The organism is Alkalicoccus daliensis, from assembly GCF_900103955.1.
GTDB classification, from domain to species: domain Bacteria; phylum Bacillota; class Bacilli; order Bacillales; family Salisediminibacteriaceae; genus Alkalicoccus; species Alkalicoccus daliensis.
Genome location: NZ_FNIL01000005.1, coordinates 1 through 115,343, shown reverse-complemented (window position 1 = coordinate 115,343; position 115,343 = coordinate 1). Strand labels below are relative to the sequence as shown.

Below are 115,343 nucleotides of genomic sequence, written 5' to 3'. Positions count from 1 at the left end.
TTTTTCCATCATTTCATAGGCAGACACACCTTTTCCCGGAAGATCTTCTTCCTTCACTCCCCACATTCCAGCCACATAGTCCCTGTCTTCCTTTTTCGTGATCGAACGATATCCCGGGAGCTGATCGGCTTTTTGTCCGTGTTCCCGTCCACCCTGGCCGTTGCTCTGCCCGGTGACAGCCCCGTAGCCGCTCCCTTCCTGGCCGATTTTGCCTGTCAGGAGAAGAAGGTTCAAAAAGTTTCGCACTGCCATGTGCCCATCTGTCTGCTGCTCTACTCCCCGCGCAGTAAATATCATCCCTGTGGGAGCTTTGGCAAAAGCTTTTGCAGCAAGCTCGATATCCTTTAACGGCACACTTGCCAGTGCAGCTGCTTCTTCAAGATTTAAAGAAGTAAGATGCGCCTTCATCTCTTCCCATCCGTTTGTTCTCTCTTTCACAAAAGATTCGTTGATGAGTCCTTCTTTTTCAATTACCTTCAGCAGTGCATTCGCAAGCGCCGCGTCTTTCCCCGGCTTTACCTTTAAGTGCAGATCTGCCATTTTTGCCGTTTCTGTCTCCCTGGGATCAATGACAATAATGTAACTGCCATTTTTTCTTGCCTCTTCAAAATAAGGCATAATGGTCGGCTGGCATTCCGCCAGGTTTGTACCTGCTAATATAATACATTTGGCTTTCGGAATTTCTGAGAGTGAGTTTGTTAAGCCGCGGTCCAGGCCGAACACAGCGTTGCCCGCTGTTGCTGCAGAAGCCATGCAGAACCGTCCATTATAATCAATATATTTCGTCTGCAGTCCGACTCTGGCGAATTTCCCGAGTAAATATGCTTCTTCATTTGTAATAGAGCCGCTTCCGTATACGCCGACAGCATCTTTCCCATGCGCTGCCTGAATCGCAGTAAACTGCTCACGAATCATTTCCAGTGCTTTCTCCCAGCTGATCGGCACAAATTCTCCATTCTGCTTATGAAGAGGCTCCAGCACCCGGTCTTTATGAACAGCGTGCTGGTAAGCATTCATTCCTTTAATACACAGTCTTCCGTGCGTAGTAGGGTTATCTACTCCTTTGGTAAGGTAGCTTTTCCTTTTCACATATTTCTGTTCAATCACCTGCTTTTTACACTGCATACTGCAAAAAGGGCACTGGGTATTATATATCGTTTCTGACTCTACCTGCCGTTGTTTTTCTCTGTAATAATTCAGCATCGAGTGCTTCATGCATGCATTCATCTCCTCTTCCTTTTCTCTCTTTTTCCTGCTGTTTTTTCAGGCGGCCATGAAAATAAAAGCTTCGCTAAAGAGAAGCAATACCGCTGGCTCACACAGAGGAAAGCGGCTGAAATGCTCCCTTTCTTTCCTGGGCTTCTTCCAGACTTTCCAGCAGTACGAATCTCGCATCCATATCAAAAAGAACTTCTCTTAAATGAATGAAGCTGACCCTTTCTGCCCACTCGCTGAAGGTTTCTCCGTACTTTGCACCTTCCCGGTAGTATTGAAAAAGCGCGCCGATCATCTCTTTCACTTCCTCGGTTGAAGAAGTTACGTAAAACAGCTCGCTTGCCGCTCCGGAAACACCCTGGCCAATGTAAATTTCCCAGCCATGTTCCATTGCAAGCAGTCCAACATCGCTTTGCAGCACTTTTTCTTTCATTTGAAGGGTGCCGCCGATTCTCAGATGCATATAAGCAGGCAGGAGAAGATTTGCTAACTGTTTTTCCAGGGAGACCGCCAGCTCCTGCATCTCTGCCTTCTTCATTACCGGCCAGGCCGGTGGTGCAAAGGTCTGGATTGGTTCAAGAGAGCTGAAAGTGATAGGGACCAGTTCTGTATTTAATTCTTTGTATAATGCAGATAGATCTTCTGTTTTTACTCCTGAAAATTGAATTCGCTGGCTTGCAAGCAGCTGGAGAGAAGAAACACGGAATTTTTTTGCAACACTTGATATGTGCATTAATTCATCAGGCGTTGTTACGCCCCCGTACATTTGCGGGGAGAAAGAATAAGTCCCTCCCTGCTCCAGCTGCAGCATTGCTGCGGGTGGCGCACCTTCTGTATATTCTTCATCTTTCGGATAAATCATATTCAGGTAATAATGAAGTACTGGAATACATGCAGAACAGCCGTCCTTTTTTTTCCACTGCAGTTCCCTGGTTATTTCCTTTATACTTGTGAGTTCTTTTTCCTGAATAAGGGCTACCACTGTTTCTTCAGACTTGTCTGTACAGCTGCAAAGTGTTTTTTCTTCCAGTGTTTCATCAAACTCTTCACTTTGGATATAAGCAAGCAGTTCATTTACCATCGGCTTGCATCCTCCGCAGGAGCTGGAAGCCTTCGTCTGCTTTTTTACTTCTTCTGCAGTAACAAGGCCATTTTCCTGGACTGCCCGGATGATCTCACCCTTTGGCACATTATTGCACTGACAGATATTCGCACTTAAAGAAAGCGACCTTACCAGATCTTCCTGGCCGGAGGAAGGAAACAGCATACTGTGGAGAATTTCATCGGAAAGAAGTTTTCTATTTGTGATAAAAGAAAGCAGTTTTGACTGCGGCTTTACGTCTCCATAAAGCACTGCTCCTTGAATCCTGTCGTCATGCAGAATGACTTTTTTATATACACGGTTAATTTCATCGTAAAATTGTACGGATCTGGTTTCCCCGGATTCAGCAAGATCGCCGGCAGAGAATACATCGAGCCCGGAAATTTTAAGCTGTGTATACAAGAAAGAACCTGCATAACTGGAGGCTCCGGAGGTTTGTGTAATATGGGCCGCAAGCGTGTCTGCCTGCTCATACAAAGGATTTACAAGTCCATAGACCATTCCTTCATGCTCAGCACACTCTCCTACCGCATAAATATCTGCATCTTTTGTCTGCATATAATCATTTACCAGAATTCCCCGGTTCGTTTCAATGTTATTTTCTTTCGCTAAAGTGACGTTCGGGGCTACTCCCACAGACATAATCACCATATCTGCTGCAACAGTGGTTCCCTCTTTAAATTGAACGCCCTCTACTTTATGTTCTCCGAGAATTTCCGATGTCTGGGTTTCCAGGTGGAAGTTCATCCCCTGCTCTTCTAAATCTTTCTGCAGCAGATGTGCCGCTGTCTCATCCAGCTGACGCTCCATAAGAAATGGGCCAAGATGCACTACGTCTACTTCCAGTCCTAAATTCAGCAGCCCTCTCGCTGCTTCCAGCCCGAGCAGCCCTCCGCCGATAACAACAGCTTTCTTCATGCTTTTTGCAGAAGTTAAAATTTGTTCACAGTCATCCAGTGTGCGAAAAGGGATCACTTCGGGTAAATCCGCTCCGGGAAGCGGCAGCAAAAATGGATTCGATCCTGTCGCAAGGATTAATTTATCATAGGAAGCAGTTGTACCTTTATTTGTTGTTACCTGCTGATTTTCTTTATCTATCTCTGTCACTTCTTCTCCCGTATACAGCTGTATATTTCGGTGTTCATACCAGTCGAAGTCGTGAATCGCGATGTCCTGAATGGTAGTGTCTCCTTGTAAAACCGAAGAAAGCATTATACGGTTGTAATTTGGGTGAGGTTCTTTTCCAAAAACCGTAATGTCGAATGCTTCGGGAGCAGCGTTGATAATTTTTTCTACAGCATTCATTCCGGCCATGCCGTTTCCGATTAATACAAGTTTTTGTTTAGTCATTTTTTCCCTCCGTTAGGATGCATTGTTTCTTAAGATGATGGTCGTAAAGTTGAAAAAATCTGCTGCTGCAGCTTGGATTTCGTTCATTTGTTCTCGATTATGTCATAATTCAAAGGTGTTTAATTAATCTTTGAGAGATAATTTAACGTGATTTTTTCAGAATGTTCTATTAATAACGCTTACATTTTAAAAGAGAGCTTTTACTTTTTTCAGAGGCTGATTCAGGAATTTCCGCCGTACTTAATTTCTTTACAGATATCACTGTAAGAGAAGAAGGAAACCCTTTATAATATAAAAAGAAGTTTGTATATAACTTTATCGCTATCTATAAGAATGAATTTCATATACCTGACTGCGAGGAGGAGTTTTTTATCAACCGTGTTAACATTTCTCTCTGTGCTGTGCTCGGTTTAGCTGTGTTTGCATACAGCAGCCAAGTTTCGGCAGCTCCAGAGATATCAGCAGAGAATATTCCTGACAACATGACATTTATTTTTGAAGTACCGGAAGCGCACTGGGCCTCTGGAGAATTTCAGCACCTCACTGCGCAGCTGCTTATGGAGCAGGAAACAGACGTGCAGCTTTTATCTCCTCCAGACTGGCAGCAGCTTCGTCTCAATGCAGTATTCGATCAGCTCCAGAATCCTTCCTTACATTCGGAAGTAAACAATCCTGAAGAAATAACTATGCTCGTAAACAAAGAACGAAGCTTACCTGCAGATTTTTCCCCTGAAGACTTAACGGTGCCGGAAGTGCATAATTTTGGAGAACCTGAAATACGGGAGGAAGCAGCGGCAGCATTGGAAGAAATGTTTGCGGCTGCGGAGGAAGATGGACTCCAGATTATTGCCCTTTCCGGCTATCGCTCTTATGACAGACAGGAAGAAATTTTTGATAATAACGTAGCCGAGCACGGCCTGGAGAGAACGTTGGAATTCAGTGCAAGACCGGGGGAAAGTGAACATCAATCCGGCTTGTCTATGGATGTCTCGAGTCCGGAGCTCTCTGAATCTGGAGACTACCTTTCCACGAAATTCGGTGACACCTCTGAAGGGGAATGGATCGCTGAACATGCGAGTGATTATGGCTACATTATCCGCTACGAAGAAGGAAAAGAAGATATTACAGGATACCAGTATGAGCCGTGGCACCTGCGTTATGTTGGAGTAGAAAATGCACAGTATATAGATGAACATGACCTTACGCTGGAAGAGTTTTCTCTTCCCGTTATATATTAAAAGGCACGCAGAGGAATCATTTCCTCCGCGTGCCTGTCTTTTTTTACGCCTATCTTACTACTTCCCCGCCGTTTTCTTCTATTACACGGAAAATTCTCTGGCGATATGTAAAAACTTCATGATTTGCTTCCAGTTCAAATCTCTTTCCGCCCGAAAATACAAATTCTATTGCTTCATAAGAAGCGACAGAATCTCCCTCAGAAGTAATCACAATTACTTCCTCTGCATCCTTCCAAGGGAAAAACTCCTCTTCCAGAGAGGCAATCGGACTGTAAGTGAAGCCTTCATCATCCATATAGTAATAATGCATCATCCCCATATAGGCCACTGGAAAAGCAAGAAGCATCAACAGCAGAACAAAGCCTCCGCCGATAAGGGGGTGGCGTTTATACCAGACTTTTTTCGTGAAGAAGTAAGTTATTCCTGCCAGCGGCACTATTAAAAAGCTTGCAATCACCACTATGTAAGATAGATCCGGTCTGGAAAGCAGCCACTGCTCCCGATCAAAAAAGAATATTTCCTGAAACAGCATCACCATGACGATAGGAATAAATACAGCCATTATTACTGCCAGGACTGCTGCTACAATCACGACCTTATCAATGTCGTCATGATCAATTTTATTGATTAGATTTTTCACAACTGCTTCGCCCCTCTTTAATAATACAGCCTGTGTGGAAAACAAAGCTGCCTTTTATATGTTAATAGTGATATTTGTGCTTCGCTTTCGGCGAAGGCTTGCCGGAGGGCTTTTCTTCGCTGCTCTCATCGTCTCATGTTTCCTTCAATTGCACAATTACCTATTTTATGTAAATTTTGCGCAGCGATATCACATTAAAAAACGTGAGGGAGAAAATCCCCTCACGCCTGTGAAAATATATTAAACTACTTCCCGCTCCCAGAAGCGGTGAGCTGCAATTGCTTCAATGAATCTATCGGTAAATTCTTCAATCTCTCCGCCATAAATTACACCCGGTGCATCTTCCATCTCATCAAGATGAAGCAGCGGTCTTCCTTCCTGCGTCGCACCGATCGGTTTAAAGTGGGAGTATGCTTCATGAATAAACAAAGCAGCCTGCTTAAAGAATTTTTTATCTTCCTCGCTTCCGCCAACGGCGTAGACTGCATCAAACAATACAGAATCTGCCGTGAGGAAAGTGTGGTCGACTTCCAGCTCACTGCCATCGCTCCCCTGCAGCATTCCTTTTTTGTTACTCAGGATTTCCGGCTGCACTCCTTTTTTCTTCAATTCCTTCAGCACATAGTTTACTTCTGCGCCACTGTAGTTTTGACCGATAATTACAACTACTTTTCGTGTATCCGGCTTTTTCACGGAGTTTTCCTGACTCAGCGCCGGGGAAGATTTCGTGTATCCAGTATCTTCTCCCTCCGGAGGGTTCACCCCGATCGCATCTGCAAAGTTTGTCGCAAGCTCCATGCTTACGTTTCCAAACATATCCACTACCTGCTGCCGGACGGACTTGCTTTCTACTTTTCCAAGCTCAAAACTGAATGCTTCAATAAGATGGTCCTTTTCCGGCTTGCTCATGCTGTTCCAGAAAAGTGTCGCCTGTGTAAAATGATCTTTGAAACTTTCACTTCTGGCGCGTACTTTATGTGCATCAATTTTTTCGTGATAATGCTCGAATCCGCCTTCTTCTTTGCTCGCAGGCTCCGGTGTATTATCTGCCAGGGAATTTTTATGATAGCTGACCTTTCCCCGATTAATAGTCTGGCGTCCAAAGCCATCGCGCTGATTATTGAAAAATGGACAGACAGGCCGGTTGATCGGAAGCTCATGGAAGTTCGGTCCTCCCAGGCGCAGCAGCTGTGTATCCGTATAGGAAAACAGGCGTCCCTGCAGCAGCGGATCATTAGAAAAATCAATACCAGGCACTACGTGTCCCGGATGGAAGGCAACCTGCTCTGTTTCTGCAAAGTAATTTTCCACGTTGCGGTTCAGGGTCATCTTTCCGATAATTTTTACGGGAATATCTTCTTCCGGCCAGATTTTTGTTGGATCCAGAATATCAAATTCCTGAGAAAATTCATCTTCATTGGAGATGATCTGCACTCCCAGCTCATATTCCGGGTAGTCTCCATTTTCAATTGCTTCCCAAAGATCCAGACGGTGAAAGTCCGGGTTCTTTCCGTTTACTTTCTGCGCTTCATCCCAAATTACAGAATGCGTACCGAGAACTGGCTTCCAGTGAAACTTCACAAAGTGGGAAACTCCCTGTTCATTTACAAAACGGAAGGTATGTACTCCGAATCCTTCCATCATGCGGTAGCTTCTTGGAATTGCTCTGTCAGACATTGTCCACATTACCATGTGCGCTGATTCCTGATTATTTGCAACAAAATCCCAGAACGTGTCATGCGCGGAAGCTGCCTGTGGAATTTCATTATGCGGCTCCGGCTTCACAGCATGAATCAGATCAGGAAATTTAATTGCATCCTGAATAAAGAAGACCGGAATGTTATTTCCTACAAGGTCATAGTTTCCTTCTTCTGTATAAAATTTAGTGGAAAATCCGCGCGCATCTCTTGCCAGGTCTCCTGATCCCCGGGAACCGGCGACTGTGGAAAACCGGACGAAAACGTCTGTTTTTTTAGAAGGATCCTGTAAAAATCCTGCTTTCGTATATTCTTTCATCGATTCATAAACCTGAAATTCCCCGTGTGCTGCAAACCCTCTTGCGTGCACGATTCTTTCCGGAATTCTTTCATGGTCGAAATGCGTCATTTTTTCCCGGAAGTGAAAATCCTCCATCAAGGTCGGTCCACGTTCACCGGCTTTTAAAGAAAATTCATCTTCAGATACCTTCAGTCCCTGGTTCGTCGTCATTTTCTTCCCGCGGTCATCTGTCGTGAACTTTTCCAGCTGCTCTTTTTTAGATTGGTTCTTGTTTACTTTTGCATCTTCACTCATTTCACATTCCCACCTTTACACTTTTTTCCTGCCCAAGTTTTCTTCCCTTTTTCTACAAACAATAAACAATGTTTAAACCTTTATCATACAAAGCCATCCGTATCCTATGAATGATGTAAATTCCCTTATCTGCCGCATACTCATACCTAATGGAAGACCTTCATACAGAAAAACTGCCCCACGAACGGTGAAATTAATACGGTTTTAAAATTAAACAATCTTTCTCTTAAAAAAACAAGGAAATTACCATAGATAAATAGAATAGGTATTACATGAAAGTTTAATGAATAAACTAATACTCATCATTTAGAGAAGGGGCGAATACGCAAGATGAAGCAGACTGTTTATATTACTGGCGCCGACAGAGGGTTAGGGCTGGCGCTTTCCAGGTCATTTTTAGAACAAGGCTATTATGTATTTGCAGGCCGCTACATGCAGGACTGGACAGAACTGGACACCCTGCAAAGCGAATATCCTGAAGATCTCGAGATTCTGCCGCTGGATGTGAATAATCAGCAGTCAGTAGATGAAGCAGCCAGACAGATCGGCTCCCGGTCCGGGCAGCTGGATATTTTGATTAATAATGCTGCTATATTTAAAGACCGATCAGAAGATATCTATGGAGAGTTTCATTATGAAGATATGATGAAGCTGTATGAGACGAATGTGTTTGGGCCGCTTCGGGTTTCGCAGTCTGTCATTCCTCTCCTCCTTAAAGGAGAAGGAAAAATGCTCGCAAACATATCTTCGGAAGCAGGAAGTCTTGCTGATTCCTGGCGAAAAAAAGAATACGGCTATTCTATGAGCAAAGCGGCACTCAATATGCAGCTGACTATTTTACAAAATCAGCTGGCTGAGCATGGAATTAAAGTGATGGCTTTTCAACCTGGCTATGTAAAAACATATATCATGGGAGACTTCAACAATGAAGCTACCATTGAAGCTGAGGTATCTGCTGCCGGAATTACAAAAGAAATTTTAAAATTTCCGCCGCTGGAAGAACATATGTTTATTGATTACGAAGGAAATAAAATGAACTGGTAAGGAGAGAAATAAATATGGTTAAAATTATCGCGTTGCTCGGAGATTACTGGCATAAAGCTGAAGATGCGGAAGCAGGTCTGGAAAATGCACTTACAGGATTTCCAGAAAATGAAGAGATCGACCTGCAGTATGTGACCCACGAAGAAGTAGCTGAAGCGCTGCAGACCGAACCCGATCTTTTTATCAATGCGAAAATGGACCCCTTGAATCCAAAAGATGAAAATGTCATTACGTGGCTTACAGAGGAGCTTGACCAGCAGGTAACCCAATATGTAAAAAACGGCGGCAGCATGCTGGCCTGGCATGCGGGTATGGCGGGCTATGCAAGTGAGAGCCGCTACATTCAGATGCTTCGGGGGGCTTTTGATTATCATCCTCCCGGCTTGCAGCAGGTAACCTATCAATATAAAGAAGACAATGAGAGAAAAGAATTTACGATTACTGATGAGCAGTATTTTGTTCACTGCGATACTTCCCGTACGTATGTTGATCTATGGAGCACAGGACCGGATGGCGATGCAATTGCAGGCTGGAAACATCTTTATGAAAAAGGAAGAGTCTGCTGTTTCAGCCCTGCTCATACGAAAGAAGGCATGCTGGATGAAAATGTGGCTTCCCTGCTGTTTGCAAAAATCAGCTGGCTGCTCCATCGCTGATCGTCACGAAAAAACTTACGTTATTCATTGTGCAGATGTCCTTTTGGACGTACTAGAATAGGATGCTTCATGACACAGGCCTCCCGTGTGCAACATGGGAGGCCTGAACTGTATTTATTCGCCGACTGCCAGGAAAACTAAAACTTCAGGGGAACGTTCTCTATAGCTGGTGTGCTCTTTTTATAGGGTATTCTGGTTGCTGCCGCCATAGATACCTTTACGAAGAAAGTTATCTGCGTAGAGACAGGTAGCGAGAATTGTATTAAATCCAAATTCTCCTTTATCTTTAAATGTACCGAGAGATCCTGTACGTGCCCCTTCAATTAACACACTGAAGATTTTATTGCCGCTTTTGGACTCCTGTTCGGACACCCATCCCCGGCCGATTCCCAGCTTATGCTGCACAGGTTCCCGGTACCAGGTAATGTCATTATGTCCCCGGATATACTTCATCGATTTCATAATATATTCACCAATAAGCTTAATATTCTTGTCCCCTCTTCCTCCTACGCCTATCGTTTCACTGGGCAGCTTGGAAGTATGGTTATCAAGTACAATATGCGGCCGCAGGGATTTTACTTTATTTTTTACGATCAGCACTTCCGGATGATCATCGTTTTCATACTGCCGGTTTAAATCTGTTCCATCCTCCGTAAAGCGGATGCCATGATGAAAACCATATGGATTTACGACAGGAATCACATAAAAGCTGTACCGTTCCCTGAGCTTTATGAACAGGTGCCTGACTTCCGGCAGCGCATGGCCAGGATTCACAATGCAATTAAAAAAATGCATCGTCCAGTACGTAGCTTCCCATTCTTCTCCATGAATAGACGCACTCATAAAAATCACAGGCTTCGAATCTGTGTCTCCAAAACAAAGTCCGTAAAGATGGCGTTTCCCATCACTGCACACACCTAGATCCTCACAAATCTCATACTCTGCTTTTATTCTTTCTGCAAGCTGCTCATATGATTCTTTATCATAATAAGGCGGCGTTGTCTGCGGAAAGGTAATCATTATGGCTTTCTCCCGCGGATTCTTACACTGTAAAAAATTTCTTCCCCTTCCGGTGAGAGATGGTCTATCCCTACAAAGCAGCCTGCTGGAAGGATGCATGGAGCTTCCGAAAAATGAAACGCAAATTTGTTCTGTGCTGTATCATACTCCATAATCTCCCACTGTGGTGCAGTATAGCGGGAAATATTGGAGGGAGTATTGGATACAAACGCGTTTGATGCACGGGGACGGATCACGCTGTACTCCTCTCCTGAGATTCGAAACTGCAGGTGTATATTCTCCTCTGCTCCCTCTCCCCATACTACCCAGGTGAGAGAATCTATTATCATATTATCCGACGTTTCCAGAATGACCGCGGCTCCCTCGGTCAGCGAGCCTGATTTATTAATTAAGAACTGTTCCTGAAGATCCATGAATAGTCCTCCTATTTTTTCGATTGAACTTAAGAAGAAGTGTAGACTCCGCCGTTTACATGAATCGCCTGGCCGGTCATATAGGACGATTCATCTGATGCAAGCATTACATACGGCCATGCGTGCTCTGAAGGCTGTCCTGGACGTTCAAATAAACTGTCCTGTCCAAAGTCTTCTACTTTATCTTCATCCATTGAGGAAGGAATCAGCGGGGTCCATACTGGTCCCGGAGCCACAGAATTTGCGCGGATTCCTTTTTTTGCGAGACTCTGGGCAATGCTGCGTGTCCAGGCAGTAATCGCTCCTTTTGTAGCAGAGTAGTCCATGAAAATCGGATTGCCGCGATACGCATTCACAGAAGATGTACTGATAATGGAATCTCCTGACTGCATATGACGCACGGCTGCTTTCGTTAAATAAAACTGGGAAAAGAAATTTGTCTGGAATACTTCCTCAAACTGTTCTGTAGAAATATCCAGAACGTCTTCTCTCGCAAATTGAATTGCTGCATTGTTTACGAGGATGTTGATCTTGCCGAATGCAGAAACTGTTTTCTCTACAAGGTCGATGCAGTGCTGCTCACTTTTAATATCTCCCGGCAGCAGCAGACATTTTGCTCCTGCTGCTTCTACAAGTTTTTTTGTTTCTTCCGCATCATCGTGCTCGTCAAGATAGGAAATGGCTACGTCTGCTCCTTCTCTTGCGTAAAGAATTGCTACGGCACGGCCAATCCCGCTGTCTCCTCCAGTAATAAGCGCAGACTTTCCTTTCAGTTTATCTGCAGGCTTGTACTCTATCGGCTGCGCCGGAAGAGGATTCATCTCTGATTCAATTCCCGGATGTCTGTCCTGACGCTGTCTTGGTGTACTTCCTTTCTGCATATCTCTTGGATCCATCTTTACTTCCTCCTTAAATATTTCTAATTGTAATTTATTGTCTTGTACCACCTTCCCGGCATTCCAAAACGTCCGGAAATTCATTTCATTTTTATTGGAAATATTTTCAATTAAACTGATAAACAGGATTCTGATCGAAAGTTGGGGAAATGATTTTTTCCTAAAATCAAAAGCATGGAAAAAAGTTCGACTGGGAATAAGGAACATAAAGAAATATGCAAGGGAGGTGAAGAAAAATGGAGGAACAAATCAGAAGATACTTCAGGCAGATGGACCGGAGTTTTTATATGACAGATTACAAAGAGCAGGCGCACCTTAACCGCGCTTTTCCGATTGGTCACGGACAGACAATTTCCCAGCCCTCACTCGTTCTGGATATGACACTTGCACTCGACCTGCACCCGCAGCACAAAGTGCTTGAAATCGGTACGGGAAGCGGATTTCAAACAGATATTCTCGCCGCACATGCAGAAAAGGTCTATACAGTGGAGCGTATTGAGGAGCTGTACCTTGAAGCAAAACGAAAACTGACAGCCAAAGGATTTACAAATATTCATTTTAAGCATGGGAACGGTTCTGAAGGCTGGGCCGAAGCGGCTCCCTTTGACCGGATAATGGTGACCGCTGCAGGTGCAGCCATCCCACAGGCACTTTTAGATCAGCTGCGCCCGGAGGGAAAAATGTTAATTCCGGTGGGAGAAATGGATATGCAGCGACTCACGCTTGCTGAAAAAAACCAGGACGGCAAAATAAGGACGCAGCCGCTGCACTACGTCCAGTTTGTAAAGCTTTATGATGAATAAAGCACCTTACTGCTTACTCTCCTGTGTCTCATAGTAATTGCTCAATTCTACAATCATCGCACCCATTCTTTCATGCTCCGGCTGAATTATTCTATGAATCCCTTCATCCTGAAGCGCTTCTGCAGTCACCTTGCCTACTGCAACAGCAAGCGGTCTGCTTTGAAAGGCTTTCTGTATTTTTTCCCGATATCCTTTTTCATCCACGTATTTAAACAGGGAGCGCACCTGAATCGCGGCAGTAAAGCAGACTGCGTCTACTTCTTCTTGCATCACTTCCTGACAGAATCGTTCTACTGTCTCCAAGTCAGGATCTATGTGCTTATAGGGAAGCACCGGCATCACCGTGGCGCCTTTGTTTTCCAAATACTGAATTAAGGAAGGCGCGTTTTCCCCGTGCAGCTGCACCATGACACGTTTCCCATCAAAATCGAAGTCATTGAGTTTGTCTATCAGCCCGTTAACAGTGCCATCGTCATCTTTTGCGGCGGGTGCTGCCTGTATTTTTTTCAATGCGGCGAGTGTCTTGTAGCCTCTCGCTCCTGTCTGTGTCTGCTGGATCATTTGCAGCAGTTCTTCTTTCAACTGCATTTCTTCGGCTAGTTCAAGCATCGTATTCAGCCCCATGCCTGTAGTGAAAATCATCCAGTCAAACTGCTCTTCTACTATTTTTTTCAAATCTTCCCGCACCTGTGTGTCATTTAAAAAAACAGTTCCCTGCAGAGAACGTACGATGGACTGTCCGCCTCTTTTTTGAATCAACGTACTCATTTCTTCGGTTTTCCTGGAAGCTGCCAGTACTACTTTTTTGTTTTCCAGACTCAAGCGGACCACTCCTTTTTTAAGTATAAGGTTTATTATATCCTACTTTCCCGGGTGCTTAACATTATAAAACAACTTTGTCTGTGCAAGGTTAATTTGAAAGAATTGATTTTCTCTGGTTAAATGTCCGCAAGCTTCACCGGCCTGCCCTCTTTCGCAGATACTGCAGCAGCATATGTTATTTTTTGTGTCTGAAGCGCATCCTCATAATTAGACAATATCCGGGAGGTATCTCCTGTTTTCAACGCGTGTAAAAATGCTTCACTTTCTTTTTTGTAAGGATTTTCCTCCATAATTTCTATTGACTGCTTTCCCTGCTTGTCCTGCACCACCAGCTCCTCCGGAGACCAGGAAGTAATGCCGCGATCCGAATATACAGTGAAGCCTATTTCCCCCACTCCCTGCGGCAGGATGCACGTGTTGGAAAGAGAAACGACAGCTCCATTCGTCATTTTTATACTTACTGTCCCTACATCCGCTGCGGTAACTCCTTCGTAGCTCAGGTGATTGACTTTATGGCCGGTGACAGCATACACTTCTTCTGCTTCTCCGGCTATGTACCGGAGCAGATCGACAATGTGCGTTGTCTGCTCCATCAGCTGTCCACCTGATTTTTCCTCTTTTCTCCACCACGCCGTTTCCGGCATATCTCCCATCCAGGCGCCGGTAATTAACCCGATTTTCTGCTCAGAAAGTATTTCTTTTAACTTTTCTGTCGCCGGGCTGTAACGGAAATGATATCCGACAGAGGTAATTAAAGAAGCGGCTTTCACTTTGGCAGCAATATTTTTGGGAAGTGCAAAATCATTGGCAAGCGGCTTCTCTACAAGAAAAGGGATGCCGGCCTGGATCAGTTCTTCTTCAATGCGGCCGTGGGACATCGGCGGCACACAAATGTATGCAGCATCGAGTTTTTCTGCGGAAATCATATCAGAAATGTCTCCGTACCCTGCGGCCCCGTTGTAATCCACTGCCATTTTTTCCGCTTTTTCTTTACTGCTCCCGCAGATCGCTGTTACTTCTGCTTCCTCCATGGCGGAAATAATATCTGCGTGCTTTCCGCTGAACCATCCTGTGCCAATAATTCCAATCTTTAATTTCATAATTTACTGCCTCCTTTGTAAGTCAAAAAATGTGTCAAGCAGTTCTCTCATTTTTTCACGTTTCACGTGAAACATTATCAAAAAAGAGAGAATGCTCCATGAAGTCGGCTCATTCTCTCTTAGATGTGTTTACTGCTCTGTTTTAATTTTTTCTACCAGCTTTTCCAGTTCCGGGGTCATACCTTTTACTGCTTCTCCATTATATACGGTGACCGGCACTCCCATAATCCCAAACGCCTCTACTTCCTCCTGGTACTGCCGGCTGCTCATAATATCTCTTACTTCAAAGGAAATTTGATAGGCCTCCAGCATTCTTTTTACGATACTGCATTCTACACAATCATTCGTAGAGTACACGATTACTTCTGACATACAGGTTCCTCCAAATAGATGATTAATTCTACCTGAAGTTTACCTCTTTTCTGCACTTTCTACAAAAGTTTTTTTCTCCGCATTTTTCTTTTTAAGCTTTACCCGGTAATAAATATAGTAGCCGATTCCTGCTAAAATAACTGCAGTGATGACATACTGCAGATTCTGAAATACTACATATACTTCTCCCACGTTGCCAAGCCCGCCTAGATAAAGCATCGACAGCGCTACCGGGAACACACCGATAAATGTGAAAAATCCATAGCGGAGCGGCGTGATCTTACAGAACGCGGCAACATATACGATGTACCCCATACCGAGCACCCGTCCCGCTGCGATGGTCCAGCCGCGGTATTTTTTCATGAATCTTACCATGCGCTGGGCGCGTCCTGTTTTAATTCGGTCGCTTACAAGGTAATGGTAGCGGACTGACAGTGCATAGGGTATGTAGGCAACAGCCGTGTAAACAGCAGAAGCAGCAAGACTGATCCACAGTAGCTCCCAGCCTGCGGGGTTAATTACGTATCCATACAATAAAAATACGATCGCTGCGGGAAACGGAATAGAAAGTGCTTCCACTCCTATTCCAAGGAAAAGTCCTGTAATCCCCCACTCCCTCAGTGTTTCTATGATCATCTCCAGCATAGAAGGAGACTCCTCTCCAAATTGGTTTTTCTTTCTTTTCCCCTCTTTTACCAGGCAAAAACGAGTTTGCAGAGAATCCCACGAATTCAGAGATTTATTTACTCCTGCTCCGGCAGCAGATGCCGGTATGGAATAGGAGAAGCCAGCACGATAGAAGTATTAATATTTCCAAACGGAATCAAACGGTCCACCAGCATCCCGAGCCCTTCTATTTTACTTACTGCTGCTTTAATGAAGTAGCTCGTCTGTCCTGTGACCCGGTGGCATTCGATAATATCTTTTTCTTCTTTAATCCGTTTTTCAAATTCCTGCGGCGTAATCTTTAATTCACTCAGCTGAATAAATATAATTGTTGCTCTGCCGATAGCAGCAGGAGATACACGAGCAGTAAACTCCTCAATGATTCCTTTTTCCTGCAGCCGGTGCATTCTCTCTGTCACGCTCGGCCTGCTCAGTGCCAGCTGCTTCGACAACTGACTGACAGTCATTCGGGAATCTTCCTGGAGCAGCCGCAGCATTTCGATATCAATTTTATCCATTCAATTCCGCTCCTTTTTCAAATCGAAGGTTAATTCGCATAAATACATTCATTGTTTCACACAAATCATTGAAATACATTCATTATTATATACTAATTCCTCTCTCTATATTCTACTATTATAGTATTGGCAAAAAATAGTTACTATATGGAGGAACCAACATGACAAACACACTTAAAATTATGCTTGGCTGCTTTATTGTAGCTGCAGGGGTAATTATTTTACAGCATGCCTCACTTTTAACAGGAGGAACTGCCGGTCTGTCCCTCGGACTCGTTTATTTCTTCCAAATGCCGTTCAGTTTTTTCTTTTTCCTGATCAATATTCCTTTCTATATTTTTTCTTTCATTACTATGGGTTGGCGTTTTACTGCTTATACCATTTTTGCGATTACATTTCTTTCTTTATTAACGAGTGTAGAGATATTGCTCCCCGCCTTTACCATTCATCCGCTTGCCGGCGCATTAGTTGGCGGAGCAATCATCGGCCTGGGTGTTTCCTACTTATTTATTAACGGTGCTTCCCTCGGCGGAGCGCACATTCTCGCTTTGTTTTTACAGAAGAAATTTAATTTAAATCCGGGAAAAGTAAATTTTTCGTTTGATTTTATGGTGATTTCCCTCAGTCTTTTCACCGTCGGACTGTTAAACGGACTTTACTCGATTGTCTCTGTTCTTGTGCTCAGCTGGATTATCAGCTATTTCAAAGGGAAATATGCTCCAACAGCGGCGAAAAAGCCTGTCAAAGAAAAGAAATATTACATGCCTGCCGGCGATCCTTCCAGAGAACCGGTGCATAACTAATAGAAAAACGATCTCCGTGCTGCTGGAGATCGTTTTTTTGAGCTTATCTTGGCAGATGCACAGAAATTCATTTTGCAATTAAGAAACCTATCATCCATTCAACAGACATCATACTAACTATTTTCATTTCAAAATATGATAAGATAGCTTCATAATATTACTTACATACAATTATTACCAAGGAGCGATTATTTATGTCGAAAAAGCAAATACGTGTGGTAGCGGCTGTTATTGAAAATGAGCAGAACGAGCTGCTCTGTGCACTACGCAGTCCGGAAATGGCGCTTCCCAACGTATGGGAATTTCCCGGCGGCAAGGTGGAGAGCGGGGAAGAATTGCAGGCAGCACTGGAAAGAGAAATTCAGGAAGAGCTGCGGTGTACGATCCAGGCAGGAGAGGTGATCCATCGCCATGTGCATGAGTACGATGCAGCGATTGTGGAATTAATCTGCCTGCAGGCGGTGCTTACCGAGGGAGAACCTGCGGCCACGGAGCACGCGAAGCTTCTCTGGCTTTCCCGTCCACTCCTCTCCTCCTTACAATGGGCTCCTGCAGACGTTCCTGCGGTGCAGAGCCTGATGAGTAAAGCTGCTACTTAAACCTTCTCTGTCAGCTCCCGGTACAGCTGGGGTGGAATTCTATGATGAAGTTTCATGTGAAACATTACTGGCTTCTCGTTCTGCCAGGATTCCACTTCCAGCTCCCCTAAATAGATAAACGGCTCGGTAACATTTCCTTCGATATGCTTGTATTTGCGAACGAACAGATGCAGTTTATTTCCTAACTCTTTGTGGCGAATGATGCTTTGTCCCCGTCCTGAATGCTGCGCCATATTGTTCGGACTTTCCCACTGCACTCTTTCCGGGGAAAGTATTTCATCTTTGTACAATAACCGCTCCTCTGTGTCTGCCTCCTTATGAAGATCCACAAATAAAAATAAGTCCTTGTCGTTTCTAAGCAGACCCGATCCCCTGAAAGAAGAGTGCGTCACCGAAGCATTCGAAAGCAGCGCGGCGTCTCTCATCTGATACTGCTCGTGCAGCTTGAAAAAAGGAATTCCGTAATCTGTTTTTCCGAATTCGCGTTCATAGCGGTGCAGTCCATATTCGAGTAAATCGGTCAGGTAGGAAGTATATTCCTTGTTTTGCAGCAGCTCTTCTAAAATAGACGTCCGGATTACTTTTTCCCCTTCCCATTCGGCCAGTGCTGGAAAGCGGTCTTTTTCCCGCTGATCGAGAAACGTGTTCGCGATGTTTTTTATGGCGTGCCTGACACTTTCTGCTGCTGTTTCTTCCACCCAGTGACGGATGTGATAGGAAGCTTCCTCCCAAGATAATTCTTTTTGATGCATTAAAGCCAGGTACAGACTTGCTTCATGCGGACGTTTCAGCGGCAGGAATTTTGAAAGCTCTTTATATACCTTGGCCCATACCTGGTCGTGCAGCAGAAGCCTTATATTATCGTCTGTTTCCACTTTTGCTAAAAAGGAAAGATAGCTCCCCTCTTTTTGAATAAATTTCACCGGGTCGGGTGCCCCATCATAAGTATAGTAGTCCATCAGCTTGTACGGCGGTTTGCCGTGACGAACTTTTTTGAATTCCATGTACTGCTCCTTCAAGTAAGCCATGCTGTAAAAGGATTCCTGATCAATTTGCTCCAGAATTTGCTTCTGTGAAATTTCATCCATTTGTATGTGTGTCGCTCCGGGTACGTGTGCGAAACCGGTTGCGACTGCTACTTTCAGGCTTTCCTTATCATAGTAGCGCTGGCCATTTAATGCGACGGCAATCAAATAGCTTTTCGCATGGTTGCCGATAAAGTCGAGCACGGTCAGGAACTGCTTTCCCGAGTGCTTTCGCAGCCCGCGGCCCAGCTGCTGAATAAATACGATCGGCGATTGTGTCGGGCGGAGCATCAGCACCTGATTTACCGAAGGAATATCCACCCCTTCATTAAAAATATCCACCGTAAATAGAAATTCGATTGGACTCTTTTCATCTTCCAGTGCCTGGATTGCTTCTGCTCTCGTTTCTCCGTTATCATCTCCAGATAGATACAAGCTGGGAATGCCTCTTTTCGTAAATTCTTCCGCCATAAAGGCTGCATGCTCCCGATTCACGCAAAACCCGAGTCCCTTTCGAAACTGGCCGTCATTTCCGTAAAAATTCATCTGTTCCATAATAAAATCGACGCGCTTATGCACCTGCAGTTTTTTTGCTAATTCTGCTGTATCTTCCAGCCGCACCTGCTGCAAATCGATCTCTGCGATATCGGTAATTCCGAAGTAGTGAAACGGAGCGACGATATCATCTTCCAGTGCCTCATGCAGCCTCACTTCCAGTGCTACGTTATGATCGAACAGCTCAAATACAGAAAGCTGGTCACTTCTTTCAGGCGTCGCGGTCATCCCCAGCATAAATTTCGGCTGGAACCAGGCGAGCACTTTTTCATACTGCGGGGCAGTTGCGTGATGCGCTTCATCGACAATAATATAATCAAATTCATCCGGAGAAAAATGCTCGTAATGGTTAGCAAGCGTGCGGATGTTAGCAAATAAGTAATCGGCTCCCCAGTCTTTTCTTGTACCAGTAAGAACTCCGAAACTCCGCTGAATATTCGGGAGCAGCGTTTCGAAAGTTTCCTTCGCCTTCTGCAGAATATCTTCCCGGTGCACGAGGAACAGCAGTTTCACAGGCCGGACCTGCTGCACATCGAATGCGGCCATATACGTCTTCCCTGTTCCCGTCGCAGCAACGACGAGGGCTTTCTTTTCGTTCAGGTCGCGAAGCCGTGTTAAATTTTCAATTGCTCTGCGCTGCATCGAATTCTGCACAATATATTCTGCTTTTTCATACACCAGATTCGCGGTGCGCTGCATTCTCTCTATATTACGATACAGCTCTTCATATTCATGCAGGAACTGAGCTGTCGCTTGCGTACTTCTCTGCCAGAGCTGCTCATACTCTGCGAGCACCTCTTCTACAAACTGTCCGTCTTTCTTGGAAATAATTTCTACGTTCCATTCTACATTGCTTTTTAACGCCGACTGCGTCACATTCGAGGAACCGATAATGATTTTATAGCTTTCTTCGTATTCAAATATGTATGCTTTTGTGTGAAAACCTGTCTGCTGGTCCGTCACAAACACGCGTAAATCTATATGATCAAATGCTTTCAGCCGCTCCAGTGCTTTCGGATCGGTGAAATTCAAATAAGTAGAGGTCATAATTTTCCCCTGAATGCCTCTTTTCTCTGCTTCCTTCAGCGTGTCCAGCAGCAGCTGCACCCCGCTGAAATTCACAAAAGCAACACCGAAATAAAAACGGTCACACGTTTCCAGTGAATCTGTCAATTCCTTTAATAAATTTCCTGATGCTGAATTTACGAGCAGCTTTTGTCCCATCTGATCCCTCCACCTGTCTTAATACACAGTTCCTAGTACCTGCATTTTACTATAGATTGGAAAAAAGTGCTGCCTCTATGGAGACAGCACTTCATTGTGGTAGCATACCCTGTTTCTGCCGGAATGCTTTGCTTTATATAAATATTCGTCCGCCTGCTGCACCACTTTTTCCGGATCATTTACTGTCTCCGGATAAGCCGCAACCCCGATAGAGACGGTAAGGCGGATTGTTTTATCTTCATTAACAGGAAAGGGATGCTCTTCCACTGCCTTCTGAATACGTTCTGCGATTTCCACAGCCTGGGAGGTGGTGCATTCAGGAAGAATTACAGAAAACTCCTCTCCTCCATTTCGTGACACAATATCAATCGTACGGGTCGATCTTTTTAATACTTCTCCTAATTCTGCCAGAATTTTATCTCCCGCGGGGTGACCGTATGTATCATTTACTTTTTTGAAAAAATCAATATCCAGCATGAGCAGTGCAATTTGTTCTTCTTTCTCTTTTGCTTTCTGCATCATTGTATTCCAGACTTTATCAAACTGCCGTACGTTGTTCAGTCCAGTTAAAAAGTCTACCGAAGCTTCTTTTTGATAACGCTGCAGCAGATAATTGGATCTGCTTTGATAATCTACCAGAAAGACGCTGATCAGTCCCCCGAGAAACGCAATAGCCCAGTAAACGGGAAGCAGCAGAGCAAGAATCGCTGCATCTTGTACAAGATACGTGATAATAAGAGAGAAAATCACATTGGCTGCGATAATCATGTAGACAGCTTTTTTATAAAGACCGTCCCTCGTTTTTATTTTCTTATGAATAATAAAATAAGCAAGCAGGATACCCGCAATCCAGAAGAAAGCTCCAAAAGAAGATATATTGATGCCGAACAGAAAACGTCCGATCACAATGATTGCTGCACTTAAGGCAGCGGGCTTAATGCTGATAAACAGTGTGAGCAGCATCACGGGAATAAAACGCAGGTCCACAATTGTTCCCTCTGTTACTTCAATTGCGTAGTTCATCAGAATAATACCCAGCACTCCGCCTGCAATGCCGTCGAAAAGGAAAGAAAAAGTCGCGCTTTTCTTTCCTACATTTAATTTCCACCTTATTTGCTGATATCCAAATATCAGTGCTACAAGAATACATAAATTAATTAATAAGTCATCGATGAGCAAATAGAACACTCCTAAAATAAATGGATTTCCTCTTCAGCTGAGTATCATTATAAACGATCTTTTTAAAATAAAGCGATACGGTGCTCTTAAATGCTGCTTTCAGCTTGAAGCGCTGTATAAACGTGCACTTTATTTCTTCCAGCTTCCTTTGCCTGGTAAAGTGCTTTGTCTGCTTTTATTAATAACTGGGAAAGAGTCTTATCTTCAGCAGTCACTGCAGCGACGCCGCTGCTTAATGTCACAGTAATGGGACCAGTGGGAAAAGATACAGGCTGACACGCTAAGTTCTCGCGCAGCTGATTGGCCAGTGCTTCTACTTCCAGCAGCGTTTTTCCACTTACTGCAACCACAAATTCTTCCCCGCCATACCTGGCAAACAGTATATCTTCCGAAAGCTGCTCCTGACAGCTGTTTACTACGTGTTTTAACACCTCGTCCCCTGTATCATGACCATAGGTGTCATTTACAGATTTAAAAAAATCAATGTCAGTTAAAATGACAGTGAAAGGGACTGCATTCTTTTGTGCTTCGATGAACATTTTCTCACTATGCTGAAAGAAAGCTCTGCGATTATAAACATTCGTGAGTTCATCATAATACGCCTGATGTTCCAGTTTCCACTGGAGCTGCTTCAGCTCAGTAAAGTCGCTGAAAATAAGCAGCATACCTTTCTTCGCACTTCCCTGCATCAGCGGAGAAGTGCGGATTTGATAAACCTTCTTTGGAAATTCAGAAAACTCGAATTCCTGCGTGCACGAAGTATCCGTCATGGCAGCCGGAAAGGGCTCCCCGCAAGCTTCGATCCACACAGAGGAGAAGTCTCTGCCGAGCAGTGATCTTTTTAAAAAATTAAACATACGGCTGGAAGCCTGGTTAAATTCAATTATTTGATTCCGGCTGTCGAGCACGATCACACCGTCATGAATGCTGTGGAAAATAGATTCCTTGGCTATCGGCATAATCGTAAACAAGCGGGAAGCAGTAGTAGACCAGAGAAGCAGCGCGGAGGAAATCCACAAAACCGTCGGCACTGGATCAATTCCCGGCGGCGTTGCTCCAATTAAATACACAAATGCTGTACACATTGGCACAAGCTGGCTGATCATTAAAGCGATCAGCTGCGGTCTGTAAGTTTTCTCCGTTTCCTTCCAGCGGGATACTAACATCAGAAACGCCGCAAACATACAGGAGAAAATAAAGGTTCCATATATCATATACCAGATACCAATTTCCTGAGTAATATAAGGCAGCCCCATGCTGGGATGAACGTCGAATACTCGATAGTGAAAATGATGCACATCATTTGTTGCCACGAGAAGCAGCGTGACGGCAGAGAAGCTCATTAAGGCCGCCGTCCCTCTTTTTGTAATCCGCTTACCTAAATAATACCTAATAAACAGAAGCCCTGCTGGCGGAGAAAAGGCGAGACCAATATACTGCACGGTGGTCCAGAATTTAATTTCTTCGAGCGTAGTTGCCATTAACCCAAACGCCGCGGCGAAACAGTAAATCGTAATGAGAAAAGTATATAAAACAAAGAAATTTGCGATTTTCGTAAAATAGTGGCGTTTTAATAACACATATGTACCTAAAAATAAATTGAACACACCCGACGTACATATAAGTGTAATATAAGCAGTTAATTTCAGGTCCACGTGCTTTCTCCCTCTTCATATTCATTTTATCTTTAATGTAGCATAAACAAGACATAAATCCAGCAGTTTCGTTACATTATTTTTCCATTATTTTGTGTCTGTCTGCGTGTAGCGGGCATTTCAACATTGGGAGCGTGCTTTTCAGGGTGCTATTTTACTCCCACGGCCGCTATTTTACTCCAATCCGGCTATACTGACATCCAAATGCTCTATATTAACATCTAAACACGCTATACTAACATCCAAACACCATATAATAACATCTAACTCCTCTATACTGAACTCCCGGCCCGCTATGCTGTCTCTTCTCTCCAGCCTTCCAGCACGCAAAACCTTTACAGAGCATATTACCTGCTTCACTTCAGACCGCTTCCTATAGAAACTGCAAAATAGAGCAGCTAATTTACGTTCGTGCCCGCTTATTTTACTCCCGCGGCCGCTATTTTACTCCGATCCGGCTATACTGACATCCAAATGCCCTATATTAACATCTAAACACGCTATACTAACATCCAAACATTCTATAATAACATCTAACTCCTCTATACTGAACTCCCGGCCCGCTATGCTCACATCCAACTCCCTTGCACCCCTAAAGAAGAACACCCTCCTGCATTTATACAGAAGGGTGTTTCATTAATTTTTCTTAGGCATGATCCAGCTGTTCTTCCACTGATAATCCCAGCTTCTCTGAGGCAAATCGTTCTGTTTCCTGCAGGAGATCTGTGTTTTCGATCAGCGAATGTCCATAGGAAGGGATCATTTCTTTAATTTTCGGCTCCCATTCTTTCATCTCTTCCGGGAAGCATCTGTTTAATATATCCAGCATCACGTGCACGGCAGTAGAAGCGCCGGGCGAGGCACCGAGAAGTGCTGCAATCGAACCGTCTTCTGAAGTAATTACTTCTGTTCCGAACTGGAGCGTTCCTTTCCCATTTTCCTCAGTATCCTTAATGACCTGAACACGCTGTCCGGATACAACAAGTTCCCAGTCCTCACTTTTCGCATCCGGCACAAATTCACGCAGAGCGTCCATCCGCTTTTCTTTGGACAGCAGCACTTGCCCGATAAGGTACTTTGTCAGTGCCATTTCTTTTCCGCCCGCCGCAAGCATTGTCAGCACATTGTTCGGTTTAATTGAAGTAAACAAATCAAACATGGACCCGGTTTTCAGGAATTTCGGAGAGAAACCTGCAAACGGCCCGAACAGAAGCGTCCGCTTGTTTTCGATATAGCGGGTATCCAGGTGAGGTACAGACATCGGAGGAGCTCCTACAGGCGCTTTCCCGTATACCTTGGAATTATGCCGCTGAATGACATCCGGGTTTTTGCAGACCATAAACTGGCCGCTGACCGGGAAGCCACCGATACCCTTTCCTTCAGGGATACCGGATTTCTGCAATAGGTGCAGGCTTTTTCCGCCGCCGCCGATAAATACAAACCGGGCGCCATGGCTTTCATCCTGTCCACTCTCTTCATTTTTCACTTTCAGTTCCCAGGAGCCGTCTTTCTGCTGGGTCAGGTTGTCCACACGGCGGTTATACTGGATGGAAACGTTCTGTGCTTTAAGGTGATCTGTCAGTTTCAACGTCAGGGCACCGAAATTCACATCCGTTCCACCGTCTATTTTCGTTGCCGCAACCGGCTGCTGCGGATCACGCTTTTCCATCATCAGCGGGAACCAGTCCTTCAGCGTCTGTGGATCTTCGCTGTATTCGATGTTGCGGAACAAAGGATGTGCTCTCATTGCCTCGTACCGTTTTTTCAGAAAAGTAACGTTATCGTCCCCGTGTACAAAGCTGATATGCGGAAGCGGCATAATAAACTCATGCGGATTGCGGATTCTCTTTTGATCGACGAGGTAGGACCAGAACTGCTTGGATATCTGGAAATGCTCGTTAATCTTTTCCGCTTTGGAAAGGTCGATAGAACCATCCGGCTTTTCGTTTGTGTAATTTAATTCACATAGTGCAGCATGCCCGGTTCCGGCATTGTTCCATTCATTCGAGCTTTCTTCTCCCGCTTTGGGAAGCTTTTCAAGTATCGTAATTTTCCACTCCGGCACAAGTTCTTTTAAAATGGTGCCTAAAGTGGCACTCATTATTCCAGCACCGATTAAAATAACATCTGATTTGTAATCTTGGTTGCTCATCTATGACCATCCTTATATCATGAAATTTACAGTAAGAAACAGGTGCACTTCAGGACGCCCACCTCTGCTTCTCATGCTTATGAAATGTGTCTCAGTTTCATTCAAATTCTTTCGAACTGCTTGGACAAAAGAAATCACTCTGCTTATATAATGTATTAAAGCGTTTTCTATTCTCTGAATATTAATTATAAACTATTTTCCCAGGTAAAAAAAGTGATATTGCATGCAGGGAGAAGAAGGATGGGAGAAAAAAGAAATTTTCTTCAAACAAATGAAACATGAGATGGGAAAATATGAAGAGAGACACGAATCATTCGAGGGAGAATTCATAGTTTTTATACTTGCAACTATAAAACAACTCCATGGAACAGACCAACGGCAACCTTTCAAAAAACCCCGTTCTCCTGAATAGAGACAGGAAAACGAGGTGTAGTACTGCTGTTTATGTACTTCTTAATTCTTTATTTATAAAATATGCTTTCCGATCAGCCGGTCCAATTTTCGGATATCCACCTTTTTGTTCAGATTCAGCTTGAAGGTACCTGCTTTCGTCCAAAGTTCCAGCTCTGCATTAAAGTCGAGTGTCCCTGCATTTTGAATACATGATAATTGATTTAAACGGAATCGTATAGACCTCCACTTTCTTTCCAGTGATGCCCTGCTTATCTGCAATAATAAATCGCTTATTTGTTACGACTGCCACATCCCGGACGGTTTTGTAGGCAATTTCAGGCACTTCCCTGTCCACCAGTATTTCATTGATTTCTTTTGGAATAGAAGTTTCCCCTGTAAAGGTCCATGTCATAATTGCGCTTAGTTCTGCCATATGTATTCCCCCCTTTCCAGCCTCCACCTGTTGAAACCCTCAGCTGTTCATCTGCGGAGATTCCGGATTTATCTCCATGAATTCCAGCCAATTCCCATCGGGATCTTTGATCCAGAACTGCCAGTTTAAATCTTTTCCCTGAGAAAGGTCGGCTGCAAAAGGAATGCCCTGCTCCTTTAACTGCTCAGCCAAAGTACGAATATCCTCCACCTCAAAGCAGATGTGATCGAGCTGAGGCTTCTCACTTTCTGTGCCGCCGTAAAAAAGCTCTATAAAGCTGCCTTCCGCTATTTTAATATAGACAATCCAGGGCGAGCCGTCTGATTCATGCAGCTCAAATGCTTTTTGAAAACCAAGCGTATCGCAGTAAAACTCCAGCGATCGATCCATATCTACTACATGAAATGCTTTGTGATGTATTCCTTTGATCATCATAAATCACTGCTTTCTTTTTTTATTTTGAAATTACTCTTTAATGCTATTTTTTACTGGCGAAAATTTCGTTTTACATTTTCAATTATACAATAGAATGAAAATTCTTACTTATTTCTTCTCTCTTTTGTTTTCTGGTCTATGGTAGGATAAAAATAAATAACCAGAAGGAGTCCCTCAGTATGCAGAAGTTAATTATTAAGCAGCTGCCGTTCCATACAGCTGCCGTCAATGCAGTGCAGGAAGAACACCTTTCCAACTATCCAATCGTCTATATTTTACATAACGAAAAACGGCGTCCGGATGCTTATATCGGCCAGACGGTGCAGGCATCACGCCGCATGAAACAGCATCTGAAGGACAATAAGCGGCATAAACTTGACCGCTTTATTCTTATCGGACATGAACGGCTGAACCAGTCCGCGACGTATAATATAGAATCAAAATTGATTAATCTGTTTATTGCCGATAACCGCTACCGGCTGCAGAACGTAAGCCAGACAGCTTCCCGGCAAATGCATAATTACTATGATAAAGCGTATTACAACGAGGATCTTTTTCATCAAATCTGGGAACATCTTCGTCAGGAAAACATTGCAGAAGGCTCTATTGACGCCCTCGAAAATAAAGATGTCTATAAACTTTCTCCTTACAAAGAATTAACCCCGGAGCAGGTGGAGGTCAAAGAGCGGATTCTTGCTTTTTGCCGCGAGCGCATGATGGCATCCGGCCAGCATGTCTTTATCGTGGAAGGAGACGCCGGGACAGGAAAAAGCGTCCTGCTGAGTTCACTTTTCAACACGATTCAGGATTCAGCTGCAGAAGCTTTCTCTCCTCTTTACCAGACAGATAACTACCTGCTGGTAAATCACGGAGAAATGCTGAAAACTTACAAAAGCATGGCAGGAAGTCTCCCGAATTTAAAAAAGAAGAACTTTGTGAAGCCCACTTCGTTTGTAAACCAGCTGGACAAACAGGGACGGATGGCAGATATTACGCTGGTTGATGAAGCACACTTGCTGCTGTCCAAACCTGATACTTATAATAATTTTCATTATGACAATCATCTGGACGAAATTATTAAACGCAGCCGAATCACGATTGTCATTTTTGACCGGCGGCAGGTGTTAAAGCTGAAAAGCTACTGGAATGAACGGCTTATGCAAGAAATCACGAGTCATTACCAGGCAGACACGATGCACTTAACCAATCAGATGCGGATGAATATAGATGAGGAAGCACGAAGCTGGCTTGAAGCATTTCTGACGAAACAGCTGCGCCCCCTTCCTGAAAGGAAACCAAAGGATTTTGAACTGAAAGTGTTTGATTCTCCTGCACAATTCCGAAAAACGATCGAGGAAAAAAATGAACAATATGGACTTTCCCGTATCGTCTCTACATTTGACTATCTGCACAAAAAAGATAAGAACACTTATTATGTGGATGAAGACGGACTCCATATGCCCTGGAATCAGACGCAGGATAATCTGACGTGGGCAGAGCAGTCAGGGACTATTAAAGAAGTGGGCTCTATTTATACAGTCCAGGGGTTTGACTTAAATTATGTTGGTGTCGTTCTCGGACCCTCTATAAAATATGATGAAGAAAACGATCAGCTTTTCATTGATCCAGCTGCGTATCAGGACCGCGGAGCATTTGCTTCCCGAAGTGACCTCAGCAAAGAAGAGAATGAAAGAATTAAGGAACAGATTATTCTCAACTCATTAAACGTATTAATGAAGCGGGGAATTCATGGTCTTTATCTGTATCCAACCGACCCTGAGCTGCGCAGAAGACTGCTTATCTTACAGGAGGAAAATGCATGAATGATTGGGAGAAACTAATCAAACAGATAGATGATTTTCGGAATGCCCGGGACTGGCGCCAGTATCATAATCCAAAGGACCTTGCCATCTCTCTTTCTATAGAAGCCGCAGAGCTGCTGGAAGACTTTCAGTGGAGGAGCAGCAAGGAAGCTGTCAGGAGCAACGCAGAAAACATTCGGGAAGAAATTGCAGACGTAATGATATACGCACTCATGCTCTGTTCCGAGCTAGATCTCGACGTCCAGGAAATTATTGAGGAAAAACTGAAAAAGAATGCAGTAAAATACCCAGTAAAATAAAAGCGGGGCAGATTTTTTCACTTGGAAAAGGTCTGCCTCGCTTTTCATAGATGGCTGTTTTTTTATTCTACAAGCGCTATCTTCACTTTCTCCTGGACCCATGCTGCAAATTCATCTGCAGGAAGTGGACGGGAAAAGTAATAGCCCTGAATTTTCGGATCTTCTATCATTGTCTTTATAAAACTTACCTGCTCCTGCGTTTCCACTCCCTCAATCACGACTGGCAGCTGCAGCGAGTAGCAGAGTGTAATAATGGCACTCAGCAGCGCAGCGTCCCTCGCCGAGGCCGGAATACTGTCTACAAAGGATTTATCAATTTTTATCGTAGAGACAGGCAGCCGCTTTAAATAGGATAAAGAAGACAGACCGGTTCCGAAGTCGTCCAGCGCCACTGATAAGCCGAGCTGTCTGAACTCGTTTACTGCGGTGATCGCATTCTCAATATTGTCAATCACGCTCGTTTCTGTAATTTCCAGCTCCAGCAGCCTGCTTTCCAGTTTATATTTGATTAAATTTTCTTTTAAGACCCGCAGCAACCTCGAGGAAGTAATATACGCCCCCGGAATGTTGATCGAGACCGGGCCCGGTTGCATCCCCTCCTGCCTCCAGCGGGAGAGCTGCTGACACACTTCTTCTATAATCCAGTCCGTTACATCAAATATCTTTTCACTTTCCTCCAGCACCGGGATAAACACACCCGGAGAAATCATACCGTGCTGCGCATGCTGCCAGCGAAGCAGTGCTTCCGCTCCTGTCACCTGCAGTGTTTTAGAACACACCTTCGGCTGATACACGAGAAACAATTCCCCACTGGTCATTGCTTGACTGAGATCCTGGACAAGCTGCTTTTCAAAGCTGTAGGTATGCACTGCCGGGTCGTATGCTGTGAGCTCATGATTGTAGCGTATCGACGGGTGCTGCAGCACAGCCATTACTTCTGAAAACAGCTGCCTGCCTTCTTTCTTTTCCTCTGCAAAAGACACGGCTCCTGCAACTTCAATTCCGACGTGATGCTCCCCAATTTTCAGCGGTTTTGTAAACAGCATCAGCATCCGTTCCAAGCTGGTTATCATGTTTTCCTGCGGTTGTTCCCGGGGCTGCAGAATAGCAAAGCGGCCTTCCTCAATCCGATACACCTTGGCACCGGCAGGCTTTAAGCTTTGAATAATATCCCCGGCCGCCTTAATAATCTGGTCACCAAACTCATATCCGTGCGTACTGTGCTGTTTTTCCAGATGATGAAGGTGAATGACAGCAAGGCTTCCATCGATAGATCCCCGGCGGATCTCCTTCTCGAAGGTCCGCTGGTTGGGAAACATGGTGAGAGCATCGACGAAATTGATACGGTGGTCCACGTACCGGTCCAGCATGCTTGTGAGTACTGAAATCAACAGCAGCAGCGCAATTCCAGTTGACACGAAGCTGACAATTACAAATACGTCCATTTCGTGCATATGCATATGTGCGGCGAGAGGCTCCTCTGTATAGAACACTACAGCCGCCATACCTGTATAATGCATGCTCGTAATAGCTAACCCAATCAGGATAGAGGAGACGATTTTAATCAGCTGGTTATCCATATACCGCTGCAGCCTGGAAAAGGTAAACAGCGCAATGTAAGAAACAACAATTGCAATGAGCACTGAACTGAGAAATATCCATGGACGATAGACATACTGTGCTTCCATTTCCATCGCAGCCATTCCCACATAGTGCATTGAAGAAATACCAAGCCCCATAATGATTCCGGCAACCACAATCGGATAGTATGAGGTATGTGCTTTATTGGAAAAATAAAACGCCAGATAGGAAGCCAATATAGCAGGCGCGACAGAAACTATTGTGAGAAGCAAATTGTACTCCATCTCCACCGGAAGCATGAATGCGCTCATTCCTACAAAGTGCATCGACCAGATACCGAGTCCCATAGCGAAAGAAGAAAGCATCAGCCAGAAATTTTTGTGAAAAAAGCTGTTCTGCTGCATGCGCTGATTCATGGAAAGAGCAGTATATGCGGCACAGCAGGCAATAATTACAGACAATATGACAATCCAATGTAAATACTCCCCGTCCAAAATGGCGACTGTGGGAGAATCTGGTAAGGAAAACATGGGCGGCAACCTCTTCTATCTATTTATTTTTTGTTATTAAATATTAATAAATTTATAGTACACAATGCATAAGACTTTAACAATAACTACCCGAAAAAGTTCATATATATCACACTATTACACATGACAAATTATTTATAAAATTCAATATCTGAAGATAACAGCAAGTACTTTTTTGAAGCATACAAAAAGCGGGGAAGAGTCATTCCTTCCGCGCTTAGAAATTCATTTATGTGTCTAGCTGGTACCTTTCCATCTTATCCGGTTTGAGAGCCTCTGGATTTTTTTCCTAGCAGCATTTCTTCAATGTTTTCCGGAGGCACCGGCTTTGAAAACAGATAGCCCTGCCCCATGCTGCATTGATACTCTATCAACGTTTTCAGCTGCAGTTCGTTTTCAATCCCCTCCGCGATGACACCGAGATTTAAATTGAGTCCCATCGCAATGATTGTTTTTACAATCGACTGCTGCCCATCGTTTTCCATATCATCAATGAATGACTTATCAATTTTCAAGACGTCGATCGGCAGTTTCTGCAGAATCAGCAGCGAGGAATAGCCTTTACCGAAATCATCGATGGAGGTCTGAATTCCTAATTTCTTTAGTGCTGCTAAAATCTTTGTGCTTTCTTCAATATCCTGCATAATACTTTCAGTGATTTCCAGCTCCAGCTGACAAGGTTTGATTCCTGTTTTTTTGAGAATTTCTCTTACATCCTTTAAGAACTCACTATGCTGGAACTGCCGGACAGAGACATTTACCGATATACCCAAGGAAGGCATCCCCCTGTTCAGCCAAACTCTCTGCTGCTCGCAGGCCTGCTCCATCACCCATCTGCCAAGGGAAACGATCTGTCCTGTATCTTCTGCCACCGGAATGAATTCACCGGGGGAAACAAAGCCCAGCTCCGGATGCTTCCATCGCAGCAACGCTTCCACTCCAACAATTTCCTTCGTTAACAAATTTACTTTCGGCTGGTATACGAGAAAAAGCTGCTCTCTTCCTGCCGCTTTCTGCAGTTCGTTTTCTATCATCATTTTTCTTGCAGCAGTTTCACTGAGTGCTGCTGTATAAAAACTGTAGTTATTTTTCCCATTTTCCTTGGCATGATACATCGCCACATCCGCATGCTTCAGAAAATCTTCCACCTGATTTTCTTTTCCTGAAACAATATTAATTCCTATACTCGGTGTTACAGCTGCTTCATGCCCATCTACGGAAAATGGCACTTTAAATTCCTCCAGCAGATTTTCCGCATAATCTCTGCATTTCTTTTCACTGGTTTTGAGCAGTATAATTACAAATTCATCTCCGCTTAAGCGGTAGATAGAGGTGTTATTATCCGACACATTTTTCAAACGTTCCGCAGTTTGAATCAATATTTTATCACCGAAAAAGTGACCCAGCGTATCATTGATGACCTTGAAGCGGTCCAGATCAAGCAGTACAAAAGCAATCGTATTGTGGTGCACTGCTTCTTTAAACTTTGCTGCATCTTTATTAAAGCTTGCCCGGTTTTTCAATCCGGTTAATGGATCATGATATGCCAGAAATCGATATTCATTTATCAGCTTTTTGTTTTTATTCATAATGTAAAGCTGCCGGCCGATCATCATCATAAAAGTAATGGTGAGGCCTGCGCTCAGTGCGTTAAAGTTCCAATCATAAGAATAGACAACTAACACGTTCATAATAACTACACTGGCATACGGGAAAAAGTTTTCTCTCGTTTTAAAAGGGTTCTGTATTTCCCAGTAAATCTCTGATGCATCTTCTTTTGCATATAATCCTGCAAACCCGATCATCCATATAGCAAGCAGCCAAAAAAGAACTACAATATTCCCTCCCTGAAAACTGCCTGTATGAGATAAATAAGCACTGCCCATGTCTGCGGCAACCTGTAAAATAAAACCAATAACAATGTACAGCATCAGCTGGTGCTCTTTATTATTTTTAATTAAGTAATACAAAATGGTAACTACAAATAAAATACTCAGGCTAACGACAATAAAAATAAGTGAGATAGCTGTAATAAGCGGTGAATCCGCTGCGTAAGCAATGATAGGATTTATTAAAAAGTGAAGACTCACTGCTGAAGCTGTAATCACAAAGATGGAAGTTTCAAAGATATAGGAAGTTTTTGATACAGCTCTGCCTATCTCCTTTGTTTTAATAATTAACGCTGCCAAAAAGAAAATATATGCCAGCAGCCAGATCAGATATGAAGAATCATTAAAATCGACTTCCCTTTGATCGATCAGGTAATGCAGCCATAGAGTATTTGCCAAGAAATACAGGCCCAGGCCGATACTCAGCAGCAGCCAGAACTTTTTTTGCTTCTCAGTCACCTTCCGGCAGGCCTGCCACACCCAGACAAAGCTGAATCCTGCTGCAATCAGCTGCAGGACGCAGCCACCCACCGACCTCATCCATTCATCTTCTGTAAAAATAAGATTCCAGATAAAAAACAAAGCAATATTGATGATCAGAATATATATAGGTAAACGTCCAATCTTCAGCATAGTAATCCCTCTCCGTCTGATAACTGCAATTCTGTAAGCTTTAAGCTATCGAGGAAAAATTAATGATCATTTTTTCCCCCTGCATTTGTAATGCTTATTAAATACTCTTCTTCTAATATTAATCCTATAATACCACTATAGATATAATAAAGGTAGTTCTTTTTACTTATTTACCTCACGCAGCTGCGTGGAACGCTTTTACTCCCCAGCTCCACATCCGCTGCGAATAAAAAGTCTCCATACTTTAGTGATACTTTCCCATTCACCCCTATGATTGTTTGCGAAATGTCTTGCTTATTTATCTTTAACAGCTTATTATATATCTAAATGATATATATCTTTTAGATAGGTGTGAAATGATGAAACCATATAACGATACTACGTACGCGATTTTAGGAATATTAACGACAAATTGTAATTCCGGCTATGCCATCAAACAATTTATTGATCAGAGCCTGAATCATTTCTGGAAGATCAGCTACGGCCAGATTTATCCTGCCCTGAAGCTGATTGTCGAGGAAGGTTTGGCTGAGGTAAAAACCTCTTCTGCTTCAGGAAGAGCAGACAGAAACGAATATTTGCTCACAGACAAAGGACTGAATACGCTGAAAAACTGGCTGGAACAGCCTGTAAAACAGGTGCCGGTAGAGCGGAATGAAGTGCTGCTGAAGTTGTTCTTTGGCTCTTACCAGTCGAGGGAACAAACTTCAGCTCTCCTCCGCGATTATCAGCAAAAGCTGGAAATACGCTATGACACGTATACAGCAATTGAGCAGGGCATTCAGGAACACAGCAAGGAAGATAAAGACGCGATGTACTGGCTGCTGACACTGGATTATGGAAAGAGGACAACGAGAGCTGCAATTGAATGGTGTGAAGAAGCGCATAAAAAATTTACTCCTGAGGAGGAAGAATGATGAAAAAGCAGCTTTATCCCGGTCGTTTCACGGCAGAAAACCAGGAGGATGTAGTCGTTTTTATTATTGGAATGAGAGTGAACAACCGGCTTGCTGTCCGGAAGTGGTTTCCTGTATTCAGTGCGATGCCTGGGATGATTAAGGAGCTTTATACGAATAAAGAAGAACTGGGATTTCTTTCGATGGAAAGCTATTTTGGGCTGCGCACTACGACAATGATTCAGTACTGGCGATCAATGGATGACCTTCTCTCTTATTCGAGAGGTAAAAAACACTTAACTGCATGGAAAAAATTTAATAAAGAAGCAAGGAACAACCATGCTGTAGGTTTTTATCATGAAACGTTTCACGTGAAACATGGCGATTATGAATCTATTTATGTGAATATGCCGCAGTACGGTCTAGGCAGCGCAGTAAAGCATGGCCCGGTAATACCAAGCCAGGATTCCGCCAGTGAAAGAATGGACGCAAAATAACGCCGAGGAAAAGAAGCACTTCCCTTCCTTACAGGAAAAGTGCTTCTTTTTTACTTTCATCAGAATCACAGGAACTTTTTCCCTTTATTTCCGTATAAAAGAAAGAAGATTCGGAGGGATACATAATGAAAAAACTGATACCATTTTTATTGCTGCTTGCTGCCTGCGGTGCTGAGGAGGAAGCGGAAGAGATTTCCGGATTGAATCTTGGCGTTCCGCCGGACGGGGGACCGATTATTATGTTTGTGGAAGATAATCTGAATGGAGAGGAACTGCCTGGTATTCCTGATCCTTCTTTCGATGCAGAGGAGTATGAAGTGGAAGCATATAAAATAGAATACGATGAAAGCACAGAAATTGTTTATCTGGGCACTGGGGAAGAAGTCGAGGATACCAGCCGTCTGGAAGCTCCCCTTTATCAGGAAATTCGGGTGGTTCCGCATAAAGAATTCGAGCCTCAGGTCTCCCGGAACCGGGAAGGCCATATTTTCGAAGATCCTACGCTTCTCCCGGTGCTACACGCAGAGCGCATTGAAATTGAAGCTACAAGCCTGGAGAATATACATACCTATGCGCAGGATTTTTTATCAGCAGACAGTGCGGGTGGAACCGTTGCTGTACTTCTGGCAGAAGGTTCAGAAGAAGCACTGAAATTTGCCACGCAGCAGCAGAAGTTTCATGAGGAAATAAATACACGTTTCCAGGGAGAAGGACGCTGGTTTTTCTGGCAAGTCAGCCAGGACATAGCGGACGCGATCGCCGGTGATGAAATTTCCTACCCCTCCTATTACATCTATCAGAATGATGAAGAGCCCCACCGGGTGGAAAGTATAAACGAAGTACTTGAGTATGTGGAGGATTTATAAGCAGCCGCCTCCTAAGCGGCAGTTCGGAATTACTCTTTCATAGACACAAAAAAGATGATGGGTCCTCTCCCCCATCATCTTTTTCATTTCATCTTTAAGTGCGGTCAAATTCATCTGGATCCGCAAACATCCGCTCATCCGTGTTCAGCGCATTAATTTTTTCCATATCTTCCTGTGCAATTTCAAAATCAAACACATCTGCATTTTCAGCAATCCGATGGGATTTTACGGACTTTGGAATGGTCACAACTCCCGTTTGAATGTCCCAGCGGATAATAATCTGGGCGATCGATTTATTATATTTCTCTGCAATTTCTTTCAGCGTTGGATCCTCGAAAAGCCCGCCCTGCATTAACGGGGACCAAGCTTCCAGCTGAATGCTGTGTTTTTTGCAGAAATCATGCACTTCCCGTTGATTGAACCGCGGATGATATTCCACCTGGTTGACCATCGGCACGATTTCACAGTGGGAGATAATTTCTTCCAGGTGGTGCGCTTTAAAGTTGCTTACCCCAATCGCGCGGACACGGCCGTCCTTATACAGTTTCTCCAATGCTTTCCACGTCTCTACAAATTTTCCCTTTGATGGAAGCGGCCAGTGAATTAAATACAGATCCAGGTAATCCAGCCCCAGCTTTTCCATGCTTTCATCAAAAGCAGCCAGCGCAGCCTCATAGCCGTGATTCGCGTTCCAGACTTTTGTAGTAATAAATATTTCTTCCCGCGGCACACTTGTTTCCCCAATCGCCTTGCCGACACCTTCTTCATTTCCGTAAATCGCTGCAGTATCAATGCTTCTGTATCCGGTTTCCAGAGCAGCTTTTATAGAATCTACTACTTGCTGGCCGTCTTCTACTTTAAACACACCTAAGCCGAGCCACGGCATTTTTACCCCATTATGTAAAGTCGTCGTGCTTTGAATATTTTTCGCCATGTCTGTCACTCCTTTAATCAAATTTTTAAATAAACTTACCGCTCCTTTCATCTCTTCACGATGAAAAGGCTTTCTAAATACCACAAAAAAAGCAGAAATAAACTTTGTTCAGCGTGGAAACTAAGTATACTGAAAGATTTCTTTGTTTTCAAATAATTCCCCTTCCGTTGAACATTGGGAAGAAGCTTCCGTGCAGGTCTTACGCAAAAATCGCCCATTATTAAGATACAGAAAAACGTGCTATAATCGAATTTGTGATTCAGGACAGAAAGGGACATCAATTATTATGACAACTACGGAAACATCCCGGACGTTCCGGGAAAAAATACAACACATTGTGCTGCATCCGGCTTTTCAGCCGACAATTATTGCCATCATTATGTTAAATGGGCTTGTTATCGTGGCAGAATCCTATCAGCCTGGGAATGATCTTCTGCTGCTCCTTGATACGATCATTGTATGGATTTTTGTGGTCGAACTTGTGCTGAAGATCACCGGTCTCGGTGTGAAGAGTTATTTTTCAGAAGGGTGGAATATCTTTGATTTTTCCATCGTAGCACTCAGCCTCATCTTTTATAATACGCCGCTTGTCAGCGTGCTGCGTCTGATCCGGGTGCTCCGTCTTATCCGCATGATCCCGGCGATTCCGGCACTGCGGAAAATTATCGACTCGCTCATGCGCTCTGTACCGGCACTTACCGGTATTCTCGGTCTCACTACCTTGATATTCTCTATCTATGCGATTATCGGCACGACGTTTTTCAGAGGAGTGCTTCCTGCTGAATTTTTCGGAAGCTTTCATAACTCTCTGTTTACCCTCCTGCAGGTAGTGACTTTTGAGTCGTGGGCAAGCCAGGTAGCACGTCCTATTATTGCAGAAATCCCATGGGCCTGGTTTTACTTTGTTTCCTTTATTATTATTGGAGCACTTGTTATCTTAAACCTCGTGGTTGCAGTTATCCTCGACTATCTCGGTCATGACGAAGAGGAAGTCCAGCGAAGACATATGGAAAGAATGTACGAGGAAAACGAGGCGCTTCGGAAAGATGTCCAGGAAATTAAAGAGCTGCTGATTGCCCAGCAGAAAGAGAAAAAATAAGGTGAAGAGGAACTGTCCTAGTATAATGGGCAGCTCCTTTTTCGTTAATCGCATTTTGTATTACTAAATAAATATGTAATAAAATTAATGCAAGTATTTAATAAGCATGCTCTTGCTCATATATAATCCAGTTAGGAATAATTTCCTTAATTCTTTCAATGTGTTTTTCGTCAATCGCTACGATATCTAAAACGTCCCCATTCACATATAACATATAGTGGTGGCTGTGAAATGTAATTTCCACTTTATACCATCATTTTAGTAAAAAGGCATTTAACAAATAGGATATACTAAGAAAGAAACCAATAAATAAAGGAGGATAATGACTTGTTAACTTTTGCGATCTTTTTTGCCGGAATTGTACCTGCAGTATTTATTTGGAATTTAACAAAAGAAATCAAAGAAATTAAAGAAGACAATAAACGATTATTAGAAATACTTGCAGAACGGAAATGAACATTCCTTTTATGAAACGCTATTAAACAATCTATTGCTTTTTTTCTTTTATAACAATATCCCTCAGTCTTTGATCTGCTTTGTACTTTGCTTTATTCGGCTGTCCTTCAGCCCTGGTTATCTCTAATGTAGATAAGTTTGCTGTCACTGAGTAAAGAGTGCCGAATTTATGCTCTGCTAAATTCAAACAAACATGTCCCTTTGTTTCAGACATGATTGATTGAGCAATGAAAAGATTCATCTCAGCTGTATGTTCTGCAAGAACTTTATTTAAAGTCTCAAAACGATCTTTCGATTTGCTCCAATTCCAACTCTTAGCTGATAAAACCGTATGATGATTTGTACAGTGAATGTAATTATTTTTAGGAAGCCGAATATCACATTCACTTGGACTAACTTCAACAACTGCCATTTTTCCCGATGGATCAGCTATTAAATAATTATTGGCTACTGAACTAGGAAACCTTCTCAATACATGGATTCCCTCCTCCACAGTCATGCAATTCTCTAATATATATTTACATGCAAAATAAAAATTTAACCCCGGCTTTATTCCTTCATGAGGGACTGATGTAATGCCTATAAATAAACCGTGTTCATTAATCCCGTCAACTTTGCCAATAAAACAATCCGAGTGCCCCAGGTATTTATTTTTGTTCTCAAAACCAACAAAGGACGCTTCTGTAATTTTTTTAAAAGCAAAGAGCATATCATAGTTTCGTCCGATAATAACTTCCTTGCCGTTAAATGCTGCAAAGATACTGCATTGACCAGCCGGCTCAAAAACCCCTATACTCAATAGAAACGAACTTACTTCCTCAAAAGAAGCAGAACACCCATCAGCAAAACCTTGGATTTCCTTTACAGCATCTTTATCAAACTCTGTCAGTAAAGGTATGCATAATTTCCCGTAATTTAATTTTTCTTTTGTAACCTTGGGAAAGCGAAACCCATTTTTAAATAAGATTTCCGCATAATGTTTTCCTGCTTCGTATGGATTTCCTTTTAACCTTGGATGATACATTCTCTCTTCCTCCTTTAATGTTAAGTAAAATTTCTCCTCACAAAAATAATAAACCCTCCAGTGAATGGAGAGTTTACCCGGAATTTTATACAATTTAATTAATGATATTTCAGGTCACAGGTACACATATTTTTGTTAGAAAATCCAATGGATTTATGCTTAAATCCGGACGTAAATCACGTGGATCTGAACTGTCAGGTACAAGCCCTTTTTCATATATTTCTATCATATTTCCATTTTGTGTAAGATTCTTTTCTACAAGCCACTTTTTTAATATTTCATATCCCATCGGCAAACCTGTGTAAGGACCTTTCACTTTAATGCAGGCGTATTTTCCACCAACCAGCATTCTGCATCCACCTATATCATTTGAATTTTTTATTGGTATAAGCAATTCAACCTCTGCCTCATTCGTCTTTACATCCCGATGATAAAAAATAGCCCTGAGATGTCCATTCACTTCCAGATTGTAAGCATATACTTGGTTAAATAAGTCCTGCACGAGTGTATCTATAAATTTAATCGGAATCTTTTTACGCAAAGTGTACACAAGCACCTCATCATGAGTTTCATAATAACAATCAGAGAAACTTGGTTCCTGAATGAGCGGAATACCACTATTTACTTTAATTTTCAAATGTTTCATTTCTTCAATTTCTTCAGTAATTTGTTCTTTTTGCTTTTCCAGCTCAGAAATCTTTTGATCGATAATGCTTTTCCACTGTACTGGGGCCGCGCTCTCAATAATTTGTTTCATCTCTCCTAATGGAATATGCAAACTTTTTAGAAGCAATATTAATTTAACAGCCTCTAATTTATCATAATCATAATAACGGTAATTCGTTTCTGCATCGATATATGAAGGTTTTAGTAAATCTATCTCATCATAATATCTCAATGTTTTTATAGGCACATTACATAATGCAGAAAACCTTCCGATTGAATACATATAATTATCCTTTCAAATATTTTCCTGTTATTTATAAACAAATTATTACAAAAAAATCTGCTTTCTTCAATACTTATTCAACATGAAGAGCGATTTATTAAATAACAGATGAATATTGTAGCAATGTACTGAGAACACGGATCATTATTAATAAAGTGCACCACCATAGTTCTATGAATTAAGATCTTCATTAAAGTTTTACTTAAGAGGAAAAAGATGTGCTGTTCTGTCTGCTGGAAAGTGGCAAGAATAAAAGAGTGGCTTTTAATGAAGGAAATTCTTTTAAGAAGTGCAATCAGCAACGCCCTTCTAAGGCGTCGGTCGGGGGTTCGGCTTCCTCCCAGGTAATCTAAATAAAAGATGACGAGGATCCTCTTCCCCGCCATCTTTTTCTCCTATATATTCTCCTGCTTCAGCGTCTCAATAATATTATCCTTTTTAATCTTGGAAATCGAATACAGCATCGCTGACCCTACGATAACAAACACTGCAATCACCACATACAGCAGGCTCATCCACGGCAGTGCAAAGCCGTATTCAAAGGTGTTTGTCACGGATAGATGAAGCAGGTACATAATACCGATACTGATTGGAATGCCGTACAGCAGCGACTTTATTCCATAAAACATACTTTCATAGTTAATCATTTTATTGAAGGATTTCGATGTCATCCCCACCGACTTCAACATAGCAAACTCTCTTTTCCGCAGCGCGATGCTGGTGGAAATTGTGTTAAAAATATTCGCCACGGATATCAGCGTAATTAATGTGATGAAGCCGTAGATGAATACTGACATCAGCAGCATGATCTGCTCATTCTGCTGCCGGTTCTGGTACACATTTTGAATATGCATGGTAGTATCCATGGCTTCAAGATCCTCCTGGGTCTTTACAGGATCTGTGCTGTCCAGATACATATAGCTGTTGGACTGTATTCCCTCTCCGCGTGCGAGCAGGTTTTCATATACTTCCTCTGAAACGATCATTGTCAATGAGCCCATCCCGGTCCCGGAAGAAACCCCTGTCGGCAGCTTGTCGGTAAGTGCTGCAATCGTCACAGCACTGACAGGTTCTGTTTTTCCGGATTCAAAGTCTTCATAAAATAATCCGAGCTGCTCTCCTGGGGAAGTATGAATCGTTGCTGCTTCCACCAGCCTTCTCGGTGTCCCTTCTTCATACACGGTAGTATCAATTACTACCGCTGGAAATTCGGCACTGTTAAATAAGTCTGCTTCTTCCATCCCGTTTGCTGCGGCATAGTCCGCTAAGTTTTCATCCCCGATAGAATAAAGGTTCACATAATAAGGAAATTTCCCTTCCTCCAGCAGCTCCGGATATTCTTCCACTTCTTCCTGCAGCGGTGCTGGAATTTCTTCCTCGTCGATCCAGGCGGTATAGTATGCTTCCTGCACTACAGAAGAATTGGTTACTTCCGGCAGGCTTGCTGCAGATTGCACCATCTCTTCCTCCAGCTCTCCATTATTGGGCATCAGCTGAATATCGTAGTCCAGACTCTCACTGGAAATGGCGAGGGATCTTTCCAGTGATTCTGTAAAGAAAGAGACAGAGAGAAATAAGACGATACTCACCACAAGAGAAAACACAGTTATTTGGTATTTTCTTTTATTGCGCTTTAAGTTTTTCAGGCCGATCTCTGCTTCCGTCCCGAAGATGCGGCGCACAATGCTGGAGGTGCGGACCGCTTTTTCCGTCAGCTTAATGTCTGTCGTCTGGCGGATCGCTTCAATCGCAGAAATCCGGGAAGCTTTCCGCGCCGGCAGATAGGTAGAAATGAAAATTGTAAACGCTGAGATCAATACCGCTGTCAGAATGGACATTGGCGTGAGCGCAACAGTTAAAGGCACAGACACATTTAAGGCGTCATGCATCAGCCGGTTCACAAACCAGAAGGTCACGGCTATTCCCCCGATACCGGAAAGCACGCCTGCCGGGATACTCATCAGCCCGATCAGTGCCCCTTCGAAAAACACGGAATTTCGCTTCTGCTTTTTCGTTGCGCCGACGCTTGCCAGCATCCCCAGGTGCCGCGCCCGTTCAGAAACGGAAATCGCGAATGCGTTATAAATTAATGCCACGGAACCGAAGATGATAACCGCCATAATGATCGCTGCAAGTGAATACATCGTGAAGGTCAAGTTATCATTGCTCGATACCCCATAAAACCGCAGCAGCTCGCTGTTGTATCTGATATTTTCCGGATCGTGCCCCACCGCTTCTGCAAGCTCCTGTGAATTCGCGTAGAGTGAACGATCGACATCCTCCAAAATGACGAGGCCGCTGGCCGGAGAATCTTCGGAAAGCATTGTTTCATCCGTATAAGTGATGGCAGTATAGCCAGGCGCCCAGGCAGGCTCCCACATCGGCCGTTCGATAAGCCCTACCACGGTATATGTTTCTTCCTGCGGGTCCTGGATTTCCTCCATCAGCTGCTCGTCTACCACGTTAATGGAGTACTGCTGGGTTACGGGCTCTTCCTGTGCCGCTTCATTTAAAAATACCCGCTCCCCCACTTCCAGCGACAGCTCGTCGCCAATCTCATAGTCCGCCCTGCCGCTGGAGACAATTTCTTCGGAAAGCACAATTTCCTCCGGTGATTCCGGGAGTCTTCCTTCTGTTAATGTAATAGGAACATTTTCAAAGCCGCTCTGATTTAAAGACCGCACATAAATATACGGCTTATAAAAATTTTCACTTTCCTCAAAGTGCGCATATCCCCGATCTCCGGAAAGAATAAATTCTTTTGTTTCCTCATCGTCTTCAATGGCAGCTGCCTGCGCTTCATCAATGTTAAAGTACTGTACGTGCCATTCTCCCTCGTCCGCAATTGTCTGCCGCTGGAGCAGATCCAAAAAAGAAACAGCGAGCGTTGCAACTGCGGTAATCATCGCAACAGAAATGATCGTTCCGATAATCGTAACGAGCGTTCTTCGTTTGTTCTCCTTTAAGTGCCGGATCGTGAGCTTATTGATGACGTTCATGATCGAATCACCTCGTCTTTGGCGATTCTGCCATCCTCTATGGCAATCACCCGGTCGGCCTGGAGCGCGATCTGCTCGTCGTGGGTAATCACGAGCAGCGTCTGGTTGAACGTTTTGTTGAACATTTTCAGCAGGTCCATAATTTCGCCGCTGTTTTTACTGTCAAGGTTTCCCGTCGGCTCATCTGCAAGAATGACCGCCGGGTTGCTGATCAGCGCCCGGCCGATGGAAACACGCTGCTGCTGGCCTCCGGAAAGCTGGTTCGGCAGATGCGACAAACGATTCTCCAGCCCCAATGCTTTTACAATATGCTGCAGGTGCTTCTGATCGACCTTATGCTCATCCAGCAGAATCGGAAGCGTAATGTTTTCCTCTACTGTCAGGATCGGAATCAGATTGTAAAACTGATAGATTAACCCGATCTGCCGCCTGCGGAAAATTGCCAGCTGCGTTTCGTTCAAGTCATATATATCCGTGTTATCGACAAAAACCTTGCCGCTCGTCGGGCGGTCGACCCCGCCGAGTAAATGAAGCAGTGTGGATTTCCCGGAGCCGGAGGGACCGATGATTGCGGTGAACTCTCCCTTTTTCACGCTGAAGGACACATCGTCCAGGGCCTTTACTGCTGTATCACCTTTTCCGTACACTTTTGACAGATTTTCTATTTTTAATATATCCATGTGATAACCTCCACTTTTACTTTGATAGCCTCAGCTTATCTTTCTCATATGACTATCCGGTGACTCTAAAGTGACAAGTTAGTCACATTCCTCTTAAACAATCTGTTTGTAAAATTTAATATGGAAAGTGGTGCCGCTTCCCGCTTCACTCCGCACATCCACACTTCCCTGCTGGCTTTTAATGATTTTCTCTGCCAGGGCAAGGCCAATGCCGACACTTTCCTCTCCTGCATGCTTCCCTTTATAAAACCGCTGAAAAATATACGGCAGGTCCTCTTTCGGAATGCCTCTGCCAGTGTCCTGAATGATTATTTCCGAAAATAAGGCATTTTCTGCAATATTGATGGTAATACTGCCGCCTTCAGGTGTGTGCTCAACGCAGTTTTTTAACATATTGATCAGCGCTTCCGACGTCCAGTTCATGTCCCCGAGATAGCCTGCATCGTCTTCCCCGTTTACGGTAAGTGACTGTTGCTTGATTTCCATCGGAATCAGCAGCGGTTCCAGGGACTTGTGCACGAGCTCTTTGAGTAAAACGGGCTGCTGTTTAAACTGAATCGAGCCGGCATCTATTTTGGACAGCTTCAGTAAGGAAGAAACGAGCCACTCAATCCGCTCCAGCTGGACGGAAATATTGTTCGTGAATTCTTTTCGTTTATCTTCTGCTAATTCAGGCTCACTTAACAGATCAGCCATAATCACCATTGAGGTGACCGGCGTTTTCAGCTGATGGGAAATATCTGAAATTGCTTCTGTGAGCATTGTCTTCTCCTGCTGGAGGCCGGAGCTCTGCTCGGACAGCATGGCCGTCACCTTGTAAATATCATTCTTTAAAATGCTCAGTTCCCCTTCGGCGTTATCGCGCACGTCGAGCGTATAGTCTCCCCCGCTGATTCTTTTTAAATAGCCGGACAGCGTGCGGATTTTTTGATAGCGCCAGCTGGTGAACAGGAGCGTAATCGTAATTAACAGCACTGCAAGGATGAGCACAATCGCAGGCGCTGCGGAAGGCAGGAAAAATGCCAGCACGACAGCGAGCGTGCTTACCCCTGCCATCGCTAGTATAAGGAGCTGTATCTCCCGGTTCCGGAACATATTCACTCACCTACCTTATAGCCAAGGCCGCGCACGGTTTTGATAATCTGGGGCTGCTGCGGATTGTCTTCCAGCTTCTCCCGCAGCCGCTTGATGTATACAGTGAGCGTGTTATCATTCACAAAATCCCCTGCTACGTCCCAGATACGCTCCAAAAGCTGCGATCTCGTCAGCACCTGCCCGATATGATTGGCAAAGATCAGCAGCAGCCTGTATTCGAGCGCAGTAACGAACACTTCCTCGCCGTGCTTATATACTTTTCCCTCCAGCGTATTGATCTGCACGTGCTGCAGCGTAATCACCGTGTTGGGCGTATGTTTTTGGTGGCGCCGCAGCACCATACGGATGCGGGAAAGCAGCTCCCGGATCCGGAACGGCTTCGTAATGTAGTCGTCCGCTCCCATATCAAGCCCCATAACGACGTTCACTTCGTCATCAATTGCCGTTAAAAAAATGACGGGAATATCCCCCGCCGCTTTCACCTGTCTGCATAAGTCATAGCCGCTCCCATCCGGAAGCGACAAATCAAACAGACATAAATCTATCGTATGTATTTCTTCTTTAATGACTTTCTCCGCAGAAGCCGCATCAAAGCAGAGCACCGTTTCAAACTGATCCTGCAGCGAATATTCCAGCCCCGAAGCAATCGTTTTATCATCTTCCACCAGTAAAATCTTCACTTTCCCCTCACCTCACTCAAGTTGGAGTAAACACACATAATATACATTTTTGGAAGCGAGAAGTAAATGTAATTATTTAAAAGATAACTTTTTAAGGAAGTGCACGTTTTTGAAAACCGGTTAACATGTTTCACGTGAAACGAGAAGCCATGTATACATTTTAAATCCTTATAAGATCAATTAAAGATCAGGATAAATTAAACAATAGACATTTTTTTACTTAGATGGAGGATAAAAAAGGATTTTACTTATTCATGTGGAATTGATTTCGTAAGGGGGTAAGAATATGAGGACTTTATCCATCAAAAATATATCTGGAACTTCAATTAATATCAAGATTGATCACTATGCAGATCAATGCCCTATTTGTAAAAGCAAAATCTCTCCTTACCTAGTACATGCTAACTATGTGGAATCAGTACAAAGTTTACCAAGTACTATGGAAATTGCATTTCAATGCACATCTAGAGATTGTCGGAGTATGTTTATAAGTTATTTTGAATATGCTAATGTTATAAATGGAACTAGTTATTACGAGCTTTCAAGGTCTGCTCCAATTCACTATAAAAAAAGAGATTTCTCTGAAGAAATCTTTGAAATTTCTAAAATGTTTACTGAAATATATGATCAGTCATATGCCGCTGAGCAAAATGGTCTCAATCATATAGCTGGGATAGGGTACCGAAAAGCGATGGAGTTTTTAGTGAAGGATTATTTAATATATCTAGATCCAGATAATATAGAAAAAACAAAGAGAACAACTTTGGGTCAATGCATTAAGAATATTGAAAATGAAAAAATAAAACTCATGGCAGATCGAGCTGCTTGGCTTGGAAACGATGAGGCTCATTATATTAGGAAATGGAAAGATAAAGATATTAGTGATTTAAAAACACTTATTGAGATCATTCAGCATCATATATCTCTAGAGATAACTAGCGAAAGGCTATTAAAAGAAATGCCTAAGGATTAAAACCTTATTTTATAGAATTTTTTCTTCTTAAAGAGAGATCCGATAAAAGCTATCGGATCTCACCTCTTTATAAATTTACAAAATATTTCCTAACCATCTCCTGCTTCTTATCACTTATACTAACCTTTACTACTAGTACAGTTCGGGTGGACCCTTTATGAATACTGAAAAAAGTTATTAAGTTTAAACATCTCAACAGGTGTAATGACATCTACTCTTGATTTGATGTAACTGCTAGACTACTTGACGATTACAACAATCGTATTCGTTCTCTTAATTAGAAAACTTTTCTTATTGAACTGAAATTTATTTTTAAATGTTTTTTATATTTTTAATAAAATGAGATTTGACATTATATAAACAAATATTTAATTTTTATAGAAATCGTATTTTTCAAAACTTTGTTTAATAGTACTCTAGCTTTTTATTGTGTGTTTAAAACAAAGTTATTTTAAGAAGAGTAATATTTATTGGAAGTGTCTTGAATATATAATTCAAAATAATATACATATTCTGGATTAACTAATTTTATCTTATCTAATAAATCTTGATTATTTATATTACTTTGAAATAAATAAGATACAGCGACTAAACTATCACGAAAAGTAAACAAATCATTATTATATAAGTAATTAAGTATATTTTTAATTCTCACATCTTCATCATTTATAATTCTTTCATTTTCCAAATGTCTGTATATTAATATATATAGAATGGTAAACTGTGCGGGATTAAATAGTATATACTTCCAATTGTAAATTAAAGCTTTTAAATCTTCATCTTCTAAATACATCCATTTTTTAGAGAATATGAGATTGTTAATTACTTTACCACTATCATCACCATTAATAGAAAGATATTCGTGAGTTAAGTTTATATATTGGTCTAAATCCACTCCATCTTTCTTTTCTATCTCATTCAATTCTTTGATCAGTATATTTAAAAACCCATCTTCTACAACGTTTAAAGCTTTATCTTCTATCAATTTTTCACTTGAAAATGAATTGAAATTGTCCTCATCATATTCAGAAACATATAATTCGATTATACTTTTATACTCGTCTGGACTTAACATTTTTGTCTTAGATGTATTCAAAACTAGAAAATCTTCCCATAAAAAATGACTTATCTCATTTAATACTCTATTATTCTTTTTTTTATCATAATTTCCACTGTTGTAAATAATATAAATGTCATCTACATAACGTATAAGTTGTAAATCTTCTCTAACCAACAAATCTGATACTTTCGAGTCAAAATCGGTAAGATAAATTTGAGATAGTATTGATGAGGCTATAGAATAATGAAATTGAGGTAAACTATCTAATTCGCAATATTCAAATAAATATTCTAAATCCAATATAATTTGATTAACTCCAAAAATTTCCTTTAACTTTGCAATTAAATTCGGTATTTTTATTGAATTAAAGAAGTCCTGTACATCAATTTTTAAAGCTGCCCGGCCAAGATGTTTCTTTCTTTCTTTTTGGAACAAAGTATAACTTGTCTTGTATTCACCACATTTCTTTATCTGCTTTTCATTCAATGTACTATCAAATATACCCGAATAAAAAACTTTCATTTTTTTTTTTGAAAAATCCATTTTTTCCTCAGATAATTTGGATACTAATAAAAAAACTAAATATGTGTAGTAAGTATAATAAAGTGGATTAATAAGATAAACATTTCTCGGAGTAAAAAAATCACTTTTATAAACAAAATCTCTTACTTTGATTGGCTTATATTGATGGCAAAAATCTTCTATAGACATTGATAAAATATTAATGATGTTTTCTTTGCCCAAACTTTCTAAAATTTTTAGATTAGCAATCGTTTGAGGTTTGTACTTATTATTAGACACGGCTAATACATAGTTATATGCTAAATGTTTAACTTTTAAGTCATTATCCATTACAAGATCTACCCCCTAAGTATAAGAGTTAGTGTTGTGCAAATAAGAATTAATAAGCAAAGACCACTATTAAAATAAAAAATAATATTGTCTATGGTCCAGTCTTTAGGAGTTTTCAATTTATCCTTATTAGAAGACATTTCAAACATACTCATTTTATAATCAACTGGATGATGATTCTCGTTATTTTTTAATATGGTCTGATATTCGAACATAATAGTATTAAAATTAACTATAAGATTTTTTTCACTCATTGTATCTTCTGCACTATTACTTTTAGTTAATAATTCCTTTAATCTAAGAGTCAAATCTTCGATATCTAATTGATGATAGTGAACTTTTAAAGCTCTTTCGTTATAATTAAGTTCATTGATATAATACTGAATCAAAATAACGTATATAGCAAAAATTCCTGATATTACAGCAAACATAGTACCACTAAATATTGGATGAATTTCATGCGCTCCGAGAGATAATAATATAAAAATTACTGCTTCAATATTTAGTATGAAAATTACTAACTTCCATTTATCTGCATATCCCTTCAAACGTAAACTCATTTTAATTCTTGTATTTCTAGTTTTATTAAATGTTTTAATTTTCTTATCAATTTCGTCAATTATATTTATATCTTTATAATCAAGAGGCATACTTGTTCCCACCTTTTTGAAACATTTTTGCATATAAATTTATAACAAGATATTAATAACTCTTAAGGATTGTCGAAAATCTTGGAATTATTCTATACGCGGTTTTTGTAATAATTCTAAATATCTACTCATATCCAATAATACCATATATTACTAAAATTCAGAAAACGGCTTGATTAAATATTAGGAGATAATTTAAGTTATAAACCAATCAAACGCTCTTACTAAATGTTCTTGTTATCACAAATAAACACACTACAATTTTTCGAATTTAATCTTTTTAGTTTAGTAAAACCATAATTACTTATGATAAGGTTCCCCCTTCATTATCCGAAACGCCCGATACACCTGCTCCACGAGAATCAGCTTCATCAGCTGATGCGGAAAGGTCATCTTAGAAAAGCTGATCGTATCATTCGCCCGCTTCAATACTTGACTGCTTAAGCCATTGGATCCACCGATAATAAAAGCAATCTGGCTTTTGCCGTGGATGGAGAGTTTCTCCAATTCTCCTGCAAACTGCTCCGATGTTCGCTGCTTCCCTCCAAGATCAAGTGCAATAACGTGCTGGTTGTCTTTTATTTTTGCGAGGATGCGCTCTCCCTCTTTATCTTTTACCTGTTCCACTTCTTTCTCGCTCATGCTCTCCGGTGCCTGTTCATCGTTCACTTCAATAAACTGCAGCTTGCAGTAGCTTGTCAGCCGCTTTTCAAATTCCGCAATCCCTTGCTTTAAGTACTTTTCCTTCAGCTTTCCAACACTGATAATCATAATCTGCATAACCTTTTCCTCCATAAATATAGTACCTTCAGCATATCATAGGAATCGCTTTAATAAGGAGATTTTCCCAGCCAATTTTCTTTAGAAAAAAGAGTGTCCCATACTAAAAGAAGTAAGTTTTTAAACTGATTTTTTATTATAAAAATGATACCAGCCGGCAGAGTGAAGGGATGCGACTCCCGGAGGATATAGCACGAATCGAAGATCCAATCGATCCGAGAGGAGCGATTTAGCTGAGATCGTGCCCTCGGGAAAGCGTCATCCCGGGAACGACGCTGGCGCTTTTGAGCCAACCCAAAAAACCGAACCCGGAGAATTCCTCCCCAGGTTCGGCTCTTATACTTCCCGCTTACTCCTCAAACGAAGTAAAGCTCGAAATCTCTTCGCTCTTGCCATTTCCTTTTGCCTGTACTTTCACTTTTCCTGTTTTCACTTTCTTCGGCTCAAGATCACGTCCGCCGATTTCTTCGATTTCTTCTGTTACTTCAATCGAAACTTCATAGTTATTGCCGCTCACTTTGGTGAGGCTGTCGAGATCGATGTCTGCGACTGGAACAACATAGGAAGTGCCTCCAAACTGCAGGTCAATCGCTGCGTCCGGCTGTGCCTTCTTCAGGTCTTTCACTGCTTTTGCCGGGATAGAAAGTTCAATTTTATCTTCATTTTCCCCGCGGTCAGAAGCGATCGTTACCTTATCCAGTCCATTCACTTTTGCAGCCTTTGCCAGACCGTTGTTTGCGACGATGACTTTCACTTTATCTGCGCTGCGGTCTGTTTTCAGCTGATTCTTATCTACTTTCACGTTATTCTGCTTGCCTTTGCCGTTGTTGCCTTTATTGCCCTTCGCACTTTCTTCCGCCGTTACAGATGCATAGATGCTGTTGGAAAGCAGGCGGTAGCTGTGCTCGGTGTGGGCACGGAATGCAAGCTCATTGGCAAACATCGTGTAGGTCGTATCTTCTTTATCTACGGTAAATGCCATCGTCTGTCCTTGGGCGCGCTGGTTATTCGGCCACCAGCCTGCCACGTAGAAGTCCTCTGTGTCTTTGAAGGAAGCGAGCACTTCTGCTTCTTCCGGCACGCTCGTAATCCAGGAGCCGGTTGTGACATACAGTCGTTCCTCTTCTTCATATCCAGCAGTCTGCTGATGATCCTCGACGACTGCTTCGACGAGTCCTTCATGGCTTACACCGGTGTAGCTCCAGTTGAATCCCGGGAGCAGGCCGCTGTTACGGACAGCGTTCAGCGGATAAATCCCGATGCCAATGTAGTCCTTGCCCGCAAACTGGTTTGCGTTAAATGTGCTGTCGCTGACCACAACGTCTGCTTCTGCTACATCTGTCAGCTGGAAGCCGAGCTGACGCAGAGAGAACCGCAGCTGCGCCGATCCTGCTGCTGCTACTTTCGGCTGGGTAATCACGCTTGATTTGGCGCTCTGGCCGTTTCCGAGTGCTTCCGTATTGAAATAGTAATCGTCTGCGTAAGCACGCAGATCATTTGTCGCAACTGCATAGTCGCCCTGTTCTGCCTTGCCTTTGCTTTCTGTAAATACTTCTACTGTCTTGCCGTCTGCAAGCAGTGCGTTGACGACTTTGATCGTGTCATTCGTGTTATTTTTCAAAATCTGTCTTGGCGCATTGCCCGTCATGCTGCCGTCCGGAACAGATGCTTCTTCAATTTCCTCCGTAAGGCCTGTAAATAGTCCTGCTTCCCTTACTTCCAGTACGTCAAAGCCGCGTAAATCAGGGAAGTTCACGACAATCGGGTCATACATCGCGTTCCAGTCGGACACATTATCCCCTTCATAAAGCACGGCGTTTGCCAGTCCCCGCTTTGCCTGGTTCATCGGTACGACGAACGTGCCGGCAGGGTAGATTGTGCCGTCAATTTCCACTTCCTGCGTCGTTCTTTCGACATCGATGCTGTTACGAAGCAGATAGTCTGCCATGTTGTATGCTTCCAGAACGTTTTTCTGTGTTTCTTCCGCTGCCGGAATCACATAGTAGTCCGGGAAGAAGTTTTCGTTGTCTCCGCGCACGCGGCCGATGGATTCGCCGGCTGCGTTGACGAAATACTCATCCACGGCACGGTTATCTTCGTTATTCACCCCGCGCTTAAAGATTTCCAATTGATCTCTGTAAAGCTCGTCTTTATTTTCTGATACGAACCAGGTTGCTCCCAGTCCGCTTCCTACCGCTGCGTTGTAGGAGTTCTGGCTCAGCGTCGGCAGCTCAATTGTATGGCTGTAGGAGCCGTGCAGCATACCGTACATCGCCGTGTAAGCAGGCGTCATATCATCCCAGCCCGAGCCGTAGCCGAGCTTTGCGATAAAGTAGGAAGTTAAATCGGAGCTTCCGATACCTGCGCGTCCCATCGCATTTGCCTGGCCCATCATGTTATCGATAAGCAGATCGTATTCAAAGTTCGGATTGTGCGGCGGTGTCGCCGGCTCAATTAAAAACCCGTTTACGTAGCCATGAAAATCAATAAACGAAAGCGGCGTCCACTTGGAGACGAGCTCGTTTACCTGCTGCGTTTCTACCTGCGTCTGGTACGCATTGTCACGGTTTAAATCAAACCCTTCGGCATTTGCCCGGGTATTCGCCACACGGCCGTCCGGATTAGATGTGAACATATAGAGGAAGATCACATCGTCGAGGACCTCATCCACGTCGAGTGTCACCAGTTCGTCCGTGCCGCTTTCATTTGTGTTCGTGAATTCGACTTCTTCCTCCAGCGCAAAGCTGCGGAACAGCTCTACCTGAGCATCTACGCCTTCTACTTCATCCGGGTGAATGTTGTTGAACCATACCGGAATCTGATAGTCTTCCATCGTGCCGTTTTCCAGCTCTTCAATCAGGCTTTCCGGATTTTCCAACGCGGTCGGCAGTGTCTCCTCAAGATATGTATCCACTGCTTCCTCGTCTTTCGCCAGAATCGCAAAATGAATGTCGCGTCCTTCCACAGACTGCCCGGCGCTCTGATATTCCAGATAGCGGCCGTTCCCCTCTGCTTCGGCAAACACGTCATCAATTGCCGGCTTGAGTTCATCATATGTTAAAAATTCATCGTATACGTTCCACGTGACTTCTGTCGCTGCTTTTGCACCTGTCGTATTATCGATCATCGCAAGCTCGTAATCTCCGATAAACTGCTGATACTGTGTGCGGATCGTTCTGTTTGATAGATTCGAACGATTATACAGCAGCCCGAATTCCAGGGTCGCTGTTACTTCATTCGTTTCTTCATTGACGACCGGGCCGTCCACCACCCGGATAAACTGGTTTCCGTTGTAATTCGTGCCGCTCGTCCACTGCCTCCACTCAGAAATGTTTTTCCCGCCGAACTGAAACGCAATGTTCTCTGGATTGACGCTTTCTCCGAGGTCAGCTTTCACTTCCACCGTGCGGGTTTCGGTTAACGAAAAAAGAGATCTGCTTACTTCCAATTCTGCTGCTTCCACTGCTTCTGCAGCTGGCGCACTTAATGTCTGCATCGGCAGTCCTGCTCCGACAAGCATAGTGACAGCCAGCAAGCCTGAAAATGTTTTTTTCATACACTCACCCTTCTTTCCTCTGTAATTGAGTTTTTCTTACATAACACCACATTAATATAGCAGTATTATCGGAAAATTTAGAATAAAAAATTAAAATTCTATAAAAAACAGTTCTTTCAGCTAATAACGGTGTCAGCAGATCTTACACTTTCTAGTTGCATAGACCCTCCCTTCTTTAGGCACATTCGAGATTTCCCGGGCGGAAAGAACTGCCTCTATAAAGAACGGTTCCTTCCTCTTTTCTGCATAAAAATAAACTGCCCTGTATGGACAGTCAATTTTCAGGAAATATTTTCATATTCCTGCCGGGTGGTTTCTAATTCTTCTTTGCCTTCCTGCAGCTGGTTTTTTCCTGCTTCTATTTCTGCTTCCTCTCCGAAAGCCACCGCTTCTGACAGCTGATCGATTCCTTCCTGGATCGTCGTTCCTGCCGCCTGAAACGAAGCGTGGACCTCCAGATATTTCTCCGGTACTTCTTCTTTGTCTGTGACAGAGGAAATCCAGCCGGAGAGCGAGCGGCTCATCTCTTCAAAATCCATTCTCCATGAATCACTGTCTTCATAGGTGCCGAGATGCTCCTCCAGCGCCGTTAATTCCTCCGTAATCATTTCCATGCGCTCTTCATAAAATGCTTCATAATCGGCTCCCCCGGGTGCTTCTGCTGTACCTGCGGAAGTATCAGGTACAGTGACTTCTTCTCTGTCTTCATCCATAAAGGAGAAAAATTCCACGGTCCAGGCCCCTTCCGTAAATGTAATGTCCGAAACGGCTGCGTGACCGTCCAGCGAATGCTCCCCGATTGCCCGGGTAATTACTTCCCGTTCATTCAATTCCGCTCCCTCCGGCTGCCCGGGCTCCAGAATTTCCACTCTCTGCGCTTCCGCCTGTCCCGGATAAGATTCTGCGACGGCTTCTGCCCATACTTCGACCCTGTCTCCAAGCTGCACTTCTTCCGGCATTTCTGTAAAATAAATAGCGCTGTAAAACTCCTCCTGCCCTCCTGTATCGCTGAAGTCCTGCGCGGTGCTTTCCACAACGAGCGCACTGTTTTCCTCCATATCCAAGACGTAGCCGGTAATTACCGGTTCGCCGCTGTCCGCAGGCGGTTCCTCTCCCGGTGTTTCTTCCTGGCCGCAGGCTGCAAGCAGAAAAAGAACGAGAAATAAAATCTTTTTCACAAGAACACCTCCTCTTTTTTATTTAGTCGCCGCCGGAACATCTTCGGTTTCAATTTTCTGGGCTTTATTGTAACATGGGTGGCAGATGATGGATTTTTTTGGAGAAATGAGGGGGACCTGTGGGGATGAAAAAATACATAGTAATGTTACTTGCAGCAGGCACGATCGGCATTGCCGGCTGCAGCAATGAAGAACCGCCGCATCCGGAGGAGGAAGCGCTGGAGCCTTATTTATCGGCATGGAGCGGACAGTCATTTGAGGAAATGCGTTCCTACTTAAGCAGCAGCTCCGAGGCGGACGTAGACAGCTTTGAATGGGACTTTGCCGAGCGCTATGAAAGTGTGTACAGCGATCTGGACGTGGAAATTACCGCACTCGATTTTGAGGAAAGAAATTTTGAGGAAGAGGAAGATCTGGATCTCGAAGAATTAACGGAAATCACCTATCCGGTGCAGGTGGAAATGGAAACGATCGCCGGCACGCTGAATTACAGTACGGAAGTGTATCTGGAAAAAGAGCTTGTCGATGAAGAGGAAGAGATAGAAGAGTGGAAAGTTGCGTGGGAGCCATCCCACTTCATGCTCGGCATGCAGGATGCGCATGATCAGATAGCCATTGATTCGGAAGAACCTGTCCGCGGCGAAATCTTTGACCGGAACGGGGAGCCGCTTGCGATCAACGGCGAAGTATATGAAGCCGGTCTCGTGCCGGAAAGTACAGAAGATCTGGAGGATTCTGCGGCACAGTTCGCGGAAATTCTCGGTCTCGAGGAAGAAACGGTGCTGGAGCTTGCCAGTCAGTATCCGGACAATCCGGACTGGTTTGCACCAATTCAAAATCTTTCTTTGACAGATGACCGAACCGAGGAGCTCCTCGAAGTTCCGGGCGTCCTGCTGAACCGCGAAGAGGGACGGGAATATCCGGAAGGTGACACTGCCGGTCACCTCGTCGGTCATATCGGGGCGATTACCGGGGAAGAACTCGAAGAAAACGAAGGCTACCGCGCCACTTCCGAAATTGGGAAAAACGGAATTGAGCTGCTGGAAGAAGACACGCTGCGCGGGGAAATCGGCATGCGCCTGACTGTGCAGACGGAGGATGGAGATGTCCGCGATGTGATTCAGGAAAGATCCGCTGAAGACGGAGAAGACGTTCAGCTGACGATTGATACAGAGATCCAGCGCAGCCTAGCGGACGTGCTCGGGGAAGATTCCGGTGCTGGAGTTGTTCTCGATCCGGAAACGGGAGAAACGATCGCGCTCGTGAGTGCGCCCGCTTTTGATTCCAACCTGCGTTACCTTAACCTTGCCGATCCGCGGGCGGAGGAACTGGAAACGACAGATGTTCTGTTTGAACGCCGCTTCCAGCGCGTGTATTCACCGGGGTCGATCTGGAAGCCGTTTACGGCCATTGCCGGACTGGAGGAAGGAACGCTTGATCCGGAGGAAACGTTCACGATCGAAGGAGAGCAGTGGCAGCCGGACGACAGCTGGGGCGGCTATGAAATTACCCGCGTGAATGACTCGGAAAGCGAGATTGATTTAACGACAGGGATGAAGCTTTCCGACAACATTTACTTTGCGCAGCAGGCACTCGAGCTCGGCGCAGACAATATGGAAGCCTGGGGGGAAACGTTCGGGCTCGGAGAAGATTTCCCGTATGACTTCCCGCTTTATACGTCCCAGCTTTCCAATGATGGGCTCGACAGCGAAATTCTGCTTGCAGACAGCGGCTACGGGCAGGGAGAAGTGGAAATTTCCCCGGTCCACATTACTGCGCTGTACTCCATTTTTATCAATGAGGGAGAAATGGTGCAGCCGACGCTGTTTTATGAAGATGAGCCCGCAGGAGAAATGTCGCAGATTGCCGGCACAGAGTCCACAGCAACCGTGCGGGATACGCTCCTTCCCGTGACCGAAGACAGCGACGGCTCCGCATACCGGGAAGACCGTGGTCATTCCCGCGCTATTGCCGGGAAAACGGGCACCGCAGAGTTGAAAACGTCCCAGACCGAAGAGGACGGATCCCAGATCGGCTGGTTTGTCAGCTTCGATCACGAAGCAGAGGATTACATTACGACTATTATGGTCCAGAACGCAGAGGACGTCGGCGGCAGCAGCCGCGCCGTTGACCTCAGCGACGAATTCTGGAGCACGCTGGAATAAGAAAAAGCGAGGAAAAGAGCAGCCCTCTTTTCCTCGCTTTTTTGCAGTGTTTATCAAATATTCATATACTGTACGTCCATGAAATTATTCCTTATCCACCCTCTGCTGAATATTTTGAGTTTTCATCCATGTAAAAAAGGCATGAAGCCACCAGACGAGAATATATACATATGCAAGAATAACGATCACTGCCCAGGCCTGAAATTCCATCAACGAATGAAACAGGTGCTGCAATTCAGTAACTCCTTCTCCCCGACCCATAGAGTTTACGAATGCCAATCCAAAATGCACTGGGGTAATGACCATCATGACGAGAGACAAAAATTTTCTTCTGCCCTGTTTGAAAATATTCATCGCATCGACAAAAGTAGCATAAAAGAGAATGTACATTAAGATAAAAATCCAGACTGGATCATTCGCGCCCATTTTACATACCCCCGCTGATATATTCTATTATTCATTCTTTCGTTAAAGCATAGAACGCTGTGTATATATTAAGCATATACAAACGAAAATTCCTGCCAACCAGCATTTCCGTTCCATTGAGTTACATTTATTATAATCCACCTTACAAATATTGTATATTATTTCTCGGATTTATTTATCAGCATAAAAAAGCAGCCTTCTGCAGGTGACCCCGCTGAAGGCTGCTTTTTTACACATAACAGCTGTTGTTTTGTTTTAGTAAGCTTTATATTATTCCTCTACATAAAGCTCGTACTGAATATGTTCATGCACTTCTTCATCTTCCAGGTGCACCATAATGTGATAGCTTCCGGATTCTTCCGGTGCAAAGGTTTTTTCGTACGTGCCCGGGTCTGTTTCTTCAGCCTCGAGCCATGTCCTCATTTCATCGTGGTGCTGCCAGATTTCCAGACGGACCTCCCCGTCTTCCCAGGCCTCTTCTTCCCAAAAGATGTCCATTGTGATCGTTACTTCTTCCACGCCTACTAAGTTCGCTGGAGTATTCCAGTCGATCGACATACTTTCATGCATCGCTCCATGCGTAAGACTGTGATCTTCGTTGGCAGCAGAAGCATTATTTTCTCCCTGCTCGTGCGTTCCCTCTTCTCCATGTTCATGATTATTTTCTTCATTTCCCCCGTGCTCATGGTCATTCATACTGTTTTCGTGCTCTGTCTCTTCCGCACTTTCCAGTTCTTCTTCCTCCGGATCACCGACAATAATATCGTGCACCGGCATCACGTGCATCCCCCGCGCAGTGGTGTGTGACTGTACATGATAAACGGCTTCCTCTTCAAAGTCATATTGCACGCTGTACCAGCCTTCCTCCCCCGGAAGGTCTGCTTCCAGCATATCGCTCTCTTCTTTGGCACCTGCCTGCCAGATTTCCCATGTCACTTCACTTGCGTCGTCTACGATTTCCTCTCCCTGCGTCACAAGCACACGCAGTTCTGCTTCTTCTCCCGGCTCCAGCGTGTCCGGCGCTTCAATTTCCGCTTCCAGCTGTGCCAGATTAATTTCGTCAACGCCTACTGCACCGCTCTGCTCGTTATTATTTTCCTCTGTTGTGCCGCAGGCTGCCAAGAGCCCGAGAGCAGCAGTTATCATTATTTTTTTCATTCTGATCTTCCTCCAGTTTATCTATAGGTCACGCTGCATCCGCAGCTCATATCCTGTGTCAGTTTGCTTACTGCTTCCTCAAACGAACAAATACTTCCTCCAAAGCCTGCAGCAAACCTTTCAGCATCCATCTGCCGCTGAAATACGAGGGGCTGGGGACTGCAGCAGAATAATGGCAGCTCGCTGTTGATGACAAAAGCTGCATGCTTGGCGTTAATCGTCGTATCAAGCAGAAAATCCCTGCAAAGGATCTGTACAGTATCTTCCCGTTTTTCCGTATAGCGCAGCAGTGCACAATGTGAACAGCATGCTTTTTCCTGGGTATTATCCTTAAAAACCAGCTGTACGGCCAGCCTTCCTCCTGCTGGTTTATGACAGTAGGAACAGCTTTCTTCTGAAGTCTGCTTCTGCCTAAGTGCTGTAATTCCCCGGGAAGTTTTATGAATGTGTCCTGCTTGTTCCAGCTTCTGCACATCGCGGTAAATCGTCATTTCCGATACCTGGCAGATGCGGCTGATGTCAGCCACCTGGACTACTTCGTGTTTTTTTGCCATTTCTATAATAACATTTTGTCTTTCCAGCGGCTTCATTCCGGCCTCATCCTTTCATCTCTTTTCAGTTTACGTAAACGACCGCCGGAAAAAAAGTTCATTTTGTGATAATTTGTTACAAAATGTTGTCTTTTCACACAGAAATACTCCAGCTGAATTATTTTCAATAAAAATTCGTCTTTTTAAAAGAGGAACTGACAATTCTCGTCCCAAGGCTCCTTCTTCCCGTCCATGGATTTATGGTAAGGAATTATTAAATTTTATCAGCGGCAGCTTTTAACAGAACAAAAAGAGACAGCAAAGGAATGACCCATTCGCTGTCTCTTCTGAATCTTTATGCTTTCTGCAGTCAGCTCGCTTTTTTCTCCACGATTTCTGCCTGCTGATAGAAATTCTGGAAATAATCGTTCGTTTCTGCGACAACTACCTTCCAGAGGAGCAGCAGTGCCACCAGGTTCGGAATCATCATCAGTGCATTTGCCATATCTGCAAACGCCCAGACGGTCGCCAGATTCGCTACCGTACCGACTCCGCAGGCTGCAATATATACAAGGCGGTAGCCTGCGATTCCTTTGGCGCCCGCAATATATTCAAAGCATTTTTCCCCGTATACGTACCAGCCGACTATCGTCGAAAAGCCGAAGAAAATAACGGAGAATGCCACGATATACTCCCCGACGACACCAAGAACAGAAGCAAAGGCTGCGCCTGTAAGTGCTCCTCCCTCCAGGCCGGGATCATGCGCGACACCGGAAAGCTCCCCGCCGGAAGGATCCCAGAAGCCGGTGATCAGCAGCGTAATTCCTGTCATCGTACAGACGATAATCGTCACTATAAATGTTCCCGTCATCGCAACGAGTGCCTGCTTTACCGGATGATCAGCACGGGCATTCCCGGCAATCAGTGCCGCTGTACCAAGTCCTGCCTCGTTGGAAAATATTCCGCGGGCAACACCGTTGCGGATCGCTTCAGATACCACGACTCCAAGGAAGCCTCCCGCAGCTGCGACCGGATTGAATGCGTAGTAGAAAATAAGTTCAAATGCCGGCAGGATCATATCCATATTCAATACCAGAATCAGCAGTGCCCCGCCCATGTAAAGAAACGCCATGATCGGCACGAAAAAGCTTGCGACGGAACTGATCCGCTGAATGCCGCCAAAAATAATAATACTGACGAGTCCTACCAGCAGCACCCCTGTCAGCCAATTCGGCATGCCGAAACTTGTACTTGTAACATCTGCAATCGTATTGGACTGCACGCTGTTGCCGATACCGAGTGCAGCAAAGGCACCGAAAACCGCAAAGGCGACTGCGAGCAGTTTATATTTTTTACCCAGTCCTCTTTCTATGTAGTACATTGGTCCGCTGGAATATTCTCCGCGTTCGTTTTTCACTCTGTATTTCACTGCAAGCAGTGCTTCGGCATATTTTGTTGCCATACCGAGCAGTCCGACAATCCACATCCAGAAGATTGCTCCCGGCCCGCCGAGCGTGATCGCTGTGGCGACACCTGCAATATTTCCGTTTCCGATTGTCGCTGCAAGCGCTGTCATAAGTGCTTTAAAATGGCTGACGTCACCTTCTGCCTTGGCATCTGCTTTATCTTCTTTTCCAAATCCGATCTTAAAGGCATAAATGAGCTTTCGAAACTGCAGCCCGCGCAGCACGATGGTTAAAAACAGTCCTGTTCCGAACAGCAAAAGCAGGCTCGGCGGACCCCACAATACGCTGTTAATGCTATCTAACATATCCATGATCACTGGCCTTCCACTCCTATCCTATTTATGTATATTCCCTGATGTCAGCACGTGTGTTATTCTATCATGGCGGAAGCTGTGATAAATTGTGATTGTACACGAAATGAAAACGCTTCCCTTGTGGATTTTCAACAAAGCTTTATTTCACCATGAGAAAGAAGGAGACTGTCCTATATGAATACTGATTCCCCCTTTCACCGTAATTTTGATTCATTAGAAGAATTTGTCGATGCTGTCAGTGACCGGCTGCAGTGTCCGGTAACGCTCGAGGATGCAAACCACCACCTGCTTGCCTACAGCTCGCATCATGACAGTACAGATGAGGCACGTATTTCCACGATTATCAGCCGGCGTGTTCCTGAAAAAGTGATCAATCGCTTTTGGAAAGAAGGGATTATTCCAAAGCTGAATCAAACAGATGAGCCTCTTGTAATAAAACCAATTGAAGACATCGGACTCGGAAACCGGGTCGCCATTTCCATCCGCAGAAAAGAAGAAGTGCTCGGCTACATATGGGTAATTGATTTAGAAGGAAGCCTCACTGAAGAGGATCTCGAGGATTTGACTCTTGCAGCATCCAAAGCAAAAAATCAGCTGCAGCAGCTGAACCGGCTGCGAAAAAATAAAGAAAAGAACCATGGGGAACTGCTTTGGCAGATTGTGACGGGAGAAGCCGGCACCCATAAGGAAATTCAGGCGCAGCTGCGGGAAATCGGCATCACGACAGACCGCTCCCTTGCGGTAGTAAGCTTCCGAACGCAGCACCTGGACGATTCGCTGCGAAAGAAACTGGCATACGCGGCACAGACTTCCCAGAAGGTCGAGATGCTGATTCAAACCTTTGACCACGATACTTCTCTTTTTCTCGTTTCTCCGCGAAAAGAAGGAGATTATGAAAGAGAAGTGCTTGAATTCAGCAGAACGCTGCAGCGGAGAATTCAGGGAGATCTGGATATATGGTCCGGCTGCGGCAGTGCAGTGACCGATTACGGCTCCCTTCCAGCAAGCTATGAGGAAGCAGTCAAAGTAGCAGAATTAAAGCAGCGCTTCCCTGACGAACTGAAGGAAGTGCACTTTTTTCATGAGCTTGGTGTGTTCCGTTATATTGATCTGCTGGAGCGTTCGGGGAAACTGCAGGAGCTTCATGAAAATCCTGCGATTACAAAGCTGAAAAATTATGACCGGGAGCAAAACTCCAGCCTGCTGGAAACACTGGAAGCATTTCTTTACAAAGACGGCAATATGAACGAAACCGCAAAGCTGCTGCACTGCCACGTGAACACGCTGAACTACCGGTTAAAAAGAATTCAGGAAATCAGCGGTGTGAAGCTGAAGGACCCTGTACAGAAGCTGGGACTCTATCTTGATTTAAAGCTGTCGAAACACGTTCGTTAATTTCCACAAAAGAACGCTTACATTTTTGATTTTACGCACAATGCGTTCTCTTATTTTTCGTCTTATACTGAGCCGTAGAACATAATACGGCTAGGAGGGCGAACAAATGATTATTGGAATTCCAGCAGAAATCAAAAACAACGAAAACCGGGTGGCGATGACTCCTGCAGGCGTTGTGACGCTCCAGGAAAAAGGCCATACTGTGCTGATAGAAGCAGGCGCAGGCATTGGCAGCGGCTTTGAAGATGCAGATTATCAAGCAGCTGGTGCAGAAATTATTCACAGTGCAGCGGACGTTTGGGCAAAATCACAAATGATTATGAAGGTAAAAGAACCGCTGGCATCAGAATATGGACATTTCCGCAAAGGGCTTATTCTTTTCACCTACCTGCACCTTGCGGCAGAACCGGCACTGGCAGAAGCTCTTACAGAAAGCGGCGTCATTGCGATTGCCTATGAAACAGTGGAAGTGAACGGCACGCTGCCGCTCCTTACCCCAATGAGTGAAGTGGCAGGACGCATGGCTTCCCAGATCGGTGCCCAGTTCCTTGAGAAACCGAAAAACGGCAAGGGTATCCTTCTTTCCGGCATCCCCGGTGTGAAGCGCGGGAAAGTAACGATTATCGGCGGAGGAGTTGTTGGGACGAATGCGGCAAAAATTGCGATCGGCCTAGGAGCGGACGTGACGATGATCGATTTAAGCGCAGACCGTCTGCGGCAGCTGGATGATCAGTTCGGCAACGATATTCAGACATTAATGTCCAATCCACTTACGATTGCACAGGAAGTAAAAGAATCGGATCTTGTGATCGGAGCGGTGCTCATTCCAGGTGCAAAAGCGCCGAAGCTTGTAACAGAGGAAATGATCCAGTCCATGTCCGACGGTTCGGTCGTCGTAGATGTGGCAATCGATCAGGGCGGAATTATCGAGACAGTGGATCGCATTACTACACACGATGATCCTACCTACACGAAACACGGCGTTGTGCACTATACCGTGGCAAATATGCCTGGTGCCGTACCGCGTACTTCAACGATCGGTCTTACAAATGTTACGCTGCCTTATGCGCTGCAGATTGCAGGTAAAGGAGTGCAGGCAGCAGTTGCTGAAAATCCGGCGCTTGCAAAAGGAGTCAACGTTGCAAACGGCCATGTGACTTATGCAGCGGTAGCACGCGACCTTGGCTATGAGCTCAGCTCGGTCCAGGAAGCAATGACAGAAAACGGGATTCTTGCCTGACGGATATGTTATATTTAAGAGGGCGGCACTTGTGTCGTCCTCTTACTTATGCCCCTGGGAGGAACAGCATCATGAAGACATCCAGTTACAGACCTACAGCTGCGGCCATCTCTACCGCAGCGATTGAATATAATACCCGGGCATTCCGGGATTACATATCTCCTGACAGCACGCTGATGGCTGTTGTGAAAGCAAACGGCTACGGCCACGGCGCCGTTCCCGCTGCAAAAGCAGCGATCCGCGGCGGCGCCACAGCACTCGGCGTTGCAATTATGGACGAAGCGCTCGAATTAAGAAACGCAGGCTTTACAGAGCCTCTGTTAGTAATGGGATATACAGGCGGAGAAGAAGCAATCCGGCAGGCAGCTGCGCATCACATTACGCTTACCGTTTTCTCCGAAGACGTACAGGAGGAAATGCTGCGTCTCGCTCCTGATTTTAAGGAGCCGCTGAAGATCCATCTGAAAGTTGATACAGGCATGGGACGTATCGGAGTGATCACAGAAGAAAAACTGCTGAAGCTCGCTGCCCCGCTCTGGAAGGAGCCGAACATCTATGTAGAAGGCATTTTCACGCACTTTGCCGTGGCAGATCAAGCAGATTCACCTTACACCGACGAACAGTTTGCCCGCTTTCAGGAAATGTATCAGGCGCTGGAGGATGCAGGGATGCCTGCAGCTGTAAAACACTGCTGCAACAGCGCAGGCACGATGCTCCATCCCGATAAACATCTTGATATGGTGCGCGTCGGGATCAGTTTGTATGGCTGCCGGCCGGATCTGGAAATGGAACTTCCCTTCCCGATCAAGCCTGCGATGGAGCTTTCCACCGAGATCGTTTCTCTGCGCCCGCTCACTGCAGGAAGCACTATCAGCTACGGCCGCACACATACGCTTGCGGCGGACCGGCTTGTTGCTACTCTGCCGATTGGCTACGCCGACGGGCTGCCCCGCCTGATATCCAACCGGTTTGATGCCGACGTGAATGGCGCTGCGGCTCCGGTCATCGGCCGTGTCTGCATGGATCAGACAATGATTGATGTTACTGAGATTGAGGCAGGCCTGCATGATAAAGTAACGTTTTCCATCGATAAAATTGCCGATGTGATCGGCACCATCAATTATGAAATTGTCTGCGGCATCAGCCCGCGCGTCCCGCGGCTGTATGACAGGGAATAGTTTTAAAAATGGTTCATCACCACGAAGTGTAGTTGACAAGAAAAAATCGAAATAGAAAAAGATTTTACACAAAATACACTGCTTCTGCAGCCAAAGTGGAAATGGGGCGACTCCGAGGCGAGATTGGCCGAGTCGAAGATCCATTCCGCCCGGAAAGCGTCCCCATGGACACAAAGGCTGCAATTATCAAAGGGATAAAATAACTATCTGTATTTCAACTGCATGTTACGGCGAAGAACCAAAAAAATCCGAAACTCCCTTTTGTTTGGGAGCTCGGATTTTTTGTCTGCTGGATGTCTGGAGAAAATTACCTTTATTCTCTTTTTAACGGTGATGATCTGAACAGCATCGTCATTTTTCTGTTGTTAACGAAGCCTTATGTGATTTTAACAGCAGTATATTTCCAGTAATTCATCGTTAACAGCACCGCCCGTCACCTGGACTTCTTTACAGCTAAAGCTTCACGAGCTCCCGGTTCAATTTTTCTGCTTCATCGTAGTGCAGCCCGTGTCCGCTTTCTTCAAACGGTATAAGCGTAACCTTCGGAATCAGCCGTTCCAGTTCTTCCGCAAAGCCGAATTCGCAGATTTCATCTTTCTTCCCGTGCATTACCACTGTGGGAATCGTAATGTCCGTTACTTCATCGCGCAGATCGGCTTCCCGGAGTTCTTTCGCAGCTGAAATCGTTGCGTGCTTTGACGCCTGCATACTCAGTTCCAGCAGCTCTTCAGAAACTTCCGGCGGTACGTCGGAGGCAAAGAAATTTCCACCGAAATCCTCCATTGCTGATTTTCGGTCTTCCTGTATTGCTTCTATCAGTTCTGTCACTTCATCTTTTTCCATTCCGAGGTCGTAGCCCATTCTTCTCGTAAAACTTGGTGCTGCTGCCCCGAGGAGAATAAGTTTCTTCAGCTGTTCATCTGCATATTTCGTGGCAAAGCGGATCGCTACAGGGCCGCCCATAGAGAAGCCTGCAAGATAGTAATTTTCCAGCTGCAGTGCCTCCACTACTTTTTTAATATCTTTCGCGAACACATTATATGAATACTTCTGCTCCGGCTTGTCAGACTGCCCGTATCCACGGAGGTCCACGCCGATAAAGCGGTAGCCGTTTTCAATCAAGGCTTCTTTCTGGGATTTAAACATTTGATGATTTAACGGCCAGCCGTGAATAAATAGAATCGGCTTTCCTTCCCCGCTGTCTTCTACGTAAATAGAAACATTCTCTTCTACTTCAATTCTGTGTTCCTGCATGCTGTAAAACTCCTTTCCTGTATGGAAAATCATTTTTCAAAAGAGTGCTGATTCCCAGAGAATTTCCGCATGTGTTTACTTGCTGCCTCCCCCCTGAAAACACTCTGGCTTTTCTATTTCCTTTTCGCCAAAAAGAGTAATCGTCATTTACAGGTTTCCTGTATTTTTACACATTAATGGTGTAAATTAAAAGCAGTATCTTCAAAGAAAGGAGGAGGTCCAAGATGCAGGTCGTCTGGCTAAAACGGGATCTTCGATTGCATGATCATCTGCCCCTTACTGCAGCTGTCAGCGAGGGCGGACCGCTGCTTATTCTCTATGTAATGGAACCTGCGGTATGGCAGGCAGGTGACTTATCTGTACGCCACGCCGTTTTTGTAAAAGAAGGATTGGAAGAGCTGCAGACTGCTGTCCGCAAAGGCGGCGGAGAGCTTTTCACAGCTGCCGCTGCTATCGAAGAAGTCCTCGAAGCACTGTATCACACGTGTGGTTCGTTTACACTTTTCACCTATGAAGAATTCGGGCCTCCCCACGTGTATGAACAAACAAAAAAGGTCCGGGAATGGATGAAAAAACACCAGCTGCTCTTCAAAGAATTTTCCCATTATGGGTTTGCTCCGGGATCACTGCAGTCCAAGCACTTTGAAGCGGCATGGGAAGAAAAGATAAATATGCCTCCCATGAAAGAAGTTCTTTCTTTTCCGGCTCCTCCAGAGACTCTCCCGCAGCTTCTAACGAGAAATATTGCCGCGCTGGACAAGCTTTCTCTGCCTGGAGAACGCATCCGCTACGGACAGCAGGGAGGAGAATCTTCTGCTTTAGAAACATTGCACAGCTTTCTGGAGGAGCGCTTCCTCAAATATGAAAAGCATTTACTGGAACCCCTTGCATCCTCTACTTTCAGCAGCAGGCTTTCTGCTTATATTTCCTGGGGCAACATTTCCCTTCGTACAGTGTACCAGGCAGCAATGGAAGTAATAAATTCCCGGGAAACAGAGGAAGAGAAACGTCCCTTAGAGGCTTTTTTGACCCGCTTATACTGGAACAGCTATGCTGTCCAGGCGTTCAAGCAAAATCGTCAAGCTGCGTTCTTCCCTCAAAGCGCAGCTTATGAAAGCACGAGACGCAGCTGGAATGAGGAAGAATATAACCACTGGCTTCAGGGAACCACCGGCATCCCTATGATAGATGCTTCCATGCGCTGTCTTCGCAGAACTGGGTGGATCAACTATCCGGCACGGGCAATGCTTGTTTCTTTTGTAACAAATACACTGCGGCTCGACTGGAAAAAACCGGCGCACGACCTTGCAAAGCTTTTACTCGATTATGAACCCGGTATCCACTACAGTCAAATACATCAGCATGCCTGCACTTCTTTGCAGACGATCCGCTTTCAGGATCCGGTGAGGCAGGGGAAGAAGCACGATCCGGAAGGACGCTTTATCCGGCGGTACATAGAAGAATTAAAAGCAGTGCCGCAAGCTTATATCCATGAACCGTGGAGGGATCCGCACTTTTTTTACAGCAGCTATCCCGGACCAATGACTGATATCCGGAAATCCAATCAGCAGGCAAAAAAAATATACCTGGACGCTGGAAATGGAAGCAAACAGAAAAAAAGCTCCTCCAGGGAAGAAGAGCAGCTTTCACTTTTTGATGAACGTGAAGATTAAATCTATCCACAAATATAACCTGTGGATTCACAGGTTATCCACCAGTAAATAAGTTATCCACAAATTTTATCCACATATACACAGGAGAAATACTTTAACCTTTTGTTCGTATCGCCTTTTAGAAAGCGCTTTCCCATTGATTTACCAAATTTACTTTGTTCGCTTTATAAGCAGGTCCTTATTTCTCCTCCCAAAGCCTGTGGAAAACTGTGTATAACTTTGTGCACAACTTTATGCTGGCTCTTCTATTTGATAGACTGCTTTTTTTCCGCAGAGAAAGCAGGGTTCTTCAGCAGCAGAGGTCTTTTCCATGGCTGGAGGAGGCCCCTCATCTATTAATACTTCCTCGAGACCTTCTTCTACGTGCGCTTCGCAGCTGTAAATCATGTTATTTACTCCTTTGCAGAATTATCCACAGTGGATAATTTATTTTTTCGTTCACTCGTTTTATGTGGATAGTATACCACATCTTTTCTTTCTCAAAACTTTCCGAGAATTGTGGATAACTACAAAAGCCACTTTCGATACCGGCCGGCACGAAAGTGGCTTTTCCTCTGCTGTCACTTATTTATTTTTCCCTGTTAGATTAAAATACCTGTTCCGCGAGTGTCAGCTCTACGGTCTGCTGCTCGCCGTCCCGGTAAAAAACGACTTCTATCGTATCCCCGATGCTTACATCTGTATACAGGAATCTGCGGAGTTCATTCGCATCCTGAATTTCTTCGTCATCCAGCGAAACAATCACATCCGCTTCCTGGAGGCCAGCTTCTGCCGCCGGCGTATTCGGTTCTACAGACTCAATGTAAACCCCGCCTTTGATATCCTCCGGCAGTCCCAAGGTACTTTCCCAGTGGAAAGAAGGAATCTCCTGGAGTGAGCGCAGCGCGATCCCCATCTGTGGACGTTTTACTTCTCCATACTGCTCTAAATCCTCTATTACAGGCAGTGCGAGCTCGGAAGGAATAGCAAAGCCGATGCCCTCTACGAGCTGCTGCGCAATCTTCATCGAATTAATGCCGATCACTTCTCCCTGAATGTTAAGCAGGGCTCCGCCGCTGTTTCCCGGATTGATTGCTGCATCTGTTTGAATTACCTCTGCTTCCCAGTCGGGCTGTCCGTTGCCGCTCAGATCCACAGGGATGCTTCTCTCTACCGCACTGATGATGCCGAGTGTTACAGAGCCTTCAAAGGCAAGCGGATTTCCTATCGCAATAGCAGGCTCTCCTGCCCGCAGATTTTCTGAATCTCCGAAAACTGCCACAGTATCCACGTTTTCAGCATCTATGGTCAGTACTGCCAGATCTGTCAGCACGTCTTCTCCCACAAACTCTGCAGGAATCCGGGAGCCGTCCGTCAGCGTGACATCTACATCTGTCTGCCCAGAACTTGCGCCTTCAATTACGTGCTGGTTTGTGACGACAAAAGCCTGCTCTCCTTCTACTTTATAAATAATTCCGGAGCCAGTGCCTTCTCCTCCTCCTTCAGGGGAGTCAAAAATTCCGCCGCCGCTCTGGTTCATATTCACAATTCCTACTACGGCATCTGATACACTGTCCACCGCTTCTGTCACAGCAGAGGTGGTTTCCAGACTGACCGAATCAATTTCTTCTTCTATTAGTTCTTCTGCATTCTCTATGTTTTCTTCTTCAGCTTCCTCCTGGCCGCCTCCAGACGGACTTACGTCATAGGGAAGGAAACCAAAGGAACTGAGCGCAGGAATGGAAAATACTACAATCAGCGCTCCAAGAACTGCGCCGATAAATCCGTACAGGCCGCTGTGGTTTTTCTCTCTTTTTCTGGACCTCTCCGAATGTTCTCCATCATAATATCCCATAAAAAAACCTCCCCTTGTTAAGAAACTATCGATAGATGCATTCAATATCCCGATACTCTTATTTTAGGAGGAATAAGGTCCGGCGTCTATTTAAATGAATCAACTTCGATAATTTCCCAAATTAACAGGGAGGTCCGTGTTTAGAGCTCGCGGAGCTTGGTAGGAGCAGCGGGATCAGTATCAAATAACCGGAAATGCTCTCCCAGTCCCACTCCTTCTAATTCCAGTGTCTGCTGCACCGTCATTCTGGCAAGATCTTTCATATTATTATCTTTGCTTAAATGGGCAAGATAAATATCTGCTTTTTTCTTACGGACGAGATTTGCAAGCGCCATTCCTGCATCTTCATTGGAAACGTGTCCTTCATCTCCGAGAATTCTCCGCTTTACATTCCATGGATAATGCCCCATCCGGAGCATTCCTACGTCATGATTGGATTCAAAAACCAACGCGTCCGATTCTTCTGCAGCTGCCAGCATTCGATCGCTTACATAACCTGTATCCGTAAGAACGGTTAGTTTTTTTCCGTCGTGCACGAAGGAAAAAAACATCGGATCAGCAGCATCATGGGAAACGACGAAGCTTTCGATATCCAGATCATCAAAGGTCTGAAATGACTCCTGTCCGAAGATGAATTTCTGCGCAGAAGGAACTGCTCCGATATGAGGCGTCATCGCATCCCACGTTTTCTCATTCGCATACACCGGGATATTGTATCTGCGTGCAAGAATTCCCACGCCTTTAATATGGTCGCTGTGTTCATGGCTTACAAGGATGCCGTCCAGCGATTCCGGCGAAAGACGGGCCTCTTTAAAAAGCTGTTCAATTTTTTTTCCTGATAAGCCGGCGTCTATAAGAAAGCGGCGCTTCGGTGTTTCTACATAGATAGCGTTGCCAGTGCTTCCGCTTGCCAGCACGCTGAATTTCAAACTCATGGGGATTCCTCCTGGATCTAGCTGATTCTTTGCACTTCGCCCGTCATGGCGTTTACATAGTGCTCTTCTTCATCGATGATTACCCGCCAGACAGGCGCGAAAATCTGAAAGTTTGCTTCTACTTCCATTAAATTATAATATCCAAGCTCTGCACTCGTTACTTCTGAGCCGGCGCCGATTCCCACTCTTGTATCATTCAGCAGCTTTTCAATCACGGCAATTGGAGTAAGCAGTTCCTGTTCCTCTCCCTGCTCTGTAATATTCATATACCGCTGCGTGTAAGCCATGATATCTCCTTCTTCGTTCAGCTCCAGCGTAATATGAAAGTCCTCCCGCTCGTATTCATCGATTTTTTTCCCATCGAAGGTTTGATAAATTCCAACGATCCCTGCTTCTTCATCATAAAGAGCAACTTCATATTCTTCTCCCCGGAATACGTACTGCTGCAAGAAAGCATCTACGCTTGCCTGGAGATTCACATTTGGAAGCCGGTAGGGAGAATCCAGTACGGAATAAATCGTCGTCTCATCCAAAAACTGCGGGGTCTGGCTTTCCAGCGTCTGCTCAATCAGCACTTCCTGGAACGTCCGCTGATATGCAGTGATCGGCGCCCCCATAAATTCTTCTTCCAGGTCTTCTATCAGTATATTAATTTCCTGTTCTTCTATCCGGGACTCCAGTTCAGGAAGCGTTACTTCATTCAGCTGACTCTGCTTTTCAGAAAGCTGATAGCCGAGAAATATATTCAGTAGCATAAACGTAACAATAAAAATAGTTTTCGTTCTACTCCAGTCCATTCGGCATCACCTCCTGATCATTTCTATCCGGTATAGAAACTCTCTGCCACTGCCCGCGTACGAATACAAACCAGGATGGTTCAAATACAGCAAAAGAATTCTGTCTGCTCATATAATACGCAATCTTTGCATCTTCAATCGCAGAAAGCGGGAACATATCCTCTTCCTCGATAATTTCTTCCAGTTCTTCATAGGAAGGCAATTCTACATTCGTATCGATCTCAAATGGATTCAGATCCAGCTGGAACATAGGGCGGATATATTCAATGATTTCGGTACCCGAGCGCTGCAGCTCGATTTTATAGTGATTTTCGTTATTGGAGTTTGCGTCCAGTACAGGCATTCCGCCTACGTGCAGCGTAAATTCTGCCTGATCATACGTGCCGCTTTCATTCCAGGAGGTCGCATAAAAATCATCCGTCCAGCCAAAATGACCGTTTACAAATTCCTGCCCCGACCTTACGACCGAGGAAGTGCTGATCTGCGCGCCGGCAGATAAATCCGGCTGAACAAAGTGCAGCAGGGATCCTCCTTCCAGCATGTCCATCATTCTCGTACCGTCTGTGTAAGAACTGGACTGTCCTTCCTGAAAATACTGCTTTACGTAGCCAGGATCAGCAAACAGTGTCTGAATAAACCCATCTGGTGATATATTCGTAGTTTCATACGTGTAGACGCGTTGGCTCAACGGCTCTGACGCTACATACCGTACAGGCTGAAAGTCACTGTCTTCTCTTTCCTGAAAAATATGTGGTTCCACTGCCGTTTGTTCCAGCGCACTCCGCTGTGTAAGAATACGGAGCTGTGAGGAAGAAATCGTTGTTTCCGATTGGTAGACTTCTTCTGCTTCCATATCGATAAAGAGAAAAGTAACTTCCCCGCCATTATTTGCTTCCGTATCTGTAATAACTATACGGTCGATATAATCAATTAAAATATTCTCTTCTTCAATATCCACAATATACTGCAGCCATTCTCCCTCCAGCGGTTCGTCAAACGTCATCTGGATTCCTTCAAAGAACCAGTCCAGCGAAGGCGCATTTTCTGTGCCTGCAGTCCGCATATTATCGAGCCCGATTTCAGAGATTGCTTCGAGCAGTTCCAGATAGTTATCTTCTGCAGGATGAATCCAGGAGATATCCTCTTCCTCATGACGAAGTACAGAAGTGGGATAAAGCAGCTGCGAGAACGATTTTGCTTCTCCGATATCTTCAATCTCAATATAGGAGTTGTCCGTTTCCCCGAGCTCGTCATACGCCGGCTGATACGTCCATACGAACCAGGTCAGCACAACACTCGTTAAAATCATCAACCATAAAACAAAGGTTTTTATATGTTCTAATGCTCTCACTGCTGTGCCACCACCTCTTGGGAGTAAGGCAGACTAAAGGAAAATGTTGTCCCTTTTCCCCAGTCGCTGCTTACCCAGATATTGCCCCCGTGCGCCATCGCGATTTCTTTTGCGATCGCAAGACCAAGTCCCGTACCGCCTAAATTACGTGAACGTGCTTTATCTACGCGGTAAAACCGGTCAAATACATGCGGAATATTTTCTTTCGGAATGCCGACTCCTTCATCTTTCACACTTACGACAATACGCCCCTGCTCCACCTTCAGCGTGATGTTAATTGTCCCGCCTTCCGGGGAATATTTTACCGCGTTGGAAACGATATTATCCAGCAGCTGTGTCAGTTTATCACGATCTCCCTGCACCATGATCGGATCCTCGGGAATTCTCCGCTTAAATTGAATTTCCTGATTTTTTGTCGACATTTCAAAACGGTCAATTACGTGATTTACAAACTGCGGTGCATCTATTTCTGACGTATTGACGTTATAATCCTTGCTGTCCATTTTTGAGAGCTGAAGTAAATCATTAACAAGCCGGATCATGCGGTCTGTTTCATTCGCAGTAACTTCCAGAAACTGCGGTGCAATCTCCGGATCTTCCAAAGCGCCGTCAGAAAGTGCTTCCAGATAGCTTTTCATGGAAGTCAGCGGTGTCCGCAGTTCATGGGAAACGTTTGCGACAAATTCCCGGCGTTCTTCTTCAACGCGCTCCTGCTCTGTTACATCGTGCAGTACCGCAATGATCCCGTTTTCTTCTCCATTATCCTTCGCAATCGTAGAGAAGTTTGCTTCGATTACCATTTCGTCTTCCTGATTATCAAAATCCAGCAGGAGCGGATCCTGGAAGCGGTAAAGATCACGAAGCTTCATAAATTTATCAAGACTCAAAATTTTCGTAACATCTATCCCGGCCATTTCTTCCTGCTTCCGGTCCAGTATTTCTTCTGCTCTGCGGTTTACAAGAATTACTTTTCCAGCCCGGTCAGTGGCAATAACGCCGTCCGTCATATGCATCAGGACAGAAGCAAGCTTTCTTCTTTCCCCTTCTGTCGTAGCATGCGCTTCCTGCAGTTTATCCGTTAAATCATTAAAAGTTTCTGCAAGCTGGCCGATTTCATCATCGCCATATACGTGTACATACCGGGAAAAGTCCCCCTGCCCCATGACCACTGCCTGTTCTTTCATATCTACAATCGGGCGGGTGATCGTACGGGAGAGGAATATCCCCAGTGCCGCAGTCAATAACAGCGCGATTACCGCACCTGCAATGAGTATTTGATTGATTTCCTGCATTTGATCATACGTCGCTTCCATAGAGGCTTGTATGTAAATTGCACCGACAATTTCCTGGTTATCTGATTCCACCGGAAGTGCCATGACCAGCGTACGGTGGTTATTCACCGGGTTCACCCGGATTTCCCCCTCACGGTCGTCCAATCCAAGCAGCGCCTGTTTTACGCTCAGCAGCGTCGTCCGCTGCCCGACAAATCCGCTCTGGGCAGGACTCGTGGCAGAAACGATGATACTGTTCTGATCAATCACCTGCACATCAGCAAATTCCATATTAAACACGTCGCTTCGCAGCAGCGAATCAATGCGGGTTTCTAAATCCTGTTCCTCTTCTTCTTCATCAGCGGTGAGCTCCTGCTCTACGTTATACGCAAGCAGACCGGCGCGCTCGTTTAATGTTTCCCGAAAGTTCGTTTCAAACTGGCCTTCGAGCTGCTGTGTGAAATATACGCCGATTACCTGCATAGCGATTAAGATGAGTAATACATAAATCGCCACGATTTTCACATGGATCGATTTATAGAAGCGAATTTTTTTCATGCATTAACTCTCCTGCTCTGCTTGCCGTAAATAATAACCGACGCCCCGTCTTGTCACAATCCAGGAAGGATTGCTCGGGTTATCCTCTACTTTTTCACGCAGACGGCGCACAGTAACATCCACTGTCCGTACGTCCCCGAAATAATCATATCCCCATACTTCCTGAAGCAGATGCTCTCTCGTCATTACCTGTCCGATATGGCGGGCAAGATAGTATACCAGTTCAAATTCACGGTGCGTCAGTTCTATCGGCTCGCCGCGCTTCGTCACAAGGTACGCCTCCGGCTGCACGAGCAGGGGACCTATTTCTATATTATTTGTTTCTGTATCAGGATCTTCTGTTTTCTGTTTGCGGCGCAGATTTGCTTTTACTCTGGCCACCAGTTCTCTCGTGCTGAAAGGTTTCGTGACGTAATCATCGGCTCCGAGTTCCAGTCCAAGCACTTTGTCAATTTCAGAATCTTTTGCCGTAAGCATGATAATCGGCATATCATACGTTTTTCTTACTTCCCGGCATACTTCCATTCCGTCCATGTAAGGCAGCATAATATCCAGCAGAATCAATGCAGGAACGTGTTCCTTCACCAGTTCTACTGCCTGGTTTCCGTCATGCGCACAGACGACATCAAATCCCTCTTTTTCCAGTCCGAACTTTAATATATCTGCAATCGGTTTTTCATCATCAACGACTAATATCTTTTGCTTGTCCATAAATACCCTCCCGTAAATCTCTATTTCTTCTTTCATTCTATCATATTAAATGCAGGAATAAGATATTTCCCACTGCTTCCTTTCCAGCAGTATTTCCTGGGAAATAATCTTCGTTCTATTTCCTGAATTTGTTTAGTTATCGAGCTTTTCTGGTGCTGCATCACGCCCAGGGGGAGCTAAGAGAAGGAATAATTCCTCCACCCCTGTCAGTATGAAAACAAAGTAATTTTTGTGAATGAAGAGTTTTCATTGCTGCGGCGCTCTCAGGGATGGCTGACCCTAGGGCTTGTCTTCGACTCATTTGTTCAAAGCTGTGCTTTAAACAGGTGCAGGCTGTTAAATAAGTACTTTTTCTGCACAAGTATAAGCTTCTATGCTTTATTTTCGAAGCTACATTTTCCACAGGAAACTCTCTCAGCGAATCTGCCTTCTTAAAAGAGGAGCATGGCTTCACGCAGCCAAATCACTGGAAAGCAAAGAGCTCTTTCCAGTGATTTCAAGATCATTGGCTGATTTCGCGCATGGTTCCTCATCCTTTCGGAGTCGATCTTCTGCGACTGCAGCTCAGTGACATAACGAGTATCGTTCTTTATGAATTTATAAAAAAAGCGCTTCAGCTAAAATTCAGCAGAAACGGCAGGAGTGTGAGCGTTTATCATAATATAATTGTATATACAAAAAAACTATCCTTCCTCTATTATTTGAGGGGATAGAAAAATCATGGTGCTGGCCAGAGGACTTGAACCCCCAACCTACTGATTACAAGTCAGTTGCTCTACCAATTGAGCTAGGCCAGCTGACTAACAATGGTGGCTCGGGACGGAATCGAACCGCCGACACACGGATTTTCAGTCCGTTGCTCTACCGACTGAGCTACCGAGCCATAATAAGCAAAAAAAAATGGCGGTCCCGACGGGAATCGAACCCGCGATCTCCTGCGTGACAGGCAGGCATGTTAACCGCTACACCACGGGACCATTTATAATCGAAAACGACCAAGGTTTATGTAAATTGGTTGCGGGGGATGGATTTGAACCATCGACCTTTGGGTTATGAGCCCAACGAGCTACCAGACTGCTCCACCCCGCGGCAATAAAAATATGTGCTGTGCAGAATAACTGCGACAAGATTAACTATACACAACTTTTTCTCGATTGTCAACAAAGAATAAATTGGTGACCCGTACGGGATTCGAACCCGTGTTACCGCCGTGAAAGGGCGGTGTCTTAACCACTTGACCAACGGGCCAGGAAAATAATGCTCTCTTGGCGACATTTATAATAATACCATCTTACTTTCATCCCCGCAATACTTTTTCAGAAAAATTTTTTGCGATTTTTTTTAAGAACAGCAGCTGAACTTTTCCTGCCTTAATTAAGTGCGCAGCCGTTAAGAAGGTCTGTTCCAACAGTTACGCTGGAACAGACCTTCTGCTGCTGAATAATATATTACCCGAATACTCCGCGTACCTGATTTGTCTGGTTGCGGTCCGGCCCTACGGAAAAGATGGAAAGCGGAATTCCCGTCAGCTGAGAAATACGCTCGATATAGTAAATTGCATTTTTCGGAAGCTCATGGAGAGATTTCACTCCTGTAATGTCCTCTTCCCAGCCCGGCATTTCTTCATACACAGGCTCACATTCTGCGAGTACCTTCAGGCTTGCAGGGAACTCTTCCATTACTTCCCCTTTGTATTTGTAAGCAACACAGATTTTCAGCGTTTCAATTCCTGTCAGTACATCAATTGAGTTCAAGGAAAGATCTGTGATACCGCTCACTCGTCTCGCGTGACGTACTACTACGCTGTCAAACCAGCCTACACGGCGCGGACGTCCCGTAGTGGTGCCGTATTCATTTCCCACTTCACGAATGTTGTCTCCCACTTCGTCATGAAGCTCTGTCGGGAATGGTCCGTCTCCTACTCTTGTGGTGTAAGCTTTAGACACTCCTACAACGTGGTTGATTTTAGAAGGACCTACACCGGAACCAATTGTTACTCCCCCTGCAATCGGGTTGGAAGACGTAACAAATGGATAGGTTCCCTGGTCGATATCAAGCATTACTCCCTGGGCGCCTTCAAATAAAACACGGCGTCCTTCATCGAGACCTTCATTGAGAATAACAGACGTATCTGTCACATATTTTGCAATCTGCTGGCCATACTCATAGTATTCATCCAGAATATCTTCTTTTAAAAATCCTTCTGTATCATAAATACGCTCCAGCATACGGTTCTTTTCTTTCAGGTTTATTTCCAGCTTCTCTTCAAACGTTTCTCTTTCCAGAAGATCGACGATACGGATTCCTGTACGTGCTGCCTTGTCCATGTAAGCAGGACCGATACCTTTGCGTGTCGTTCCAATTTTATTTGCACCTTTGCCTTCTTCCTCTGCAATATCAAGTTTGATATGGTAAGGAAGAATCACGTGTGCACGGTTGCTGATACGCAGGTTGCTCGTATCTACATTCCGGTCATGTAAGTATTTTAATTCTTCTACCAGTGCCTTAGGGTCAATAACCATTCCATTTCCGATGACGCATGTTTTATCACTATAGAAGATTCCGGATGGAATAAGATGCAGTTTGTACTTTGTACCGTCAAATACAATCGTGTGACCTGCGTTATTTCCTCCCTGGTAACGCGCGATCATTTCCGCCCGCTCTGACAGGTAATCCGTAATCTTTCCTTTTCCTTCGTCTCCCCACTGCGTTCCTACAACTACAACCGATGGCATCGATTGAGCACCTCCAACTTTTATGTGCTATATTCGTTCTTCATTCGAACCACAGCCATTTTATCAGTTACAGACCTCACAGTCAATACAATTACCGAACGTTCTTAATCATTCCTTCAATATTGTTCGTCTATTTTTCCTAGGACAGCTTTGTTAAGGTTGCGCACTGATAGAAGGGCAGAAGCAGTTGCGGCAGATCCGATGAAAAATGCAGTACGACTTTTATGTATGGATAAGGTCCTCGTATTCTGTCATTAGCAGCAATTATCTGTACACGATGACGAATTATCTGCTTTTAGCAGCGGGTATTCTGTTATTAGTGTGCGTAGCTGTTACTAAAAGGAGGGAATCTGATTTTAACAATGCAGTTTCCCTGTGTATCTGTCATTAGCAGCTTCGAATCTGTTATTAGCAAATAAGCATCTGCCCTCTCCTCTTTTATCAATTATCAAATTATCCACAAAAATAGTAACTTGCAACTTCCTGGACAATAAAAAAATCCTCCAGCTGTAACAGCTGAAGAATTTAAGCTCCCGGCGGCATATCGCCTTCATCGAAGCGTCGCTCGAGATTTACGAATTTATTATGTTCTTTTACAAACGCAAGCTCCACCGTTCCTACCGGTCCGTTACGCTGCTTTGCGATAATAATTTCAATAATATCCTTTTTCTCCGATTCCTGATCGTAGTAATCATCACGGTAGAGGAAGGCTACAATATCGGCATCCTGCTCGATACTTCCGGATTCCCGGATATCCGACATCATCGGCCGCTTGTCCTGACGTGATTCTACTCCGCGGGAAAGCTGGGACAGGGCAATAACGGGAACTTCCAACTCCCTTGCAAGCCCTTTAAGCTCACGCGAGATTTCAGATACTTCCTGCTGCCTTCCTTCACTTGAGCGTGCGTCTCCCTGAATCAGCTGCAGGTAATCGATCATGATCATGCCGAGTCCCTGTTCCTGTTTTAATTTACGGCATTTGGAGCGGATTTCTTTTACTTTAATACCGGGAGTATCATCAATGAAAATACCTGCTTTAGACAGGCTTCCCATCGCCATTGTCAGCCGCTGCCAGTCATCATCTTCCAATCTTCCCGTACGAAGTCTCTGTGCATCAATATTTCCTTCCGCACAGAGCATACGCATAACGAGCTGATCAGCCCCCATCTCCAGACTGAAGATTGCTACATTTTCATCTGTTTTGGTCGCAACGTTCTGGGAAATATTCAGCGCGAAAGCAGTCTTACCTACAGAAGGACGAGCCGCTACAATGACAAGGTCGTTCTTTTGAAAGCCTGCGGTAATACGATCGAGCTCCAGAAATCCGGTAGGTACACCAGTAACTTCTCCTGCTGTATGCTGAAGCAGTTCAATTTTATCGAAAGCCTCGATCAGCACGTCTTTAATGTCCATGAATTCTCCGGTGGACTGTTTGCGTGCTACTTCCAGAATCGATTTTTCCGCATCATTTAAAATTGCATCGACTTCATCTTCGGCGGAATAGCTTTCCGTTGCAATGCTCGTAGCTACTCTGATAAGCCGGCGCAGCAGTGATTTTTCTTCCACGATCTGTGCATAATACTGCACGTTTGCGGCAGTCGGTACGGCGTTGGCCAGTTCTCCGAGATACGCTACTCCGCCGACCTCTTCCAGCCAGTTTTTACGGTGAAGCTCATCAATTAATGTTACAAGATCCACCGGCTCTCCTTTGTCGGAGAGTTCGAGCATTACTTCGAATATACGGCTGTGTGCTGTCCGGTAAAAATCTTCCGGCATCAGACGATCAGAGGCAGTAATGAGTGCCTGCCTTTCTAAAAAAATGGCACCCAGTACTGCCTGCTCTGCTTCTAAATTCTGAGGCGGTGTCCGATCTGTGAACAATTCGTTCATGTTACTCTCCTCACTTCCCGGTTCTCCCCTGCTAAACTTCCTTTACGTGCACTTTGATAGTTGCTGTTACTTTCGGATGAAGCTTCGCGGTCACGTTCGTGTAGCCAAGCGCCCGGATCGGCTCATCCATTTCAATTTTTCGTTTATCAATCTTGTAATTATCTTTTTTCAGCTGTTCGGCAATCTGCTTGTTTGTCACTGCACCGAAGAGTCGTCCGCCGTCGCCTGCTTTCGCTGTCAGTTCTACTGTTTTGTTTTCCAGCTCTTCTTTTAATTTCTTCGCTTCTTCCAGTTCCTCTTCTGCAGCACGGTTTTCACTTTCTTTCTTTTTTTCCAGTGACTTCATATTGCCCTGGTTTGCTTCCAGTGCCAAGTTGTTTTTCAGCAGATAGTTTCGCGCATAGCCATCCGGTACTTCCTTTACTTCTCCCTTTTTCCCTTTACCCTTTACATCTTTCAATAAGATGACTTTCATGTTGATGGTCCTCCTTTGAAATATTCATCTATTTTTTCTTTCAGCAGTTCTTCTGCTTCTTCTTCTGTCATATTTTCCAGCTGTGTTGCGGCATTCGTCAAATGCCCCCCGCCGTTCATCTTTTCCATAATGACCTGTACGTTTACTTCACCGAGTGACCGGGCGCTGATGCTCAGCCGGCCGTCCTCTATTTTTGAGATGACAAAGGAAGCAATTACATCATTCATGGAAAGAAGCGTGTCTGCGGCCTGTGCGATCAGTACCTGGCCGTAGGTTTCTCCTGCGTATCCCCGGGCAATCGCCATGCCGCCGGAATAAATGTGTGCCTGCTCAATCAGCTTCGAACGCTTCACGTAGTGATCGAGATCTTCTTTCATCAGCTTCTGTACGAGCGTCGTATCGGCCCCTCGGCTGCGCAGATAAGCAGCGGCATCAAACGTACGGGAACCGGTGCGGATTGCAAAGCTTTTCGTATCAACGATAATACCGGCAAGCAGTGCCGTAGCCTCGAGGGTATTCACCTGCGGCTGGCGCGGCTGATATTCCAGAAGTTCCGTCACTAATTCGGCAGTAGAAGAGGCATACGGCTCCATATACACCAGTACGGCATCATCAATAAAGTCTTCTCCCCGTCTGTGGTGATCAATGACGATCGTCCGCTCAACTTTTCCAAGAAGCTTCGGTTCCTGTACAAGCTTAGGCTTGTGAGTATCCACAACGATCATCAGCGTATTATTGGTTACTTCTTCTCTCGCCTCATCAGGAGAAATGAACCTTGCCCAAAGTTCTCCCTCTGCTTCCACTTCTTTCAAAAGCTTCTGTACACTCTGGTTGATATCTCCTGTGTCCAGAATGATGTATCCGTCTTTACCATTTGCTTCTGCAATTTTTAAAATACCAATGGCGGCCCCAATAGAATCCATATCCGGATTTTTGTGCCCCATAATATATACTTTATCGCTTTCTTTAATAAAATCACGGATCGCATGGGAAATTACTCTTGCTCTTACCCGTGTGCGTTTCTCCATCGCATTGGATTTCCCGCCGTAAAAACGGACTTTTCCGTTGCGTTCTTTAATCGCCACCTGGTCTCCCCCTCTGCCAAGGGCAAGATCGAGACTTGACTGAGCGAGTGCTCCGAGTTCCCGCAGTGACGTTTCCCCGCTTCCGATACCTACACTTAGCGTTAAAGCGACCTTTTCGTTCTGCGTGTTTTCTTTAATGTCCTCAAGCAGCTGAAAACGGCTCGCTTCCAGATCAGACAATATTCCTTCATTAAACACAGCAATAAAACGGTCTGAAGCGATGCGACGCACTAATACATCGTGTTCTTTCGACCAGCTGGTAATAGCTTCCGTCACATGCGTCAGCAGTTTGCTGCGGACCTGATCTTCGAGTCCCTGGGTAACTTCATCATAATTATCCAGATAAATAAATCCGATCACAGTTTTTTCGCGCAGAAATTTTTCTTTGAATTCCTGCTCTTCCGTGGCATTTAAAAAATACAGCAGTCTTTCTTCAGGCTCGTGGACCACCCGATAGTTTTCCGTATAAATATTCAGGAAAAACGTACGTTTCTCTTCATTAACAGATTCAATCAGCTCATCGGAAAGAGCATCCATGGATACTCCTGTCAGGTCCTGGTTCAGTAATTTCTGCATATAAGGATTGGTCCACTGGATTTCTCTCTCTTCATTGTAGAGAACCATCCCCACCGGCATACGGGTCACTGCCTTTTCCCCGGCTTTGTTAATACGGTATGTGAGCGTCGAGATGTATTCTGCTAGATCTTTTTCAAACTGAATCCTCGCCCGGATTACCAGAATTGCAACAGCACCAAGCAGCACAAATCCAGCTGTACCAAGGCGCCATTCAAAATATGTTAAAATTCCGGTAAGCAGCGCCGCTATGACAAACAGGATAATAACATGATACCCGTGCCAGCGCCTCATGAGGAATTTAGGCATTCTACACAACTCCTACTTCTGCGATTTTAATCTCGTTCTCAAGTCAAAACCTAAATCAATTATACCTAAGATTCGTATAATAGGAAGCATAAAGGGAAAAACAACCAGAGAAAACGTAATCATGATTGGCAGGATAATACTCAGTTTTTTCAGATGAAAATAAAAGAATAAAAAAGAAATTCCCTGCAGAATCATTAAGCTTCCGAGTACAGGCATTAAATTGGAGGAAAGCGTATTGATCACTCCTGTTTCTCCTTCAGCCGCATTAATAAAAGAAAGAATCAATGCGAATAAATAATACCAGATAAACGATTTAGGCAGACTCCATTTGCGAAGCGGCGGAAATTTTACGATCTTTTCTCCCCTGCTTCTGAGCCATCTTGCTGCTGCAAGCTGTGTTAAAAAAGCAGCCGCTGCACCAGTAAATACGAGAATCGCTGGAACGATCACACTGATATTATCAATAAAATTCATCATCTGTTCAATTGCTTCGGTATCTTCTTCTGCATTTGTGCCCAGTATGTCCTCTGTCGTCCCGAGAGAATCTTCCAGGGTGGACTGAAGCTGCACTATCGGATCTGTATCGGTAAACGCCATGAATCCTACATAAGTAAGTACGAGTCCGCCGATAATACTCAGCGCTGCTCCTGCATATACTCCAAATGCTTTTTCATTGCGGCGGAACAATTCTCCGATCACAATGCCGCTGATTCCAAATAAAAGCATAATCGCCGGCGCAAAAGGTCCTAATATTAAAAAAAGCAGAAAGAATATACTTAGTCCGAGAATACTCCCAGGCAGCCACCCGTAGTTATATGTAAATCTTACGAGCGGGAGAGGGAGGAAAAACACTAGTAATAAAGCCGCAAACGGAATAAATAAAGCCAGCAGCACCAGCGCCAAAAAAGCGGCGGAAGCCAGCAGTCCGTCACGGATAATTGATGATTGCTCCATCTATCTTCTGCACCTTCTTTTCATGAGACAACAGCTGACATTTATCTCAGGTTAAATTGCATCACCTTATATTTTACCATGATTGTACCTAAAAAAACAAAGGACGGGACGTGCTTTCCTCCCATTTAGGAATAGAAAAAACCCTCGCTATGAACGGTCATAACGAGGGTAAGTTTTATCAGTCTGTAACGAATGGAAGAAGTGCCATTGTACGAGCGCGCTTTACTGCTGTAGTAAGCTGGCGCTGATACTTAGCAGACGTTCCTGTTACGCGGCGTGGTAAAATCTTTCCACGCTCAGATACGAATTTTTTCAAAAGATCAGTATCCTTGTAGTCGATCTTTTTGATTTTGTTTACTGTGAAGTAACAAACCTTACGGCGTCTTGGACGACCTCGACGTGCCATGTAGAAAACCTCCTTTAGTTTATTTTATATAGTTGACGTTCTTTTAGAACGGCAGATCATCATCATCGATATCAATCGGTTTGCCTTCGCCGGCAAACGGATCATCGTTGGACGAACTTTGACCGAAACCTCCGCTTTGGTTGGAACTGCCTTGGCTGCCTGCCGGGCTTCCATATCCAGATCCGGATCCGGAAGACTGCTGGTCAGGCGTATTTCCATACTGCTGACCTCCGCCTTGGGAAGATCCACGTGGTTCCAGGAACTGAACGCTCTCTGCGACTACTTCCGTCATAAAAATACGACGTCCTTCGTTATTATCGAAGCTTCGTGTCTGGATGCGACCATCCACGCCTGCCAAACTTCCTTTTTTCAAAAAGTTCGCTGCGTTTTCTGCCTGCTTTCTCCATACTACAATATTAATGAAGTCAGCTTCACGATTCCCCTGCTGGTTGGAGAATGGACGGTTGACGGCAAGTGTAAATGTCGCTACCGCAATCCCATTCGCTGTATAACGCAGCTCTGGATCTTTCGTTAAGCGTCCCACTAGAACAACGCGGTTAATCATCCGAATTCCTCCCTGGGTGTTGGTTTCGATCGATCAATTTAATTATTAAGCATCTTCGCGGACGATCATTGAACGCAAGATGTTATCGTTAATAGAGCTTAGGCGGTTAAATTCATCAAGAGCCTGCTTTTCAGCCTGCAGCTTAAGAATTACATAAAAACCTTCAGAGAAATCTTCAATCTCGTAAGCGAGACGCTTCTTTCCCTTTTCCTGTGTCTCTGTAACCTCTGCGCCATTATCCGTAAGAATCTTGTTGAAACGCTCAACTGTTTCTTTCGTCTGAGCTTCCTCGATATCTGGACGGACGATGTACATAATTTCGTAGTTGCGCATGTGTGTCACCTCCTTTTGGTCTAGGCCCTTCTCATTTTGAAAAGAGCAAGGAGCAAGTAAGTTTTACTCGCAAGTTCTAATTATAACAGACAGAGACATCTGTAGCAACAGAAGAATTAATATTGTTCCTGCAGGTGAAACTCCTCTGCAATTAACTCAAAGGAACGCTTCCTCGCTGCAAATCCGTACGTATTATTTATAAGCAGAAATTCCGCTGTCTGATATTTTTCCTGCAGGTCTTCCAATGCTTTTCGAATATCCGCAGGGGTCCCGACCACAGCTCTCCGTCTTTTCTGGGCGATCTTTTCTTTCTGGCCAGGAGCAAGTGTTTCCTTCTCTGCCTTTTCTATAGAAGGAATGACCGTATTTCCCCGGGCAATTCCCTGCAGCCACAAGTCCTGGGTCAGCGCGAGCTTTTCTGCTTCTTCCCTCGTCTCTGCACAAACTGCAAATACGCAGACAATCACTGCAGGCTCGTTTCTTTCTGCTGATGGAATAAACGTCTGCCGGTAAGTTTCCAGTGTTTCCTCCCATTTATCTGGATTGATAAAATGACCGAACACGAGGCCTATCCCTCTTTCACCTGCGTGTCTCCCGCTTTCAGGGGAAAGTCCGAGCAGCCAGAGAGGCGGGGCATGCGCATGCCGGGGAGTGGTTTTGATAATGCGGTAAGGATGGGTCCGCGGCAGCTGATCATTTAAAAATCCAGCAAGGTCATCCAGCTGCCGCGGAAATTCTTCAAATCGTTTTTCTCCTCCATCTGTCAGTGCCTCTCTCGTGCGTTCGCTTCCTCCCGGAGAACGTCCTACCCCAAGTTCGACCCGGTCCGGGTAAAATGAAGCAAGTGTCGAAAATGTTTCTGCCACCTTCAGCGGGCTGTACTGCGGAAGCAGCACTCCCCCGGAGCCTATTTTTATCGTGGAAGTTTCCGCCCCCACCCGGGACAGCCATAATTCCGGAGCGGCGCTCAGCAGGCCATTCGAACTGTGATGCTCTGCAAACCAGTACCGGTGGTATCCCCACTTTTCCGCTTTACGCGCAAGTGCTATCGTATGCGCAATTGTTTCCTGTTCCGAAGCGCCTTCCTGACGCGGTACCTGATCGAGAATTCCTAACTTCATATTTATCCCTTCTTCGTTGACAATGATTGCCTGTATTGTGCCATACTATAAGAAATAAACTCAGCTAAAATGCTCAGAAAGGATGACATCACTTGATAAATAAGAAAAAATACTTTACTTCCTGGAGCGGCGGAAAAGATTCTGCACTTGCTCATTACCAGGCACTGCAGGAGGGCGGAAAACCCGCTTATCTGCTGACAATGTTTGAAGAAAATGAAGAATTTTCCCGTTCACATGCGCTTCCTCTCTCCGTATTGGAAGCGCAGGCAGAAGCGATGGAAATTCCTTTGCTTACCCGCGGTGCTTCCTGGCAGACCTATGAAGAAAAATTCCTTGATGCCTTAAGTGAACTGCAGGAAAAAGGGGTGTCCCATGGAGTATTTGGAGATATCGACTTGGAAGATCACTTAACTTGGGTACAACGCACCTGTGAAAAACGGGACGTAACTTCCTACCATCCACTGTGGCAGAAGGAACGCCGTCTCGTAGTTGAACAATTAATAGACGCAGGCTTTGAAGCTGTAATTGTTGTAGTGAAAGAAGAAAAACTGCCGAGCTCCTTTCTGGGGAAAACGCTGACAGAAGCATTGATGCATGATCTGGAAAGCTTCGGTGTAGACCCATGTGGTGAAGAGGGAGAGTTTCACACGGTCGTCGTGAACGGTCCCCTATTTAAAAAACCTTTACCCTTCATTACAAAAGAAGTGCAGTACCACGAAGGCTACGCATTTCTGCAGGTGGATGTAGAAAAATAACTTATATGCTGTAAAGAAAAAAGCTGTTTCATTCTTGTTTTAGAATGAAACAGCTTTTTTAATTGAAGCATTATTCGATTACTGTGCAGTCCACCGGCTGCATCCCAAAACGCACCATTCCGCTTTTCTCTGTCCAGCTTCATCAGCCAGCTGCTGGGTAACTTCCCTCACCTCTCTTACGATAAGTCAACTTCGAAAGAAACACCCCTCTTTCGAGTTTCCTTTATCTCGTGAGGTTCCGTCCAGTTACTGCGCAGCTGAACGGCTGATTCCGCTTTTCTTCCTACACGTTGAATCGGAAGTGGACGACGTCTCCGTCTTTGACGATGTATTCTTTACCTTCCAGGCGGACATTTCCCTGCTCTTTGGCTTTTGCCATACTGCCTGCGGAAACAAGGTCTTCATAGGAAACAATTTCTGCGCGGATGAAGCCGCGTTCAAAGTCTGTATGAATTACGCCTGCTGCCTGCGGAGCTTTTGTGCCGTTGCGGATCGTCCAGGCACGAACTTCCTGTTTACCAGCAGTAAAGTAAGTGTCCAGGCCAAGCAGCTGGTAGGCTGCGCGGATCAGCTGATCCAGACCGGACTCTTCGATACCAAGGTCATCCAGAAATTCCTGCTTTTCTTCTCCATCCAGCTCTGCGATTTCTGCTTCTATTTTTGCACAGATCGTAATAACTTCGGAGTTTTCTTCTTTTGCAAACTCTCTTACTTTCTGCACGTACTGGTTACCTTCTACATCTGTAATTTCATCTTCGCTTACATTTGCTGCATAAAGTACAGGCTTTGCAGTAAGCAGCTGAAATCCTTTGGCGATTTTCTGCTCTTCTTTTGTCAGTTCCACACTGCGTGCAGGCTTTTCATTTTCAAATGCATGAAGCAGTTTCTTTAATACTTCAAATTCTGCCATGGCATCTTTATCTTTGGACTTGGCCATCTTTTCTACTTTGCCGATACGCTTCTCTACTGTTTCCAAATCAGCGAGGATCAGCTCCAAATTAATAATTTGAATATCACGGATCGGATCTACGCTTCCGGATACGTGCGTAATATTTTCATCATCAAAGCATCGTACTACATGAGAGATTGCATCTACTTCCCGAATATGAGAAAGGAACTTGTTTCCGAGTCCTTCCCCTTTACTTGCACCTTCTACAATTCCTGCAATATCTGTGAATTCAAAGGCAGTAGGTACTGTTTTATGCGGGTCTACCATTTCAGTCAGCTTCTGCAGCCGCTCATCCGGCACTTCCACAATCCCGACGTTTGGGTCAATCGTACAGAAAGGATAGTTCGCGGACTCCGCTCCTGCCTGTGTAATTGCATTAAATAACGTCGACTTCCCTACGTTGGGTAAGCCCACGATTCCTGTTGTTAAAGCCATCTATACATTTCTCCTTTTTATAAATCATACTCCGGCATGTCTACATCCTTATCAATTATAGAGAGTTATCTGAAAGAACGCAACAATCGATGCTTTTCGTTCCTCTGCAGGATATTAGCTGTAATTAAAATAAAAAAGGTCATGTCCCTCCTTCAGGACAAGACCTTTCAGCTTTCTTTATTTGTTTCCAGTACTCGCTTCATCTTTTTCTCAAATTCTTTCCGGGGCATCATAATACTGTGCTCACACCCCATGCATTTAATCCGGATATCCATTCCCATACGGACAATTTTCCAGCGGTTCACGCCGCAGGGGTGCTGTTTTTTCATTTCCACAATATCATTTTTGTCGAATGTGGATGCAGCCATGTTGTTCACCTCTACTATACCTTTTTTCTTTCTTAAGAATACTTGATTTCCCTATTATATGCCAGTAATTTCTTGGAAGCAGCGGCTGTTAAAAGAATCTGTGCTGAAGGAAAACAAATAACACTACCAGTAAGATCGCCGGCAGCAAGTTTGCAATTCGGATCTTTGGTACGCCGAGCAGATTCAGGCCGATCCCGATAATCATTATGCCTCCTACCGCAGTGATTTCACTGATGACCAGATCCAGCAGCTCTTCAGGAATAAAACGCACGATCCACACAGCAGCGAGTGCAATCGATCCCTGATACAGAACTACGGGAACTGCCGAAAACATAACCCCGATTCCCAGAGTTGCCGCAAAAATTACGGAAGCTGTTCCATCAAGCACTGCTTTTGTAAGCAGTACAGAGTGATCCTGACGGAAGCCGCTGTCCAGAGCCCCGATAATTGCCATTGCTCCCACAACGAACAGCAGTGTCGCCGTAATAAATCCTTCGGCGATAGTGCTGCCTTCCTCCCCTTCTTTTTTAAACTTTTTTTCCAGCCAGTAGCCGAATCCATTCAGCTTCCCTTCGAGATTCCAGCGTTCTCCCAATACAGCTCCAAGCGCCAGACTTAGTATCACCAGGAGAAATTCATTTCCTTCTATCGCCATCGTTATGCCAAGTATCAGCACTGCTAGTGCCACTGCCTTCATCACGGTTTCCTGCATGCCTGTAGAAAAACCTGTCACTTTCGAACCGATCAGCGCTCCTGCAATGATCGCTAATCCATTTACAATCGTTCCAAACAAAATCATCCCGCAAGACCCCTTATTATGTATATCTTGAAACACGGCTCCGCCCGTCAGGAACCAGTCTCTGACGGGCGAAAATTATTGCTTATGATTCCTGCTCTTCCCGGTAGAGCAGGCTGAAAATTCTTTCTAAATCTTCTTCATTTGTGAAATCAATTTCTATTTTTCCTTTTTTCTTACCGGATTTAATATTTACATTGGTGCCGAAATACGACTTCAGTTTGGTTTCCCTGGATTTTATCAGCGGAGAAACGTTCGGTTTTGTTTTTGTTTCACGTGAAACTTCATTATTTGCCCGCTTCACCCATTCTTCCAGCTGCCGGACACTCATCTGCTCTGCTACTATTTTTTGCAGCAGCCTGCTGAGCTGATGCGTATTTTTTAAACCGAGCAGTGCACGTGCATGTCCCATTGTCAGTTTTTCTTCTGCCAGGTAATCCTGGACAATCTGCGGCAGCTGCAGCAGACGAATAAAGTTCGTGATATGAGGACGGCTTTTGCCGAGTCGCTGTGCCAGCTCCTCCTGCGTAATTTGCAAATGTTCCATTAATTTCTGATATGCCTTCGCTTCTTCCAGCGGATTTAAATTTTCCCGCTGCAGGTTTTCAATCAGCGCAAGCTCCATCATCTGGTCATCTGTCAGTTCTTTTACTACTGCAGGAATTGTCTTCATTTTTGCAAGCTTCGCTGCGCGGCAGCGTCTTTCTCCTACCACAATTTCATATCCTTTAATACTTTTGCGAAGCGAAATAGGCTGAATTACGCCGTGGGACTGGATCGAATCAGCGAGTTCTTCCAACGCCTTTTCCTCAAAAACTTTCCGAGGCTGATAAGGATTGGGACGAATTTCCGAGAGCTTTATTTCCTCAATCTGATTTTCTGATTCTTCTGCAGCGTCTGGAAAAAAAGCATTAATGCCTTTTCCTAACCCTCTACCCATGGCTGATCACTTCCTTTGCTAAATCTCCATACACTTCGGCCCCTCTGGATCTTGGGTCGTATGTAACGATTGATTCTCCATGACTCGGAGCCTCTCCCAGTCTTACGTTGCGTGGGATAATCGTTTCAAACACCTTTTCCCGGAAGTATTTTTTTACTTCTTCAATGACCTGAATTCCTAAATTTGTTCTTGCATCCAGCATTGTCAGAAGAACCCCTTCAATGATCAGGTCGTTATTCAAATGTTTCTGCACCAGCCGAACCGTATTTAACAGCTGACTCAGTCCTTCGAGCGCATAATATTCACACTGCACGGGAATGACAACGGAATCTGCAGCAGTTAACGAATTCAAGGTTAATAATCCTAATGACGGCGGACAGTCGATAATGACGTAATCATATTGATGCCGCACTTCTTCCAGCGCATTTTTCAGACGCACTTCCCGGGAAATCGTGGACACCAGTTCAATTTCCGCACCGGCAAGCTGAATGGTGGAAGGAAGAATCGAAAGGTTTTCCATCGCAGTGGAAACAATCACTTTAGAAGCGCTTTGGTCTTCTACGAGCACATTATAAATACATTCATTAATATCGCCTTTATTAATACCGATTCCACTGGTGGTGTTTCCCTGTGGATCAATATCGACAATTAGTACTTTTTGGCCTTCCTGTACGAGACTTGCACTTAAATTTACTGCGGTCGTCGTTTTCCCGACTCCGCCCTTCTGGTTCGCAATTGCTATTACTTTACCCACGTTCACGGTCACCTGCCTCACTAAACTGTGCAACTTTTCTTTTTATTTTATCATGAAATCCTGTAAAAAGAACCACGGCGCAGGAACTCCTGCAAAGGAATCATTTTCTTGCATCTGCAACGACTGCAAATACTCTGGTTCAGCAGTGTTTTTCATACTGAAGAGGCTGCTCCGAAAGAATTTCTCTTCTGGAACAGCCTGTACGCATTTATTTCTTAGGAATACGGATCGTAAATTGATAATATTCCTCATGTTCTTCTTCATCTGTATCTATCGACATGCCTGTCTGCTGTACCATATCGACCGATTTACGAATCGTATTCATCGCAAGACGCATATCCTTTGAAACAGCTTTACGCACCGGTTTTTTCTTTTTCGGTTCCGCTTCCTTCGTCAATGACTCAATTGCTGCTTCTGTCTGCTTTACATTCCATTCCTGCTCGATAATCTGTGTCAGGACATGCTTTTGGATCTCTTCATCCTTTACAGAAAGAAGCGCACGTGCATGACGTTCACTGATCTCCCGTTTCAGCAGTGCATCCTTTACAATATCCGGCAGCTGCAGCAGACGCAGTTTGTTGGCGACGGTAGACTGCCCTTTTCCAAGACGCTGCGCAAGGCTTTCCTGCGTTAAACCATGGAGTTCGAGCAATCGTGCGTAAGCATTTGCTTCTTCGATGGAAGTGAGTCCTTCCCGCTGCAGATTTTCAATCAGCGCAACGGAGGCTGTCTTCGTATCATCAAAATCTTTTATAACAACAGGGACGGTCATGAAATTTGCTTTCTGTGCAGCTCTCCATCGACGTTCCCCTGCAATAATTTCATATTTGCCATCCCGTTCACGCACAACAATCGGCTGTATCATCCCATGTGTGTGAATTGTCTGTGCTAATTCTTCAATCCGGTCATCATCGAATACAGTCCTTGGCTGAAATGGATTCGGTTTCAGCTGGGATACGGGAATCTGCTTCACTGCTTCTTCCCCTTCCAGCAGCACCTGATCTGTGGACACATCTTTTTTCTCTGATAACCCAAAAAGCTTTGAAAATGGCTGTTTCACGGTGACACCACCCTTACAAATCTTCGGCTCTCCCCTTGTTCCACGTGAAACAAGCGTATCCGTTCCGATTAAAACTTCACTGTGATTCTCTTAGCTGATTATATCATGAAAAGGGCAAAGAAAGTATGCTCATCCTCATAGAACATGCTCTCTTTGCCGAAGAATATTAAGAAATTGGCTGTTTATTCGGGGTTCCCGGCTTTCTGGGAAACTTTTTAGGTGTTGTTTTTACTTTTGCAATATGAATGATTGTTCTGTCGCCGCCTTCTTCCGGGAGAGTAAAATGATTTTCTTTTTCTACCCGGCCACCAAGCAGTGAGACTGCTTTTTTTGCATCTGCCAGCTCCTCTTTGGCACCGGAAGCTTTCATCGCGATAAACGTGCCGCCCTGCTTTACTAAAGGAAGGCAGAGCTCCGTGAGTACAGACATTCTTGCCACTGCCCTGGAAATGGCCACGTCGTACTGTTCCCGGTGCTCCCGTTTCTGCGCAAACTGCTCCGCCCGGTCGTGATAAAAAGCGACTCCTGTTAAATCAAGCTCTTCTGCCAAGGCATTTAAAAAAGTAATTCTTTTATTTAAAGAGTCGACAATCGTCACGTCTATTTCCGGGAAGCAGATTTTCAGCGGCAGACTGGGAAATCCGGCGCCTGCCCCGACATCCACGATGCGGAGCGGACGCTGGAAATCAAAAGAAAAAGCAGCAGTAATAGAGTCATAAAAGTGCTTCAAATACACTGATTCTTCTTCCGTGATTGCAGTCAGGTTCATTCTTTCATTCCAGTCTACAAGAACTTCAAAGTAGCGTTTTAATTGCTGTGTCTGTTTACTGCTTATATGAATATTCTGCTCTTTTAATGCTTCGATCAGCGTCTGCTCATTCATTTTACTCCTGCCCTTCTTAACCTTCTGCTGCTACTTTCTGCAGTCGTCCCTGTTCCATATATACAAGGAGTACAGATACGTCTGCAGGATTTACGCCGGATACCCGGGAAGCCTGTGCTACGGAAAGCGGCCTTACCTCAGACAGCTTTTCTCTTGCTTCGATTGCCAGTCCTTTAATGGCATGGTAGTCGAGATCTTCCGGAAGTTTTTTGTTTTCCATTTTTTTCAGCTTGCCTACCTGCTCCAGCTGTTTCGCGATATATCCTTTATATTTCACTTGAATTTCCACCTGCTCTTTCACATCCGCATCCAGTTCTTTTTCCGCTGGCGCAAGCGCGTCAATCGCGGCATAGGTAACTTCCGGACGTTTTAAAAGAACAGCTGCATTCATTGCTTCTTTTAATGGAGAAGAACTTGCTGCTTCCATTACTTTCTCTGCTTCTGGAGATGCTTTAATCGTTGTCTTATCCAGACGCTGAATCTCTTCTGCAATTTCTGCTTTTTTCTTTTCAAAGCGTGCAAATCTTTCGTCTGAAATAAGGCCGATTTCATGCCCTTTTTCTGTGAGACGCAGATCTGCATTATCGTGACGAAGCAGCAGACGGTATTCTGCACGCGACGTAAGCAGGCGGTAAGGTTCCTCTGTTCCTTTCGTTACGAGGTCATCGATCATTACACCGATGTACGCTTCAGAACGGTCAAGAATCAGTGGTTCCTTGCCAAGTACTTTCATCGCTGCATTAATCCCTGCCATCAGTCCCTGGCCGGCAGCTTCTTCATAGCCGCTCGTGCCGTTGATCTGACCTGCAGTAAACAGCCCGTCGATCATTTTCGTTTCCAGCGTCGGCCACAGCTGTGTCGGCACAATCGCATCGTACTCTATTGCGTAGCCTGGACGCATCATCTGCACGTGCTCAAGACCTGGAATTGTTCTTAAGATATTATGCTGCACATCCTCCGGGAGACTTGTGGAAAGCCCCTGTACATAGACCTCCTGCGTGTTGCGTCCTTCCGGCTCCAGAAAAATCTGGTGGCGTGGCTTATCGCTGAAGCGGACGATTTTGTCTTCAATCGATGGACAGTAACGCGGTCCGGTTCCTTCGATCATACCGGAATACATCGGTGAACGGGACAGATTGTCATTAATAAACGTATGCGTGTCTTCGTTCGTGTACGTGAGCCAGCACGGCAGCTGGTCAGTAATAAATTTGGTCGTTTCATAGGAAAACGCACGCGGCACATCGTCCCCCGGCTGAATTTCCGTCTTGCTGTAATCAATCGTACGGCTGTTCACCCGCGGCGGCGTTCCTGTTTTAAACCGCTCCATTTTAAAACCGAGCTTCTGCAGATCATAAGATAAGTTTACCGAAGGCTGCATGTTGTTCGGTCCGCTTTCGTAGGAAAGCTCTCCAAGAATTACTTTTCCGCGCAGGTAGGTGCCGGTAGTAACAATGACAGCTTTTGCATTGTACACAGCACCTGTCTGGGTTACGACTCCCTTTACTTTATCATCTTCAATGACTAAGCTTTCCACCATTCCCTGGCGGAGCAGAAGATTTTCTGTTTTTTCAATTGTTTCTTTCATTTCCTGCTGATACAAAAACTTGTCTGCCTGTGCACGGAGTGCCCGTACTGCAGGACCTTTCGCTGTATTCAGCATCCGCATCTGTATATGCGTTTTATCTATATTACGCGCCATTTCTCCACCGAGTGCATCAATTTCCCGGACAACTATTCCTTTTGCAGGACCTCCGACAGATGGATTACACGGCATAAAAGCAACGGCATCTAAATTCAGTGTCAGCATCAGCGTATTTGCCCCAGCTCTTGCAGAAGCAAGTCCTGCTTCTACACCTGAGTGTCCAGCGCCGATGACGATAACATCAAAATCGCCTCCATGATAACTCATGAATAATTCCTCCTTTTATTTTCCTAAACAAAACTGTGAAAACAACTGATCAATTAAACTTTCCTGCACGCTGTCGCCGATCACTTCTCCTAAAACTTCCCATGCCCGTGTAATGTCGATTTGTACCATATCTATCGGCATGCCGCCTTCTGCAGCACTTAATGCTTCCTGCACTGATCGTTTCGCCTGTTCCAGCAGAGCAATGTGACGGGAATTGGAAACGTACGACAAATCTCCGCCTTCCATTTCTCCTGCAAAAAACAGCTCGCGGATGGCTTCTTCCAGATCATCTACTCCTTCGTCCTTTAAGAGAGAAGTAGTAATCACCGGATTTCCATTTGCAAGTTCTTTTACCTGATCAAGAGAGATCTCTGGTGCTAAATCTGTTTTATTTACAATAATGATTGTGTCCTGGTCCTGAATAAGCTTAAATAGTTCTTCATCCGCTTCAGTGATCGCTTCATTGTAATTTAACACAAGCAGTGCCAGTTCGGCATCTTTTACCACTTTGCGGGAACGCTCTACTCCAAGACGTTCTACAATATCTTCTGTTTCGCGGATCCCCGCAGTATCCAGCAGACGAAGTGGTACGCCGCGGATGTTCACATATTCTTCTACGACATCTCTCGTGGTTCCCGGGATATCTGTAACGATCGCTTTATTTTCATGCACGAGATTGTTCAATAAGGAAGACTTCCCTACATTCGGCCTGCCGAGAATAACGGTAGACAGCCCTTCACGCAGAATTTTTCCCTGATGTGCAGTCGTAAGCAGTTCTTCAATTGCCTGTTCCACTTCTGTTCCTTTTTCGCGGATCATTTCGAGCGTCACTTCTTCTGCATCATATTCCGGATAATCTATATTTACCTCTACTGAGGCTACGGTTTCCAAAAGCTTCTGCCGCAGCGTCTGAATACGGCTGGAAAGTTTTCCTTCCACCTGGTTCATCGCTACGTTCATCGCCTGATCCGTTTTTGCCCGGATCAAGTCCATAACTGCCTCTGCCTGGGAAAGATCAATCCTTCCATTCAGGAAAGCACGCTTTGTGAACTCTCCCGGCTCCGCAAGCCGTGCGCCATACCTTAAAGCAAGCTGCAGTACACGGTTTACTGAGGTAAGTCCACCGTGGCAGTTAATTTCTATAATATCTTCTTTCGTATACGTTCTCGGGGCACGAAGTACAGAAACCATCGCTTCTTCCACAGTTTCCCCAGACGCAGGATCCTGAATGTGCCCGTAATTAATTGTATGGGTATCTACTTCAGCGAGCGCTTTTTTTCCAGTATACAGCTGATCAGCTACCTGGAAAGCAGCGGGACCGCTGATGCGTACTATACCAATCGCTCCCTCCCCCATGGGAGTAGAAATCGCCGCAATTGTATCAGTTTCCATTCAATGACCGCCTCCTTTCCATCTTTCTCATGAAATACATTTATTTAAATATATGGAAATTATAATTAGTGATTTTTTTGGTTCGATTCCAACTTACTAGATTACCATAAATCCAGCTGTAAAAAAAGGCAAAGAATCCGTATGCTCCGGGAACCGCTTGGTAAAACAAGCCATCGAGCAAGCCTTCGCCGAGAGCAGTGCAGCCATACGAACCCTCCTTCCTGTCAGTTGAACCGAGTCAAGCTTCAATCCGTAGCAGACATCATTCACAAAGTTCAGTTTCCTTTCATTGAAAATCAGGTTTTCAGCTGGCGTTGCTCCACCTTCACGGAGAGTGGTCTTTATTAATGCAGGGAAAACCGCACAGAATCCCAGACGTGTTTCGAAAAAATCCCACAATGATCCGGTTTTTCTTCTTTTTTTAATAGAATTTTAGACGGAATATTCCGTTTATGATGCATAAAATCCGGTAACTATAATCACAAGCAATAGATATAAGTATTAGGTCCAAATAACCAAGTAAGAATGATCTATAAATGCAGAAGCGGCTGTTCATTCAAGGAAAAGAATTTCAAAAAATAATAAAGGATGAGCATCTATGAATATTTTACTTACTTCTACAGCGAGAAGAAATGACTTTATCCAATTTTTTCAGGAAGCTTATGAAAAACTTGGAATCTCCGGGCAGATCATTGTCTGTGATCCGGAATACAATGCACCTTCCCTGCAAATGGGTGATATCAGTTATGTAACACCTCATTATTCCGATCCAGGATATGTCCAGGCACTGCTGAATATCTGTGAGAAACATAACGTGCAGGGAGTATTTCCCTTAAATGATCTCGAAGTATGCAGCCTTGCGCAGCAGAAACCGAACTTCGAAAAAAGAGGGATTCAGGTATTCGTTACAGATCCGGTGACAATTAATAAAATCAGGGATAAAGGGAATTATGAAGAAATGATGGGAGCATTAGGAATCAGTGTGCCGCGTACTTTTACAAGCCTGCCTGCAGCGGAAAAAGCACTGCGAAACGGTGAAGTTCAATTTCCTCTTATTTTAAAACCGCGTAATGGTTCTGCTTCCGTGGGAATTGAATACGCAAATACGATGGAAGAATTGAAATATGCTTATCTGCATGTAGTAGAAAAAATTTCTTTTGCGGCAATCAGCACCATAACAAAAGTAAAGCCTGAAAAAAACGTGTTAATTCAGCAAGTCGTTGATGGAGACAAATACAGTGTGGATATTTTTAACGATTTAGAAGGACGCTATCTCACTCATTTCATTCGAAAACAGCTGATGATGCGCGGAGGTGATGTAGACCGGTGTATCACCTGTGATCATAAAAAACTTGGAGAAATGGCGGAACTCATTGGAGAAAGGCTGGGTCATGTCGGCTATTTAAATATGGATGTATATGATGACGGGAAGAATTATTATGTAATTGATATTAATCCGCGTATCGGCGGTGGCTACAGTTTCTCCCATAAAGCAGGAGCGGATATTCCTGCTGCAGTCCTGGCACTGTTAGCAGAGAAACCAGTAAAGAAAGAGTGGCTTCAGCAGCAAAATGGCATCGAATATGCCCGGCATGATGAGGTCACAACCATTAATACGACCCGGGCGGCAAAGCTGATGATCACAGAATCCGCACAATAATATCCTGATTATGGAGGGGACTGTAATGACGAATCCTATTCCTTTATTGAAAAAATTAATCCAGATAGACAGTTCCCATTCCAAAGGCATTACAGCAATAATCAATTACTGTGAAGTATGGCTCCAGAATCAGGGTGTTGAAGTCCAAAAACTGCAGAATAAAGGTTATCCCATGCTTGTGGCTGTGATCGGCAGCGGCCCCAGCACGGTTGTCCTGAATGCCCATGCGGATGTGGTGGAAGGATCACCAGGTCAGTTTATTCCAGAAATTAAAGGAAATAAACTGTATGGCAGAGGTGCTGCTGATATGAAAGCCGGACTGGCAGCCATGATGCTGACAGTAGCAGCATTAAAAGAGGAATTTCTCTCCCATAAAGTGATGCTGCAAATTGTGCCCGATGAAGAAACCGGCGGGGTTTACGGCACGAAATATTTAACAGCACAGGGCTATACCGGGGACTTCATCATTTGTGGAGAACCTACAAATCTTGGTATAGCAGTCCAGGCAAAAGGTGTACTGCAGCTGGAGATTGAACTGCAAGGTGAATCGGCGCACAGCAGCCGTCCCTGGGAAGGCCATAATGCGATCATTATGGCCTATGATTTGTGGATGAAAATTTTTGAACTTCCGTTTGCCCTGGAAAGAGAACCTCCGATGTATGATGGACCGTCCATTAATTTTTCCAAAATTTCCGGCGGGTCTGCTTTTAACCTTGTCCCGAAGCTTTGCAGAGTTTCCCTGGATATTCGTTATCTGCCTTCGCAGTCTCCTGATAAAATTATTCAGCAGATAAAAAACATTACAAATGGAACGGTTAGTGTTCACTATGTTGGGGCACCCGTTGTTACACGTATGCCCAATTCCTACGTCAATACGCTCGTTGACTCTATTAGAGAAATCACTTCTCTGGAAGAAGCTCATCTATACGCTCAGCACGGTTCACATGATGGAAAATACTTTATGGAATATGGAGGGTCTGCCGTGGAGTTTGGTCCTGTCGGTCACGGCTGGCACGGGAATAATGAATATGTATATGTAGATTCTGTAACGGAGTACCAGCAGATTCTGATGCACTTCCTGCGCTCACTATAGCCAACCGGAGCGTTTCTCGGTGCTGGTGAAATTTTCTTTTATTATCAACGAGGCACATTCCCAGCACCTTTTTCAAAGAGAAATTTTGTTTTCATGACAGCGATAACAAAAGTTCTGAGTATAAGGAAAAAGTTTCGTATGCTGCAAGGAACATTTGCTGATGTACTCTCGCTGCAGGGCGCGTAACTCCCGCATTATGGTGAGTTACTCCTTTTGAGCAGACTTTACTCCCAAGTGAACCATTTATTCCCGCGCTGGCATACTTTATTCATTTTTACCGCATGAACCTGCTCCCATCCATTCCCTATTGCCGCTAAAAAAACAAAAGCGCGTGGCATGCAGTTCCCAAAAAACGCCACAACATCTGCCGCTACCTACGGACCATTCCTGCCCCCTGTCAATATGCTGGCAAGTTATCCACAAAAATAGCAGTTTATGATTCCTGGACAATAAAAAAAGCCGATTTACGAAATTCGTAAATCGGCTCTAAACAATCTCAGGCAACAGTATTTATTTAGGTGCAATAATGATTCGGCGGTTTGGTTCCTGGCCGTCTGAATACGTTTTGACGCTGGTATCATGCTGCAGTGCAGTATGAATAATCTTTCTTTCGTGGGCATTCATCGGCTCCAGCCGTACTTCCTGCTTTGTACGCTGTGACTTTTTTGACAGCCGGTGCGCAAGTACTTCCAGCGCTTCCTTCCGCCGGGCACGGTACCCTTCTGCATCCAGATGAATGCGGAGATAGCTTTCTGACTGCTTATTTGCAACGAGATTCACAAGATATTGAAGAGAATCCAGTGTCTGGCCGCGCTTTCCGATCAGCACCCCGATTTCCTTGCCTGTAATATTAAAATACAGGCCCTCTTCCCTTTCTTCTTTTTCCACACTCGCCGCAACTCCCATTTTATCAATGGTCTCACGAAGGAAAGTCAAACCTTCTTTCACCGGATCCGGTTTTCTTACAAGCTCAACGACCGCCGGCTTGCCGCCGATTAAGCCGAACAAGCCTTTTTGCGGCTCCTCGATAATATGAATGTTCACATCATCTTTTGCAGCTTCCAGCTTCTCCAATCCCTGCAAAATTGCTTCTTCTACTGTTTTTCCTGAAACTGTCACTTTATTCACTAGCTTTTCGCTCCCCCCGCTTTAGCTTCTTTGCCAGCTTCTTTTTTCTTTCCAACGTTAGGTCCTGTAATGAAGTATGTCTGTGCAATCATAAACAAGTTACCAATAACCCAGTAAAGTGCAAGTGCAGATGGGAAGAAAGCTGCGAACGCCATAATCATGATCGGCATGATATAAAGCAGTGCTTTCATCTGCGGGTTGTCCTGAACCATCATCATTTTCTGCTGAATAAAAGTAGTGGCACCAGCAACAAGCGGCAGAATAAAGTATGGATCTGCGTGTCCAAGTTCAAACCATAGGAAATCCTGCGGAGCGCCAGTGTAACTAGGATCTACATCCGGATTAATCTGCGGTGTACGGATAATCGCATGATAAAACGCAATCAGGATCGGCATCTGTACCAGGATCGGCAGACAGCCTGCAAGCGGATTTACTCCGTGCGTCTGGAACAGCTCCATCATTTCTTTTTGAAGCTTCTGCTGTGTCTGCTGGTCCTTCGCGCTGTATTTTTCTCTTAATTCTTTCATTTCCGGCTGAAGTGCCTGCATTGCTTTTGTACTCTTCGTCTGTTTGATCATTAATGGCAGAATCAATATTCTCAGTAACAGCGTTACGATAATGATTGCCAGGCCGTAGCTATTATTTAGGGCATCTGCAATGGTAGTCATCAGCCATGACAGTGGATAAACAAAAAATGGGTCCCAAATTCCGTCACTCTCTGATGAAATAGGCTGATCTATATTAAAACACCCTGACATCAGAAGCATGACACCAATAAACATTGATACAATACTAATTTTCTTAACCACTTCTGGTCCTCCTATTCTTTTCGTCACGTATCTGCTAAATTCCTGCTTTATTTTCCGGGTCTTTTTTCTTTGGAACCGGATCTATGCCTCCCGGATGAAACGGATGACATTTTAACAGCCTGCGAATGGTCAAATAAGTCCCTTTCCATGCTCCATGCACCTGCAGCGCTTCTATTCCGTAATGGGAACACGTAGGATAAAATCGGCAGGCCGGAGGAGTGAAGCGGGAAATGAATTTCTGATAAAACCGAATTAACCCCGTCAGCACTTTCGTCATGCGGGAATCACCTCTTCATATTCTTCCTTTGCGGCTTTTGAAACAGTTTAGCAACATTTAACACGTGTCGAAGTGACTTCTCAATCTCTCCCAAATCCATCGCAGTGACCGGTTTGCGGGCAATAATGACCACGTCGCGGTCCTGCTTCAGCTCTTCTGCTGTATCACGGAGAACTTCTTTCATTAAACGTTTCGTGCGGTTCCTCAGCACTGCATTTCCAAGTTTTTTGCTTACGGAGAGTCCGATACGGATCGTCTGCTGCTCTGGTTTTTGCAGCTGGTAGACGACAAACTGTCTATTGGCAGCGGAAAACCCGTGCTGGAAAACCTGCTGAAAATCTTCGTTTTTCTGTAATCGATGCTGTTTCCTCATTTCCTGGCACCTCTCTGAAAACAGCGCCTGTAACGCTATTCATTTTACCTAAACTTTTTCTATGATTCAATGGAACATCACAACTCTTCTGTGACGATCGCGTTACATATAAGAAGCTGCCCCGCAGTTAATTGAAGGACAGCTGCATGTGTGAAACTATAATCTCTATGTTTTTTCTGTAAAAAAAGACCACTGGATATCAGTGGCCTTTAAATTACGCGGATAGAACCTTTCTTCCTTTACGACGGCGGTTAGCAAGAACTTTACGTCCGTTCTTAGTTGCCATGCGCGCACGGAAACCGTGATTCTTTTTACGCTTGCGGTTATTTGGATTGAATGTTGGCTTACCCATGTAAATACACCTCCTGCTTGCTCATATTAAAACAATAAATTATTTGTCTATTGTCATCATCGATCTCGCCTGCATCACCAAGTGCGATCAGGCAGTCTTGTAAATTATAAATTTTTCCCCTGTCCATGTCAAGCGTCTCTTTTGAAAAAGCACATCAGGAAAGATATTCATTTCCTGCAGCTGGTGTAACGTCTGTTTCACAAAAGGATCTGCCTGGCCGTCTCTAATCCGTCTTAATTTGAAGTAAATTCGTCAGCAGAAGTCATCTTATGTAGAAAAAATATTAAGAAACCATATTATAAACAGAGTTGATCCTGCCACATTATAATTTTTCATTCTTCCATGCCTGCACATTTCCCCAGTCGGTCGAGCCATAATAACTTTTGAAAACTGAAGCATTTTTTCCTCTCGGCAGGCATCTGTTATTTTTCTTACTCTTTTTCCAGAAGGAAGAGAGAGCGACGGTCCTTTCTGTCATTTCTTTCACATTTATCTGTAAAAGAGTTTTGATAATAGCTCTGTTAATGCTCATTGTTGATAAGAGAAAACTTCGCTTCAATCCGGCAGGCTTGCCGTGGACAAGCTCCTCAGCTTCCTCGCTGCGCTGCGGGATCTTCTCAGCTCGTTCTTCCACAGGCGTCCGCCGGTTTTCTCTTCGTTCTTCCCTTTTTGAAGCAATAGAAAAGATTGTTTTATTACAAGCTTTTCTATTAACAAAGTGAATACAAGGCGGTGTAGACGCCTGCGGAAAAAGAAAGCGTGAAGATCAGAGATTCGTTCGGGGCTATGAACGAATTCACAGCAGGATTGAAGCCAGCCATGGTCTTACATCCAAGTAAGACCATAGCTGGCTTACTTGGATGGGCTGTGCGGAATCCTGCTTTTTAAAAGGGAGGGATAGCTGAAGGATTTCTTCGCGGCAAGCGCAGAAAAAGGAGCCGCAAGCGTACTGTTCTTATATCAATATTAGACTTTAACAGAGACACTCATGCAAAATATTTGCACCATGAAGTATGAACATTCGTACTGCTGTGTAACGAAGGAGAGGACGCCCAAAGGATGAGCGCAGTTCGAGAATCCATTTTGGCGGACGATCTTTTCGCCAAAATTAGTCGAGAACAAGCCCTTGGGCAAGCCTATCCGAAAGTGAAGCAGCATTATTTCTTCTTTTTAGCGGAACTTTTATTTTCAAGGTAGCCTTGATAAAAAAAGCCAATGAATATTTCACAGTCCTCTAAAAAAGATAGATGATTCTCTTCAGAAATTTTCCTTCCTGTACTTTTCATTTACTTCTACAAAATTAATTAATTTTTTCTTTTCGCTGCCTGTGGATAATATTCTGCACTTTATTTTTCTCCTGCACAAACTTCCCCACAGGTAATTCACAGTATCTAGTGTTGTGGATAATATTTAAACACAACAGGTAGAATTTTGTGGATAACTTTAAAGAATGATTGTCATATGCCTGTTTTTTTGATACGATAGTGATGTTTTTCTCGTGGAAAATTATTCGGTTCGATAAAAACTATCCACAGCTGTGTATAACAGTGTGGATAGTTATACAAAAGCTTTAATAAGTTTATCCACAAGACTGTGAATATCGTTAATTACCTGCTTCCTTCTATATTATATGTTTTACACAACATCTGTGTGTATTTTTATTCATTCAAGGTGTACAAGACTTATACAAAGAAGGAGTCAGCAGGTATCTTTGCGTTTCATTGTTATAGTACAGGGAAGAGCGAAGGAGGGAAATGCGTGGAGAATTTAGATGATCTTTGGGAGCAGGCACTCTCCAAAATTGAAGAAAAAGTAAGCAAGCCAAGCTTCGATACATGGTTTAAAGATACGGAAGCTGATTCAATCGATCAGAGTTCCAATACAATTACTGTGGTGGCACCAAACGAGTTTGCCAGAGACTGGCTGGAAAACCGCTATTTTAATATTATTACTGATACGCTGCAGGAGCTTACGGGAGCAGAGCTTGAAGCTAAGTTTATTCTTCCTAAGGATGATATGGCAGAGCCGCAGCTCGATATGAAGCAAAAACCACCGGAGCCTCCAGCAAAAAATGCAGACGATCCGCCAAAGCATATGCTGAATCCAAAATACACATTCGATACGTTTGTTATCGGGAGCGGGAATCGATTTGCGCATGCAGCGTCACTTGCAGTGGCCGAGGCACCTGCAAAAGCTTATAATCCGCTTTTTATCTACGGGGGCGTTGGACTTGGGAAAACGCACTTAATGCATGCAATCGGACATTATGTGATTGATCATAATCCTGATGCCAAGGTTGTGTATTTGTCATCAGAAAAATTTACTAATGAGTTTATTAATTCCATCCGGGATAACAAAGCCGTTCATTTTCGCAATAAGTACCGGAACGTGGATGTGCTGCTGATCGATGATATACAATTCCTCGCGGGAAAAGAGCAGACGCAGGAGGAATTTTTCCACACCTTTAATTCTCTTCATGAAGAACGAAAGCAGATTGTTATTTCCAGTGACCGGCCGCCGAAGGAAATTCCTACACTGGAAGACAGATTGCGGTCGCGGTTTGAGTGGGGACTGATTACAGACATTACGCCTCCGGATCTTGAAACAAGAATCGCAATTCTACGCAAGAAAGCAAAAGCAGAAAATCTGGATATTCCGAATGAAGTCATGCTTTATATCGCAAATCAAATCGATACAAACATCCGGGAACTTGAAGGAGCACTTATCCGTGTCGTTGCGTATTCTTCGCTGATCAATCAGGATATGAATGCCGACCTGGCAGCGGTCGCATTAAAAGATATTATCCCGAATACTAAATCAAGAGATATTACTATAGATGATATACAAGCGACCGTAGCAGCAGCCTATGGTGTGAAAGTGGAAGATATGAAAGCGAAAAAGCGTACGAAAACGGTTGCCTATCCGCGCCAGATTGCAATGTACCTGGCAAGAGAGATGACAGACCATTCTCTGCCGAAAATCGGGGCCGTTTTTGGGAAGCGGGATCATACTACTGTCATCCACGCACATGAAAAGATTTCAAAACTACTGCGGGAAGATAAGGAGCTTCAGCAGGAAGTAGAAGATATTACTGCCCAGCTCCGTTCAAAATAATTGTGCACTTTGTGGACAAACGGTACGCACTTATACACATTCTATCCACATGTGTATAACTTTATTCTAAAAGGGTTTTCTGAGGTTATCCACAAATTCACAGGCCCTAGTACTATTACTACGGTTTAAATTATTAAATAATAATAAATATATAAGCTGCTTCAGCAGCAGTTATTCGAGGAGGTTTCTACATTATGAAATTTACAATTCAGCGAGATGTATTTGTTCAAAATATCCAGCACGTATCCAAAGCGATTTCTTCAAGAGCAACGATGCCGATTTTATCAGGCTTAAAAATTGTTGCTTTTGATGACGGAGTAACTTTAACAGGCAGTGATTCTGATATATCGATAGAAGCTTTTATTCCTGCAGAAGATGGGGACAACCAGCTTGTAGATATTGAAACTCCAGGCTCGATCGTTCTTCAGGCTAAATATTTTGCTGATATTATTAAAAAGCTGCCGGAAGCTACTGTAGAGGTTTCAGTCAATGAGCAGAACGTGACAAAAATTATTTCCGGAAGCTCCGAATTTAATTTAAACGGGCTCGATCCAGATGAATTTCCTCGACTGCCGGAAGTAGAAGAGGGGAACTCTTTTCAGCTGAAAACTGATTTGTTAAAAGCCTTAATTAAGCAGACGGCATTTGCAGTATCCACAGCAGAAACTCGCCCGATCCTTACAGGAATTCACTGGGGGATGGAGAACGGAACGCTTTACTGCACGGCTACAGACAGCCACCGCCTTGCTATGCGGGAAGCAGCAATTGAAAACAGTAATACGGACCTTGAGTTTTCCAACGTGGTTATTCCCGGAAAAAGTCTTTCTGAATTAAGTAAAATTTTAGATGATACGGAAGAAACAATTGATGTAACAGTGACGGATAACCAGGCTCTGTTTAAAGCAAAAAATATTTTATTTTTCTCACGCCTGCTTGATGGAAATTATCCAGCAACAAAAAATATGATTCCTTCCAATTCCAAGACTACGGTGCAGGTCGATGCCAGAAAATTACTAGCTGCGATTGAACGCGCGCTGCTGTTATCACGCGATGGTAAAAATAATGTCGTAAACTTGAAGTCAATCGGGGAAAGTAAACTGGAGATTACTTCGGTGACTCCCGAAGTAGGAAAAGTCACAGAAGAGGTAAACTGTGACGCTTTTGAAGGAGAAGAACTGCGAATTTCTTTCAACGGAAAAAATATTATCGAAGCTCTCCGTGTAATTGAATCAACAGATGTATCTGTTCAGTTCACCGGAGCGATGAGTCCATTCATTATGCGTCCTGCAGACAGAGACTACATGCTTCATCTGTTCTCTCCTGTACGTACGTATTAAAATAAAGCAGTCTCTCAAAAAGGGAGGCTGCTTTCAAAGTGTTTATATGGAGAATAGGTTTTTATAGAAAAAGCTCTGTTAATGCTCATTGTTGATAGGAGAAAACTTCGCTGCAACTCGGCAGGCTTGCCGTGGACGAGCGCCTCAGCTTCCTCGCTTCGCTGCGGGATCTTCCCAGCTCGTTCTTCCACAGGCGTCCGCCGGTTTTCGCTTCGTTCTTCCCTTTGTGAAACAAAAGAAAAGATTGTTTTTTATTACAAGCTTTTCTATCAACAAAATCAAGACAAGGCGATTTTCAAGAACCCTGCTGATTTCAGAGGGATAGCTGAAGGATTTCTCCGCGGCAAGCGCAGAAAAAGAAGCCGCAGGCGTAATGTTCTTATATCAACATCAGACTTCGCTCTTACGCGTAAAAAGTGAATTTATTTTTATGGTTATTAACTTTCCAATCGTTCTTATGCTTAAAAAACCTTGAGTAAAGGTTTAAACAGTCAGAGTTAATTGGTTAAATTCAGGAAATTTGTTAAATAAATCTTATTATCACTAAGTTTGCATAAGAGCCTCAGACTTCAACAGATCCATAGAAAAAGCTGCGATTGTAATGGAAACGACGTATAAAATCCAATCGTCTTTTTTTCTAAGCTGCAGTCGCAGAAGGTCGACTCCGAGAGGATTAAGAACGATTCGAAGATCCAGCTGCCAACGGCAGGTTAGCTGAGAGAGTTCCCTCCGGAACGCGTACCTTCGAAGACAAAGCATAATAGCGTCTTATACAGAAAAAGCACTTTTTTAACTGCTTGAAAGCAGCCTTCATGAGAGAGGCTGCTTTACTTTTGTGTGGAGAATTATGCGGCAGTGAATAAGTAGATTTATTTACTGGGCTCTCTATTTTTTCTCATCACCGGAACTAAATCGATTCTGCTGTATGTATTAAATGGAATTTAATTCCATTTAATACGGTCAATCAAGAAAGGTTCCCAGCTGCACTAAATAAATAGAGAATTCAACAAGAAATGTTCCAGCACAACAGTACTTTTGAAAGTATAAAATTCCTCTCTCAAAAGGCTGAAATAAAAATACGAACATGTGATTGTATAAAAAGAAAAGAATATTGGCGTTAAAGCAATAATTTTAGTACAATGTAGAGTGAGACAAATTTGTACGTATTTAGTGTGGAAAGTGAGCTGACGGAAAGCATGAACGAAGAAATTACATTGCAGGGAGAATTTATTACACTCGGTCAGGCGCTGAAAGAAGCAGGAATTATTCCCTCAGGTGGAGCAGCAAAACCGTTTTTAGCAGAATATGAAGTCTGGGTAAATGGAGAATTGGAGAACAGGCGCGGAAAAAAGCTTTATCCGAATGATCACGTAGTCATAGAAGAAATCGGTGAAATAACTATTGTCACTGAATAGCGGAGGTCTTTTGTGCATATTGATGAATTAAAGCTGAAAGATTACCGGAACTACGAAGATCTCTCTCTTCGATTCGAAAACCAGGTAAACGTTATTCTCGGTGAAAACGCCCAGGGAAAAACAAACCTGATGGAATCCATTTACGTGCTGGCATTAGCAAAATCTCACCGTACTTCACGTGATAAAGAATTAATCCGCTGGGACCAGCCTTTTGCCCGGATCAGCGGCGGATTTACAAATAAACATGGACCGATGGAAATGGAAGTTATCTTTTCCAATAAAGGCAAAAAAGTAAAAGTGAACGCTATCGAGAAAAAGCGTCTCAGTGATTATATAGGTACATGTACGATCGTCATGTTTGCACCGGAAGACCTTACACTTGTGAAAGGCAGTCCGCAGATAAGACGACGTTTTGTAGATATTGAAATGGGACAGATTAATTCCGTGTATTTATATTATTTATCCCAGTATTATAAGGTATTAAAACAGCGCAACCAGTGGCTGAAAGATCTGCGGGAACGAAAGCGCACGGCGGATGAAGCGATGCTGGATGTAATGACAGAGCAGCTTATTCAATCCGGAGCAGAAGTACTGAAGCGAAGATTTGCTTTTATCGAGACACTGCAGGAATGGGCCAGCCCGATTCACCGGGACATCAGCCGCGGAAAAGAAGAGTTAACACTTTCCTATGAACCTACGACAGCAGTTAAACCGCATATGTCGACGGAAGAATTGCAGCAGGTGCTCGCAGCGGACTTTGCTCGGGTGCGTGAGCAGGAAATGCGGCGCGGCACGACGCAGATTGGTCCGCACCGGGATGATCTTGCTTTTTACGTAAACGGCAGAAACATTCAGACATTTGGCTCCCAGGGACAGCAGAGAACCACCGCACTTTCGCTGAAACTTGCGGAAATCGAGCTGATCTATGAAAAAACAGGAGAATATCCTATTCTGCTGCTGGACGATGTCTTATCGGAACTTGATGATCATCGCCAGACGCATCTTTTAAATTCCATCAAAGGAAAAGTGCAGACGTTTGTTACTACTACAAGCGTTGAAGGAATTGACCACCAGCTCCTCCGGGAGGCAGCTACTTTTCTGGTGGAAGAAGGCACGATTATGCGAAAGGAGTGAGGAACAAACATGTTTATTCATTTGGGTGGCGACATCGTATTAAAAGCAGAAAAAATTATCACGATTATAGATCATCAGAGTGAAGAAGCTTCAGCGGAGAATAAAGCGTTCATCAAGGACAGTATGGAAAAGAAAAGGACGCAGCGGGTAACTGAGGATGCGGCAAAGTCTATTGTCGTCACGGATGAATGTGTTTATTTATCTCCAATTTCCTCACATACGCTGAAACGGCGTGCTGAAACACCAACATTCAGTCATGAAGAAGAATAATTCATCCGGCCTGTTAAAAGGTTCGGGAAGAAATGCAGGTGAAGAATAGTGGGACTTGATAATCAATCTTATGATGAAAGTCAAATTCAGGTATTAGAAGGTTTGGAAGCGGTTCGGAAACGGCCGGGAATGTATATAGGATCAACGAGCAGCCGCGGTCTGCACCATCTTGTATGGGAAATTGTAGACAACTCTATTGACGAGGCAATGGGCGGTTACTGTGACACGATACATGTAGCGATTAACGAAGATAACTCCATTACGGTCGAAGATAACGGCCGGGGGATACCGGTAGGGATACATGAGAAAATGGGCCGGCCGGCTGTAGAAGTAATTATGACGGTGCTCCACGCCGGAGGTAAATTCGGCGGCGGCGGTTACAAAGTTTCCGGAGGACTTCACGGGGTAGGGGCGTCTGTAGTAAACGCGCTTTCTAACAAACTTGAAGTCCGGGTGTTCAAGGAAGGCAAAATATATTTTATTGATTTTGCACGCGGTATCCCGCAGACAGAACTTGAAGTAATCGGAGAAACGGAAAAGCAGGGAACTTCTATTACGTTCTGGCCGGATGAAGAAATATTTAAGGAAACGACAGAATACGAATTCGATATTCTGGCTACCCGCTTACGGGAGCTTGCATTCCTTAACCGCGGACTTCGTATTTATATTGACGACAAGCGGGAAGACGGCAAGAAAGCAGAGTATTTTTATGAAGGCGGAATTCAGTCCTTTGTAGAGCACTTAAACAGGACAAAAACAGCGCTGCATGAGCCGCCGATCTTCCTGGAGGGAGATAAGGAAGGCATCCATGTGGAAATTGCAATGCAGTATAATGATGGCTTTTCCAGCAACTTATATTCTTTTGCCAATAACATTAATACACACGAAGGCGGAACACATGAATCCGGATTTAAGACTGGTCTGACCAGAGTGATTAATGACTATGCGCGTAAAAATAATTTATTCAAAGAGCAGGATGCAAACTTAATTGGTGATGATGTCCGGGAAGGTTTGACTGCCATTGTTTCTGTGAAAATTCCTGATCCGCAGTTTGAAGGACAGACAAAAACAAAGCTTGGAAACAGTGAAGCAAGAACGATCACAGACTCTCTTTTCTCAGAGCATATGTCCAAGTTTCTTGCAGAAAACCCTACCGTTGCAAGACAGGTAGTGGAAAAAGGACTGATGGCCTCCCGGGCGAGGGACGCAGCGAAAAAAGCGCGTGAACTTACACGCCGGAAATCTGCACTGGAGGTAAGCTCGCTTCCTGGTAAACTTGCCGACTGCTCTTCTAAAGATGCTTCCATCAGTGAAATTTATGTGGTGGAGGGTGACTCTGCCGGAGGATCTGCAAAGCAGGGAAGAGATCGTCATTTCCAGGCGATTCTGCCGCTTCGGGGGAAAATTATCAATGTAGAAAAAGCACGTCTGGATAAAATTCTTTCCAATAATGAAATCCGTGCGATTATTACCGCGCTCGGTACAGGAATTGGAGAAGATTTTGATATTTCCAAGGCGCGATATCATAAAATCATTATTATGACAGATGCGGACGTGGATGGAGCGCACATCCGCACACTGCTGCTTACTTTCATTTACCGCTATATGCGTCCTTTGATTGAAGAAGGGTACATTTACATCGCCCAGCCGCCGCTTTATCAGATAAAGCAGGGAAAAGCTATCCACTACGCTTATAACGAGAAAGAAATGGAGCGGATTGTCAGTGAACTGGAGCCGACACCGAAGCCGGGACTGCAGCGTTATAAGGGTCTGGGGGAAATGAATCCTACCCAGCTCTGGGAAACAACGATGGATCCGGAAATGCGAACGGTACTGCAGGTAAGTTTAACGGATGCCATGCTTGCAGATGAAGTGTTTGAAACATTGATGGGGGATAAAGTAGAGCCACGCCGTGATTTCATTCATGCAAATGCACATTACGTGAAAAATCTTGATATTTAAATAAAAGCGCAGGAAGGTTTGCGGCACGCATATCACTTTCGCAGCGCTGAAAATACAGAAGGCAAAGGCTGAAATACTCTTCTCTGAGCGGTTTTAAGAGAGGTCTTCAGCCTTTGCGATTTATTGATATTAAAAGAATTACTACCTACATACGATCTTACGTAACAGCGGGACGGTAAGGAGAGTACTTCTTAAGAACGGGGAACTCCCCGGTGAATGGAGGGTTATGTATGGCTGATCAGGAAAACAATGATAGAGTGAAAGATATAAATATTAGCCAGGAAATGCGGACATCGTTTATGGATTATGCGATGAGCGTAATTGTCAGCCGCGCACTTCCGGATGTACGGGACGGCTTAAAGCCGGTACACCGAAGAATATTATACGCAATGAACGAACTGGGGATTACTTCAGATAAAGCCTATAAAAAATCAGCTCGTATTGTTGGAGAAGTTATCGGTAAGTATCACCCGCACGGGGATTCTGCTGTATATGAAACGATGGTGCGTATGGCACAGGATTTCAGCTATCGCAACATGCTGGTAGACGGTCATGGTAACTTTGGTTCTGTCGACGGGGATGCTGCTGCAGCGATGCGTTATACAGAAGCACGGATGTCGAAAATTTCAATGGAGCTTATCCGTGATATAAATAAAGACACTATCGATTACCAGGAAAACTACGATGGATCTGAATCCGAGCCGAAAGTACTTCCTGCCCGTTTTCCAAATCTGCTTGTAAACGGTACCTCAGGGATTGCTGTAGGAATGGCTACCAATATTCCACCGCATCATTTAAACGAGGTAATTGACGGCGTCCTTGCTTTATCAGAAGATCCTGAACTTACCTCTGTTGATTTAATGGAGTATATTCCAGGACCTGATTTTCCAACTGGCGCTGAGATTATTGGAATATCCGGAATCCGCCGTGCTTATGAAACAGGAAAAGGATCCATTCTCATCCGTGCAAAAGCTGATATCCAGGAGAAAAACGGAAAGCAGCGTATCATCGTAACGGAATTACCGTACCAGGTAAATAAGGCACGATTGATAGAAAAAATTGCAGAGCTCGTACGTGATAAAAAGATCGACGGCATTACAGACCTTCGTGATGAATCTGACCGTACCGGAATGAGAATTGTGATTGAACTGCGCCGTGATGCAAATGCAAACGTGTTATTGAATAACCTATACAAACAGACAGCCCTGCAGACTAGTTTTGGTATTAATATGCTTGCCCTGGTAGACGGCCGTCCGAAAGTGCTTTCCTTAAAAGAAGTGCTTTATCATTACCTGGAGCACCAGAAAGTGGTTATCCGCCGGCGTACTGCATTTGAATTAAAGAAAGCAGAGGCCCGCGCACATATTCTGGAAGGACTGCGTATTGCACTTGACCATCTGGATGAGGTAATTGAATTGATTCGTGCCTCCCAGACGACAGAAATTGCCCGAAACGGCTTAATGGAGCGTTATGAGCTTTCTCATGATCAGGCCCAGGCGATTCTGGATATGCGTCTGCAGCGTCTTACCGGTCTGGAACGCGATAAAATTGAAGCAGAATATAAAGATCTCGTTGCCAAAATTGCAGAGCTGAAAGCAATTCTTGCAGATGATGAAAAAGTACTCGAAATCATCCGGGAAGAATTGATTGAAATCCGCGACCGTTTTGCAGATGAGCGCCGTACCATTATTACCATCGGCGAAGATACCTTTGAAGACGAGGATTTAATTCCGCGTCAAAACGTGGTTATTACGCTTTCTCATCAGGGCTATATTAAGCGTCTGCCGGTGTCCACTTACCGGAGCCAGAAGCGCGGAGGCCGGGGTGTCCAGGGAATGGGCACCTATGATGAAGATTTTGTAAGACACCTGTTTATCACAAACTCGCACGACCATCTGCTTTTCTTTACTAACAAAGGAAAGGTATATCGTATCAAAGGATATGAAGTACCGGAGCAGAAGCGGACATCCAAAGGAATTCCGATCATCAATCTTCTCCAGATCGATCCGGATGAGCATATCAGCACCGTAATTCCGGTCTCTGACTTTGAAGATAATGAACGGTCTCTCTTCTTTATGACGAAGTACGGCGTAGCGAAGCGAACAGATCTCCAGGCCTTTAAAAAGATTCGCAAAGGCGGGTTGTTTGCTATTAAACTCAGAGAAGATGATGAACTCCATGGTGTGCGTTTAACGAGCGGAGACCAGGAAATTATCACAGGAACCCGTAAAGGTATGGCAATTCGCTTCCATGAGAAAGATGTAAGACTAATGGGACGAACAGCCGCTGGAGTAAGAGGTATACGCCTTGGGGAAAATGATGAAGTCGTTGGAATGGATATTCTTTATCCGGACCAGGACGTACTGATCGTTACAGAAGAAGGCTTTGGAAAACGGACGCCTATTGAAGAGTACCGCGAGCAGTCCCGTGGCGGTAAAGGAATTAAAACATGCAACGTTACGGATAAAAATGGAGAAGTTGTTTCCTTAAAAGTTGTATCAAAAGATCACGATTTAATGCTTATCACCACCAACGGCGTACTGATCCGGATCAGAGTGGAAGAAATTTCTCAGACCGGTCGAAATACGCAGGGGGTTAGGCTGATCCGCGTTGGAGACGGAGAGTTTGTTTCCACTGTGGCACGAGTGAATATTAAAGAAGATGAAGAAACGCAGGAAATTGAAGGAACAGAAGCAGAAGAAGGAGAAGCAGCAGAAAATACTGCTTCTGAGGAAGAGACAGAGGTAAATGAACTGACAGAAGCAGAAAAAGATTCGGAAGAAACGGAAGAAGAATAGGTTCCAGAGATGATCCTGCACTGTGCAGGATCATCTCTTTTTATATCTAAAGACCTATAATATTTCTGGTATATAATGGTACTTTGATTCTATATATCTTTAAAACAGCTCTATTTCAATAAAATATATTGACTTTCTGCCTACTTTTCTATGAAATAAGAAGGAGAGAGAAAAAGGAGCGGTGACCATGCACGTTAAACTTGAAGAACTTGTGCCGGGGTGTATTTTAAGACGGGATGTATATAAATTATCGAATCAGCCGCTGGTCCGCAAGAAGACGGTATTGCAGCAGGAGCATATAGATATTCTGCATGTCTTTTTAGTATACAGCGTACATGTAGAACCAAAACTTGTAGACGGGAGCGCCTACAAACCCAAAAGTCTTCTTAAAGAGGAAAAAGAAAATAAAATAGAACGAACCAGTCTTCTGGAAGACAATGATTCTTTTACAAACAGATACCTGCGCGCAGTACAAAAATATAAAAAAGAATTCAGCAAATGGCAGGGAAGACTTAAAATAGAACCTTATACAATGAGAGAAATTTTTCTTCCATTATATGAAAAAAATCCTACAAAAAGAGAGTTAATGGAGCTTCATCATTTCAGTGATAAGAAAAATTACATCTATTATCATGCGGTTGCAGTATCTATTTACAGTGCGATGCTTGCTAAAAAGCTCGGCTATTCAAATGCCGATGTTATACAGACCGGTCTTGCAGGACTGCTTGCTGATGCCGGGATGGCACGCCTCTCTTTTGACAGTTTCAATAAAAAAGGAAGCTTAAATAAAGATGAGTATGAGGAAATGAAAAAACATCCTGTAGTAAGCTACCGCATGCTGGAAGAAGTACCAGGATTTAATAAAAAAGCAATGCTCGGAGTTTTGCAGCACCACGAAAGACAGGATGGCAGCGGCTATCCTTTGGGAGTGGTAAGCGGCAAACTTCATCCTTTTGCAAGAATTATTACTATTGCAGATGTATTCCATGCTATGACAGCGGAGCGCGTCTACCGGGAAAAACAATCTCCTTACCGCGTTATCGAACTGCTTCAAATAGAAGAATACGGAAAACTCGATAAAAAAATGGTGAATGAGTTTATAGATATGGTGCTTGATTTGTACCCCGGCCAGCAGGTGCGGTTAAATAACGGTGTTACTGCAGAGGTCATGGAAATAGAATCTTCTAATCTTACGCGTCCCGTTTTGCAAACAGAAGGAAATGAAGAAATTATATTAAAGAATCATCCTCAGCTGTATATCACCGAAGTATCTAATGGAGAAACAGCTGCATCTGTATAGTAGAAACATGAAAGCTGCGGAGAGAGATCCTTTCCGCAGCTTTCAGCTTGTTGATTAAGTGAAAAAAGAAGTGTAGTTGTCCTATTGCATGTATTTTCACCTGCGCTTACCAGCGGATGCATGCCTTCGAAGGTGGTGTGGAAACTGCAAGCTGCAATATTGAATCAGATTAATTTTATATTAGAAGAAACTTTGTACAAATCCTGCATGTAACAAATTATTTAAAAGACAAGGAATTATCTATATATAGAGAAATATTATGCAAATACACTGTATATTGTGAAGCAAAAAAACAATTATTCTGAATAAAAGAAAGTTGTTGCATTCGTTTTTAAAATCATGGTACATTTATTCTCGTTGCTGCAAAAAACAGCGACGTATTTATATAAAATACATTAAAAATATTGTTGACTTCATAGAGGTGAACAGATATAATGTAATAAGTCGCTATTTATGGAAGAAACTTTTTTGTAACAGCGATTTGCTCTTTGAAAACTAAACAAAAGACGAAGAAGAAGGTAAAGAGAATGAATCATTCTCTGTCAATTTTTTTAAAGCAAGTAAAGAATCTTTAGCCAGATTCAGTTTTGAACGTCAGAAGTTCAGACTTCTACCATTTATTGGAGAGTTTGATCCTGGCTCAGGACGAACGCTGGCGGCGTGCCTAATACATGCAAGTCGAGCGCAGGAAACAGGCAGAACCCTTCGGGGGGACGCCTGTGGAATGAGCGGCGGACGGGTGAGTAACACGTGGGCAACCTGCCTTCCAGATCGGAATAACCCCGGGAAACCGGGGCTA

At 44.2% G+C, this 115,343-nt stretch carries 98 protein-coding genes, 5 tRNA genes, 1 rRNA gene and 1 pseudogene (1 of these 105 running past the window's edge); 31 read left to right on the top strand and 74 right to left on the bottom strand.

The window, feature by feature from the left end; genetic code table 11:
* A protein-coding gene (gene nasC, locus BLP92_RS10060) for an assimilatory nitrate reductase catalytic subunit NasC (RefSeq protein ID WP_090842828.1) crosses the window boundary here: on the bottom strand, positions 1 to 1,215 show its 5' portion. Its footprint begins 933 nt before the window's first position; 1,215 of the gene's 2,148 nt are visible here — the first part of the coding sequence; it begins with the start codon at positions 1,213 to 1,215; its stop codon lies off the left edge, out of view.
* 100 nt (positions 1,216 to 1,315) lie between these two features.
* Complete coding sequence (nirB, locus tag BLP92_RS10055) at positions 1,316 to 3,667, bottom strand: nitrite reductase large subunit NirB (protein WP_090842827.1); 2,352 nt, start codon at positions 3,665 to 3,667, stop codon at positions 1,316 to 1,318.
* Between the two features lie 482 nt (positions 3,668 to 4,149).
* Between nirB and BLP92_RS10050 the strand changes: the two genes are divergently transcribed.
* A complete protein-coding gene (locus BLP92_RS10050) occupies positions 4,150 to 4,905 on the top strand; it encodes a M15 family metallopeptidase (RefSeq protein WP_090842826.1) in 756 nt (251 codons plus the stop codon).
* Positions 4,906 to 4,954: 49 nt separating this feature from the next.
* On the opposite strand, the gene BLP92_RS10045 is transcribed toward BLP92_RS10050, so the two are convergent.
* Together BLP92_RS10045 and BLP92_RS10040 are read right to left on the bottom strand one after the other, a co-directional pair.
* Positions 4,955 to 5,545, bottom strand: a complete 591-nt coding sequence (locus BLP92_RS10045) for a hypothetical protein (protein ID WP_090842825.1) — start codon at positions 5,543 to 5,545, stop codon at positions 4,955 to 4,957.
* A 240-nt stretch (positions 5,546 to 5,785) separates the two neighbouring features.
* Positions 5,786 to 7,837: a catalase gene (locus BLP92_RS10040; protein WP_090842824.1), complete on the bottom strand. Its 2,052-nt coding sequence runs from the start codon at positions 7,835 to 7,837 to the stop codon at positions 5,786 to 5,788.
* 330 nt (positions 7,838 to 8,167) lie between these two features.
* Here BLP92_RS10040 and BLP92_RS10035 point away from each other — a divergent pair, with 330 nt between their 5' ends.
* Both BLP92_RS10035 and BLP92_RS10030 read left to right on the top strand, forming a co-directional pair.
* Positions 8,168 to 8,881: an SDR family oxidoreductase gene (locus tag BLP92_RS10035; RefSeq protein ID WP_090842823.1), complete on the top strand. Its 714-nt coding sequence runs from the start codon at positions 8,168 to 8,170 to the stop codon at positions 8,879 to 8,881.
* Positions 8,882 to 8,895: 14 nt separating this feature from the next.
* On the top strand, positions 8,896 to 9,537 hold the full coding sequence (locus BLP92_RS10030) for a ThuA domain-containing protein (protein ID WP_090842822.1): 642 nt from the start codon (positions 8,896 to 8,898) through the stop codon (positions 9,535 to 9,537).
* 180 nt (positions 9,538 to 9,717) lie between these two features.
* Here the strand turns inward: BLP92_RS10030 and BLP92_RS10025 are convergent, their stop codons facing one another.
* Genes BLP92_RS10025 through BLP92_RS10020 form a run of 3 tightly spaced genes read right to left on the bottom strand, consistent with a single transcriptional unit; the run spans position 9,718 to position 11,866 of the window.
* Positions 9,718 to 10,557 carry a DUF2817 domain-containing protein gene (locus BLP92_RS10025; protein ID WP_175444244.1) on the bottom strand — a complete coding sequence of 280 codons (840 nt, stop codon included), beginning with the start codon at positions 10,555 to 10,557 and terminating at the stop codon, positions 9,718 to 9,720.
* On the bottom strand, positions 10,557 to 10,970 hold the full coding sequence (locus BLP92_RS17895) for a hypothetical protein (protein WP_139148943.1): 414 nt from the start codon (positions 10,968 to 10,970) through the stop codon (positions 10,557 to 10,559). Before BLP92_RS17895 ends, BLP92_RS10025 begins: the two co-directional genes overlap by 1 nt.
* A 29-nt stretch (positions 10,971 to 10,999) precedes the next feature.
* Positions 11,000 to 11,866 (bottom strand): SDR family oxidoreductase, encoded by an 867-nt coding sequence (locus BLP92_RS10020; protein WP_090842820.1) that lies wholly within the window; start codon positions 11,864 to 11,866, stop codon positions 11,000 to 11,002.
* A 236-nt stretch (positions 11,867 to 12,102) separates the two neighbouring features.
* Here BLP92_RS10020 and BLP92_RS10015 point away from each other — a divergent pair, with 236 nt between their 5' ends.
* Positions 12,103 to 12,669 carry a protein-L-isoaspartate(D-aspartate) O-methyltransferase gene (locus tag BLP92_RS10015; protein ID WP_090842819.1) on the top strand — a complete coding sequence of 189 codons (567 nt, stop codon included), beginning with the start codon at positions 12,103 to 12,105 and terminating at the stop codon, positions 12,667 to 12,669.
* A 6-nt stretch (positions 12,670 to 12,675) separates the two neighbouring features.
* Here the strand turns inward: BLP92_RS10015 and BLP92_RS10010 are convergent, their stop codons facing one another.
* From BLP92_RS10010 to BLP92_RS09990, 5 genes are all read right to left on the bottom strand, one after another.
* A complete protein-coding gene (locus BLP92_RS10010; RefSeq protein ID WP_090842818.1) occupies positions 12,676 to 13,491 on the bottom strand; it encodes a uroporphyrinogen-III synthase in 816 nt (271 codons plus the stop codon).
* 116 nt (positions 13,492 to 13,607) lie between these two features.
* Positions 13,608 to 14,591 (bottom strand): Gfo/Idh/MocA family protein, encoded by a 984-nt coding sequence (locus BLP92_RS10005; RefSeq protein ID WP_090842817.1) that lies wholly within the window; start codon positions 14,589 to 14,591, stop codon positions 13,608 to 13,610.
* Between the two features lie 129 nt (positions 14,592 to 14,720).
* Positions 14,721 to 14,963, bottom strand: a complete 243-nt coding sequence (locus BLP92_RS10000) for a glutaredoxin family protein (RefSeq protein ID WP_090842816.1) — start codon at positions 14,961 to 14,963, stop codon at positions 14,721 to 14,723.
* Positions 14,964 to 15,002: 39 nt separating this feature from the next.
* Positions 15,003 to 15,608: a DedA family protein gene (locus tag BLP92_RS09995; protein ID WP_090842815.1), complete on the bottom strand. Its 606-nt coding sequence runs from the start codon at positions 15,606 to 15,608 to the stop codon at positions 15,003 to 15,005.
* A gap of 98 nt (positions 15,609 to 15,706) precedes the next feature.
* Positions 15,707 to 16,147, bottom strand: a complete 441-nt coding sequence (locus tag BLP92_RS09990) for an Lrp/AsnC family transcriptional regulator (protein ID WP_090842814.1) — start codon at positions 16,145 to 16,147, stop codon at positions 15,707 to 15,709.
* Between the two features lie 161 nt (positions 16,148 to 16,308).
* On the opposite strand from BLP92_RS09990, the gene BLP92_RS09985 reads away from it, so the two are divergent.
* Both BLP92_RS09985 and BLP92_RS09980 read left to right on the top strand, forming a co-directional pair.
* Positions 16,309 to 16,950 (top strand): YitT family protein, encoded by a 642-nt coding sequence (locus tag BLP92_RS09985; protein WP_090842813.1) that lies wholly within the window; start codon positions 16,309 to 16,311, stop codon positions 16,948 to 16,950.
* 194 nt (positions 16,951 to 17,144) lie between these two features.
* Positions 17,145 to 17,549: a (deoxy)nucleoside triphosphate pyrophosphohydrolase gene (locus tag BLP92_RS09980; RefSeq protein ID WP_090842812.1), complete on the top strand. Its 405-nt coding sequence runs from the start codon at positions 17,145 to 17,147 to the stop codon at positions 17,547 to 17,549.
* Here the strand turns inward: BLP92_RS09980 and BLP92_RS09975 are convergent.
* From BLP92_RS09975 to BLP92_RS09940, 6 genes and pseudogenes are all read right to left on the bottom strand, one after another.
* On the bottom strand, positions 17,546 to 20,353 hold the full coding sequence (locus tag BLP92_RS09975; RefSeq protein ID WP_090842811.1) for a DEAD/DEAH box helicase: 2,808 nt from the start codon (positions 20,351 to 20,353) through the stop codon (positions 17,546 to 17,548). The genes BLP92_RS09980 and BLP92_RS09975 overlap by 4 nt on opposite strands.
* Before the next feature lie 75 nt (positions 20,354 to 20,428).
* The gene (locus BLP92_RS09970; protein WP_090842810.1) at positions 20,429 to 21,532 is read right to left on the bottom strand and encodes a GGDEF domain-containing protein; all 1,104 of its coding nucleotides are present in this window, start codon (positions 21,530 to 21,532) and stop codon (positions 20,429 to 20,431) included.
* A gap of 86 nt (positions 21,533 to 21,618) precedes the next feature.
* Positions 21,619 to 23,187 (bottom strand): histidine kinase N-terminal 7TM domain-containing diguanylate cyclase, encoded by a 1,569-nt coding sequence (locus BLP92_RS09965; RefSeq protein WP_090842809.1) that lies wholly within the window; start codon positions 23,185 to 23,187, stop codon positions 21,619 to 21,621.
* 646 nt (positions 23,188 to 23,833) lie between these two features.
* A complete protein-coding gene (gene mqo / locus BLP92_RS09955) occupies positions 23,834 to 25,339 on the bottom strand; it encodes a malate dehydrogenase (quinone) (protein ID WP_090842807.1) in 1,506 nt (501 codons plus the stop codon).
* Positions 25,340 to 25,804: 465 nt separating this feature from the next.
* Positions 25,805 to 26,090: pseudogene (locus BLP92_RS09945) on the bottom strand (PH domain-containing protein).
* Positions 26,091 to 26,204: 114 nt separating this feature from the next.
* The gene (locus BLP92_RS09940; RefSeq protein ID WP_090842805.1) at positions 26,205 to 26,597 is read right to left on the bottom strand and encodes a VOC family protein; all 393 of its coding nucleotides are present in this window, start codon (positions 26,595 to 26,597) and stop codon (positions 26,205 to 26,207) included.
* 182 nt (positions 26,598 to 26,779) lie between these two features.
* On the opposite strand from BLP92_RS09940, the gene BLP92_RS09935 reads away from it, so the two are divergent.
* Both BLP92_RS09935 and BLP92_RS09930 read left to right on the top strand, forming a co-directional pair.
* On the top strand, positions 26,780 to 28,423 hold the full coding sequence (locus BLP92_RS09935) for a DUF2075 domain-containing protein (RefSeq protein ID WP_090842804.1): 1,644 nt from the start codon (positions 26,780 to 26,782) through the stop codon (positions 28,421 to 28,423).
* Positions 28,420 to 28,722: a nucleotide pyrophosphohydrolase gene (locus BLP92_RS09930; protein WP_090842803.1), complete on the top strand. Its 303-nt coding sequence runs from the start codon at positions 28,420 to 28,422 to the stop codon at positions 28,720 to 28,722. Before BLP92_RS09935 ends, BLP92_RS09930 begins: the two co-directional genes overlap by 4 nt.
* Positions 28,723 to 28,784: 62 nt before the next feature.
* On the opposite strand, the gene BLP92_RS09925 is transcribed toward BLP92_RS09930, so the two are convergent.
* A complete protein-coding gene (locus BLP92_RS09925; RefSeq protein ID WP_090842802.1) occupies positions 28,785 to 30,833 on the bottom strand; it encodes a bifunctional diguanylate cyclase/phosphodiesterase in 2,049 nt (682 codons plus the stop codon).
* Between the two features lie 257 nt (positions 30,834 to 31,090).
* Positions 31,091 to 33,355, bottom strand: a complete 2,265-nt coding sequence (locus BLP92_RS09920) for a putative bifunctional diguanylate cyclase/phosphodiesterase (protein WP_244516762.1) — start codon at positions 33,353 to 33,355, stop codon at positions 31,091 to 31,093.
* A gap of 359 nt (positions 33,356 to 33,714) precedes the next feature.
* Between BLP92_RS09920 and BLP92_RS09915 the strand changes: the two genes are divergently transcribed.
* From BLP92_RS09915 to BLP92_RS09905, 3 genes are all read left to right on the top strand, one after another.
* Positions 33,715 to 34,272 carry a PadR family transcriptional regulator gene (locus tag BLP92_RS09915; RefSeq protein ID WP_090842801.1) on the top strand — a complete coding sequence of 186 codons (558 nt, stop codon included), beginning with the start codon at positions 33,715 to 33,717 and terminating at the stop codon, positions 34,270 to 34,272.
* Positions 34,272 to 34,748, top strand: coding sequence for a DUF4188 domain-containing protein (locus tag BLP92_RS09910; RefSeq protein WP_090842800.1), 477 nt, complete (start codon positions 34,272 to 34,274; stop codon positions 34,746 to 34,748). Before BLP92_RS09915 ends, BLP92_RS09910 begins: the two co-directional genes overlap by 1 nt.
* A 125-nt stretch (positions 34,749 to 34,873) precedes the next feature.
* Positions 34,874 to 35,614: a hypothetical protein gene (locus tag BLP92_RS09905; protein WP_090842799.1), complete on the top strand. Its 741-nt coding sequence runs from the start codon at positions 34,874 to 34,876 to the stop codon at positions 35,612 to 35,614.
* 94 nt (positions 35,615 to 35,708) lie between these two features.
* On the opposite strand, the gene BLP92_RS09900 is transcribed toward BLP92_RS09905, so the two are convergent.
* Positions 35,709 to 36,548: an aldo/keto reductase gene (locus BLP92_RS09900; RefSeq protein WP_090842798.1), complete on the bottom strand. Its 840-nt coding sequence runs from the start codon at positions 36,546 to 36,548 to the stop codon at positions 35,709 to 35,711.
* A 286-nt stretch (positions 36,549 to 36,834) separates the two neighbouring features.
* Here BLP92_RS09900 and BLP92_RS09895 point away from each other — a divergent pair, with 286 nt between their 5' ends.
* On the top strand, positions 36,835 to 37,647 hold the full coding sequence (locus BLP92_RS09895) for an ion transporter (protein ID WP_090842797.1): 813 nt from the start codon (positions 36,835 to 36,837) through the stop codon (positions 37,645 to 37,647).
* Between the two features lie 97 nt (positions 37,648 to 37,744).
* Here the strand turns inward: BLP92_RS09895 and BLP92_RS18030 are convergent, their stop codons facing one another.
* Entirely contained in the window at positions 37,745 to 37,891 is a 147-nt protein-coding gene (locus BLP92_RS18030; RefSeq protein WP_175444243.1) for a hypothetical protein, read from the bottom strand.
* Between the two features lie 83 nt (positions 37,892 to 37,974).
* On the opposite strand from BLP92_RS18030, the gene BLP92_RS18265 reads away from it, so the two are divergent.
* On the top strand, positions 37,975 to 38,103 hold the full coding sequence (locus tag BLP92_RS18265) for a hypothetical protein (RefSeq protein WP_280138089.1): 129 nt from the start codon (positions 37,975 to 37,977) through the stop codon (positions 38,101 to 38,103).
* Between the two features lie 31 nt (positions 38,104 to 38,134).
* Here BLP92_RS18265 and BLP92_RS09890 read toward each other — a convergent pair whose 3' ends face one another.
* The 6 genes from BLP92_RS09890 to BLP92_RS09860 form a co-directional block, all read right to left on the bottom strand.
* Positions 38,135 to 39,127: a C45 family autoproteolytic acyltransferase/hydrolase gene (locus tag BLP92_RS09890; RefSeq protein WP_090842796.1), complete on the bottom strand. Its 993-nt coding sequence runs from the start codon at positions 39,125 to 39,127 to the stop codon at positions 38,135 to 38,137.
* A 109-nt stretch (positions 39,128 to 39,236) separates the two neighbouring features.
* Complete coding sequence (locus BLP92_RS09885; protein WP_090842795.1) at positions 39,237 to 40,076, bottom strand: MerR family transcriptional regulator; 840 nt, start codon at positions 40,074 to 40,076, stop codon at positions 39,237 to 39,239.
* Positions 40,077 to 40,471: 395 nt separating this feature from the next.
* Entirely contained in the window at positions 40,472 to 43,075 is a 2,604-nt protein-coding gene (locus tag BLP92_RS09875; protein ID WP_090842793.1) for an ABC transporter permease, read from the bottom strand.
* The gene (locus BLP92_RS09870; protein ID WP_090842792.1) at positions 43,072 to 43,755 is read right to left on the bottom strand and encodes an ABC transporter ATP-binding protein; all 684 of its coding nucleotides are present in this window, start codon (positions 43,753 to 43,755) and stop codon (positions 43,072 to 43,074) included. The genes BLP92_RS09875 and BLP92_RS09870 overlap by 4 nt, the downstream gene beginning before the upstream one ends.
* Positions 43,756 to 43,848: 93 nt before the next feature.
* Complete coding sequence (locus tag BLP92_RS09865; protein ID WP_090842791.1) at positions 43,849 to 44,850, bottom strand: sensor histidine kinase; 1,002 nt, start codon at positions 44,848 to 44,850, stop codon at positions 43,849 to 43,851.
* 2 nt (positions 44,851 to 44,852) lie between these two features.
* A complete protein-coding gene (locus tag BLP92_RS09860; protein WP_090842790.1) occupies positions 44,853 to 45,530 on the bottom strand; it encodes a response regulator transcription factor in 678 nt (225 codons plus the stop codon).
* 286 nt (positions 45,531 to 45,816) lie between these two features.
* On the opposite strand from BLP92_RS09860, the gene BLP92_RS09855 reads away from it, so the two are divergent.
* Entirely contained in the window at positions 45,817 to 46,503 is a 687-nt protein-coding gene (locus BLP92_RS09855) for a DUF4145 domain-containing protein (protein WP_090842789.1), read from the top strand.
* Positions 46,504 to 46,954: 451 nt separating this feature from the next.
* On the opposite strand, the gene BLP92_RS09850 is transcribed toward BLP92_RS09855, so the two are convergent.
* From BLP92_RS09850 to BLP92_RS09830, 5 genes are all read right to left on the bottom strand, one after another.
* Complete coding sequence (locus BLP92_RS09850; RefSeq protein WP_090842788.1) at positions 46,955 to 48,415, bottom strand: reverse transcriptase domain-containing protein; 1,461 nt, start codon at positions 48,413 to 48,415, stop codon at positions 46,955 to 46,957.
* Positions 48,416 to 48,423: 8 nt separating this feature from the next.
* Positions 48,424 to 49,065, bottom strand: a complete 642-nt coding sequence (locus tag BLP92_RS09845; protein ID WP_090842787.1) for an SLATT domain-containing protein — start codon at positions 49,063 to 49,065, stop codon at positions 48,424 to 48,426.
* 300 nt (positions 49,066 to 49,365) lie between these two features.
* Positions 49,366 to 49,845 (bottom strand): 23S rRNA (pseudouridine(1915)-N(3))-methyltransferase RlmH, encoded by a 480-nt coding sequence (gene rlmH, locus BLP92_RS09840; protein WP_090842786.1) that lies wholly within the window; start codon positions 49,843 to 49,845, stop codon positions 49,366 to 49,368.
* Positions 49,846 to 50,194: 349 nt separating this feature from the next.
* Positions 50,195 to 53,401, bottom strand: coding sequence for a M14 family metallopeptidase (locus BLP92_RS09835; RefSeq protein ID WP_090842785.1), 3,207 nt, complete (start codon positions 53,399 to 53,401; stop codon positions 50,195 to 50,197).
* 281 nt (positions 53,402 to 53,682) lie between these two features.
* Positions 53,683 to 54,579 carry a DUF3221 domain-containing protein gene (locus tag BLP92_RS09830; RefSeq protein WP_090842784.1) on the bottom strand — a complete coding sequence of 299 codons (897 nt, stop codon included), beginning with the start codon at positions 54,577 to 54,579 and terminating at the stop codon, positions 53,683 to 53,685.
* Between the two features lie 125 nt (positions 54,580 to 54,704).
* Between BLP92_RS09830 and BLP92_RS09825 the strand changes: the two genes are divergently transcribed.
* Positions 54,705 to 56,744 (top strand): penicillin-binding transpeptidase domain-containing protein, encoded by a 2,040-nt coding sequence (locus BLP92_RS09825; protein ID WP_090842783.1) that lies wholly within the window; start codon positions 54,705 to 54,707, stop codon positions 56,742 to 56,744.
* Between the two features lie 84 nt (positions 56,745 to 56,828).
* Here BLP92_RS09825 and BLP92_RS09820 read toward each other — a convergent pair whose 3' ends face one another.
* The 4 genes from BLP92_RS09820 to BLP92_RS09805 form a co-directional block, all read right to left on the bottom strand.
* The gene (locus BLP92_RS09820; protein ID WP_090842782.1) at positions 56,829 to 57,170 is read right to left on the bottom strand and encodes a hypothetical protein; all 342 of its coding nucleotides are present in this window, start codon (positions 57,168 to 57,170) and stop codon (positions 56,829 to 56,831) included.
* Positions 57,171 to 57,440: 270 nt separating this feature from the next.
* The gene (locus BLP92_RS09815; protein ID WP_090842781.1) at positions 57,441 to 58,328 is read right to left on the bottom strand and encodes a FixH family protein; all 888 of its coding nucleotides are present in this window, start codon (positions 58,326 to 58,328) and stop codon (positions 57,441 to 57,443) included.
* Positions 58,329 to 58,345: 17 nt separating this feature from the next.
* Entirely contained in the window at positions 58,346 to 58,918 is a 573-nt protein-coding gene (locus BLP92_RS09810) for a DeoR family transcriptional regulator (RefSeq protein ID WP_090842780.1), read from the bottom strand.
* 310 nt (positions 58,919 to 59,228) lie between these two features.
* Entirely contained in the window at positions 59,229 to 60,635 is a 1,407-nt protein-coding gene (locus BLP92_RS09805) for an alanine/glycine:cation symporter family protein (RefSeq protein ID WP_175444242.1), read from the bottom strand.
* Positions 60,636 to 60,812: 177 nt separating this feature from the next.
* Here BLP92_RS09805 and BLP92_RS09800 point away from each other — a divergent pair, with 177 nt between their 5' ends.
* From BLP92_RS09800 to alr, 3 genes are all read left to right on the top strand, one after another.
* A complete protein-coding gene (locus BLP92_RS09800) occupies positions 60,813 to 62,033 on the top strand; it encodes a PucR family transcriptional regulator (protein WP_090842779.1) in 1,221 nt (406 codons plus the stop codon).
* 106 nt (positions 62,034 to 62,139) lie between these two features.
* Entirely contained in the window at positions 62,140 to 63,273 is a 1,134-nt protein-coding gene (gene ald / locus BLP92_RS09795) for an alanine dehydrogenase (RefSeq protein WP_090842778.1), read from the top strand.
* A 71-nt stretch (positions 63,274 to 63,344) separates the two neighbouring features.
* A complete protein-coding gene (alr, locus tag BLP92_RS09790; protein ID WP_090842777.1) occupies positions 63,345 to 64,451 on the top strand; it encodes an alanine racemase in 1,107 nt (368 codons plus the stop codon).
* Between the two features lie 453 nt (positions 64,452 to 64,904).
* On the opposite strand, the gene BLP92_RS09785 is transcribed toward alr, so the two are convergent.
* The gene (locus tag BLP92_RS09785) at positions 64,905 to 65,705 is read right to left on the bottom strand and encodes an alpha/beta fold hydrolase (protein WP_090842776.1); all 801 of its coding nucleotides are present in this window, start codon (positions 65,703 to 65,705) and stop codon (positions 64,905 to 64,907) included.
* Positions 65,706 to 65,929: 224 nt separating this feature from the next.
* Here BLP92_RS09785 and BLP92_RS09780 point away from each other — a divergent pair, with 224 nt between their 5' ends.
* A complete protein-coding gene (locus BLP92_RS09780; protein ID WP_090842775.1) occupies positions 65,930 to 67,378 on the top strand; it encodes an FAD-binding domain-containing protein in 1,449 nt (482 codons plus the stop codon).
* Positions 67,379 to 67,609: 231 nt separating this feature from the next.
* On the opposite strand, the gene BLP92_RS09775 is transcribed toward BLP92_RS09780, so the two are convergent.
* From BLP92_RS09775 to BLP92_RS09675, 21 genes are all read right to left on the bottom strand, one after another.
* Positions 67,610 to 67,765 carry a CxxH/CxxC protein gene (locus BLP92_RS09775; RefSeq protein WP_090842774.1) on the bottom strand — a complete coding sequence of 52 codons (156 nt, stop codon included), beginning with the start codon at positions 67,763 to 67,765 and terminating at the stop codon, positions 67,610 to 67,612.
* A 199-nt stretch (positions 67,766 to 67,964) separates the two neighbouring features.
* The gene (locus BLP92_RS09770; RefSeq protein WP_090842773.1) at positions 67,965 to 69,212 is read right to left on the bottom strand and encodes a S1C family serine protease; all 1,248 of its coding nucleotides are present in this window, start codon (positions 69,210 to 69,212) and stop codon (positions 67,965 to 67,967) included.
* 140 nt (positions 69,213 to 69,352) lie between these two features.
* Positions 69,353 to 70,147 (bottom strand): MBL fold metallo-hydrolase, encoded by a 795-nt coding sequence (locus BLP92_RS09765; RefSeq protein ID WP_090842772.1) that lies wholly within the window; start codon positions 70,145 to 70,147, stop codon positions 69,353 to 69,355.
* 17 nt (positions 70,148 to 70,164) lie between these two features.
* Complete coding sequence (locus BLP92_RS09760; protein ID WP_090842771.1) at positions 70,165 to 70,944, bottom strand: two-component system regulatory protein YycI; 780 nt, start codon at positions 70,942 to 70,944, stop codon at positions 70,165 to 70,167.
* Complete coding sequence (locus BLP92_RS09755) at positions 70,931 to 72,295, bottom strand: YycH family regulatory protein (RefSeq protein WP_090842770.1); 1,365 nt, start codon at positions 72,293 to 72,295, stop codon at positions 70,931 to 70,933. Before BLP92_RS09755 ends, BLP92_RS09760 begins: the two co-directional genes overlap by 14 nt.
* Positions 72,292 to 74,124 carry a cell wall metabolism sensor histidine kinase WalK gene (walK, locus tag BLP92_RS09750; protein WP_090842769.1) on the bottom strand — a complete coding sequence of 611 codons (1,833 nt, stop codon included), beginning with the start codon at positions 74,122 to 74,124 and terminating at the stop codon, positions 72,292 to 72,294. Before walK ends, BLP92_RS09755 begins: the two co-directional genes overlap by 4 nt.
* A 3-nt stretch (positions 74,125 to 74,127) precedes the next feature.
* On the bottom strand, positions 74,128 to 74,835 hold the full coding sequence (gene yycF / locus BLP92_RS09745; RefSeq protein WP_090842768.1) for a response regulator YycF: 708 nt from the start codon (positions 74,833 to 74,835) through the stop codon (positions 74,128 to 74,130).
* Positions 74,836 to 75,556: 721 nt separating this feature from the next.
* Positions 75,557 to 75,632 (bottom strand) — tRNA-Thr (locus tag BLP92_RS09740).
* Positions 75,633 to 75,642: 10 nt separating this feature from the next.
* Positions 75,643 to 75,718 (bottom strand) — tRNA-Phe (locus tag BLP92_RS09735).
* A gap of 18 nt (positions 75,719 to 75,736) precedes the next feature.
* A tRNA-Asp gene (locus tag BLP92_RS09730) sits at positions 75,737 to 75,812 on the bottom strand.
* 35 nt (positions 75,813 to 75,847) lie between these two features.
* Positions 75,848 to 75,924: transfer RNA gene (locus tag BLP92_RS09725), tRNA-Met, on the bottom strand.
* Between the two features lie 84 nt (positions 75,925 to 76,008).
* A tRNA-Glu gene (locus BLP92_RS09720) sits at positions 76,009 to 76,083 on the bottom strand.
* 200 nt (positions 76,084 to 76,283) lie between these two features.
* Entirely contained in the window at positions 76,284 to 77,570 is a 1,287-nt protein-coding gene (locus BLP92_RS09715) for an adenylosuccinate synthase (RefSeq protein WP_090842767.1), read from the bottom strand.
* A 525-nt stretch (positions 77,571 to 78,095) separates the two neighbouring features.
* On the bottom strand, positions 78,096 to 79,460 hold the full coding sequence (gene dnaB / locus BLP92_RS09710; protein WP_090842766.1) for a replicative DNA helicase: 1,365 nt from the start codon (positions 79,458 to 79,460) through the stop codon (positions 78,096 to 78,098).
* 31 nt (positions 79,461 to 79,491) lie between these two features.
* A complete protein-coding gene (gene rplI, locus BLP92_RS09705; protein ID WP_090842765.1) occupies positions 79,492 to 79,935 on the bottom strand; it encodes a 50S ribosomal protein L9 in 444 nt (147 codons plus the stop codon).
* Entirely contained in the window at positions 79,932 to 81,902 is a 1,971-nt protein-coding gene (locus tag BLP92_RS09700; RefSeq protein ID WP_090842764.1) for a DHH family phosphoesterase, read from the bottom strand. Before BLP92_RS09700 ends, rplI begins: the two co-directional genes overlap by 4 nt.
* Before the next feature lie 12 nt (positions 81,903 to 81,914).
* Positions 81,915 to 82,856, bottom strand: coding sequence for a YybS family protein (locus BLP92_RS09695; RefSeq protein ID WP_090842763.1), 942 nt, complete (start codon positions 82,854 to 82,856; stop codon positions 81,915 to 81,917).
* Positions 82,857 to 83,034: 178 nt separating this feature from the next.
* Entirely contained in the window at positions 83,035 to 83,262 is a 228-nt protein-coding gene (gene rpsR, locus BLP92_RS09690; protein WP_090842762.1) for a 30S ribosomal protein S18, read from the bottom strand.
* Between the two features lie 43 nt (positions 83,263 to 83,305).
* Positions 83,306 to 83,827 carry a single-stranded DNA-binding protein gene (gene ssb / locus BLP92_RS09685; RefSeq protein ID WP_090842761.1) on the bottom strand — a complete coding sequence of 174 codons (522 nt, stop codon included), beginning with the start codon at positions 83,825 to 83,827 and terminating at the stop codon, positions 83,306 to 83,308.
* Between the two features lie 45 nt (positions 83,828 to 83,872).
* Positions 83,873 to 84,160, bottom strand: a complete 288-nt coding sequence (rpsF, locus tag BLP92_RS09680) for a 30S ribosomal protein S6 (protein WP_090842760.1) — start codon at positions 84,158 to 84,160, stop codon at positions 83,873 to 83,875.
* Between the two features lie 116 nt (positions 84,161 to 84,276).
* Positions 84,277 to 85,281 (bottom strand): LLM class flavin-dependent oxidoreductase, encoded by a 1,005-nt coding sequence (locus tag BLP92_RS09675; RefSeq protein ID WP_090842759.1) that lies wholly within the window; start codon positions 85,279 to 85,281, stop codon positions 84,277 to 84,279.
* Positions 85,282 to 85,373: 92 nt separating this feature from the next.
* Between BLP92_RS09675 and BLP92_RS09670 the strand changes: the two genes are divergently transcribed.
* On the top strand, positions 85,374 to 86,036 hold the full coding sequence (locus BLP92_RS09670) for a Dph6-related ATP pyrophosphatase (protein WP_244516760.1): 663 nt from the start codon (positions 85,374 to 85,376) through the stop codon (positions 86,034 to 86,036).
* Positions 86,037 to 86,319: 283 nt separating this feature from the next.
* Here BLP92_RS09670 and ychF read toward each other — a convergent pair whose 3' ends face one another.
* From ychF to mnmE, 9 genes are all read right to left on the bottom strand, one after another.
* The gene (gene ychF / locus BLP92_RS09665) at positions 86,320 to 87,420 is read right to left on the bottom strand and encodes a redox-regulated ATPase YchF (RefSeq protein ID WP_090842758.1); all 1,101 of its coding nucleotides are present in this window, start codon (positions 87,418 to 87,420) and stop codon (positions 86,320 to 86,322) included.
* Between the two features lie 167 nt (positions 87,421 to 87,587).
* Positions 87,588 to 87,788, bottom strand: a complete 201-nt coding sequence (locus tag BLP92_RS09660; RefSeq protein WP_090842757.1) for a DUF951 domain-containing protein — start codon at positions 87,786 to 87,788, stop codon at positions 87,588 to 87,590.
* 88 nt (positions 87,789 to 87,876) lie between these two features.
* Positions 87,877 to 88,587 (bottom strand): DUF554 domain-containing protein, encoded by a 711-nt coding sequence (locus BLP92_RS09655; protein ID WP_090842756.1) that lies wholly within the window; start codon positions 88,585 to 88,587, stop codon positions 87,877 to 87,879.
* A gap of 82 nt (positions 88,588 to 88,669) precedes the next feature.
* On the bottom strand, positions 88,670 to 89,524 hold the full coding sequence (locus BLP92_RS09650) for a ParB/RepB/Spo0J family partition protein (protein ID WP_090842755.1): 855 nt from the start codon (positions 89,522 to 89,524) through the stop codon (positions 88,670 to 88,672).
* Positions 89,517 to 90,278: a ParA family protein gene (locus BLP92_RS09645; RefSeq protein WP_090842754.1), complete on the bottom strand. Its 762-nt coding sequence runs from the start codon at positions 90,276 to 90,278 to the stop codon at positions 89,517 to 89,519. The genes BLP92_RS09650 and BLP92_RS09645 overlap by 8 nt, the downstream gene beginning before the upstream one ends.
* A gap of 208 nt (positions 90,279 to 90,486) precedes the next feature.
* Entirely contained in the window at positions 90,487 to 91,338 is an 852-nt protein-coding gene (gene noc, locus BLP92_RS09640) for a nucleoid occlusion protein (protein ID WP_090842753.1), read from the bottom strand.
* Positions 91,339 to 91,504: 166 nt separating this feature from the next.
* Positions 91,505 to 92,221, bottom strand: a complete 717-nt coding sequence (gene rsmG, locus BLP92_RS09635; protein ID WP_090842752.1) for a 16S rRNA (guanine(527)-N(7))-methyltransferase RsmG — start codon at positions 92,219 to 92,221, stop codon at positions 91,505 to 91,507.
* Positions 92,222 to 92,237: 16 nt separating this feature from the next.
* The gene (mnmG, locus tag BLP92_RS09630; RefSeq protein ID WP_090842751.1) at positions 92,238 to 94,130 is read right to left on the bottom strand and encodes a tRNA uridine-5-carboxymethylaminomethyl(34) synthesis enzyme MnmG; all 1,893 of its coding nucleotides are present in this window, start codon (positions 94,128 to 94,130) and stop codon (positions 92,238 to 92,240) included.
* 15 nt (positions 94,131 to 94,145) lie between these two features.
* Positions 94,146 to 95,522: a tRNA uridine-5-carboxymethylaminomethyl(34) synthesis GTPase MnmE gene (gene mnmE / locus BLP92_RS09625; RefSeq protein WP_090842750.1), complete on the bottom strand. Its 1,377-nt coding sequence runs from the start codon at positions 95,520 to 95,522 to the stop codon at positions 94,146 to 94,148.
* Positions 95,523 to 96,120: 598 nt separating this feature from the next.
* Between mnmE and BLP92_RS09620 the strand changes: the two genes are divergently transcribed.
* Positions 96,121 to 97,182, top strand: coding sequence for an ATP-grasp domain-containing protein (locus tag BLP92_RS09620; protein ID WP_090842749.1), 1,062 nt, complete (start codon positions 96,121 to 96,123; stop codon positions 97,180 to 97,182).
* Positions 97,183 to 97,207: 25 nt separating this feature from the next.
* On the top strand, positions 97,208 to 98,275 hold the full coding sequence (locus BLP92_RS09615; RefSeq protein WP_090842748.1) for a M20 family metallopeptidase: 1,068 nt from the start codon (positions 97,208 to 97,210) through the stop codon (positions 98,273 to 98,275).
* Between the two features lie 510 nt (positions 98,276 to 98,785).
* Here BLP92_RS09615 and jag read toward each other — a convergent pair.
* The 6 genes from jag to BLP92_RS09585 form a co-directional block, all read right to left on the bottom strand.
* Complete coding sequence (gene jag, locus BLP92_RS09610) at positions 98,786 to 99,403, bottom strand: RNA-binding cell elongation regulator Jag/EloR (RefSeq protein WP_090842747.1); 618 nt, start codon at positions 99,401 to 99,403, stop codon at positions 98,786 to 98,788.
* Positions 99,403 to 100,212, bottom strand: coding sequence for a YidC family membrane integrase SpoIIIJ (gene spoIIIJ, locus BLP92_RS09605; RefSeq protein ID WP_090842746.1), 810 nt, complete (start codon positions 100,210 to 100,212; stop codon positions 99,403 to 99,405). The genes jag and spoIIIJ overlap by 1 nt, the downstream gene beginning before the upstream one ends.
* 34 nt (positions 100,213 to 100,246) lie before the next feature.
* The gene (gene yidD / locus BLP92_RS09600) at positions 100,247 to 100,489 is read right to left on the bottom strand and encodes a membrane protein insertion efficiency factor YidD (protein WP_090842745.1); all 243 of its coding nucleotides are present in this window, start codon (positions 100,487 to 100,489) and stop codon (positions 100,247 to 100,249) included.
* 7 nt (positions 100,490 to 100,496) lie between these two features.
* Positions 100,497 to 100,862, bottom strand: coding sequence for a ribonuclease P protein component (rnpA, locus tag BLP92_RS09595; RefSeq protein ID WP_090842744.1), 366 nt, complete (start codon positions 100,860 to 100,862; stop codon positions 100,497 to 100,499).
* Positions 100,863 to 101,076: 214 nt separating this feature from the next.
* Positions 101,077 to 101,214 carry a 50S ribosomal protein L34 gene (gene rpmH, locus BLP92_RS09590; RefSeq protein ID WP_026697111.1) on the bottom strand — a complete coding sequence of 46 codons (138 nt, stop codon included), beginning with the start codon at positions 101,212 to 101,214 and terminating at the stop codon, positions 101,077 to 101,079.
* Positions 101,215 to 101,536: 322 nt separating this feature from the next.
* Entirely contained in the window at positions 101,537 to 101,848 is a 312-nt protein-coding gene (locus BLP92_RS09585; protein ID WP_090842743.1) for a hypothetical protein, read from the bottom strand.
* Positions 101,849 to 102,972: 1,124 nt separating this feature from the next.
* Between BLP92_RS09585 and dnaA the strand changes: the two genes are divergently transcribed.
* From dnaA to BLP92_RS09540, 9 genes are all read left to right on the top strand, one after another.
* A complete protein-coding gene (dnaA, locus tag BLP92_RS09580; RefSeq protein WP_090842742.1) occupies positions 102,973 to 104,328 on the top strand; it encodes a chromosomal replication initiator protein DnaA in 1,356 nt (451 codons plus the stop codon).
* Between the two features lie 194 nt (positions 104,329 to 104,522).
* Positions 104,523 to 105,665 carry a DNA polymerase III subunit beta gene (dnaN, locus tag BLP92_RS09575; RefSeq protein ID WP_090842741.1) on the top strand — a complete coding sequence of 381 codons (1,143 nt, stop codon included), beginning with the start codon at positions 104,523 to 104,525 and terminating at the stop codon, positions 105,663 to 105,665.
* Positions 105,666 to 106,861: 1,196 nt separating this feature from the next.
* A complete protein-coding gene (gene yaaA, locus BLP92_RS09570; protein ID WP_090842912.1) occupies positions 106,862 to 107,080 on the top strand; it encodes a S4 domain-containing protein YaaA in 219 nt (72 codons plus the stop codon).
* A 12-nt stretch (positions 107,081 to 107,092) separates the two neighbouring features.
* Complete coding sequence (gene recF / locus BLP92_RS09565; protein ID WP_090842740.1) at positions 107,093 to 108,214, top strand: DNA replication/repair protein RecF; 1,122 nt, start codon at positions 107,093 to 107,095, stop codon at positions 108,212 to 108,214.
* A 9-nt stretch (positions 108,215 to 108,223) separates the two neighbouring features.
* Entirely contained in the window at positions 108,224 to 108,484 is a 261-nt protein-coding gene (remB, locus tag BLP92_RS09560) for an extracellular matrix regulator RemB (protein WP_090842739.1), read from the top strand.
* A 48-nt stretch (positions 108,485 to 108,532) separates the two neighbouring features.
* Positions 108,533 to 110,446 (top strand): DNA topoisomerase (ATP-hydrolyzing) subunit B, encoded by a 1,914-nt coding sequence (gene gyrB, locus BLP92_RS09555; RefSeq protein WP_090842738.1) that lies wholly within the window; start codon positions 108,533 to 108,535, stop codon positions 110,444 to 110,446.
* 230 nt (positions 110,447 to 110,676) lie between these two features.
* Positions 110,677 to 113,244 (top strand): DNA gyrase subunit A, encoded by a 2,568-nt coding sequence (gene gyrA, locus BLP92_RS09550; protein WP_090842737.1) that lies wholly within the window; start codon positions 110,677 to 110,679, stop codon positions 113,242 to 113,244.
* Between the two features lie 187 nt (positions 113,245 to 113,431).
* Positions 113,432 to 114,544, top strand: coding sequence for an HD-GYP domain-containing protein (locus BLP92_RS09545; protein WP_090842736.1), 1,113 nt, complete (start codon positions 113,432 to 113,434; stop codon positions 114,542 to 114,544).
* Positions 114,545 to 115,161: 617 nt separating this feature from the next.
* Positions 115,162 to 115,343 (top strand): 16S ribosomal RNA (locus BLP92_RS09540); the annotation flags it as partial.

What these genes read in the sequence shown, in the direction of transcription:
- nirB (WP_090842827.1), bottom strand. Translation starts at nt 3,667, where the DNA reads ATGACTAAACAAAAACTTGTATTAATCGGAAACGGCATGGCCGGAATG.
- BLP92_RS10050 (WP_090842826.1), top strand. Translation starts at nt 4,150, where the DNA reads ATGACATTTATTTTTGAAGTACCGGAAGCGCACTGGGCCTCTGGAGAA.
- BLP92_RS10040 (WP_090842824.1), bottom strand. Translation starts at nt 7,837, where the DNA reads ATGAGTGAAGATGCAAAAGTAAACAAGAACCAATCTAAAAAAGAGCAG.
- BLP92_RS10035 (WP_090842823.1), top strand. Translation starts at nt 8,168, where the DNA reads ATGAAGCAGACTGTTTATATTACTGGCGCCGACAGAGGGTTAGGGCTG.
- BLP92_RS10030 (WP_090842822.1), top strand. Translation starts at nt 8,896, where the DNA reads ATGGTTAAAATTATCGCGTTGCTCGGAGATTACTGGCATAAAGCTGAA.
- BLP92_RS10025 (WP_175444244.1), bottom strand. Translation starts at nt 10,557, where the DNA reads ATGATTACCTTTCCGCAGACAACGCCGCCTTATTATGATAAAGAATCA.
- BLP92_RS17895 (WP_139148943.1), bottom strand. Translation starts at nt 10,970, where the DNA reads ATGGATCTTCAGGAACAGTTCTTAATTAATAAATCAGGCTCGCTGACC.
- BLP92_RS10020 (WP_090842820.1), bottom strand. Translation starts at nt 11,866, where the DNA reads ATGGATCCAAGAGATATGCAGAAAGGAAGTACACCAAGACAGCGTCAG.
- BLP92_RS10015 (WP_090842819.1), top strand. Translation starts at nt 12,103, where the DNA reads ATGGAGGAACAAATCAGAAGATACTTCAGGCAGATGGACCGGAGTTTT.
- BLP92_RS10005 (WP_090842817.1), bottom strand. Translation starts at nt 14,591, where the DNA reads ATGAAATTAAAGATTGGAATTATTGGCACAGGATGGTTCAGCGGAAAG.
- BLP92_RS10000 (WP_090842816.1), bottom strand. Translation starts at nt 14,963, where the DNA reads ATGTCAGAAGTAATCGTGTACTCTACGAATGATTGTGTAGAATGCAGT.
- BLP92_RS09995 (WP_090842815.1), bottom strand. Translation starts at nt 15,608, where the DNA reads ATGCTGGAGATGATCATAGAAACACTGAGGGAGTGGGGGATTACAGGA.
- BLP92_RS09990 (WP_090842814.1), bottom strand. Translation starts at nt 16,147, where the DNA reads ATGGATAAAATTGATATCGAAATGCTGCGGCTGCTCCAGGAAGATTCC.
- BLP92_RS09985 (WP_090842813.1), top strand. Translation starts at nt 16,309, where the DNA reads ATGACAAACACACTTAAAATTATGCTTGGCTGCTTTATTGTAGCTGCA.
- BLP92_RS09980 (WP_090842812.1), top strand. Translation starts at nt 17,145, where the DNA reads ATGTCGAAAAAGCAAATACGTGTGGTAGCGGCTGTTATTGAAAATGAG.
- BLP92_RS09975 (WP_090842811.1), bottom strand. Translation starts at nt 20,353, where the DNA reads ATGGGACAAAAGCTGCTCGTAAATTCAGCATCAGGAAATTTATTAAAG.
- mqo (WP_090842807.1), bottom strand. Translation starts at nt 25,339, where the DNA reads ATGAGCAACCAAGATTACAAATCAGATGTTATTTTAATCGGTGCTGGA.
- BLP92_RS09940 (WP_090842805.1), bottom strand. Translation starts at nt 26,597, where the DNA reads ATGATCAAAGGAATACATCACAAAGCATTTCATGTAGTAGATATGGAT.
- BLP92_RS09935 (WP_090842804.1), top strand. Translation starts at nt 26,780, where the DNA reads ATGCAGAAGTTAATTATTAAGCAGCTGCCGTTCCATACAGCTGCCGTC.
- BLP92_RS09930 (WP_090842803.1), top strand. Translation starts at nt 28,420, where the DNA reads ATGAATGATTGGGAGAAACTAATCAAACAGATAGATGATTTTCGGAAT.
- BLP92_RS09925 (WP_090842802.1), bottom strand. Translation starts at nt 30,833, where the DNA reads ATGTTTTCCTTACCAGATTCTCCCACAGTCGCCATTTTGGACGGGGAG.
- BLP92_RS09920 (WP_244516762.1), bottom strand. Translation starts at nt 33,355, where the DNA reads ATGCTGAAGATTGGACGTTTACCTATATATATTCTGATCATCAATATT.
- BLP92_RS09915 (WP_090842801.1), top strand. Translation starts at nt 33,715, where the DNA reads ATGAAACCATATAACGATACTACGTACGCGATTTTAGGAATATTAACG.
- BLP92_RS09910 (WP_090842800.1), top strand. Translation starts at nt 34,272, where the DNA reads ATGAAAAAGCAGCTTTATCCCGGTCGTTTCACGGCAGAAAACCAGGAG.
- BLP92_RS09905 (WP_090842799.1), top strand. Translation starts at nt 34,874, where the DNA reads ATGAAAAAACTGATACCATTTTTATTGCTGCTTGCTGCCTGCGGTGCT.
- BLP92_RS09900 (WP_090842798.1), bottom strand. Translation starts at nt 36,548, where the DNA reads ATGGCGAAAAATATTCAAAGCACGACGACTTTACATAATGGGGTAAAA.
- BLP92_RS09895 (WP_090842797.1), top strand. Translation starts at nt 36,835, where the DNA reads ATGACAACTACGGAAACATCCCGGACGTTCCGGGAAAAAATACAACAC.
- BLP92_RS09890 (WP_090842796.1), bottom strand. Translation starts at nt 39,127, where the DNA reads ATGTATCATCCAAGGTTAAAAGGAAATCCATACGAAGCAGGAAAACAT.
- BLP92_RS09885 (WP_090842795.1), bottom strand. Translation starts at nt 40,076, where the DNA reads ATGTATTCAATCGGAAGGTTTTCTGCATTATGTAATGTGCCTATAAAA.
- BLP92_RS09875 (WP_090842793.1), bottom strand. Translation starts at nt 43,075, where the DNA reads ATGAACGTCATCAATAAGCTCACGATCCGGCACTTAAAGGAGAACAAA.
- BLP92_RS09870 (WP_090842792.1), bottom strand. Translation starts at nt 43,755, where the DNA reads ATGGATATATTAAAAATAGAAAATCTGTCAAAAGTGTACGGAAAAGGT.
- BLP92_RS09865 (WP_090842791.1), bottom strand. Translation starts at nt 44,850, where the DNA reads ATGTTCCGGAACCGGGAGATACAGCTCCTTATACTAGCGATGGCAGGG.
- BLP92_RS09855 (WP_090842789.1), top strand. Translation starts at nt 45,817, where the DNA reads ATGAGGACTTTATCCATCAAAAATATATCTGGAACTTCAATTAATATC.
- BLP92_RS09850 (WP_090842788.1), bottom strand. Translation starts at nt 48,415, where the DNA reads ATGGATAATGACTTAAAAGTTAAACATTTAGCATATAACTATGTATTA.
- BLP92_RS09845 (WP_090842787.1), bottom strand. Translation starts at nt 49,065, where the DNA reads ATGCCTCTTGATTATAAAGATATAAATATAATTGACGAAATTGATAAG.
- rlmH (WP_090842786.1), bottom strand. Translation starts at nt 49,845, where the DNA reads ATGCAGATTATGATTATCAGTGTTGGAAAGCTGAAGGAAAAGTACTTA.
- BLP92_RS09835 (WP_090842785.1), bottom strand. Translation starts at nt 53,401, where the DNA reads ATGAAAAAAACATTTTCAGGCTTGCTGGCTGTCACTATGCTTGTCGGA.
- BLP92_RS09825 (WP_090842783.1), top strand. Translation starts at nt 54,705, where the DNA reads ATGAAAAAATACATAGTAATGTTACTTGCAGCAGGCACGATCGGCATT.
- BLP92_RS09820 (WP_090842782.1), bottom strand. Translation starts at nt 57,170, where the DNA reads ATGGGCGCGAATGATCCAGTCTGGATTTTTATCTTAATGTACATTCTC.
- BLP92_RS09815 (WP_090842781.1), bottom strand. Translation starts at nt 58,328, where the DNA reads ATGAAAAAAATAATGATAACTGCTGCTCTCGGGCTCTTGGCAGCCTGC.
- BLP92_RS09810 (WP_090842780.1), bottom strand. Translation starts at nt 58,918, where the DNA reads ATGAAGCCGCTGGAAAGACAAAATGTTATTATAGAAATGGCAAAAAAA.
- BLP92_RS09805 (WP_175444242.1), bottom strand. Translation starts at nt 60,635, where the DNA reads ATGGATATGTTAGATAGCATTAACAGCGTATTGTGGGGTCCGCCGAGC.
- BLP92_RS09800 (WP_090842779.1), top strand. Translation starts at nt 60,813, where the DNA reads ATGAATACTGATTCCCCCTTTCACCGTAATTTTGATTCATTAGAAGAA.
- ald (WP_090842778.1), top strand. Translation starts at nt 62,140, where the DNA reads ATGATTATTGGAATTCCAGCAGAAATCAAAAACAACGAAAACCGGGTG.
- alr (WP_090842777.1), top strand. Translation starts at nt 63,345, where the DNA reads ATGAAGACATCCAGTTACAGACCTACAGCTGCGGCCATCTCTACCGCA.
- BLP92_RS09785 (WP_090842776.1), bottom strand. Translation starts at nt 65,705, where the DNA reads ATGCAGGAACACAGAATTGAAGTAGAAGAGAATGTTTCTATTTACGTA.
- BLP92_RS09780 (WP_090842775.1), top strand. Translation starts at nt 65,930, where the DNA reads ATGCAGGTCGTCTGGCTAAAACGGGATCTTCGATTGCATGATCATCTG.
- BLP92_RS09775 (WP_090842774.1), bottom strand. Translation starts at nt 67,765, where the DNA reads ATGATTTACAGCTGCGAAGCGCACGTAGAAGAAGGTCTCGAGGAAGTA.
- BLP92_RS09770 (WP_090842773.1), bottom strand. Translation starts at nt 69,212, where the DNA reads ATGGGATATTATGATGGAGAACATTCGGAGAGGTCCAGAAAAAGAGAG.
- BLP92_RS09765 (WP_090842772.1), bottom strand. Translation starts at nt 70,147, where the DNA reads ATGAGTTTGAAATTCAGCGTGCTGGCAAGCGGAAGCACTGGCAACGCT.
- BLP92_RS09760 (WP_090842771.1), bottom strand. Translation starts at nt 70,944, where the DNA reads ATGGACTGGAGTAGAACGAAAACTATTTTTATTGTTACGTTTATGCTA.
- walK (WP_090842769.1), bottom strand. Translation starts at nt 74,124, where the DNA reads ATGAAAAAAATTCGCTTCTATAAATCGATCCATGTGAAAATCGTGGCG.
- yycF (WP_090842768.1), bottom strand. Translation starts at nt 74,835, where the DNA reads ATGGACAAGCAAAAGATATTAGTCGTTGATGATGAAAAACCGATTGCA.
- BLP92_RS09715 (WP_090842767.1), bottom strand. Translation starts at nt 77,570, where the DNA reads ATGCCATCGGTTGTAGTTGTAGGAACGCAGTGGGGAGACGAAGGAAAA.
- dnaB (WP_090842766.1), bottom strand. Translation starts at nt 79,460, where the DNA reads ATGAACGAATTGTTCACAGATCGGACACCGCCTCAGAATTTAGAAGCA.
- rplI (WP_090842765.1), bottom strand. Translation starts at nt 79,935, where the DNA reads ATGAAAGTCATCTTATTGAAAGATGTAAAGGGTAAAGGGAAAAAGGGA.
- BLP92_RS09700 (WP_090842764.1), bottom strand. Translation starts at nt 81,902, where the DNA reads ATGCCTAAATTCCTCATGAGGCGCTGGCACGGGTATCATGTTATTATC.
- BLP92_RS09695 (WP_090842763.1), bottom strand. Translation starts at nt 82,856, where the DNA reads ATGGAGCAATCATCAATTATCCGTGACGGACTGCTGGCTTCCGCCGCT.
- rpsR (WP_090842762.1), bottom strand. Translation starts at nt 83,262, where the DNA reads ATGGCACGTCGAGGTCGTCCAAGACGCCGTAAGGTTTGTTACTTCACA.
- ssb (WP_090842761.1), bottom strand. Translation starts at nt 83,827, where the DNA reads ATGATTAACCGCGTTGTTCTAGTGGGACGCTTAACGAAAGATCCAGAG.
- rpsF (WP_090842760.1), bottom strand. Translation starts at nt 84,160, where the DNA reads ATGCGCAACTACGAAATTATGTACATCGTCCGTCCAGATATCGAGGAA.
- BLP92_RS09675 (WP_090842759.1), bottom strand. Translation starts at nt 85,281, where the DNA reads ATGAAGTTAGGAATTCTCGATCAGGTACCGCGTCAGGAAGGCGCTTCG.
- ychF (WP_090842758.1), bottom strand. Translation starts at nt 87,420, where the DNA reads ATGGCTTTAACAACAGGAATCGTGGGCTTACCCAACGTAGGGAAGTCG.
- BLP92_RS09660 (WP_090842757.1), bottom strand. Translation starts at nt 87,788, where the DNA reads ATGGCTGCATCCACATTCGACAAAAATGATATTGTGGAAATGAAAAAA.
- BLP92_RS09655 (WP_090842756.1), bottom strand. Translation starts at nt 88,587, where the DNA reads ATGATTTTGTTTGGAACGATTGTAAATGGATTAGCGATCATTGCAGGA.
- BLP92_RS09650 (WP_090842755.1), bottom strand. Translation starts at nt 89,524, where the DNA reads ATGGGTAGAGGGTTAGGAAAAGGCATTAATGCTTTTTTTCCAGACGCT.
- rsmG (WP_090842752.1), bottom strand. Translation starts at nt 92,221, where the DNA reads ATGAATGAGCAGACGCTGATCGAAGCATTAAAAGAGCAGAATATTCAT.
- mnmG (WP_090842751.1), bottom strand. Translation starts at nt 94,130, where the DNA reads ATGAGTTATCATGGAGGCGATTTTGATGTTATCGTCATCGGCGCTGGA.
- mnmE (WP_090842750.1), bottom strand. Translation starts at nt 95,522, where the DNA reads ATGGAAACTGATACAATTGCGGCGATTTCTACTCCCATGGGGGAGGGA.
- BLP92_RS09620 (WP_090842749.1), top strand. Translation starts at nt 96,121, where the DNA reads ATGAATATTTTACTTACTTCTACAGCGAGAAGAAATGACTTTATCCAA.
- BLP92_RS09615 (WP_090842748.1), top strand. Translation starts at nt 97,208, where the DNA reads ATGACGAATCCTATTCCTTTATTGAAAAAATTAATCCAGATAGACAGT.
- yidD (WP_090842745.1), bottom strand. Translation starts at nt 100,489, where the DNA reads ATGACGAAAGTGCTGACGGGGTTAATTCGGTTTTATCAGAAATTCATT.
- rnpA (WP_090842744.1), bottom strand. Translation starts at nt 100,862, where the DNA reads ATGAGGAAACAGCATCGATTACAGAAAAACGAAGATTTTCAGCAGGTT.
- rpmH (WP_026697111.1), bottom strand. Translation starts at nt 101,214, where the DNA reads ATGGGTAAGCCAACATTCAATCCAAATAACCGCAAGCGTAAAAAGAAT.
- dnaN (WP_090842741.1), top strand. Translation starts at nt 104,523, where the DNA reads ATGAAATTTACAATTCAGCGAGATGTATTTGTTCAAAATATCCAGCAC.
- yaaA (WP_090842912.1), top strand. Translation starts at nt 106,862, where the DNA reads ATGAACGAAGAAATTACATTGCAGGGAGAATTTATTACACTCGGTCAG.
- remB (WP_090842739.1), top strand. Translation starts at nt 108,224, where the DNA reads ATGTTTATTCATTTGGGTGGCGACATCGTATTAAAAGCAGAAAAAATT.
- gyrA (WP_090842737.1), top strand. Translation starts at nt 110,677, where the DNA reads ATGGCTGATCAGGAAAACAATGATAGAGTGAAAGATATAAATATTAGC.
- BLP92_RS09545 (WP_090842736.1), top strand. Translation starts at nt 113,432, where the DNA reads ATGCACGTTAAACTTGAAGAACTTGTGCCGGGGTGTATTTTAAGACGG.